Annotated in this window: 105 protein-coding genes and 5 riboswitches (1 of these 110 only partly in view); of the genes, 23 read left to right on the plus strand and 82 right to left on the minus strand. The window is 26.4% G+C overall.

Annotation, left to right across the window (positions count from 1 at the left end):
- Nucleotides 1-39 precede the first annotated feature (39 nt).
- The 9 genes from ACEXNK_RS03410 to ACEXNK_RS03450 all read right to left on the minus strand — a co-directional run bounded on the left by ACEXNK_RS03410 (nt 40) and on the right by ACEXNK_RS03450 (nt 9,277).
- Nucleotides 40-1,731: a MutS-related protein gene (locus tag ACEXNK_RS03410; protein ID WP_373601032.1), complete on the minus strand. Its 1,692-nt coding sequence runs from the start codon at nt 1,729-1,731 to the stop codon at nt 40-42.
- 187 nt (nt 1,732-1,918) lie between these two features.
- Nucleotides 1,919-2,419, minus strand: coding sequence for a linear amide C-N hydrolase (locus ACEXNK_RS03415; protein ID WP_373601448.1), 501 nt, complete (start codon nt 2,417-2,419; stop codon nt 1,919-1,921).
- Nucleotides 2,416-2,550, minus strand: a complete 135-nt coding sequence (locus ACEXNK_RS03420; protein WP_373601441.1) for a hypothetical protein — start codon at nt 2,548-2,550, stop codon at nt 2,416-2,418. Before ACEXNK_RS03420 ends, ACEXNK_RS03415 begins: the two co-directional genes overlap by 4 nt.
- 85 nt (nt 2,551-2,635) lie before the next feature.
- Entirely contained in the window at nt 2,636-4,021 is a 1,386-nt protein-coding gene (locus ACEXNK_RS03425) for a HAMP domain-containing sensor histidine kinase (RefSeq protein WP_373601442.1), read from the minus strand.
- 1 nt (nt 4,022) lies between these two features.
- Nucleotides 4,023-4,721: a response regulator transcription factor gene (locus ACEXNK_RS03430; protein WP_373601443.1), complete on the minus strand. Its 699-nt coding sequence runs from the start codon at nt 4,719-4,721 to the stop codon at nt 4,023-4,025.
- Nucleotides 4,722-4,757: 36 nt separating this feature from the next.
- Nucleotides 4,758-5,471, minus strand: coding sequence for an ABC transporter permease (locus tag ACEXNK_RS03435; protein WP_373601444.1), 714 nt, complete (start codon nt 5,469-5,471; stop codon nt 4,758-4,760).
- A 1-nt stretch (nt 5,472) separates the two neighbouring features.
- Nucleotides 5,473-6,381, minus strand: a complete 909-nt coding sequence (locus ACEXNK_RS03440; protein WP_373601445.1) for an ABC transporter ATP-binding protein — start codon at nt 6,379-6,381, stop codon at nt 5,473-5,475.
- A 134-nt stretch (nt 6,382-6,515) separates the two neighbouring features.
- Nucleotides 6,516-7,748, minus strand: a complete 1,233-nt coding sequence (locus ACEXNK_RS03445; protein WP_373601446.1) for an MFS transporter — start codon at nt 7,746-7,748, stop codon at nt 6,516-6,518.
- A gap of 158 nt (nt 7,749-7,906) precedes the next feature.
- The gene (locus ACEXNK_RS03450) at nt 7,907-9,277 is read right to left on the minus strand and encodes a GTP pyrophosphokinase (RefSeq protein ID WP_373601447.1); all 1,371 of its coding nucleotides are present in this window, start codon (nt 9,275-9,277) and stop codon (nt 7,907-7,909) included.
- 157 nt (nt 9,278-9,434) lie between these two features.
- Between ACEXNK_RS03450 and ACEXNK_RS03455 the strand changes: the two genes are divergently transcribed.
- On the plus strand, nt 9,435-10,610 hold the full coding sequence (locus ACEXNK_RS03455; RefSeq protein WP_373601544.1) for a sensor histidine kinase: 1,176 nt from the start codon (nt 9,435-9,437) through the stop codon (nt 10,608-10,610).
- On the plus strand, nt 10,582-11,226 hold the full coding sequence (locus ACEXNK_RS03460) for a response regulator (protein ID WP_373600505.1): 645 nt from the start codon (nt 10,582-10,584) through the stop codon (nt 11,224-11,226). The genes ACEXNK_RS03455 and ACEXNK_RS03460 overlap by 29 nt, the downstream gene beginning before the upstream one ends.
- A gap of 132 nt (nt 11,227-11,358) precedes the next feature.
- On the opposite strand, the gene ACEXNK_RS03465 is transcribed toward ACEXNK_RS03460, so the two are convergent.
- Nucleotides 11,359-12,720 (minus strand): MATE family efflux transporter, encoded by a 1,362-nt coding sequence (locus ACEXNK_RS03465; protein WP_373600506.1) that lies wholly within the window; start codon nt 12,718-12,720, stop codon nt 11,359-11,361.
- Nucleotides 12,721-12,855: 135 nt separating this feature from the next.
- Between ACEXNK_RS03465 and ACEXNK_RS03470 the strand changes: the two genes are divergently transcribed.
- The 4 genes from ACEXNK_RS03470 to ACEXNK_RS03485 all read left to right on the plus strand — a co-directional run bounded on the left by ACEXNK_RS03470 (nt 12,856) and on the right by ACEXNK_RS03485 (nt 16,896).
- Entirely contained in the window at nt 12,856-13,665 is an 810-nt protein-coding gene (locus tag ACEXNK_RS03470; protein WP_373600507.1) for a MerR family transcriptional regulator, read from the plus strand.
- A 120-nt stretch (nt 13,666-13,785) separates the two neighbouring features.
- Nucleotides 13,786-14,718 (plus strand): ABC transporter ATP-binding protein, encoded by a 933-nt coding sequence (locus ACEXNK_RS03475; RefSeq protein WP_373600508.1) that lies wholly within the window; start codon nt 13,786-13,788, stop codon nt 14,716-14,718.
- 13 nt (nt 14,719-14,731) lie between these two features.
- Nucleotides 14,732-15,823: an ABC transporter permease gene (locus ACEXNK_RS03480; protein ID WP_373600509.1), complete on the plus strand. Its 1,092-nt coding sequence runs from the start codon at nt 14,732-14,734 to the stop codon at nt 15,821-15,823.
- Nucleotides 15,824-15,825: 2 nt separating this feature from the next.
- A complete protein-coding gene (locus tag ACEXNK_RS03485) occupies nt 15,826-16,896 on the plus strand; it encodes an ABC transporter permease (protein WP_373600510.1) in 1,071 nt (356 codons plus the stop codon).
- A gap of 69 nt (nt 16,897-16,965) precedes the next feature.
- Here the strand turns inward: ACEXNK_RS03485 and ACEXNK_RS03490 are convergent, their stop codons facing one another.
- The 8 genes from ACEXNK_RS03490 to ACEXNK_RS03525 all read right to left on the minus strand — a co-directional run bounded on the left by ACEXNK_RS03490 (nt 16,966) and on the right by ACEXNK_RS03525 (nt 23,939).
- Nucleotides 16,966-17,760 (minus strand): ABC transporter ATP-binding protein, encoded by a 795-nt coding sequence (locus ACEXNK_RS03490; protein ID WP_373600511.1) that lies wholly within the window; start codon nt 17,758-17,760, stop codon nt 16,966-16,968.
- Nucleotides 17,726-18,757 carry a FecCD family ABC transporter permease gene (locus ACEXNK_RS03495; protein ID WP_373601545.1) on the minus strand — a complete coding sequence of 344 codons (1,032 nt, stop codon included), beginning with the start codon at nt 18,755-18,757 and terminating at the stop codon, nt 17,726-17,728. The genes ACEXNK_RS03490 and ACEXNK_RS03495 overlap by 35 nt, the downstream gene beginning before the upstream one ends.
- Nucleotides 18,735-19,652 (minus strand): ABC transporter substrate-binding protein, encoded by a 918-nt coding sequence (locus tag ACEXNK_RS03500; protein ID WP_373600513.1) that lies wholly within the window; start codon nt 19,650-19,652, stop codon nt 18,735-18,737. The genes ACEXNK_RS03495 and ACEXNK_RS03500 overlap by 23 nt, the downstream gene beginning before the upstream one ends.
- An 11-nt stretch (nt 19,653-19,663) precedes the next feature.
- Nucleotides 19,664-20,173 carry an ATP:cob(I)alamin adenosyltransferase gene (locus tag ACEXNK_RS03505; RefSeq protein WP_373600514.1) on the minus strand — a complete coding sequence of 170 codons (510 nt, stop codon included), beginning with the start codon at nt 20,171-20,173 and terminating at the stop codon, nt 19,664-19,666.
- A 183-nt stretch (nt 20,174-20,356) separates the two neighbouring features.
- Nucleotides 20,357-20,529, minus strand: a riboswitch (cobalamin riboswitch).
- A 103-nt stretch (nt 20,530-20,632) separates the two neighbouring features.
- The gene (locus tag ACEXNK_RS03510) at nt 20,633-21,316 is read right to left on the minus strand and encodes a hypothetical protein (RefSeq protein ID WP_373600515.1); all 684 of its coding nucleotides are present in this window, start codon (nt 21,314-21,316) and stop codon (nt 20,633-20,635) included.
- Nucleotides 21,316-21,993 carry a hypothetical protein gene (locus ACEXNK_RS03515; RefSeq protein ID WP_373600516.1) on the minus strand — a complete coding sequence of 226 codons (678 nt, stop codon included), beginning with the start codon at nt 21,991-21,993 and terminating at the stop codon, nt 21,316-21,318. The genes ACEXNK_RS03510 and ACEXNK_RS03515 overlap by 1 nt, the downstream gene beginning before the upstream one ends.
- Nucleotides 21,994-22,188: 195 nt before the next feature.
- Nucleotides 22,189-22,860 carry a PspA/IM30 family protein gene (locus ACEXNK_RS03520; RefSeq protein WP_373601546.1) on the minus strand — a complete coding sequence of 224 codons (672 nt, stop codon included), beginning with the start codon at nt 22,858-22,860 and terminating at the stop codon, nt 22,189-22,191.
- Nucleotides 22,861-23,138: 278 nt separating this feature from the next.
- A complete protein-coding gene (locus ACEXNK_RS03525) occupies nt 23,139-23,939 on the minus strand; it encodes a RelA/SpoT domain-containing protein (protein WP_373600518.1) in 801 nt (266 codons plus the stop codon).
- A 228-nt stretch (nt 23,940-24,167) separates the two neighbouring features.
- Here ACEXNK_RS03525 and ACEXNK_RS03530 point away from each other — a divergent pair, with 228 nt between their 5' ends.
- Nucleotides 24,168-24,392 (plus strand): winged helix DNA-binding protein, encoded by a 225-nt coding sequence (locus tag ACEXNK_RS03530; protein ID WP_373600519.1) that lies wholly within the window; start codon nt 24,168-24,170, stop codon nt 24,390-24,392.
- Between the two features lie 131 nt (nt 24,393-24,523).
- Nucleotides 24,524-25,390 (plus strand): GGDEF domain-containing protein, encoded by an 867-nt coding sequence (locus ACEXNK_RS03535; protein WP_373600520.1) that lies wholly within the window; start codon nt 24,524-24,526, stop codon nt 25,388-25,390.
- Nucleotides 25,391-25,523: 133 nt separating this feature from the next.
- Here ACEXNK_RS03535 and pdxR read toward each other — a convergent pair whose 3' ends face one another.
- The 10 genes from pdxR to ACEXNK_RS03585 form a co-directional block, all read right to left on the minus strand.
- Nucleotides 25,524-26,984, minus strand: a complete 1,461-nt coding sequence (gene pdxR / locus ACEXNK_RS03540) for a MocR-like pyridoxine biosynthesis transcription factor PdxR (protein ID WP_373600521.1) — start codon at nt 26,982-26,984, stop codon at nt 25,524-25,526.
- Nucleotides 26,985-27,074: 90 nt separating this feature from the next.
- Entirely contained in the window at nt 27,075-28,406 is a 1,332-nt protein-coding gene (locus tag ACEXNK_RS03545; RefSeq protein ID WP_373601547.1) for a sensor histidine kinase, read from the minus strand.
- 37 nt (nt 28,407-28,443) lie between these two features.
- Entirely contained in the window at nt 28,444-29,106 is a 663-nt protein-coding gene (locus tag ACEXNK_RS03550; protein ID WP_373600523.1) for a response regulator transcription factor, read from the minus strand.
- 24 nt (nt 29,107-29,130) lie between these two features.
- Nucleotides 29,131-29,769 carry a PepSY domain-containing protein gene (locus ACEXNK_RS03555; RefSeq protein ID WP_373600524.1) on the minus strand — a complete coding sequence of 213 codons (639 nt, stop codon included), beginning with the start codon at nt 29,767-29,769 and terminating at the stop codon, nt 29,131-29,133.
- Between the two features lie 138 nt (nt 29,770-29,907).
- Nucleotides 29,908-30,183: a DUF2752 domain-containing protein gene (locus ACEXNK_RS03560; RefSeq protein ID WP_373600525.1), complete on the minus strand. Its 276-nt coding sequence runs from the start codon at nt 30,181-30,183 to the stop codon at nt 29,908-29,910.
- A 10-nt stretch (nt 30,184-30,193) separates the two neighbouring features.
- Complete coding sequence (locus ACEXNK_RS03565) at nt 30,194-30,628, minus strand: TM2 domain-containing protein (protein WP_373600526.1); 435 nt, start codon at nt 30,626-30,628, stop codon at nt 30,194-30,196.
- A 19-nt stretch (nt 30,629-30,647) separates the two neighbouring features.
- Nucleotides 30,648-31,571, minus strand: coding sequence for a YARHG domain-containing protein (locus tag ACEXNK_RS03570; protein ID WP_373600527.1), 924 nt, complete (start codon nt 31,569-31,571; stop codon nt 30,648-30,650).
- A gap of 174 nt (nt 31,572-31,745) precedes the next feature.
- Complete coding sequence (locus ACEXNK_RS03575; protein WP_373600528.1) at nt 31,746-32,642, minus strand: D-alanine--D-alanine ligase; 897 nt, start codon at nt 32,640-32,642, stop codon at nt 31,746-31,748.
- Nucleotides 32,643-32,743: 101 nt separating this feature from the next.
- Nucleotides 32,744-33,340 carry a hypothetical protein gene (locus ACEXNK_RS03580; protein ID WP_373600529.1) on the minus strand — a complete coding sequence of 199 codons (597 nt, stop codon included), beginning with the start codon at nt 33,338-33,340 and terminating at the stop codon, nt 32,744-32,746.
- Between the two features lie 267 nt (nt 33,341-33,607).
- Nucleotides 33,608-34,720, minus strand: a complete 1,113-nt coding sequence (locus ACEXNK_RS03585) for a M20/M25/M40 family metallo-hydrolase (protein WP_373600530.1) — start codon at nt 34,718-34,720, stop codon at nt 33,608-33,610.
- A 186-nt stretch (nt 34,721-34,906) separates the two neighbouring features.
- Here ACEXNK_RS03585 and ACEXNK_RS03590 point away from each other — a divergent pair, with 186 nt between their 5' ends.
- Complete coding sequence (locus ACEXNK_RS03590) at nt 34,907-35,092, plus strand: DUF6440 family protein (protein WP_373600531.1); 186 nt, start codon at nt 34,907-34,909, stop codon at nt 35,090-35,092.
- Between the two features lie 31 nt (nt 35,093-35,123).
- Here the strand turns inward: ACEXNK_RS03590 and ACEXNK_RS03595 are convergent, their stop codons facing one another.
- The 8 genes from ACEXNK_RS03595 to ACEXNK_RS03630 all read right to left on the minus strand — a co-directional run bounded on the left by ACEXNK_RS03595 (nt 35,124) and on the right by ACEXNK_RS03630 (nt 41,216).
- Nucleotides 35,124-36,233 carry a hypothetical protein gene (locus tag ACEXNK_RS03595; RefSeq protein WP_373600532.1) on the minus strand — a complete coding sequence of 370 codons (1,110 nt, stop codon included), beginning with the start codon at nt 36,231-36,233 and terminating at the stop codon, nt 35,124-35,126.
- 178 nt (nt 36,234-36,411) lie between these two features.
- Nucleotides 36,412-37,485, minus strand: coding sequence for a DUF362 domain-containing protein (locus tag ACEXNK_RS03600; protein WP_373600533.1), 1,074 nt, complete (start codon nt 37,483-37,485; stop codon nt 36,412-36,414).
- A 253-nt stretch (nt 37,486-37,738) separates the two neighbouring features.
- Entirely contained in the window at nt 37,739-37,918 is a 180-nt protein-coding gene (locus ACEXNK_RS03605) for a hypothetical protein (RefSeq protein ID WP_373600534.1), read from the minus strand.
- A 141-nt stretch (nt 37,919-38,059) separates the two neighbouring features.
- Entirely contained in the window at nt 38,060-38,473 is a 414-nt protein-coding gene (locus ACEXNK_RS03610; RefSeq protein ID WP_373600535.1) for a flavodoxin family protein, read from the minus strand.
- A 223-nt stretch (nt 38,474-38,696) separates the two neighbouring features.
- Nucleotides 38,697-39,521, minus strand: coding sequence for an energy-coupling factor ABC transporter ATP-binding protein (locus tag ACEXNK_RS03615; protein ID WP_373600536.1), 825 nt, complete (start codon nt 39,519-39,521; stop codon nt 38,697-38,699).
- Nucleotides 39,522-39,530: 9 nt separating this feature from the next.
- Complete coding sequence (gene cbiQ / locus ACEXNK_RS03620; RefSeq protein WP_373600537.1) at nt 39,531-40,211, minus strand: cobalt ECF transporter T component CbiQ; 681 nt, start codon at nt 40,209-40,211, stop codon at nt 39,531-39,533.
- Nucleotides 40,205-40,504 carry an energy-coupling factor ABC transporter substrate-binding protein gene (locus ACEXNK_RS03625; RefSeq protein ID WP_373600538.1) on the minus strand — a complete coding sequence of 100 codons (300 nt, stop codon included), beginning with the start codon at nt 40,502-40,504 and terminating at the stop codon, nt 40,205-40,207. Before ACEXNK_RS03625 ends, cbiQ begins: the two co-directional genes overlap by 7 nt.
- Nucleotides 40,476-41,216 carry an energy-coupling factor ABC transporter permease gene (locus ACEXNK_RS03630; protein ID WP_373600539.1) on the minus strand — a complete coding sequence of 247 codons (741 nt, stop codon included), beginning with the start codon at nt 41,214-41,216 and terminating at the stop codon, nt 40,476-40,478. The genes ACEXNK_RS03625 and ACEXNK_RS03630 overlap by 29 nt, the downstream gene beginning before the upstream one ends.
- Nucleotides 41,217-41,415: 199 nt before the next feature.
- A riboswitch (cobalamin riboswitch) is annotated at nt 41,416-41,601 on the minus strand.
- A 272-nt stretch (nt 41,602-41,873) separates the two neighbouring features.
- On the opposite strand from ACEXNK_RS03630, the gene ACEXNK_RS03635 reads away from it, so the two are divergent.
- Complete coding sequence (locus ACEXNK_RS03635) at nt 41,874-42,653, plus strand: hypothetical protein (protein ID WP_373600540.1); 780 nt, start codon at nt 41,874-41,876, stop codon at nt 42,651-42,653.
- A 56-nt stretch (nt 42,654-42,709) separates the two neighbouring features.
- Here the strand turns inward: ACEXNK_RS03635 and ACEXNK_RS03640 are convergent, their stop codons facing one another.
- From ACEXNK_RS03640 to ACEXNK_RS03660, 5 genes are all read right to left on the minus strand, one after another.
- Nucleotides 42,710-43,564, minus strand: coding sequence for an ABC transporter ATP-binding protein (locus ACEXNK_RS03640; RefSeq protein WP_373600541.1), 855 nt, complete (start codon nt 43,562-43,564; stop codon nt 42,710-42,712).
- Nucleotides 43,564-44,646 (minus strand): FecCD family ABC transporter permease, encoded by a 1,083-nt coding sequence (locus ACEXNK_RS03645; RefSeq protein WP_373600542.1) that lies wholly within the window; start codon nt 44,644-44,646, stop codon nt 43,564-43,566. The genes ACEXNK_RS03640 and ACEXNK_RS03645 overlap by 1 nt, the downstream gene beginning before the upstream one ends.
- On the minus strand, nt 44,646-45,677 hold the full coding sequence (locus ACEXNK_RS03650) for an ABC transporter substrate-binding protein (RefSeq protein WP_373600543.1): 1,032 nt from the start codon (nt 45,675-45,677) through the stop codon (nt 44,646-44,648). The genes ACEXNK_RS03645 and ACEXNK_RS03650 overlap by 1 nt, the downstream gene beginning before the upstream one ends.
- Before the next feature lie 139 nt (nt 45,678-45,816).
- Nucleotides 45,817-46,089: a hypothetical protein gene (locus tag ACEXNK_RS03655; protein ID WP_373600544.1), complete on the minus strand. Its 273-nt coding sequence runs from the start codon at nt 46,087-46,089 to the stop codon at nt 45,817-45,819.
- A 321-nt stretch (nt 46,090-46,410) separates the two neighbouring features.
- Nucleotides 46,411-47,442 carry a hypothetical protein gene (locus tag ACEXNK_RS03660; protein ID WP_373601548.1) on the minus strand — a complete coding sequence of 344 codons (1,032 nt, stop codon included), beginning with the start codon at nt 47,440-47,442 and terminating at the stop codon, nt 46,411-46,413.
- Between the two features lie 176 nt (nt 47,443-47,618).
- Here ACEXNK_RS03660 and ACEXNK_RS03665 point away from each other — a divergent pair, with 176 nt between their 5' ends.
- Together ACEXNK_RS03665 and ACEXNK_RS03670 are read left to right on the plus strand one after the other, a co-directional pair.
- A complete protein-coding gene (locus ACEXNK_RS03665) occupies nt 47,619-48,761 on the plus strand; it encodes a hypothetical protein (protein WP_373600546.1) in 1,143 nt (380 codons plus the stop codon).
- Between the two features lie 174 nt (nt 48,762-48,935).
- Nucleotides 48,936-50,570 carry a hypothetical protein gene (locus tag ACEXNK_RS03670; RefSeq protein ID WP_373600547.1) on the plus strand — a complete coding sequence of 545 codons (1,635 nt, stop codon included), beginning with the start codon at nt 48,936-48,938 and terminating at the stop codon, nt 50,568-50,570.
- 138 nt (nt 50,571-50,708) lie between these two features.
- Here ACEXNK_RS03670 and ACEXNK_RS03675 read toward each other — a convergent pair whose 3' ends face one another.
- The 8 genes from ACEXNK_RS03675 to ACEXNK_RS03710 form a co-directional block, all read right to left on the minus strand.
- Nucleotides 50,709-51,821, minus strand: coding sequence for an ATP-NAD kinase family protein (locus tag ACEXNK_RS03675; RefSeq protein WP_373600548.1), 1,113 nt, complete (start codon nt 51,819-51,821; stop codon nt 50,709-50,711).
- Nucleotides 51,822-51,913: 92 nt separating this feature from the next.
- Nucleotides 51,914-53,491 (minus strand): aminomethyl-transferring glycine dehydrogenase subunit GcvPB, encoded by a 1,578-nt coding sequence (gcvPB, locus tag ACEXNK_RS03680; protein ID WP_373600549.1) that lies wholly within the window; start codon nt 53,489-53,491, stop codon nt 51,914-51,916.
- A 13-nt stretch (nt 53,492-53,504) separates the two neighbouring features.
- Nucleotides 53,505-54,902 (minus strand): aminomethyl-transferring glycine dehydrogenase subunit GcvPA, encoded by a 1,398-nt coding sequence (gene gcvPA / locus ACEXNK_RS03685; protein ID WP_373600550.1) that lies wholly within the window; start codon nt 54,900-54,902, stop codon nt 53,505-53,507.
- 40 nt (nt 54,903-54,942) lie between these two features.
- Nucleotides 54,943-55,722 carry an SDR family NAD(P)-dependent oxidoreductase gene (locus ACEXNK_RS03690; protein WP_373600551.1) on the minus strand — a complete coding sequence of 260 codons (780 nt, stop codon included), beginning with the start codon at nt 55,720-55,722 and terminating at the stop codon, nt 54,943-54,945.
- 215 nt (nt 55,723-55,937) lie between these two features.
- Nucleotides 55,938-57,602, minus strand: coding sequence for a methyl-accepting chemotaxis protein (locus tag ACEXNK_RS03695; RefSeq protein WP_373600552.1), 1,665 nt, complete (start codon nt 57,600-57,602; stop codon nt 55,938-55,940).
- A 346-nt stretch (nt 57,603-57,948) separates the two neighbouring features.
- The gene (gene nagZ / locus ACEXNK_RS03700) at nt 57,949-59,718 is read right to left on the minus strand and encodes a beta-N-acetylhexosaminidase (RefSeq protein ID WP_373600553.1); all 1,770 of its coding nucleotides are present in this window, start codon (nt 59,716-59,718) and stop codon (nt 57,949-57,951) included.
- Between the two features lie 15 nt (nt 59,719-59,733).
- The gene (gene cspC, locus ACEXNK_RS03705; RefSeq protein WP_373600554.1) at nt 59,734-61,422 is read right to left on the minus strand and encodes a bile acid germinant receptor pseudoprotease CspC; all 1,689 of its coding nucleotides are present in this window, start codon (nt 61,420-61,422) and stop codon (nt 59,734-59,736) included.
- Between the two features lie 19 nt (nt 61,423-61,441).
- Nucleotides 61,442-64,009, minus strand: coding sequence for a S8 family serine peptidase (locus ACEXNK_RS03710; protein ID WP_373601549.1), 2,568 nt, complete (start codon nt 64,007-64,009; stop codon nt 61,442-61,444).
- Nucleotides 64,010-64,159: 150 nt separating this feature from the next.
- Here ACEXNK_RS03710 and ACEXNK_RS03715 point away from each other — a divergent pair, with 150 nt between their 5' ends.
- On the plus strand, nt 64,160-66,070 hold the full coding sequence (locus ACEXNK_RS03715; RefSeq protein WP_373601550.1) for an FUSC family protein: 1,911 nt from the start codon (nt 64,160-64,162) through the stop codon (nt 66,068-66,070).
- 54 nt (nt 66,071-66,124) lie between these two features.
- Here ACEXNK_RS03715 and ACEXNK_RS03720 read toward each other — a convergent pair whose 3' ends face one another.
- The 13 genes from ACEXNK_RS03720 to ACEXNK_RS03780 form a co-directional block, all read right to left on the minus strand.
- Nucleotides 66,125-66,994 (minus strand): uroporphyrinogen decarboxylase family protein, encoded by an 870-nt coding sequence (locus ACEXNK_RS03720; protein ID WP_373600557.1) that lies wholly within the window; start codon nt 66,992-66,994, stop codon nt 66,125-66,127.
- Nucleotides 66,995-67,005: 11 nt separating this feature from the next.
- On the minus strand, nt 67,006-67,920 hold the full coding sequence (locus ACEXNK_RS03725; RefSeq protein ID WP_373600558.1) for a GTP-binding protein: 915 nt from the start codon (nt 67,918-67,920) through the stop codon (nt 67,006-67,008).
- 12 nt (nt 67,921-67,932) lie between these two features.
- Complete coding sequence (locus tag ACEXNK_RS03730; RefSeq protein WP_373600559.1) at nt 67,933-69,726, minus strand: ASKHA domain-containing protein; 1,794 nt, start codon at nt 69,724-69,726, stop codon at nt 67,933-67,935.
- Between the two features lie 11 nt (nt 69,727-69,737).
- Nucleotides 69,738-70,757 (minus strand): methylcobamide:CoM methyltransferase MtbA, encoded by a 1,020-nt coding sequence (locus tag ACEXNK_RS03735; protein ID WP_373600560.1) that lies wholly within the window; start codon nt 70,755-70,757, stop codon nt 69,738-69,740.
- A gap of 1 nt (nt 70,758) precedes the next feature.
- Nucleotides 70,759-71,436, minus strand: a complete 678-nt coding sequence (locus tag ACEXNK_RS03740) for a corrinoid protein (protein ID WP_373600561.1) — start codon at nt 71,434-71,436, stop codon at nt 70,759-70,761.
- A 12-nt stretch (nt 71,437-71,448) separates the two neighbouring features.
- Nucleotides 71,449-72,522, minus strand: a complete 1,074-nt coding sequence (locus ACEXNK_RS03745; RefSeq protein ID WP_373600562.1) for a uroporphyrinogen decarboxylase family protein — start codon at nt 72,520-72,522, stop codon at nt 71,449-71,451.
- Between the two features lie 149 nt (nt 72,523-72,671).
- Nucleotides 72,672-73,220, minus strand: a complete 549-nt coding sequence (locus tag ACEXNK_RS03750; RefSeq protein WP_373600563.1) for a hypothetical protein — start codon at nt 73,218-73,220, stop codon at nt 72,672-72,674.
- A 228-nt stretch (nt 73,221-73,448) separates the two neighbouring features.
- On the minus strand, nt 73,449-74,135 hold the full coding sequence (locus ACEXNK_RS03755; protein WP_373600564.1) for a hypothetical protein: 687 nt from the start codon (nt 74,133-74,135) through the stop codon (nt 73,449-73,451).
- A 104-nt stretch (nt 74,136-74,239) separates the two neighbouring features.
- Nucleotides 74,240-74,614, minus strand: coding sequence for a VOC family protein (locus ACEXNK_RS03760; RefSeq protein WP_373600565.1), 375 nt, complete (start codon nt 74,612-74,614; stop codon nt 74,240-74,242).
- Nucleotides 74,615-74,705: 91 nt separating this feature from the next.
- Nucleotides 74,706-75,428, minus strand: a complete 723-nt coding sequence (locus tag ACEXNK_RS03765; RefSeq protein ID WP_373600566.1) for a DUF4184 family protein — start codon at nt 75,426-75,428, stop codon at nt 74,706-74,708.
- Nucleotides 75,429-75,616: 188 nt separating this feature from the next.
- Nucleotides 75,617-76,780: a class I SAM-dependent methyltransferase gene (locus tag ACEXNK_RS03770; RefSeq protein WP_373600567.1), complete on the minus strand. Its 1,164-nt coding sequence runs from the start codon at nt 76,778-76,780 to the stop codon at nt 75,617-75,619.
- A gap of 193 nt (nt 76,781-76,973) precedes the next feature.
- Nucleotides 76,974-81,029 (minus strand): SpaA isopeptide-forming pilin-related protein, encoded by a 4,056-nt coding sequence (locus tag ACEXNK_RS03775; RefSeq protein WP_373601551.1) that lies wholly within the window; start codon nt 81,027-81,029, stop codon nt 76,974-76,976.
- Nucleotides 81,030-81,204: 175 nt separating this feature from the next.
- Nucleotides 81,205-81,287, minus strand: a riboswitch (cyclic di-GMP riboswitch).
- A gap of 34 nt (nt 81,288-81,321) precedes the next feature.
- A riboswitch (cyclic di-GMP riboswitch) is annotated at nt 81,322-81,405 on the minus strand.
- A gap of 34 nt (nt 81,406-81,439) precedes the next feature.
- A riboswitch (cyclic di-GMP riboswitch) is annotated at nt 81,440-81,523 on the minus strand.
- Between the two features lie 77 nt (nt 81,524-81,600).
- Nucleotides 81,601-83,061, minus strand: a complete 1,461-nt coding sequence (locus tag ACEXNK_RS03780) for a DEAD/DEAH box helicase (protein WP_373601482.1) — start codon at nt 83,059-83,061, stop codon at nt 81,601-81,603.
- A 120-nt stretch (nt 83,062-83,181) separates the two neighbouring features.
- Between ACEXNK_RS03780 and ACEXNK_RS03785 the strand changes: the two genes are divergently transcribed.
- The gene (locus tag ACEXNK_RS03785) at nt 83,182-83,922 is read left to right on the plus strand and encodes a hypothetical protein (protein ID WP_373601552.1); all 741 of its coding nucleotides are present in this window, start codon (nt 83,182-83,184) and stop codon (nt 83,920-83,922) included.
- A gap of 127 nt (nt 83,923-84,049) precedes the next feature.
- A complete protein-coding gene (locus tag ACEXNK_RS03790; protein ID WP_373601325.1) occupies nt 84,050-84,862 on the plus strand; it encodes a potassium channel family protein in 813 nt (270 codons plus the stop codon).
- Nucleotides 84,863-84,902: 40 nt separating this feature from the next.
- On the opposite strand, the gene ACEXNK_RS03795 is transcribed toward ACEXNK_RS03790, so the two are convergent.
- The 7 genes from ACEXNK_RS03795 to ACEXNK_RS03825 form a co-directional block, all read right to left on the minus strand.
- Nucleotides 84,903-85,430, minus strand: a complete 528-nt coding sequence (locus ACEXNK_RS03795; protein ID WP_373601324.1) for a fascin domain-containing protein — start codon at nt 85,428-85,430, stop codon at nt 84,903-84,905.
- A gap of 362 nt (nt 85,431-85,792) precedes the next feature.
- Complete coding sequence (locus ACEXNK_RS03800) at nt 85,793-87,199, minus strand: sensor histidine kinase (protein WP_373601323.1); 1,407 nt, start codon at nt 87,197-87,199, stop codon at nt 85,793-85,795.
- A 1-nt stretch (nt 87,200) separates the two neighbouring features.
- Nucleotides 87,201-87,923, minus strand: coding sequence for a response regulator transcription factor (locus ACEXNK_RS03805; RefSeq protein WP_373601322.1), 723 nt, complete (start codon nt 87,921-87,923; stop codon nt 87,201-87,203).
- A 125-nt stretch (nt 87,924-88,048) separates the two neighbouring features.
- Complete coding sequence (locus ACEXNK_RS03810) at nt 88,049-89,074, minus strand: hypothetical protein (RefSeq protein ID WP_373601321.1); 1,026 nt, start codon at nt 89,072-89,074, stop codon at nt 88,049-88,051.
- Between the two features lie 70 nt (nt 89,075-89,144).
- Nucleotides 89,145-89,903, minus strand: a complete 759-nt coding sequence (locus ACEXNK_RS03815) for an ABC transporter permease (protein ID WP_373601320.1) — start codon at nt 89,901-89,903, stop codon at nt 89,145-89,147.
- A 2-nt stretch (nt 89,904-89,905) separates the two neighbouring features.
- The gene (locus ACEXNK_RS03820; RefSeq protein WP_373601319.1) at nt 89,906-90,793 is read right to left on the minus strand and encodes an ABC transporter ATP-binding protein; all 888 of its coding nucleotides are present in this window, start codon (nt 90,791-90,793) and stop codon (nt 89,906-89,908) included.
- Nucleotides 90,794-90,932: 139 nt separating this feature from the next.
- The gene (locus tag ACEXNK_RS03825; RefSeq protein ID WP_373601318.1) at nt 90,933-92,204 is read right to left on the minus strand and encodes an alkaline phosphatase family protein; all 1,272 of its coding nucleotides are present in this window, start codon (nt 92,202-92,204) and stop codon (nt 90,933-90,935) included.
- A gap of 446 nt (nt 92,205-92,650) precedes the next feature.
- On the opposite strand from ACEXNK_RS03825, the gene ACEXNK_RS03830 reads away from it, so the two are divergent.
- From ACEXNK_RS03830 to ACEXNK_RS03840, 3 genes are all read left to right on the plus strand, one after another.
- Nucleotides 92,651-94,285, plus strand: coding sequence for a Na/Pi cotransporter family protein (locus ACEXNK_RS03830; RefSeq protein ID WP_373601317.1), 1,635 nt, complete (start codon nt 92,651-92,653; stop codon nt 94,283-94,285).
- A 94-nt stretch (nt 94,286-94,379) separates the two neighbouring features.
- The gene (locus ACEXNK_RS03835; protein WP_373601316.1) at nt 94,380-95,084 is read left to right on the plus strand and encodes a hypothetical protein; all 705 of its coding nucleotides are present in this window, start codon (nt 94,380-94,382) and stop codon (nt 95,082-95,084) included.
- A gap of 213 nt (nt 95,085-95,297) precedes the next feature.
- Nucleotides 95,298-95,762 (plus strand): hypothetical protein, encoded by a 465-nt coding sequence (locus tag ACEXNK_RS03840; protein WP_373601315.1) that lies wholly within the window; start codon nt 95,298-95,300, stop codon nt 95,760-95,762.
- 63 nt (nt 95,763-95,825) lie between these two features.
- Here ACEXNK_RS03840 and eam read toward each other — a convergent pair whose 3' ends face one another.
- From eam to ACEXNK_RS03860, 4 genes are all read right to left on the minus strand, one after another.
- Complete coding sequence (gene eam, locus ACEXNK_RS03845) at nt 95,826-97,091, minus strand: glutamate 2,3-aminomutase (protein WP_373601314.1); 1,266 nt, start codon at nt 97,089-97,091, stop codon at nt 95,826-95,828.
- Between the two features lie 445 nt (nt 97,092-97,536).
- On the minus strand, nt 97,537-98,178 hold the full coding sequence (locus ACEXNK_RS03850; protein ID WP_373601313.1) for an isochorismatase family cysteine hydrolase: 642 nt from the start codon (nt 98,176-98,178) through the stop codon (nt 97,537-97,539).
- Between the two features lie 121 nt (nt 98,179-98,299).
- Nucleotides 98,300-98,914 (minus strand): HutD/Ves family protein, encoded by a 615-nt coding sequence (locus ACEXNK_RS03855; protein ID WP_373601312.1) that lies wholly within the window; start codon nt 98,912-98,914, stop codon nt 98,300-98,302.
- 153 nt (nt 98,915-99,067) lie between these two features.
- Nucleotides 99,068-99,256 carry a hypothetical protein gene (locus ACEXNK_RS03860; protein WP_373601311.1) on the minus strand — a complete coding sequence of 63 codons (189 nt, stop codon included), beginning with the start codon at nt 99,254-99,256 and terminating at the stop codon, nt 99,068-99,070.
- Between the two features lie 188 nt (nt 99,257-99,444).
- Between ACEXNK_RS03860 and ACEXNK_RS03865 the strand changes: the two genes are divergently transcribed.
- Nucleotides 99,445-99,969 carry a 2'-5' RNA ligase family protein gene (locus tag ACEXNK_RS03865; protein ID WP_373601310.1) on the plus strand — a complete coding sequence of 175 codons (525 nt, stop codon included), beginning with the start codon at nt 99,445-99,447 and terminating at the stop codon, nt 99,967-99,969.
- A 61-nt stretch (nt 99,970-100,030) separates the two neighbouring features.
- On the opposite strand, the gene ACEXNK_RS03870 is transcribed toward ACEXNK_RS03865, so the two are convergent.
- The 8 genes from ACEXNK_RS03870 to ACEXNK_RS03905 all read right to left on the minus strand — a co-directional run bounded on the left by ACEXNK_RS03870 (nt 100,031) and on the right by ACEXNK_RS03905 (nt 108,392).
- On the minus strand, nt 100,031-101,746 hold the full coding sequence (locus ACEXNK_RS03870) for a methyl-accepting chemotaxis protein (protein ID WP_373601309.1): 1,716 nt from the start codon (nt 101,744-101,746) through the stop codon (nt 100,031-100,033).
- A 387-nt stretch (nt 101,747-102,133) separates the two neighbouring features.
- Nucleotides 102,134-102,649, minus strand: a complete 516-nt coding sequence (locus ACEXNK_RS03875) for a cob(I)yrinic acid a,c-diamide adenosyltransferase (protein WP_373601245.1) — start codon at nt 102,647-102,649, stop codon at nt 102,134-102,136.
- Nucleotides 102,650-102,815: 166 nt separating this feature from the next.
- The gene (locus ACEXNK_RS03880; RefSeq protein WP_373601244.1) at nt 102,816-103,007 is read right to left on the minus strand and encodes a DUF1450 domain-containing protein; all 192 of its coding nucleotides are present in this window, start codon (nt 103,005-103,007) and stop codon (nt 102,816-102,818) included.
- 124 nt (nt 103,008-103,131) lie between these two features.
- Nucleotides 103,132-104,190, minus strand: coding sequence for a uroporphyrinogen decarboxylase family protein (locus ACEXNK_RS03885; RefSeq protein ID WP_373601243.1), 1,059 nt, complete (start codon nt 104,188-104,190; stop codon nt 103,132-103,134).
- A 13-nt stretch (nt 104,191-104,203) separates the two neighbouring features.
- Nucleotides 104,204-105,043, minus strand: a complete 840-nt coding sequence (locus ACEXNK_RS03890; RefSeq protein WP_373601242.1) for a carbohydrate ABC transporter permease — start codon at nt 105,041-105,043, stop codon at nt 104,204-104,206.
- Between the two features lie 16 nt (nt 105,044-105,059).
- The gene (locus tag ACEXNK_RS03895) at nt 105,060-105,950 is read right to left on the minus strand and encodes a carbohydrate ABC transporter permease (protein WP_373601241.1); all 891 of its coding nucleotides are present in this window, start codon (nt 105,948-105,950) and stop codon (nt 105,060-105,062) included.
- 31 nt (nt 105,951-105,981) lie between these two features.
- Nucleotides 105,982-107,244, minus strand: coding sequence for an ABC transporter substrate-binding protein (locus tag ACEXNK_RS03900; RefSeq protein WP_373601240.1), 1,263 nt, complete (start codon nt 107,242-107,244; stop codon nt 105,982-105,984).
- A gap of 215 nt (nt 107,245-107,459) precedes the next feature.
- A complete protein-coding gene (locus tag ACEXNK_RS03905) occupies nt 107,460-108,392 on the minus strand; it encodes a S8 family peptidase (protein WP_373601239.1) in 933 nt (310 codons plus the stop codon).
- A gap of 277 nt (nt 108,393-108,669) precedes the next feature.
- Between ACEXNK_RS03905 and ACEXNK_RS03910 the strand changes: the two genes are divergently transcribed.
- The 3 genes from ACEXNK_RS03910 (at nt 108,670) to typA (ending at nt 112,924) form a co-directional block, all read left to right on the plus strand.
- Nucleotides 108,670-109,281, plus strand: coding sequence for an acetate uptake transporter (locus ACEXNK_RS03910; RefSeq protein WP_373601238.1), 612 nt, complete (start codon nt 108,670-108,672; stop codon nt 109,279-109,281).
- A 190-nt stretch (nt 109,282-109,471) separates the two neighbouring features.
- On the plus strand, nt 109,472-110,890 hold the full coding sequence (locus ACEXNK_RS03915; protein ID WP_373601237.1) for a spore germination protein: 1,419 nt from the start codon (nt 109,472-109,474) through the stop codon (nt 110,888-110,890).
- 210 nt (nt 110,891-111,100) lie between these two features.
- Entirely contained in the window at nt 111,101-112,924 is a 1,824-nt protein-coding gene (typA, locus tag ACEXNK_RS03920; protein ID WP_373601236.1) for a translational GTPase TypA, read from the plus strand.
- 51 nt (nt 112,925-112,975) lie between these two features.
- On the opposite strand, the gene ACEXNK_RS03925 is transcribed toward typA, so the two are convergent.
- Entirely contained in the window at nt 112,976-114,655 is a 1,680-nt protein-coding gene (locus ACEXNK_RS03925; RefSeq protein ID WP_373601235.1) for a ribonuclease J, read from the minus strand.
- 191 nt (nt 114,656-114,846) lie between these two features.
- On the opposite strand from ACEXNK_RS03925, the gene ACEXNK_RS03930 reads away from it, so the two are divergent.
- Nucleotides 114,847-115,343: the 5' portion of an NADH peroxidase gene (locus tag ACEXNK_RS03930; protein ID WP_373601234.1), read on the plus strand. The gene runs 49 nt beyond the window's last position; only the first 497 of its 546 coding nucleotides appear in the window; the start codon lies at nt 114,847-114,849; the stop codon falls past the right edge of the window.

The following is a 115,343-nucleotide window of genomic DNA, read 5'->3' on the forward strand; positions in this document are numbered from 1 at the left end:
AAACTGCCAATATAGATTTACTTATTAGCAGTTTTTTATTTAATATTTTGCTTTTATATTTTTCCACATTCCTTCATTTAAAAATTCTTTTGCTCTCTTATCTGCATTTTTTACAAGCTCTTTGTCATACCCCATAAATCCTAATAATTTTATAGCATTTCTAGTTTGAGCACGTCCTTTATGAAGTTTATAATCAAACTTTATATCTTCATCCGTTATAGTCTCTTTAAAATGATAATTTATATATATTCCTTCTAATATATATGTTAGTTCTACATCATGGGTAGCTGCAAAGCAGATAGTATTTTTACTACCTATATCATTTAAAACTTCACTTGAAGATGCTATACGCTCAACAGTATTTGTTCCTCTAAGGATTTCATCAACAAAACATAAACAAGGTATATTATCATTTATGCTATCTAATATTCTTTTTAAAGACTTAATTTCCACTATGTAATAACTTTCATTGCTATGGATATCATCTCTTAATGCCATAGATGTATATACTCTAAAGTATGAAGATTTATACTCTTTAGCAAAGCAAGTATATATAGTTTGTGCAAGAATTGCGTTTATAGCTACAGTTTTTATAAAAGTAGATTTTCCAGATGCATTTGAACCTGTAATTAAAACTCCACTATTAAAACTCCCACTATTTAACACTGGTTTTTTTATAAGTGGATGATATATTTCCTTAAAGTTTATATGATTTTCTTTTTTTGAATTTGATTTAGTAAGCTCTGGTATTGTAAAAAATTCAAGACTATCTCTAAATGATGCTACTCCAATTAAAGCATCTATCATTCCTACATATTCGTAAATTGTTTTTAAATCATCTTTATTTTTTATAATAATGTTTTTTACTTTTTCATAATTTATTAACTCTCTTAAAAATGCTAAGTTTGCATATTCTGAAAATACGTCCATATCTGTCATTATAGTTTTAGTTTCAGCTCCTACACTCTTTCTTCTGATATTTTTAACATTATTTAAATTCGAATTAATGCTATTTATATTTTCATCTAACTCTTTTATCTTTTTACCTCTTATTTTATTTGCAACATTTATAAGTCTTATCATATAGCTAAATCCACTAGCATCATAATTTTCAACTTTATTTCGCTGACTTATAAATACATTAACTACAACTGACCCTATAGTTATCACTATAAATAACGGATTTAATAAGACTAGTAATATACTAAAGGTAGGAAACCATGCTAATAACCTATACTTTAATAGTTTGCTTTTACTATTATCCGATTTATTGAATAAACAATTTGTTATATATAATTCATTAGTTTTTCCTAACTTACCTAATATTAATTGTATTTCTTGTCTTTCTTTTTCATTTTTCCTAAAGTAATCTATAATTTTATCTCTTTTAATTAACTCTTCTTCATTATACACAGGATTTCTCAGTATATCATATAACACTTCTTGTCCTGCAGTGCATTGTGTGTTATTTATCTTTTTAAAAATATCATCTAAACTTAAGTCATTCCAAGTTATATCATCTATAGTGTCAGCTTCATTCTTATTTCTAAAGTAACTTGATACATTTTTCATTTTTAAATTTACATCTTCTAAATCAATTTCTTTTCCGTATTCATGTAATATATTAATTCTTAGATATTTCATTTTCCTCATATTTTCAAATATAGAAAATCCTATACCTATTGATAATATAGCTAATACACCTATTAAAAGTTTTAAAGTTTCACTCATTTCAATCTCCTATTTTAATTATTTTTAGAGCTTTTATGCTATAATCCTTAATGTTATATAATTAGTATATATTAGCATTTATTTAGAATCAACTTATCAAAAATTAACTTTTGTTTGATTTTAACAAATTATAGTTAAATTAAATAAAGTCCACTGCTTAAATTATAATCTAAGCAGTGGACTTTATTTAATTTAATTTATCTGTTATATCTACATATTTATCACAATAGTCACTATATATTCTTCCTTTTATAGTTTTCTCAGGTTTAGAGAAATCAAACTTTTTACAATCTATCTTTTTTATATTCATATTAAAATAACCTTTATAGTATATAATAAAATTATTTAAGTCCTTTACTACAGTAATTTGAGTTATTTCACATATATCATCTTTATCAGTTAATATAAGTTTTTCTTTACCTATCATATCAATTTCTTTTTTATCAGCTCTATGTCTACAAGTTCCCGGAACTATGTCAAATGAGCTTAATATATGAAAAGCCATATCCACAGCTTCTATATCTGTATTACATTTTATTGCACATAATTGATTAAATGATGCTCTTATAAATGTCGAAGGTGGGGTCATATCTCCTGGCATGCCTATTTGCCCACTACCTTGACCTGTTTGATAAAGAATTTGTCCATCAAAATTTATTTTTTCAATATTATATGGAGATAAGTTTATATAGTTGAAAAACCTCTTTGCTTAATATTTCTTCCCATAGTAAATATATTACTATTTATTATAACTCCAAATTCATTAGTTCTTGCCGTTACATATCCATTATCATATTTAACTGTAATATTTGTACACATAATAGTTTTCCTCCTAAGATTAATCCTTAGTAGTAATTTTCCCTATTTAACTAAAAAACACACTATTAAAACTTACTTATTATTTTTATATAGTTTTTAACTTTATATCAAACCTAGTTCCTATTCCTTCTTTACTATTTAATGTTATGTCTCCATTATGAAGCTTAATTATCTTTCTAGTTATAGCAAGTCCTAATCCACTTCCCCCGTCTGATTTTCTTGATTTATCTGATCTTACAAATTCTTCAAAGACTGTTTTTGATACACTATCAGAAATTCCTATTCCATCATCTTCAATTGTTAAATATGCATAATTATTTTGTGTATATAATCTAACTTTAAGTTTAGTTCCTTTTTTATTATATTTTAATGAATTATTTATTATATTTACTATAGCTCTTTCTAATTCTTTTTTATCTATCATCGAATAAATTTCAACTTCGGGTATATCTACCTCTAATATAAATCCTTTTTCTTCTATATCTATATAATATAAAGCTAAAACTTCTCTTATAAATTCACTAATATCTTGTTTCTTCAAATCTAGTTTATACCCTGGACTATCCATCTTTGAAAATATAAATAGCTCATCTACCAAATAATTTATTCTATTTGTTTTATTATATATATACCTTAAGTATAATTTTTTCTCGTCTTCATCAATTACTCTTTCTTCTAGTATTGCTTTTGAATATCCTAATACTGATGTTATAGGAGTTTTTATATCATGAGATATATCTCTTATAATTCTTTTTTTACTATCTTCTATAAGTTTGTTTTCATCTTCTGCTTGTTTAAGTTTTGCTACTGTATTATTAAAAGATTCCTTTATATTGTTAAATTCCCTATAAGATTTAAAGTTTACTTCTACATCTGAATATCCTTCACTCATTTTTTTTATTTCTTGTTCTAAAATTTTAAGTGGCTTTGATAACTTTTTTATTGATATTACAGCTAAAATTATAACTACAGTAGAAACTATCATAATAGTTATAATCATAGATAAAATAGTGTACAATTTTATATTAATATTTTTATAAACTCCCTGAAATGCTCTGTATGCATATGTTGGCATCTTTACTATATATATATTACTCTCATCTTTGTAGACTTTAGATTCATAATTATTATCTGTAATATTATCTTTTTCATTAATTAGATATTCTATAGAATAGTTTTTCACCTTATCTTTTTTATCACCTATAACATTAACTATTTTATTGTCTTTTACTTCTTCTATCCATCCACCTTCATCTAATACTTGTTTTATATCTATGTCACTATATCTTTCTTTGAAAATACTATCATTTTTATAATCATCAAAATTTATATTATTTTTACTTATACCTATAGCTATTTGAGATACTAGCAAACTTAAAAATATTATTATCCCTATTATAAAAACTACTATAGTTATTATTGAGTTAAATATAAATATACTATATAAGCTCCTACCTTTTTTAGCTATCATATTATCTCCTTTCAAATTTATATCCAATTCCCCTTATAGTCTTTATATACTTAGGATTTTTGCTATCATCTTCAATTTTATCTCTTATTTTACTTATTTGAACCATTATAGCATTATCTTCAGCTATATAATTTTCATTCCATACTGATTCAAATAAATTTTTCTTTGTAAATACTTTATTTGGGTTAGTCATAAAAAGCTCTATTATTTTCATTTCGGTAGATGTAAGTTTTATTTCTTTATTATTCTTAGTTAACCTATAACTATTTAAATCTAACTTTAAACCGTCTATTTCTATAATATCTTCTGATATATCATAATCATATGGTTTAGCATATCCATATACTCGTCTAATTTGAGCATTTACTCTTGCAATTAGCTCTAGTGGGTCGAAAGGTTTTGTTACATAATCATCTGCTCCCATATCTAGAGCTAATATTTTATCATATCCTTCAACCTTAGCAGATACTACTATTATAGGTATGTTTCCTTGTTGTCTAATACTTGAAATCAAAGAATATCCATTTAGCTTTGGCATCATTATATCCACTACTGCTAAATGTATTTTTTCTTTATTAACTATATTCAAAGCTTCTATACCATCATAAGCTTTTATAACCTTATAATTTGTGTTCCTAAAATATAATTCTATTAAATCTACAATTTCTTTTTCATCATCTACAACTAATATGTTATACATTTTTACCTCCTTAAAAAATAATTCTAAATAATATACTTATCTTATATCTCTGTAATTAAATATATAACTTGAAAATATATATCCGATTAGTATATATACTATGCTTATAGTAATGTTTATAAATAAATTCTCCCCATAATTCTCTATATTTTTTATTATCCATAGTATACTATATGGTTTTATATTAGTGTATATAGAGGTTATTATAGGTCCTATAGCTATAATAGCAAATCCAAATGAAATACTATTTCTTGATGTATTTATAATTAATGCTGGCACAAATAAAATACATATTAATCCTATTATAGGAATAATAGTAACTAAATATCTACATATAGTATTTATTGCTATTTCTAAAGTTGGTACTTGTATAAATATTCCTGAAAATATAAAACTTATTAATATTTGAGTTATCATAGTTATAGTAATATTTATAAGTATAAATGCTATCTTTCCTATCAGTATTTCACTTCTAGTTATAGGATTTATAAGATATATCTGCATACCTCCATTATTAAATTCTTCAGTTATACTCTTTGATATCAAAATAACTATAAGATACGGTATTATACTTATTGTTGAAGCAAAAAACATATTTAAAACTTCACTTGATCTTAAAAATCCTTCTCCTCCAAATTTATTCATAGTAAAGTAAATTAAAAATACAGATGCCATTATTAATATATTTGTAATTAATAATACATTTATTTTTCTAGATTTTATAAATTCATTTTTTATTATGTTTAACATACTACTTTCCTCCCGTTACTTCTATGAATATATCCTCTAATGAGTCGTTGTTTGATGATATTTCATAAAAAGGTATATTATTTTTAACTAATTCTTTTATAAGTAAAAATCTACTTGCATCGTTACCTTGTACTACAACCCCATTTTTCTTTTTACTTTTTAGACATACATAATTAACTCTATCAATAACTTTAATAGTTGATTCTATATCAATTGTTCTTATAAAGAACAACTCTTTTTTATTTGTTATACTTTCTATATCTGTTTCTAATATTGTTTTTCCTTTATTTATGATTACAACTTTATTACACATCATTTCTATTTCATGAAGTATGTGTGAAGATATAATTATAGTTTTTTTATATCTATTTGCTAGTTGTTTTATAAGATTTCTTATTTCTATAACACCTTTAGGATCTAATCCATTTGTAGGTTCATCTAATATTATTATCTTGGGGTCTTTTATAAGTGCCATAGCTATAGCAAGTCTTTGCTTCATTCCCAAAGAGTAATTTTTTACTTTTTCATTTCCTCTTCCTTTTAATCCTACAATTTGCAAAACTTCATCATATCTATCTTTATAAATCTTTGTTTCACTAAGGTTTTTTACTATTTCTAAGTTTTCATATGCAGTTAAATCAATATATATAGCTGGTTTTTCTATAATAGCAGCAACACCATTTATAGCTTCTTTAAAGTTTTTGTCTATATCATATCCATTAATAAAAACCTTGCCTGAATCTTTTTTTATTAATCTTAATATCATTTTTAGAGAAGTACTCTTTCCAGCTCCATTTGGCCCTAAGAATCCAAATATGTCACCTTCATCTACAGAAAAATTTAAATTATCAACAACAGTTTTTCCTTTATATTTTTTAGATATATTTTCAACTTTTAAAATTTCATTCATAATTCTTCACCTCTTTATGTTGTTTATACATATATTTTAAATTCTTAACCTTTCTAAAATCTTTCTATTTTATTAACTATATCTATAGATTTCGCATAATAAAAAGACTAGCTAATCAAAGCTAGTCTTTAATGTTATTTGTTATGTGTAATATTCATACAAGGTAAACTTCTTTTAATTTTAATTTCATCTTTATATATATAACTAAATAACATTACTGCCACTATATAAAATCCAACTGTAAAATAATATGGAACCGTATATGATACATTCTCCATTAAAAAACCACCGATAGCTATTCCTATAGCTCTACTAATATTGCTAGATAATGATATTAAACTACTCATATTAGTTCTTTCCTTATCTGAAACAATCTCCATAGATAAGTTTTGTATTAGAGGCATTGCCATATTCATAAGTCCATTTCTCATAAAAAAAGCAATCGTTATAACTATTATGCCTTGTGGAAAAGCAATAGATAATAAAAATGGGATGGATAATAATTGACATATTATAACCGATTTAACTTTTCCAAATCGATCTGACATAAATGGTATAACCATACCTCCTACTATACAACCAAATTGAGATATAGATAATATTGTCCCAACAATACTATCAGATATGTTCATAGAATACTTTAAGTAAACGCTAAAAAATGGAACTATTATCCCTGCACCTATGCCTATTAAAAACTGGTAAATCATAAAACTTGCTACCCTTTTATTAAATATATACACATATCCTTTTATACAATCTCTTAAGCTTCTAGGCTCTAAATTTTCTGGTTCTTTCATAAAGTGTATCGGTAATAATGATATTATTGATAATATCGCTGACATTATAAATACATATTTTATAGCCTCACTTGATGTAAAGAATCTTCCTAGATAAGAAGACATACTTCCACCTAAAAACGATGCTATCATCATACCTGCATTAGATATAATAAAATTCGTACTAAAAACTGAAACTCTCTCTTTTTCTGATGTATTTTCAACTATATACATACCTTCAGCTGTCATTTTCATACTCATACCAAAACCATTTATAATAGCCATTAATATTATTAAAGCTTGATTATTAACAAGTACTATAAAACTTGATCCTATAGCTATACATATAAATCCAATACTAAAACTTTTCTTTCTTCCTATTTTTTCTATTAAATATGCACTTACTACAGATGCTATCGCTATAGCAAATGTATTAATAGACAACACACTACCTACAAATTGTTCTTGGTATCCAATTTCTTTTAAATATATCCCCACAAACATATTAAAAATTCCCATAGCAAAAGATGCTATTAGGTTTATAGTAAGAAACAACTTTATATTCTTACTGAGTTTAACCTTTTCTTTCATAATAACCCCTCTCCCCCATATCATTTTGTCTATTCCATTATAAGTGTATTTCTTTTTTAGAATTTTTTCAATATTCATTACATCTTTTATTTTCATAAAAATAACCCATACTTAGGTTAGAAAGGCATTTTACTTTCTAACCCTAATATGAGTTATACTTAATCATGTATTGCATCTGTGATTTTTTTATCTATAAGCTCCATGTACTTATCTTTTTTACTTTGATATTCCTTGTATGAATCAATATTTTTACAAATATCATTAATTATTCTTTTTATTATATTATTTATACTATCTAGATTTTCTTCATATACTATCTCTATTGAATCTATTTCTATTAAAGTATCCGCAACTTGCATATAAATATCATGTAATATATATTTAGCTTTTGTTTTAAAGTTCAATTCAAGTTTAGCCTGGTACCTTATAGGTATAACCTTCTCTTTTATAAATAATATAAAATTTTCAAAATCCTTTTTATTATTAAGTGGTTCTACTTCAAATAGTATTCTAAAGAACAAATTCCATATAAATTCACAATTTAGCTTAGACATTATAAAGTTTCCAAGTCGTTCACAAAACTCATCTTCAAATTCAGGAGTTTTACCAAATCTTATTTTAGAATCAAAATCTATATCTTTTTTTGATATTTCATTCAATCTTATAAGAGCTTGTATAGTTGTATCTTCTTTTATGTCTAACCCTTCCTGATTTTTATTAAACGAATAATTTATAATAGTTTCACATGGCTTTTTAAAATCTATTATAAACCCTATATCCGCTTCCATTTTTTCAGCAAAAGTATCATATGCAATTTTTGCTAAAAACTTTTCCATAGACTTTTGTTTAGATGCTTTATCTTTTGTTGTAGTAGAGCTAAATGTTTTATAAACTGATAATAATTGGTTATCAATCATTGTAAGGTTAGTTTTTATAGATGCAAATACATCACTTAAAAACTTATCCATCATTAAGTATGCATTGTTTTTATAAATAACATTATGCTCTATATCACTCCAAAATATATTTACCATCGATTTTATTTGTATTTCAAAGCTTATTTTTTTATCTCCATATAAAAACAAACCATCTATCCTATATATTTCAAATCCATTCTTTTGTTTTCTTGGTTGATCTTTATCTAGTCTTATTCTAATATTTTCATTTTCTTCATTGTAATAATAAATGTTGTCTTCTGTTTGATTGAAGTAAGATTTTAATAGTTTATATATCTTTCTTTCTTCTTCTATAAATCTACATTCTAATCTCACACCTATTAAATCAGACAAGTTATGTATCAACTCTCTTGGAGTTTTGTATTTTTTTAAATATTTATTTCTTATTATCTTCTCTCTTAGACTGTACTCTGTTTTAACTCTCGAATTAACATTTAAATACTCTTGTTCATGCTTATTAAGTATTTCTTCAAAATAACTTATTAATTCTTCTGATAACATATTTAACGTTGGTGTTATCTCTTTGAGTATTTCTATTGATTCATCTATATATTCAAATTCTCTCAAACTCATAAAAGTTCTCCTTGGTGTCTTTTTTAATATACTTAAATTTTACACAAAAATATTATTTTACGCAAATAACGAAATTGTAATCTTATTGAATTAAGTAGTAATCTAATTTATTATAATTGTAGTATATTATTTATATTTTCTATTTTTAGGAGGGGTAATGAATACAAATATTATATATATATCTATTAGATACATATCCTTATTTATAATTTTAATTGATATTTTAAACAAAAGTAAACATACATCTAATTTATTAATCTTTTGGCTACTAATCTTTATTGTTAATAATCAATTTAGATATTTTAATATTAAAAATAATATTTTAAAATCAATATCTTTAATTATTGAATTAATTTTTATTTATATTTTGTCTAAAAATACAAGCTATATAAGTTTCTTTTATTTTATACCTATAGTTTTAGATACTACTTTTTTAAGTAAAAACACATTTAAATATATACTCTTTATCATTACTTTAATATTTAATACTTTTATTAGTTATAATAACTCTATATTTAGTACATTACAAAGTACAGCTATACTTTCTATATTAGCCTTAATGAGTATTTATATATACAAAGAAAATTTAAATAAAGTTAAATATCAAATTACTTATGACAAGCTTAGAATTTCTGAGGATAAACTAAAAAAAGCTAACCAAGACTTAGAAATTTATATAAATTCTGTGGAAGAACTAGCTATACTGAAGGAACGAAATAGAATATCTAGAGAAATACATGATAGTGTTGGTCATTCCCTATCTACTACAATAATTCAATTAGAAGCTCTAAAACGCTTGGTTAAAGATAATGAAAGTTTATATGAATTAGTAGATGAACTTAGAGAATTTGTCAAGGATAGCTTTAATGAAGTACGATCTGCTATTTCTAAATTAAAGCCTATTGATTATGAAAGTTATCAAAATTTATTTAAAATAGATGAGTTAACAAAAAATTTTGCAAAACTTACAAATACAGATGTTAAGCTAACTGTATCTAAGAATACTTGGAATTTGTCTAGTGTTCAATCTACAGCTTTATATCGTGTTATTCAAGAGTCTTTGTCTAATGCGATAAGACATGGTAAATGTAGCAAAATAGATATATTTATTACATTTAATTCTAATGAACTAATATTAAATGTTAAAGATAATGGTGTAGGATGTTCAAAAATACTTAAGGGTAATGGCTTAAATAGTATTTCTGAAAGAATCAATGAATTAAATGGAAAAGTTGTATTTTCAAATTGTAGCGATGGTTTTTTAATAAGAGCTTCTTTTCCTAGATATAATGGGGGTAATTTAATTGAGCAAAATAAAAATTTTGATAGTTGACGATGAAAAATTAATTAGAAAAGGTTTAAAAATTATAATTTCTTCTTATGAAGATTTAGAAGTTATAGGAGATTGCTCTAATGGGTATGAAGCATTAGAGTTTTGTAAAACAAATAATGTCGACTTAGTACTAATGGATATACGAATGAAAATATGTGATGGCGTTTTAGGAACTAGATTAATAAAAGAATTTGATAAATCCATTTGTGTATTAGTACTTACTACTTTTAATGATGATGAATATATTAAAAACGCTATAAAGTTTGGTGCTTCTGGTTACTTATTAAAAGATAGTTCAGATGAGGTTTTATATGAGGGCATAAAATCAAGTTTTTACGGAAATATAGTTTTTGATAAAAATGTAGCTGACAAAATTATTTCAACTGAAAATGTGGTTTGTCTTGATAAAATTATTGAAAAATTTAATTTAACTAAAAAAGAAATAGATATTATATCATTGATAGCTGATGGTTTAACTAACAAAGAAATCAGTGAAAAATTATTTCTATCTGAGGGAACTATAAAAAATAATGTAACTAACATATTAAGTAAATTAAATCTTCGTGATAGAACTCAAATAGCTATTTTTGCATTTAAAAATAAAATAGTTTCTTAAATATTCTAATTATACATTAGCTACAGGTGTTTTCCTAATATAAAAAATAGCCTATCTTTTAAACTATTTATAAGATAATCTATGTTTATCTATTTTCTAGTCAATATTCTAAGATAGGCCATTTTTATATTTTTAATTTGTACTTTCTAATGATTTTCTTTTATTTTTATACAATTTATCTTCTTGCTCTTCTAATATGTTTCTCCCTTTCTTGAAATAAAAAGCTATAGAGAAAAACACAGTAAGTAACTCTGCTATAGGTATTGCTAACCATATTCCATCTAATCCGATAATGCTAGGTAAAATTATTATAGTAGCTACGACAAATACAAGTGATCTTAATACAGATATTATCGCAGATACTTGACCATTACCTATTGCTGTAAAGTACCCTGACATAAATATATTTATTCCTATAAGTAAAAATCCATAAGAGAATAATTTTATCCCTTCTGAAGCTATATTATATACTTGTTTGTCTGTAGTAAATAATCCTATTATATTTTCCCCTAAAAACATAGATATTAAAAATATAACTACAGAACTCCACCCAATTGTCATAAAGCTATGTCTTAAGCTCTCTTTTATCTTATCTTTATTCTTCGCCCCAAAATTATAACTAATCATAGGAGATATACCAACTGCTACTCCGAAATAAACGGCTATAAAGAAATAGTACATGTAAATTATTATAGACATTGCTGCTATTCCTTCTTCTCCTGCAAAAGATAATATACTTTTATTAAATAAGAAAGTCGTAATACCTGTAGATAACTCTGTAAACATTTCTGAACTACCATTATAGCAAGAATTAAATAATGCTTTAAAGTCAATTTTAGGTTTTGTAAATTTTAAATTTGATTTACTCCCTAAGAAGTAAATTAACCCTACCACAGCTGATATAGTTATAGCTATAAAAGTTCCTAATCCAGCTCCTAATATCCCCATCTTAAATACTACTATGAATAAAAAATCTAATACTATATTTAATATTAATCCTAAGGTAGACATTAAAAGAGAAACCTTAGGACTTCCGTCTACACGTGCATAGTATTCAAAATATAATTTAGTCATCATTGGTATTGTCATAAAAATCGTCACTATACCGTATGTCTTTGTATATGACCACAATTTATCTGTAGTTCCTAAAAATATTAATATCTGGTCTAAAAAAACAATTCCTAAAATTGTAAGTATTACACCTATTACAATTAAAGTTATTGTTATAAATGAAAATAACTGATTTGCTCCTTTTTTATCACCTTCACCTAATTTAATTCCTACTAATGCACCAGATCCCGTAGCTAACATAACTGCGATACCAAACACAATACAAGTTATAGGAATAATGATATTAATAGATGCAAGTGCATCAGAGTTTACATATCTTGATACGAAAAATCCATCTATAGTTGTATAAAAAGATAAAAATATCATTGTAATTATAGACGGTAAAACAAATTTTATAAATTCCTTATAATTTTGTTTTTTCATAAATACTTCTTCCACTTTTAACACCTCTATTTTCTTTTATTAATTGGAATTCCTTGACAATTATAATTGTGAAGGATATAGTAACTATATTGTCAAGGAAAATAATTTTTTAATAATAGGTGGTGTTTACCAAATATGAAATTTACTGTAGGAGAACTAGCTAAGTTACATAAAATGAGCAAACAAACTTTAATTTATTACGATAACATAGATTTATTTAAACCTAATATAGTTGATGAAAATAATGGATATAGATACTATACTTCAGATCAACTCGAAATTTTAGATAGTATTTTAATATTAAGAGAAATAGGTATTCCAATAAAAGATATAAAAGATTTTCTAGTTAAAAGAAATGATAAAAGTGCTTTAAATTTATTAAAGGAACAAAAAATAAAACTTGATAACCAAGTAAAAAATATAAAAAGAACTATAAAAAGATTAGAAAATAAAATAGAAACTATAGAAAGTTTAAACTCATATAAAATTGATGTATATTTTGAAAAAATGGATTCACAGTACTTATTTATTCAAAAAGTAGATTCTCCATTTGATCTTTTACAAACTGATATAGCCTTTAAAAAACTCTTAACAAATGTTCATGAGAAAAAAGCCCCTTATTATTATCAATTAGGAACTATAATTTCTCTTGAAAATTTAAAATCAAAAAAATATACAACTGCAGATTCTGTTTTCTTCCCTTTGTATTCAAGATTTAAAAATGATGAAGTAATAGAAAAAACTTCTGGGCTTTATGCTATTACACTTCATAAAGGTGATTATGATAGTGTTGGAAAAACTTATGAATACTTAATTAACTCTATAAAAGATAATAACTATAAAATTATAGGCCCATCTTTTGAATATTGTATTTTAGATAGTTTAACATCTTATAATACTAAAGACTATATAACTAAAATCGTTATACCTATAAAACCTATTTAAATATAATTAAAAAAAGTGACTTAAGTCACTTTTTTTAATGACTTTATGTAATAGATTCCATTTTTTCTTTTTTATATAATGTTATTAAAGATTAAAAATAATTATTTTAAGGAGATTTATATGAGTATTATAGAAGTTAAAAACATAACTAAAAGATTTAATGATAAATTAGCACTTGATAATATAAGTTTTAATATTGGCAAAGGTGAAATATTTGGACTTATCGGACCTAATGGTGCTGGAAAATCAACTTTAATTAATATTATGACTAACCTAGTACTTCCTAATAATGGTTCTATATATATAGGTGGTATGGATTTAAACAAAAAACCTGTTGAAGTAAAATCAATGATAGGTCTTGTACCTCAAGAACTTGCTATAATTGAACACCTAACACCTTATGACAATCTTGAATACTTTGGTGCTTTATATGGTCTAAAAGGAAAGTTATTAAAAGAAAGAGTAAATGAAGCTTTAGAAATAGCTGGACTTATAGATGTTAAACGTAAAAAAGTAAAAAAACTTTCTGGCGGTATGAAAAGAAGATTAAATATAGTCATAGCTATGCTTCACCACCCTAGTATATTAATATTAGATGAGCCTACAGTAGGAGTTGATGCACAGTCTAGAAATTATATATTTTCTATATTAAAAAAATTATCTATAGAACAAAATACAACCATAGTTTACACTTCTCACTATATGGAGGAAGTTGAACATCTTTGTTCTAAAATTTTTATAATTGATGAAGGTAGGGAAGTTGCATTTGGAGATAAAAATTACTTAAAATCACTTGTATTTAGTAGTAGCAAATTATCTTTTGAACTTAGTAATATATGTGCAAACCTTATTTATGAACTTAAAAACTTAAATGGAGTTTTAAAAGTTTCTGAAAGTGAAGGATTATTAGTTTTATCTGTTGATAGTACCTTTATACTTTCTTCTGCTTTAAAAATTATTGAAGAAAACAAGTGTAGTATAGTTAAAATATCTAATGATGAATATAGTCTTGAAGATGTATTTTTAAATCTTACAGGAAAATCATTAAGATAGGAAGGAGATTTTTATGAAGCTATTATTAACTTTAAAAACATTTTTAAAAACTATTAAAAATACTATTTTTATTCAACTTTCTTATTTTTTAATATTACCACTTGCTATGTCTTTGTTCTTTGGAAATTTAATGCATTCTGAATCTACTAATCCTATAAATGTGGAACCTGTTCCTATATATATTGATGATAAAGATAATTCTACTTATTCTAAGGATTTATCAAATTTTATTGAAAATGATAACAATGGTTTCTTTTATATTTCAGACAATGAAAAATATGCAGATTTTAAAATTTTAATTCCTAATAATTATAGTCAAAGCATAATTAAAAATAAACCTACAAATATAGATATTATTGAGGTTAAGCCAGCTTCTAATGTATCTGAAGTCTTAAAAAACACACTAGATAAATATCATGAAAATTTAGCTCTAGATAATATACCTCTAGATAATACTATTGTAAATCAACTAAAAAAATCAACAGTAAAAACATCTTTTATTGACTCTTCCATAAGTCAAACTACAAGTGAATATTATGCTGTATCTATATTAGGATTTATGTTGTTAACATTTATGACAAATAACGTAACCGGAAATTATTTAGGAGAATCCAATGGTATTCAAAAAAGAATGTATTCTATGCCTATAAAAAGAACTACTCAGCTTATATATGATTTTATAGTTTCTTTATTATATATATCTTTATTTGTATTTGCATATATTTTAATTTATAGATTTTTAAATTTGGCATTTACAGAAAATTTACTACCATTATTTATTTTATGTATCATAGCTTCTTCTTTTACTGCCTGTGTATCTATATTTATATACTCATTTTTCAAGAAAAATATAGGAACTATTTTAATGAGTTTATTCATGTTTATACAAATGATATTCGGAGGAACCTTTATGCCTATTTCAGGAAATTTATCTATGATAGGAAAATTATCTCCATTTTATTTAACAAATGAATTATTTATGAAATTTACTATAAATGATAGTCTTTATTCTGTAAAGGATTCTATTTTTATTGTTGTACTTGTATCCTTAATATTGTTTATGATTTCATTTTTTAAGGAAAAATACAGTTGGAGGGAGTTTTAACCATGAATGTATTAAGATTAACATTTGCTAATTTAAAAAGATATATAAAAACATTACCTTTAATGATCAGTTTAATTATTTTACCTTTTTCACTTATTTTATTAGTAACTATATTTACTAGTGTTTCTGGAGGTTCTATGTATAATCCTAAGATAGCACTTATTTGCAATTCTAATTTAAAATATGAAAAAAAACTTATTAAAGAATTAGATTTAGATAAAGATAGTGTATTTAATTATTCGTCTAAAAATAAAGCTATAGATTTGTTAAAGAATAACGATATTTCAGCTGTATTTGAAATAGATAAAGATTTTTCAAGTAAATTAGATCAATTGATAAAACCTAACATTACAGTTTATAAAACATATAATGGAGGAGGTAGTTTATATGCCGAATCTGTAATAGAAAATTTTATGACTTCTAACTTAAAGTCTAAATTAATTAATGATCAAAATGTCAATTTTATAACTGCTAATATAATAAATTCTAAAGAAGATAGTTTTGGAAAAGGCTCTATGGCTATACTGCTAGTTTGCTATTGTTTATATATAAACTCAGCCTCTTTATGTAAAGATTTGTTAGATCTTCGTTCTAACAATGTTCTAAGACGAATGACTTCTACTAAAAATAAAGACTTTGAAATAATATTTAGCATTTTCTTTGCATTATTTTTATTACAATCATTAAGCTGCTCTATTGTTTTATTAGCTTTAAAACTAATAATTAAAATAAATATTACTATAGATATGTTTTTACTTGTTATAGCAAATAGTTTTGTGTCAACAGGATTTATAATCGCTTTAACTAGATTATTTAAAAATGAACTTTCTATAAATATAACAGCTATATTTTACTCATTATTAAATATAGGCTTAGCTTTTACTTTAATATTTCAAAATATAAGTGATAAAATTCCATTTGCAGATAAGATAGCAAAATTATTCCCGCTTTATTGGACATTTGATATATTAATTTATGATAATTTAATTTTAGGATTAATGGCTTTACTACTTATAGGATTAGTATTTGTAACGGCAGGAAGCTTTAAATTAAAAAACTTTGCTAAAAATTAATATTTACTATAAATTAGAAAAAGATTCAATATACTAATACTATATATTGAATCTTTTTCTAATTTATTTTTATTTCCATTTTTCTAATACTTCTATCATAAATTGTTGTATATCTATATTGTAAACATCTTTTAAATATTCTCCATTAAATACTTCTTTGGAATTTCCATAACATACAATTTCACCTTTATTTAATAAACAAACTGCATCACTAAAATAATGAACTAAATTTAAATCATGTAATACTCCAATAACTATTTTATTATTATCTTTAGCCCATTTAGATAAATGTTCTAATAATTCTATCTGATATTTTAAATCAAGATGATTAGTAGGCTCATCTAATAATATAACTTCTGGGTCTTGAGCAAATGTCCTTGCTAAAAAAACTCTTTGAAGTTGACCTCCACTTAACTCATTAATATGCTTATCTTTTATATCTGAAAGTCCTACTTTTTCTATAGAATCTAATATAACTTTTTTATCTTCCTTACTTAAGGAATTAAAAACTCCTTTTGAATGTGCATACCTTCCAAGTGCTACAGTTTCATAAATAGTATATGGAAAATATATTTGAGTTATTTGACTCATTAACCCTACTTTTTTCGCAAGTTCTCTTCTAGAAAAGTTACAAACTTCCATATCATCTATGGTTATACTTCCTCTATAGTCTATAATATTTGCAATAGACTTTAAAAGAGTACTTTTTCCACATCCATTTGGTCCTACTATACATAAGTTTTTGCCTCTTTCAACTTTAAAGTTAACGTCTTTTATAATATCTATTCCATCATATCCACAATATAGATTTTTTAATTCTAACATAATATCACTTCTTTCCTTTGCTAAAATATACGTATGCAAAGAATGGTGCCCCTATAATTGCAGTTATAGCTCCAACGGGAAGTTCTGCTGGAGATACTATAGTCCTCGCTATTAAATCTGTTATAACCATTAGCGACCCTCCAAAAACAAAAGACATTGGTATAACATATTTATGCTTTGACCCAAACACCCTTCTTACCATATGTGGTGCTATCAAGTCAACAAATCCTATAGTTCCACTTAGTGCTACTGCACTTCCTGTTAATACTGCTGAAAATATAAATAAATGTTTCTTTACTTTATTTGTATCAACACCTACCGCCTTTGCTTGTTCTTCTCCAAATGTTAATATATCCATTTCCTTAGTATATCTTATAACACCTATAAAACCTATTAATAAAAATGGAATTAAAGCTCTAACGTATGACCATCCCTTCATAGAAAAGCTTCCCATTTGCCAAAGACTTATACTTTTTATATCTTCACTAAAAAGTGCTGTAAGTGTTGTAAGTAATGCATTTACAAATAATGAAAATACCATACCCGCTAATATAATAGTATTATTTGACATAGTTTTATCTATTTTAGAGGAAAAAACTATAACTCCATACACTGTTATTAATCCACATAAAAAACCTATTACAGGAAGTGTTAATTGACCTAAAAATGGTATTGATATACCAAGCACTATAACAAGTCCCGCTCCTAAAGATGCTCCTGATGATACTCCTAATGTATATGGGGAAGCTAGTTCATTTTTAAGTATCGATTGAACTACTGAACCACTTACAGCTAAGCATCCACCTACCATAAAAGCTAATAATACTCTAGGTAGTCTAAGTGACCATATTATAGATACATCTTTTGGGTCTATTCCTTCTCTTAAAGGAATTTTAAATATGTTATTAAGTATAATACTCATTGTGTCCAATATATGAATATTGGAACTCCCTATGGAAGTTCCAATACTAATTATAAGAAATACTAGCGGTATTGATAGTATTGCTAATCTTTTATTTTTGTTTTGCATATGCATCTGGATTTATATACTCCGCCATTTGTTGTAATGCTTTTACTACATTTTGAGATGGTCTAGATGATGCATTTGCATCTACTAAATATACTTGTCCATTTTTAACAGCAGCTATATTTTCCCAACCTTCACGATTTTTTATTTCTTTAACTGCATCTGGTACATAATTTACATTAGTTATTATTACATCTGGATTTTTTTCAATTACTGATTCTGCACTTGGAGATATCCATCCATTTTGATCTTTAAATATGTTTTCTCCACCTACAAGCTCTATCATTTCATTTAAGAATGTTCCATTCCCAAAGCTATATAAATTTGGTGCAGGTCCTATTTCAAAATAAACTGTCTTTTTATCTTTTATAGTTTTTCCTATTTTTTCGATTTCTGCAACTTGCGATTTCATATTATCAACTATTTTTTGACCTTTATCTTTCGTGTTAGTTATATCAGCAATAAACATTATATCGTCATATATTCCTTGTATGCTATCACTGCTTGGTATATAGGCAACACTTATACCAGCTTCTTTAACAACCTTAAATGGATCTTCACTATTTCCAGTTTTATTGTGTCCTGATGCTATTATCATATCTGGATCTAGTGCTACTATTGCTTCAGGGTCTGGATTTGAAAAATCTATTAATTCTATACCTTTAGGTAATCCAGGTATGTCTGCTGAATATTTATCTACTGCAACTAATTTATCTGCTAATCCTAATTCAACTAATACTTCAGTATTTGATGGTGCAGTTGATATAATTCTATCAACCTTTGCTGGTACTTTAAAATCATTTCCTTCTCTGTCTTTTACTACAGTTTCTTTTTGACCGCATCCAACTACAGCCAACATAACTACCATGATAGCAGCTATTAGTGTTAAAATTCTTTTTTTCATTTTAAGTCTCCTTACTTATAATTTCTACTTATAAATTCTGTTTCTTCTATTCCTTCATCTTTGTTTAGCTTTAATGCTAGTATGAAAAAATATCCTGAAAGCAAATTGGCAAAATCAAATAGTAACTCATCTACTTCGTTACCTTGTTCTTTATATCTATATAATAGTCTTACTAATGCTTTACATTTAGTTCTTATAATATGAGCATAACTTCCACAAACTCCACCTTCAGGTAAAACAAACTTATTCATTCTTCCTTCAATTTCTTTTTGGTAAGTTAAAGTTTTATTTTCTAACCATTTTAATTCATCTTCAGTTAAGCTTACAAAAGTCCTTAAAGATGCATTCATATGATATACTAGTTCATTTATTTTACTCAATTCACATCTTAGTTCATTGTCTTTTATAAATGCTCTTAATAACCCAATTGTACTAGAAATTTCATCGGTGAATATTTCATAATCACATCTTAAATCTTCTGATTTATCGTATAAGAATGGATATGCTAAATATTTTGACATAATCTATCTCCTTTCTTTTTAATAGTTTACATAAATATATAGTTCTACATTTTACATATCTTTCCTTTAAGATATGTAAAATCCAAAATTTTCTATATTTTAAAATTAAAAAAGCACACTACGAGAGTATGCTTTAAAATATCAATTTAAATTAATATAGCCTTTATCCAACCCTCAGAAGATATTAGCTTTAAGCATTGGCAGGTATCCCGGCTCAACTTCATTCTACACTCTTACCTTCCCGATTTCTCAGTGGTTATTTTAGATTTCGTCAGTCTTACGGTTACTGGGGTAGCTTAGACTTTTCATCTAATTCCCTATTAAGTCTTTATGACACCTAATACTTATTATTCAATTTTTTTGTATCATTATGCGATTATATAATATATTGTAATATAAATCAACACTTACTATATATTCCCATATTTGTTTTCTTTAAATCTATTTTATTTTAATTAATTATCTATTTCTTCTATTTCTTATGAAATCAAATATTATATATACAACTATTAATACAGTTATTATCATAACTATATCCATTATAATTGGACTTATTCCCATTCTATATCCCATATATCTAAATGGATTATATCCTCCAAATCCAAAAAATCCTCCACCATACCTAGATGGCATATAAGTTCTTCTTGAGCTTCCATAATCATCATATTTTTTCTTATTGCTAGATTCTGATTTTTCATTACTATTTGTTTTAGGCTTAGTACTAAAGCTTCCTGAATCTGGTTTTGTAGTACTTGATTTTGGTTTAGAACTACTTGAATTTGATCCTGAGTTTATAGTTGTATCTTGATTAGACTTTGGTTTAGTGCTAAAACTTCCTGAATCTGGTTTTGTAGTACTTTGCTTTGGTTTAGTATAACTGCTACTAGACTTTGAACTACTTGAACTAGGCTTAAAACTGCTGCTGGAGCTTGGTTTAAAACTACTACTTGAACTTGGTTTTGAGCTATAACTAGACCTTGAACTACTTGAAGATCTACCTCTAGCTATTTGATACTCTACCGCTCCCTTACCATTATCATAAAAATCTGCATATACTTTATCAACTGTAAATGTAAGTGCACATGTCATTGTGAATATAAATACAGTTAGAAAAAGCATTGTATTTCTTTTTAAGTTTTTCATTATACATTTAACCCCATTTCTATGAACTTATTGTATAATCGATCTAAATTTGAAGTGTCATCTCCCTCTATTACAGAATCATAACTTTCCTCACCTTTGAATTTAAAGTACTCTAGTAATTGTTGGTTATCATTATCTTTAGCATCAACTAAATAAACATATCTACTTAATGATTTATCTTCATGTATTTCTATTAAATAGCCTTTTACATCAAATTTAAATTCTTCATCTCCACTATATAAGCTAACTGTATCAGTAGATTTTGTAAATACAAATTTTTCTTTGTCACACTCATATGTATATTCTAACTCTCGGCAGTTTATACATCTATTGAAAGGACATTCATTTACACAGTTTATACATTTACATTTTGCACATTTATCTAGCTTGTTTATAGACTCCCTTTTATCTCTAGTTAGATATGCCTGTATTTCTGTTTCTACATCTATACTTTTTTTAAATAATTTAGAAAACAATCCTTTACTTTCTTTTCCATCTTCTATTTCTAAGTTATTTAAAAAGTTCATATAATCAGAAAGATCATTGACCTTTCTTATAAATACTCTTTTTCCAACCTCTTCATCACTTAGTATTTGCTTTAAATCATTTGCTGCAAATACTAGTTCAGTGTACATTTTATCATATTTCTTTTTCTCGCTTAAAAGTCTTTCATTCATATAATCCCCTCCTAAAAAATTCGCTTTGCTCATGTCGCCAACGACTTCGTCCGTTGCTCAAAAATGTTCTTTTTTACTTTCAGCAATATATTAATATAACTATACTTTATAAATTATCAACCGATATTCGTTAAACATAATTCCTTAATCGTAAAAAAAGGTAGATAGCCTCTGACCATCTACCTTAGTAGTATACTATTTATTCATTTCATTTTTTATTCTTTCAAGTTCATCTTCAACCTTAGAGTCAACTACCGGAGAATCATTTATATATTCATCAAGCATAGTATCTTCATTTTTTGGTTTCATGTCTTCTAAAGCTTTACCATAACTTTCTTTTTCTTGAACTTTCTTTTCAAGTTCATCTAAGTTTATTCCGTGGTCATCACCAAGTCCTGATAAAGTTTCATTTATTTCATTATTAATCTCTGCAACATCAAGTCTTGTAGCTAGCTCTTGTTTTTTAGATTTCATCTTAGATATTTCTAATTCTAATTCTTCTATCTTAAATTTAATTTCTTGTATCTTTTTATCTTGTGCTTCTATTCTAGCTGTTGTTTGAGTTAATTTTTCTTGTAATTCTAGTTTTTGTTTAACAAAACTTTGAGCTTTTTCATTATCTTCTTTTAATATAGCTGCTTTAGTAGCTTGCTCATACTTTTCTATCTTTTCTTCTAATGATTTCTTTTCGTTTCTTATATTATCTACAGATCCTATAAAGTTTGCACATTGTTTTTTAGCATCCTGAAGTAATTTTTCTTTTTTATTTATTGATAACTCTAACATTTCTATTGGGTCTTCATGCTTTTCTATAGCTTTATTAGCCTTAGCTTCTACTACATTTTTAAGTCTTTTAAAAAATCCCATTTTATATTCCATCTCCATTCATTTTATAAAAAATTCGCTTCGCTCATGTCGCCAACGACTTCGTCAGTTGCTCAAAATGTCATTTTTTACTTTTTACCATATCATGACATGACTATACTACATAAGTTATCTACTAATATTCATTAAGTATAGTTCATGAAGCGTAAAAATATTAATTTGATTTCGTATTTACACTTAACTCTTGTTTGTAATTATTAATATATATAATAACACAAATTTTAGGATTTTCCATACTTATTTACATTTGTTACTATTTGTTATCTTTTACTTTCTAATAATTTCGATAACTCTTCAATTTCCTTGTCTTTCGCCTTTAATTTTTCCTCATACTCATCTTTAACATCTTCTATACTTTTACTTAATACATTTATTAAAGATGCCATTTCATCTGAACTTCCTGCTATTCTATTCAAAAGCATTAAGTTTTGTGCTAAAACCTCAGGAATATGTTTATGAGAATATCTTAATTGATGATCAATCTCTCCATATCCTTCTTCAAATATTGTTCTAACCTGTATTTCTGCAATTATTTTTTGAGTAGTAGGATATGATTCTATTATATAATGAACTGATCTATATCCAGAAAGCCTTGAGCAAACTTCTATTCCTAATTCTTCAAATTTTTTTGTATTGTCACCTTCTCTTACATTTGAAACTATTTCAAGAACTTTCCACATTCTAGTTATAAAACTATGTATTTCTTCCCAATCTTCTTTAAATATATGTATTACCCTTATCCCTAATAAGTCTGTTATTTCATTTTTATAATTATCTACAGTGAAATTAAATTCATTTCCATACTTAAGTCTTCTACTTTCTACTTTTCTGATTATCTTTTCTATTAAATGTTCTGGATCTTTTACTCTAGTTTTTACTGAGTGAACTTTAGGATGATTTCTAAGTATAGTAGCTATTAGTTCTGCTTGTGTTTCATAACTTTTTCTAAAAATCATAAAGTCTTCATATATTTTTTCTATCTCATTCCAATCTATACTATTTTTTACTAACTCTTCTTCAGTTATTTGATATTTTTCTAGGAATTCATCTTTTCTTAACATGTTGGTTTCCTCACTTTTGATATAAATTCATTATTATTATATATCAAAATAGTAAGTTTTAACTATATTATTCTTATTAATTAAGCTTTATTAATAATTTATATATTTAATTTATTAGCAAAGTAACCAAACATATGTTTGATTTTTTTTGTAAAACATGCTATTATATAAATATCTTATACTCAAAATTACATATATTTAAATTAATACAAGGAGGTAACCTCTTATATGTATTCAGATCTATATTGCAAACAGGTTGAAATTTTAGACTTTATAAGATCTTCAACTTTAGAAAAAGGGTATTCACCTTCTATTAGAGAAATTGCTAAAGGTGTTAATTTAAGTTCATCTTCAACAGTTTTTTGTCATTTAAAAAAATTAGAAAAGCTAGGTTATATAAAAAGAAAATCAAAACAACCTAGGTCTATTGTTATTTTAGACTCTGTTGAATAAATTATAAACAAAAAAGAAGCTTTAAAGCTTCTTTTTTGTTTATAATTTATCACCCTTTTGAGTTTACAAATAACTAGTTAAAACCTTATAATAAAATAATAAGAATATCTATAGAAAGGAAGTGAATTTTTTTGACTCTTGCAAAAAATACTATAGATATATTAGGCAATATATTTATGATACAAAGAGTAGTCGATCCTCAAAATAAAAAAATTATAGATTTTGAAAATAATATTAAAATAAATGAAAATCATAAGTGTTTTGATTTTTGGAATAATGGAAGTGCATGTTCTAATTGTATATCTATGAGAGCTTTAAATGAAAATTCATCATTTTCTAAAATTGAGCATTTAAATGAAAATTTATATATGATTATTGCTTCTCCCATAAATATCAATGGTGAAACTTATGTTGTAGAACTTATAAAAGATGTTACTAATGATACTATGTTTTCTATGTTTAACAATAAAACTATAGAAGATTTAAGAGAGGAAATCCATAGATTAAACATGATTGCTGTTACAGATGAACTTACTAATATATTCAATAGAAGATACTTAGATGAAAATTTACCAGTTGCGTTAAGAAGTTTATCTAACTCAGATTTTTCACTTAGCTTAATAATGTTAGATATTGATAGTTTTAAACTTATTAATGACACATATGGTCATTTATGTGGTGATTATGTTATAAAGGAAATTGCTCACTTAATAGATACTTATGTAAAAACATTTAATGGTTGGACTTGCAGATACGGCGGAGATGAGTTTATAGCTGTTATCGAAAATATCTCTAAAGAAAAAACTTATGAAATAATTGATCTTTTAAAAAACACTATAGATAGTACCTCTCTTATTTATAATAATAATATTATAAAGATAACTTGCAGCTTTGGAGTATCTTATTTAAATAAAAATAATTTAAGTATAGATGATGCATTAAATTTAGTAGATAATAGGCTATATAAAGCTAAAAAAAATAAAGATTCTATATGTTAAATGAAAAAAGTATTATTTTCTACTATTTTAAATAGTAGAAAATAATACTTTTTTATTGTGTATTTTAAAATTTACGATTCTAAATCTATAATTTATTTTATACTTTTTATTTTTAAGTTATAATCTAAATATTCTAGCTTAATTCTTTTATACATTCTCCTATAAGTTTTGTTCCTTTTTCTATATCATCTGCAGAAAGTCTTGATATTCCTAACCTTAAAGTGTCTTTTGTACTCCCATCTGTATAAAAAATATCACCTGGCATAAATATTACCCCTTTTTCATAACATTTTTGAAGTAACTTTCTTGAATCTATACCTTTTAATTTAATAAATATATGTAATCCACCTTCACCTAATATATATTCATTAGGTATGTATTTTTCAACACATTCATATGCAAAATTAAATTTATCTCCATAAAATTTTCTAATCTTTTTTACATACTTTTCAAAAGATCCACTACTTAAATAATCATATAATATGCTTTGGTCTAAAAATGATACATGTATACTCTTACATCTTTTAACACTCTCTAATCTATTTATGACACTTTTATCACATAATATCCATCCTAATCTAAGCCCTGGAAATAATATTTTTGAAAAACTACCGATATAAATCACTCCATTATTTGAATTATCTAAAGAGGCTATAGGAAATATATGTGAACTCGAATATAATAGCTCTTCGTTAAATCCATCTTCAATTATGGCAATATTATACTTTCTCATAATATTGTAGAACCTATACCTATCTTCAGGGCTCATAACTATACCTGTTGGGTTGTGATAAGATGGAGTTATATATGAAAACTTGATTTTTTTATCTTTATTTTTTTTTAGTTTTTCAAGTTTTTTTTCTAACATATCTAAATCTAATCCAGATTTATTTATGTCTATCCCTATTATATTTAAGCCTAAAGCTTTAAAAATTTTTATAGCTGTATTATGAGTAGGATTTTCACAAATTATATAATCACCTTTTTCTGTATATGATGATAATAATAGTTCAAGCCCTTCTGTAAATCCATTAGTTATAAGTATATCTTTATTGCTAGTATTTACACCTTTATTATTCATATAGCTAAGTAAATAATCTATAAGCGGCTTATATCCTTTTGCATATCCATAATTTAATATTTTATGACCTTCTAATGAAATTCTATTTAAAAATGATTTTTTTAACTCATCAATATCAAATAATTCCCCATCTGGAGATATACTTTTGAAAGATATTAAATCTGATCTCCAAGGTATTTCACTTTTTACAATATCCATTTCATTAGCTATTTTATTGTATTCATTCTCTAATTTGTCAAATTCTATATTCCAAGAATTATTTAGAGTAGAATTTTCATGATTTACAAAAGTTCCTTTTCCATATACTGAATAAATTATTCCATCTGCTTTTAATTCTTCATATGCTGATATTATAGAGTTTCTACTTACATTTAAGAACTGACTCAATTCTCTTGTCGATGGAAGTTTACTGTTGTTAGGTATTAAACCTTTATTTATCATCATATCTATATGATTTTTTATTTGTATATATATTGGTTCTTCGTTATTTAATTTTAAGTTTGAAAATAACAATTAATCACCTCGTTTGTTAACATAATTAGCATATTTATAATTATAATATCAATTAATTAATATATTTGGCAAACAAAAACAAGGATATTTTTAATACCCTTGTTTTTCTTGACTGCAAATTACAACAAATTCTGTTCCTAATCCTATTTCACTTTTAATTTCTAATTTATATTTATACATGCTTATTATCTGTGATGCAATTGATAGTCCTATTCCGAAGCTATTGTTATATTTTCTTGATTTATCTACTCTATAAAATTTATCAGTTATTTTAGGTATTTCATCTTTTGATATTCCTATTCCATTATCTTTTATAGATATATACACATCATTACATTTATTATAAACATTTATATCTACATATATTTTTTCTTTATCACAGTATTTTATAGCATTATCTATAAATATTATAAGCAATTGTTTTAAGTGTTTTCTCTTCATATAAATTTTCGTATCTTCTTCATAGTTAAACTCAAATTTTATATCATCTCTTACAAGTTCAAAATCATATATAACTTCTTTTATAACTTCTTTTGTATCTAATTTTTCTAAATTTCCCTCTATATTTTCATCATCTATCTTTTCTAGTTCTAATAAATCATTTACTAATTTTGTTAATCTATCAACTTCATCTAAGCTAATCTTTAATGACTTCTCTAAAGTTTCTGGATCATTTTTACCCCATCTATCTAGCATCTTTAGATGTCCTTTTAAAATTGTAAGGGGTGTTCTCAACTCATGTGATGCATCTTGTACAAATTGTTTTTGCATGTTGAACGATTTTTCAACCGAGTCCATCATTTCATTAAAAATAATATTAACTTTATCAAATTCATCTCTAGGGTTTTGAATTTCAACCCTATTTGAAATTCCTTTTTCTTTAACATTTTTCATGGTATTACTAAGTTTATTCAATCTTTTTATAAATTGCTTAGATGTATACATCCCTGCTAGTAAACTCATTATTAGTCCCATAAATAACATAACTATTATTATAGGTATTGTATTTTCTAAAAAGTCACTATAAAGCTCACTTTCCTTTTCGACATACATATAATATTCATTATTTTTTACTTCTATCGGAGATGTTAAAATTATTTTATCATCATTCATGTTAAATCTAACATCTATATTTTCTGATTGAGATTTTGTATAATTAAAATTACTTGGAATATAATCCATTGTATTTAAAATAATTTCATTATTATCATCATATATAATAATATTTATATCCATAGAATCTGCTATTTTTTTGTGAATTTCATCAGATTCATTATTATTTAATAAAATTTCAAGTTCTTTAGCTCTAGACTCTATTTCTTCTTTTTCATATTTTACAGACCATATTCTAAACATAATAAATTGTGATATATAAGTTATTAAAAATATTAGTACTATAGATACAAATGATATAAAAGCCATTCTCCAAAATGTTGAGATTTTATTCATTTTTTTCATTTTATCTTATGACATACCCTACACCACGAACGGTGTGTATGTAATCAGAGTCTTTTAGCTTACTTCTTAAATGTCTTATATATACATCCACTACATTAGTTTCTGCATCATAGTCATATCCCCATACATGTTCTAATAAGTAATCTCTAGTTAGTACTTTATTTTGATTTTTAACTAGTTGTAATAATAGTTCATATTCTTTAGTCGTTAAGTTAATCTCTTCATTTAAATATTTTACTATTCTAGCTTCTATATCTATATTTATATCTTTAAATTTTAATATATTAATATTACTATCTTTTTTGCTTACCCTTCTTAAAATGCTTTCAATCCTTGCTAATAACTCTTCTATTGCAAAAGGTTTTGCTAGATAATCATCTGCTCCCATTTGTAAGCCTGATACTTTATCCATAACGCTATCTCTAGCTGTTAACATTATTATAGGAGTATCTTTTAATTTTCTAAGTCGTCTACAAACCTCTAATCCATTTAAAGTCGGTAGCATTAAATCTAATATTATTAAATCGTAATCTTCGTCTATGCCTTTATTTAAACCTTCTTTACCATCGTTACATATATCAACTTTATATCCTTCATATGATAATTCCATATTAATAAATGATGCTATATTTTCTTCATCTTCTATTACTAATATCTTATACAAAAACTCACCTTCTTGTTTTATTTATTAATTTAAGTCATCATTAGTATAGTCTGAATTATAATTTTCTATATCTACTATTTTTCCAGTCATTGAACTTACTTCAACTTCTTTTATTACATTATTTTTATCCTTTATTTTAAATTCATATACTAATGACATATCATCCTCTATTTCTTTATCTACCCCAATTATCTCTCCTTGTACCTTATTTAAAGCAACTTTCTTTAATTCTTCTTCTGAATACTTACTTTCTACATTTACTTTATTTTCATTTTCATTATCATCAACTTCATCATCTCCATGTTTTTCTATATCTATTATAGCTCCCGTTTTTGAATCTAACTCTATTTCATTTAACATATTATTTTTGTCTTTTATTTTAAACTCATAAGAAATTGACATTGTATCATCATCAATATCCTTTTTTACACCTACAATTTCTCCTGGCATTTTCTTTAAAGCTTCTTTTTCTAATTGTGCCTGTGAATAATTTGTATTTGATTTTATATATGCATATGCACTTCCTCCCGCTAATACGCTTACACCTATAGCTCCTGTCAATGTTATTATTGCAAATCTTTTTATTCTTTTTTTAGATGCTTTAAGTTTTTCAACTCCATTTTCTAAAACTTCTTTCTTGTAATTTTCTAATTTATTTTTCATATTTATTACCTCCGAATAATTTTATATTTATCTTATGAACTAATTATATATTCACATAATGAAAACTACTTTAAATGCAAATTAAAATTTTTTAAAAGTTTCATTAAAATTTTTTAATCTTAAAATATAAAAACTCCTTTACTTTAAAGGAGTTTTTATATTATTTATTTCGTATTTTATTATATTGCATATATCTTTTATTATTATAAAAATAGGTATTAACATTGGTATTATCATAATGTTATAATTTATAGCCTTTATAATATTTAACCTAGATAAATTAAAGAATGCTCTTGTCATTCCACAGCCAAAACATTTTATTTCAAATAAATTATACCATATGCAAAAACTTCTTCCCTCTATATATTCAAGTGGTATTAAATATACAACTAGTATACCTATTATATATATCATTAATCTTATTCTACCACTGAAGAGGCTGCCCATTTTCATCAGTGATCTTATCTAAAATTATAAGTACAAAATCTACTAAAACCCATATACAACTTATCATAGTTGTAATTCCACAAGTTAAAATACCCGCTAATGTAAGTGTTAGTATTATAAACCCTTTAACATTATCATTTACATAAAACCTATGCATCCCACAATATCCTAGTAACAAGCATAATACACTTGCAACTAATTTGCTTTTGCCACTTTTAGAAGTATTTGAAGCAATACTTACAAAATTTTTCTTTTTAAGGTTTATTCCACAGTTTACGCATATTTCAGCATTTTCATTAGTTGGATTTCCACATGATGGACAATATAAATTACCATTACCTTTTCTAACTCCACATTTAGTACACACAGATGATTCTGAATTCATCTCATTTGCACAATTTCTACAATACAAGTTAATCCCCCCAATAAATTTATTCCATACTTTTTATAAGCTCAACATTATGTTTTTCTATACTATTTAATTCATTTACACTACCTTTAAACGCTTGATTTGGTACATACCAAGGCATACTATTAAAATAATCTTGATAAACTTTCTTATTAAATATATATCCTCTTCTCGCAAATATTTCATTTCTAATCAACGAGAGCTCATTTTTGCTATAACCCATCAATTCAGATGTTGTTAAATACCTAGTGTGACTATCTGGAATGATAAAATAAGAATTGTTATAATATGGATAATTATCATTTAATATAACTTCCTTTTCATCATTATCATTTATTATTATGTTTATATCTTGCTTATCTTCTGTATCTTCATTTTTGTCTTTTTCATTATTTTCAGATTCACGTTCTAATTCTTCTACTAATTCTTGATAAAACTCAAACTCTTTTTCTTTAAACCCATATGTTTGTGCTTTTTTTACATAATTCAAAGCACCTTGTAAATCTGAATTGTGATAAAATTCTTCTGCTTTACTTATATAGTTCTCTATATACATTTTATCTAAATCTTTACTATTTACATTTCCTTTTAATTTACTTAACTCATCTTCAAAGTCACTACATTCACTTACTTTTAGAGCAATCTTATCTACAATTTCATCATTATATTTTATTTCTAATGCTTTTTTATAATGTTGTATTGCTTTAGTATTTACTGCTTCATTATCACCTTTATTTAAGTGGTATTTAAATAATATAGGATCTTTAGCTATTATAAATACAATCGATATAATAATTGCTAAAATAGAAATTGTTATAAATACTATTTTTTTCGTCGAGTTTTTCTTTTGATTATCGTTATAAATTTCTTCGGTATCAAATCCACACTTATCGCAAAATCTATCATTTTCTTCTAAAGATTTTTTGCACTTTGGACAAGTTTTCACCTCTTTCCCCCCTTAATTGATATTTATCATTAAATTATATTATTCGATACATGTATAATATTCCACTACTTATTTAAATATAAGAAATAAAAATTATATTTACTTAGCTATTATAGTTTCCTTAAACGTAAAAAAACCACTTATATAAAGTGGTTTTTATTATTAAAACTTATATTAGTTTAAAGAGTATTCTATTATCTTATCTACTAATTCACTAAACTCTATTCCATTAGCTTTTGCACTTCTTGGGATTAAACTAGTTTCTGTCATTCCTGGTAATGTATTAAGTTCTAACACATATGGAACTCCGTTGCTTATTATAAAATCAACTCTAACATATGCTTTACAGTTAAATGCATCCCAACATCCTAGTGATATTTCATTTAACTTTTCTTGTAATTCTTTTTCTAAATATACAACTTCTTCTGTAGCTCCATTTTGATTATATTTTGATTCGAAGTCAAAGAATTCAGAATTTGCAACTATAGATATTGTAGGGAATACTTCTCCATTTAATATAAATGATGTGTATTCTCCTCCTTTTATATATTTTTCTATCATTACACAATCATCAACTTCTAACCCTTTTTTAACCGCTTCATGAACCTCTTCTTTTGATTTTATTAAAAATGTTGCTACACTAGATCCTCCACTATTTGGTTTTATAAATACAGGGTATCCTATTTCTTCTATTTTGTCATAGTCTATATCATCTATATTTCTAACAACTGTCCAATCTGCTGTTGGTAATTTAGAATCTCTTAATATTTTTTTAGTCATATTCTTGTCCATACATAATGCACTTGTTAATGGATTACATCCTGAATAAGGTATTTCCATTGCTTCTAATATAGATTGTACACATCCATCTTCTCCAAACTTACCGTGAAGTGCTAAGAATGCAAAATCTATATCATCTGTTATTTTTGTAAATATGTCTTTTTTATCATTTAAAACTACTTTAATTACATCATATTTATTTTTATCTATTCCATTAAAAACTGCTTCTCCAGATTTTAAAGATACTTCTCTCTCTGATGATACTCCACCCATTATTACTGCTATTTTCATATATTTCACTCCTACTTATCTATTTTAATTATTTATTAATTATCTATTATATATTAGTAGTATATGTTTTATGGGCGTTTTATTAAAGTACCACTCATCCCTTAGTTTTTAGTATTAGTGGTTTTTAGTTCAAGTTCTTTTAATTGTCTATTCTTATCAATATTTTCAACTATTGATATTACTGCATTTATTAACTCGTAAGCTACATATCCGCTAAATGCACTAAGTGCTCCATTTACTAAAGATATCGGTGCCCATTCATATCCTGCATATCCACCAAAAGGAGTCATTATTGGTTGTTTTTGCATAGCTAATATGACTGCTGATATTATAGCTAATGCTAGTATTATTTTAGCAACAATATCTAATCTTTTTACTAGCTTTAAAGGTTTATACTTAAATTTTTCTTCTTCATCTTCTATATTTTCATTTTTATTAATTTCATCATCTTTAATTGTTTTTTCTTTATTAACATCTTCATCTATATTTTTATCTTTTATATTAGCCTCTATATCTTCTTTTAATGGAGTCATTAATTCTTCAACAATCTCTGCTCTTTCTCTATCAGATTCTTCTAGCGTTTTTTTTATGTCTTGTTCCATGTTTTCTATTTTTTCCATTGTGTTTTTTTCCAATTCTTTAGCTTTTTCCTCTATTTCTTTAATAGTTTTTTTGCTTTTTTCATGTTCATTACACATATTTATTGCCTCCTAGTTTTATCAATATCTACAAGTTTTTAACTTTTATTAATACGTTAGATATCCTTACAATTAATTATATTTATTATTTACCCAATTTTCGTTAGATTACTTACATATTTTACAAATTTTTTAATTTTAATAAAAAATTACACTATAAGTTTCCTTAAATGTAAAAAAGTTAGTTTAGATTTACTTAATAGCTAAGTTAATCTAAACTAACTTCAAATTCATATCTATCTAAAATTATAATTTATGAAACTTAATTTATATATTTTTCATAAGTTCTACTAATAATGTTGCTGTTTTAACTAAACTATCTATTTTTATATATTCATCTGTACTATGAACATTTTCCATTCCTATTCCTATGTTAACAGAAGGTATTCCTCTCATATTATAAATGTTAGTATCACTTCCACCACCACTTGGCATTACTTTAAAGTTGTATCCTAATATTTCACTACTTTTTTTAAATATTTGTATAACATCACAAGATTCATCTATATTATAGCCTTTAGTTTTCCCCCTTGATACCTCATTTATAAATTCAGCTCCAAAATTACTACAAGTTTCTTTAAAAATTCTATCAGTTTCTTCTAATAATTTATCTAACTTATACTCATATAGACTTCTTGCTTCAAATTTCATTTCTATACTTGGCATAACAATATTTGTTGCTATCCCTCCACTTACTACTCCTATATTACAAGTGGTACTTTCATCTATTCTTCCTATATTTAACTTGCTTACAGCTTGTGCTGCTACAACAAAAGCATTTATACCATTTTCCGGTTCGCCTCCTGCATGTGCAGCTTTACCAATTATTTTATATTTTCCATTTGCAGCATAAGGAGCTTTATTATAGCATATTCCAGGTTCTCCACCTGCATCTAATATATATCCATAATCTATTTTTCCAAACTCTGATAAGTCGATACTTTTAGCTCCATGAAGTCCAGTTTCTTCTGCTACACTAAATACTATTATTATATCTGGATGATTTATTTTTTCTTCTTTTATAACTTTTATCATTTCTATTATAGCGGCTATACCAGCTTTATCATCTGCACCTAGTACAGAATTTCCATCTGTTTTTATTATGCCATTTTCTATTATAGGAACTATGTCTTCACAAGGGTTTACAGTATCCATATGTGCTGATAATAATACTTTTTTATTTTTACTCCCTTTTAAAAAAATTATTATATTCCCTGAATTTGATAATATCTTTTCTCCTGAGCTATCTTCATATACTTTTACCCCTAGTTCTTCAATTTCTTTTAATATATAATCCGCTATATTTCTTTCTTTATAGCTTGGTGATGATATTTTCGCCATTTCTATAAAATTTTTAACTATTCTCTCTCTATTAATCATATAATTTCCCCTTTATATTTTCACAAATATTCCTTAAAGGTATTATACACATAGTTGCTTTTTTATTCTATATTAAATAAATTTTTAATTATATAAGTTGTTGTGTATATATATTTAATTGATTTTTAAAAATTAGAGGAATATAATACAGTTAATATTATAACTTTAATCTAAGGGGTGTTTTTCTTGAAAAATAACAAGAGATTTTCTGTAGAAGATGTTCAAAGTTTTGGTTTTTCAGGGGTTAAAATATTAATTGATAATGATACAGGAGTTAATTATTTAGTTTATTTTATTGGACAAAGTTTGAGTATGACACCTTTGTTAGATAGTAATGGAAATGTTATTATTAATTCTGTAGATAAAAAATAACTAGCCTTTAGCTAGTTATTTTTTATCTAATTTATATGTTTACCATTGTAAAATTAAAAACTACATACAGTAAAATCGAAGCTATTATACCTTTAATGCGTGAACTGCCCCAGTTTATATTCCATCCTGCTGAACGTCTACTTTCTACTATAAGTCTTGGGTCTTCTTTATTATAGTAATAATATCCAAATATCCATTTTGCATCGTCTCTGCTATAATCTATTTTTTCTTTAGCTTTATATGAACTTAACATTGTGTAAGCATAAGCTATATTCATAATTCCCAACCCTATTAAAAACCATGCTATCAAAAGAGTTATCATAGGCAAATTAAATTCCTTAAATAAAGCTATGGGTATAAAAGTTGTTTGAAATTGTACAGAGATTACTATTAATACAAATGAATTACCTATTTTATTTATATATTTAATAATTTTATCTTTACTCTCTTCTAGCTTTTCTTTTTTTATAGATGATATATTTCCTAAACAAGTTATACCTATAAAACTCAATAAGCTAATCATTATAAATCCTGCTAACTCTAATCCAAATACTCCTTTAAAACTTTTTGTTACATAGTCTGTTGGCGTTGAATCTCCCTCAAAATCTGTAGGTATCATATTAGGTAATTTATCGTAATTTATTGCTAAGTACAATATTGCGATTGCTGATATAAGTAATATTATTAAAAATATAAATTTGAACTTATTCTTAATTTTTATTTTTTCATTTAACATACGAGTATCTAACGTTACTTTTCTCTTTAAAACTGTATCTTCACTGTAATTAGTGTCTTTTATATATTTTTCTTTTAAACTTTTAACTTTAAAATAGTTTATAATTTGTAAAATTGTAATATATAATGCGTAAATCCAAAGTATAATATTACCTCCAAGCTCAAAATTATCCTTTGCAATATACGCCCCACCTATAAGTAGTAAAGTAAATATTAAATACGATATTCTTAGATTTATTTTGTATTTCTTTGATATATTGTTTAATTCTTTTTCATCAATTTCTAATCCTTCTATAATAACTCCATGAAAAAATTTTTTATTTCCTATGTATTCAAAGTTTTCTAAAGCTATGCACATAAAAAATATAGACGGTAATAAAAGTATAAAATATGCTATATTACTCATTTTTACTCCTCCCAATTGTAATGTAATCAAAATTAAGTTTTATCTGTTATATATATAATATAACAAACAAAACTTAATTTCAATCATTATTTAGATATCTAACTTTTTACTAAGCTTAAATTTATTATAAAATAAAAGAGCTGATATCTACCAGCTCTCCTACTTTTTAATAATATTATTAAAGTTTTATTAATTCATATTCTATATTACCCATTCCCATTTCATGAGCATATTCAACAACTCTAATTCCATTAACATTTGGATGAGCATGTTTAAATACATCATGATTCATTTCTTCACATACTAAATCGTAACAAGCTTTATCTAAAGCTACAGGGTCTTTAGATGCTAAAATCCCAATATCATGAGCTATTGGTCTACCTGACCAAGGAACACAATCACAAAGTGGAGTAACATTCATAACAAAGGTAATAAATCCTACTTTATCTTTTTTATTATTAATAGCTCCATATGCATATTCAGCCATTTTTTCAACAAAAATATCTGAGTCACTTTCCCACTGTATAGTTACAGCTCTTGTTGGACATACTGTTGGACATTCTCCACACCCATAACATATATCATGATTTATCTTAGCTTTCTTATTCTCCATATGTATAGCACTTACTGGACATGATTTGGCACATTTACTACACCCAATACATTTATCTTCATTAACTTCAGGTTTTGCATCAGAGTGTTGCATTTGTTTACCTGGTGCAGTTGCACACCCCATGGCTAAATTTTTAAGAGCTCCTCCAAATCCAGCCATTTCATGACCTTTAAAGTGACTCATAACAATCATAGCAGACGAATTATATATTTCCCCTCCAATTTTAACTATATCAAAATGTTTTTGATTTATACTTACATCTTCAGAGTTTCTACTGTATAATCCATCTGCAATAATTATAGGTGCATTTACTACTGCATATGCAAATCCATTTTCAATAGCTGTAGTAATATGATCTACAGAATTTGTTCTACTTCCAGAATAAAGAGTATTTGTATCAGTTAAAAAAGGTTTACCCCCATACTCTTTTACCTTATCAACAACTTGTCTAACTGCAACTGGACTCATATATGTAGTATTACCTTTTTCTCCAAAATGGAGCTTAATAGCTACCTGGTCATTATTACCTATTAAATCTTTAAATCCAGCTTTTTCAAATAATTTTTTTACGTTATTAGGCATATTTTTACTTTGAGAATCTGAATACAAATTACAATAATAAACTTTTGATTTTTCCATAACTTTACCCCTTTTATTATTTATCTTTTAATTTATTTAAACTCTTAATAAGTTTACACATTTTATATTTATATCTAAATAGTTAACAATAACATAAAATTTTAATACTATTATATATTAATTATATATTTATAAGTTTCATATTGTAAGCAGTAACAAAATAGTTACTTAGTGAAGTAAAAGTAACTATAAGTAAATTTCGTATAAATTAAAATACGGTATTAGTTTTATACTAATACCGTTATAAGATGTTCTAAAATGACCATTCCCCATCTTTTATATATATTCTTTTTGTATTACAACTTCTGTCCATAACAAGCAAGCTTTCATCTTCAATATTATTACTTAAAAGCATAAGGTCATTGTCTCTACAAAAATTTCTAGCAAGTTCTAATGCATCATTTTCCATATCTAATTCTAGTAATCTTCCCATTTTTTCTCTCCTTGAAATATTAATTATTTATACTAATATAATAATATATAATACCCTTTTAGAAAAATAAAAATCACTAGATAATTATCTAGTGATTTAGTTGAATATATATATATTTATTTTAGGATAATAGTTGGCTTTTTAATTTATAAAAGACGTTGCTAAATTATTATTTAAAATTTCTGTAAAATTATAAACTTTTTCATTATCATCTTTTACAAAGTGTTCTTTAAACTCTATTAAATTTTTAAATTCTTCTGGTAAATTATTTCTTATTGAGCTTATTTGATGTTCATCTTTATTTATAGTAAATACACCTAATTTTTTAAATTTGAATTCTTCTATATTATTCTCTATAAATTTTCTTATTTCTTTAGATATCTCTCCATCTACTAAATTAATACCTATTAATATATTTTCATATTTATCTAAATAAAAAGATGAGTTGTATTTAGTATTTCTTACTTCAACATCTGAGTTTAATTTTTCTGATAAAGATAATGCTAAATCTTTTGTTATTCCATTATTACTTCCATACGCTATTAAAGTACACATAATTATTACCTCCACCAATATATAGTATGTATTATTTATATTAAATACCCCTTATACGTTATACTATATACTATTAATTGCTTTTGTGCAACATTTTTAATAAAACTCAATATATTTTTTTTAAAAATACCTCATATGTGTTATACTAAATAAAAAAAATGAGGTTTTAAAATAATTATTAAATAATAATACTTTATTTTGATAAACCTCATTTTATCTTATTCTAAGTTTTTATTAAGTTTTGCTCTTTTAAGCTATTAAAATATTTGTATAAATCTTCTTCTTTTTTAAAAAGAGGAAAATCCATATTTTCATGAACCTTTACAAGCCACGGTAAATTTAAGCCTGATTTTTTTATAATCTCATACTCTTTAAATACGCTTATACATGTACCTTCAATCAACATCTTGCCTTTATTAAGCACATATATATAATCACAAATTTCATATATTAAATCCATATCATGACTTGATATAGCTATTTTTATACCTTTTGAAGATAGTTCTTTTAAAATATTCACTATAGCTATTGTACTTTCTGGGTCTAGTCCTGCAGTTGGCTCATCTAATAAAACTACTTTATGCTCCATAGCTATAACAGATGCTATAGCAACTCTTTTCTTCTGTCCATAACTTAAAAAGTGCACTGGTTTATCTATTAAATCTATAGCATTAACTAAATTTAAAGCTTTACGAACTCTAGTATCTATTTCTTTTTCTTCTATACCTATATTTCTAAGTGAAAATGCAACATCATCATAAACTCTAGAGTAAAATATTTGCTTATCTGGATCTTGAAAAACTATGCCTACATCTCTCCTTAATTGATATAAATCTTTCTTCTTATAATTTAACTCTTTATTGTTATAAAAAATTTTTCCTTCTGTTGGCTTTAATATACCTACTAAATTCATAAATAAAGTCGACTTTCCACTTCCATTTGAACCAATTATCCCAATCATATTCCCATTTGAGAAATCTAAACTAATATTGTCTATTGCCTTATTTTGTTTTTCATATTTATACGTTAATTTACTTACTTTAAACATTGTCCTCTCCTATATGTGGAATTTACCATCATACAACTTAATATCTAATGTTACACTCATTTCTTCATATTTTTTCATCATCCTAAAAAATAAAACTTTTATAAGTAACGATGTTGAGTTATATGAGTTTTTTAAGTTGTTGTATCCAAACTTCAATTGTTGTGACTTATATATATCCTTTATTTCCTCTAAAAATAAGAATATAAATCTGTAGGTTAAAATCATAAGTTCTATTAATACATCTGGAATATACATTTTTTTTAGAATAATTATTAATTGGTTAAATGGTGTTGTAAGTATTAAAAAATAAATAGATATAATGCAACTTAACGCTCTTAATAATATATGTATCGAGTTATCAATTGAAAATTCAGTAGTTCCTATATATATACCAAATATTTTTATATTTAGTAAAAAACCTGTGTTTTCAAAAGATATGCTAATTAAATTCAATATAGTTCCTATAAATAAAAAATATATTGGTATTTTCAAACACCTTATATATAGTTTGATGTCAACTTTAGCCCAAAATATAATCATAATACTTATAATAATCATTATTATTAAATGTAAATTTATATTATTTGTAATTATAGAAACTATCAATGCAATAAAACTTATCATAAGCTTATACATAGGATTAAATTTTCTTAAAGAGTTTGTATAGGCACATTTATCAATTTCTAACATTTACTTTTTTTACCTTTTTTAACACCTAAATAATAACCTATAAATCCTGCTCCTATTGCTGCTTGTGTCGAGAATAATAAACTTTCTATCTCCCCACTAGGTGGTTCATATAAACTATTAAACCAAGGTTCATAGCCAGGATTTATTTGTGTTATTAATCCTTCTGCTTCTCCATCAGCTCCTCCATATTCTGCTGTTGCATTTAAAACTAGAGGAGTTATTATAAGTATTATAGTTAAAGCTAATAATATAAAGTTTAGGTTTTTAGTTTTGGCTTTCGAATTTGTACTCATCATTTTCAACCCCTTCTTCATTTTGTACTATTAAGTTATAAACCAAAGTAGTTAATAAGCCTTCTGCTATCGCTATTGGTATTTGAGTCATAAAGAACACTCCTAAAAACTTAACCAATGAACCCATTATCCCACCTGCTGGATCTGGAAATGCTAAAGCTAACTGAGTTGCCGTAACTGTATAGGTAGCCAAGTCACCTATTGCAGCTGCTAGAAATACACTAACCCCTACATTTACATTTCTTTTTCTACAAAACTTAAATATTAAATATGATACTATAGGTCCAACAATTGCCATTGAAAATGCATTAGCTCCTAGTGTTGTAAGTCCTCCGTGTGCTAGTAATAATGCTTGGAATAATAAGGCTATTGTACCTATTACAGCCATAACTGCTGGCCCAAATAATATAGCTCCTAACCCAACTCCAGTTGGATGTGAACAGCTTCCTGTTAATGATGGTATTTTAAGCGCTGATAATACAAATACAAAAGCTCCTGCCAGTGCTAATAATACCTTCTTTTTAGGATCTTGTTTTACTATAGTATTTATTGATTTTAATCCATACACGAAAAATGGTATAAATACTATGGTCCAAAGTATAGACCACTTTACTGGTAAATAACCTTCCATGATGTGCATTGCATTTGATGTCATAGGATTTAAAACTACTATTAGTAGACCTGCTACTAGTGATAATGTTAAATAACTCATCTTTCTCCCTCACTTTTCATTAATATAGTTTTTAACCTATGCGATAAATTGATATGTTCAATTAATTGAAGTTGATGAGGTGCAAATAAAAAAATCCTAATCTTTTGGATTAGGATTCAAATAACATATTAAATAATACCTTTTTTAATTTATTTATTTTAGGTATTACTTTTAATTATTTTCCTTCACCCCGAAGAAATTAATTTAAGTATTCATAGGCAGGTCTCCTGGCTTAGCTTCACTTTACTCCTTCCCCTTCCCATAATCAATCATTATAGTGGTATTTTGAAAGTTTCATCTGCTTTACAGTAGCGGGGGCTGCAGAGGCCTTTAACCTCTTTCCCTATTAATTTTATTTCTAAAAACCTAGAATACATTTATTAAATTTATCACATATATTTATAATACTATAAATCTCGCTAATATCCTTCTATTTTTTTAAATTTTATAAAATTTATTATATAAATTATCATTTTATAATTATGTTTAATAATATTTATTATTCATACCGAAATATAGGTCTATATAATTTATTAAATTTAAGAAACATTTAGTATGATTAAACTTTGTCAATGTGTATAAGAATTTGTAACATTTCTATTAATTATTCATACAATTAAAGTGAAACAAATATTAAATAAGAAAGGATTGTGTTATATGAAAATGAATAACTCTAATTCTAGAGGAAATTGTTATACTAGTCATGAACACGAATATTGTAAGTGTTGCCAAGGACCTCCTGGGCCTCCTGGTAGACAGGGATATCCTGGACCTCCTGGAAGACAAGGTTGCCCTGGTGAACCTGGACCTCCTGGTAGAAGAGGTGAACCTGGACCTCCCGGTAAGCAAGGTGAACCTGGACCTACAGGACCTCCTGGGCCTCCTGGTCCATCAGGAGATTGTTGTTGCCTAGCTAGTACTTTATATGCATTACAAACAATATACGATGCAAACTCTAGCCAAAGTGTATCTGTAACTTCATTTAATACATCTAAAACAGGTACTATAGATGGTAAACCTTTAGATGATGCTGAAGTAGTAAAATTATTAGTAGGTTCAGGAGATAAAAAGACAGAAACCTATGTATCCTTATGTAATATATTGCTGATAACTTTTGAAACTAAACCCGATACTACATCAACTACATTAGATTATGACTGTGATACCCCAAAATGTTGTTGTAATGTTGGTATGGACCAAGCTTTACAAACTCTTGTAGACGACTCTACTTTCCCAGAAGATAATATTTTACAAATAGATATTTTAGACAACACAAATTCCTCACTTGATGTAGTTGAAGTATTTGGAATATGCAATGGAATCATATGGGTTGAATTCAAAAAAACAGTAGAAAAACACAGTTATGGAGCTATTCCATTATGTTATATATTCTCAGCAAATTTAAAGAAAAAAACTGATAATGGTGATGATGAGTAAATATCACTTTATAAAAACCTAGCTCAATAAATGAGCTAGGTTTCCTTATAATATAATCAAATATAACTTTTACATATATGCTCATGCTCTCCTGTAAATCCATCTTCATGTATATGATCATTACCTATTCCATTTATGTGCTGATGACTATGCATAAACGATACTTGCAATTTATTATTCATAGGATTTATCCCCACATATGCATTTACTCCAAATACTTCTTTTAGCATATTTGAAGTTATAACTTCTTCTACTGTACCAATCTTTTTTATCTTTCCATCTTTCATAACTATTAAATAATCACAATACATAGATGCTATATTCATGTCATGAATTGCAGATAGTGTAGTTATATTTAAACTTTTTACCAAGTCCATAAGTTGTATTTGATATCCTATATCTAAGTGATTTGTAGGTTCATCTAATATTAAAAAGTCAGTGTCTTGAACTAATGCTCTTGCAATTAAAGTTCTTTGTTTTTCACCCCCTGATAACTTTGAAAAACTTCTATTACTATAATTATCAAGTCCTACTCTTTTTAGCATATCATTTACCATATCAATGTCTTTTTTAGAATAATCTTCAAAAACAGATTTATATGGGTATCTTCCCATTTTAACTATTTGTTCTACTGTAAAGTCAAATTGCGAACTAGTTTCTTGGGCCAATACAGCTATCTCTTTTGCACAATCCTTATCTTTCATAGTAGATAAATCCTTATTATCCAATATTATTTTTCCATTATCTGGTTTATATAATCTATATATATTTTTAAGTATTGTAGACTTTCCACTCCCATTAGGTCCTATAATACCTACAAAAGACCCTTTGGGTATATCAAAAGAAACATCTTTTAATATTTCTTTTTTATCTATACTAAAACTTATATTTTTAACTTGTAATTTTAGCATTAGTCTCTTCCTCCAAATTCATAGTTTTTCTTAGAAATTAAATATAGGAAGAATGGACCACCTATTAAAGATGTTATTATTCCTATCGGTATTTCTACTGGAGGGAACAATCCTCTTGCTAATACATCTGATACTATTAAAAATATAGATCCTATAAGACTTGATAGTACTATGAGTTTTTTATGATCACTGCCTGCTATAGTTCTACAAATATGAGGAACTACTAAGCCTATAAAACCTATTGCTCCCGTTATTGCTACTAATGTAGAGGTTAACAATGTTGCAAGAATTAATATACTTGATTTTATAAGTTTTACATTTATTCCAAGTATTATAGCACTATCATCTCCTAACAATAATATATCTAGAGATTTTGACATTATAAAAGCTATCATACTAACTATAACTAATACTATAAATGGAAGTAATAAAACATCCCATTTAGCTCCACCTAAACTACCTACTGTCCAAAATAGCGCACTCTTTGCTTGATTAGAATTATCAGCTGAATATATTAATAAATTTGTTAGTGCCGAAAATATTGTTGATATTGCCATACCTGTAAGTACTAATCTTGTCGTAGATGTTGTTTTTCCCATTTGAGTACCTATTGCAAAAACTAGCACCCCAGATATCATAGATCCAATAAAAGCTCCACTAGTTATACTATTTATTCCAAGGCTTGATACCCCACCTAGAACAATAACTGCTACCGCTCCACAAGATGCTCCTGATGAAATTCCAAGTATATAAGGCTCTGCTATTGGATTTTTTGTTACACATTGCATAAGAACTCCACATATTGCAAGTCCCGACCCACATATAGCCCCTAGTAAAACTCTAGGAAATCTTATTTCCCATATTATATTTTGAGTCATAACATCTCCTACACCACTAAATAAAGCTCCATTTGTTAATTTATTTAAAAGTACTCTATATACTTCTCCAGGTTCTATATAAGTACTTCCTATTGCAATTGCTCCAACTATTGTACCTGCTAAAATTATAGTTAGTGTTATAACCCAAAACAAGAAACCTTTCTCTTTAGAAAGGCTTCTTGAGTTTACATTAATAGATTCCATTATTTATTTTCTCCATAGAAGTATCCATGCATTTCTTCTATAACCATAGGGTTTCTTATTCCTGGAGATAAATCAGCAAGCTTAACTACGTATATTTTATTATTTTTTATTGCAGGTACGTCTTTAAGCGCTGGATGAGATTTTAAATAATCTATTTTTTCTTGTGCAGGTTGTCCAGCTAAAAAGTCTGTTACTAATATAACTTCTGGATTTTTCTCTACTACACTTTCCCAAGAAACATTTATATACGGTTTTTCAGCGTCTTTACCAAATACATTTTTACCACCTGCTATTTCTATTAAGTTATTAGCAAGTCCGCTTCCAACTACCATAGCATCCTTTTCCCCAGAATCATAAACCATCATTTTAACTCTATCTTCTTCTTTAACATCTCCAACTTTATCTTCTACGGTTTTTATATCATTTTTCATATTTTCTATTACTTCTTTAGCTTTATCTTCTACTCCAAATATTTTACCAAGTAAAGTAAAATCTTCATATACAGTTTCTACTGTTGCATCAGGTGAATATGATTTAGCCATAAATGGCGCAACCCCTTTATCTATAAGTTCTTTAGGCGAACCCGTTGTTTGTTCACTTATAGATGAGTCCCATCCACTAACAAAATCTGCTCCAGTTGCAACAAAAGCTTCTTTTGATATAGAATGTCCTTCTCCTACTTCTAAGTCTGGTATTTTATCATATGCTTCTTTAAATTGAGGTAAAATAGGGTTATCTAAAAGTGCTGTTCCAACCATTTTATCTCCTAAATCTAATGCTAATAACATTTCAGTCATAAATTGAGATAAAGTAACTGCTTTTTGTTTTGGAGCATCTACTATAACGTTATAGTCTTGCGCTCCATCTGAATAAACGTATTCCACTTTTTCAAAATTACTTGATTCAACCTTTGTATTCGATGCTTTAGCTTCTTCTTTTTTTTCTTCAGATGCACATCCTACAACACTAAGTGTTAATCCAGCTATAGCCATTAGTGCTATAAATTTCTTTAAACTTTTGCTTTTTACCATTTTAATACTCTCCCCTTAAACTTTATAATTATATTCAAAAATAAAAAAGCCATGAAGTAATATAAAGGTAACACAAAAACACCTTTACATTTTAAAACCTTCATGGCTTTGATTTCATTAATTAACGATTGTATTTTAATTACCCTTGGTGATTATGTTCATGTTGTCCATTATGATCGTGTCCATGTTCATGTATATGTTCATGATCATGTGTATGTACTCCTGTAAATCCATCTTCATGATTGTGGTCATGTCCTTGTCCGTTTACATGTTCATGTTCATGTCCATGCATATGTGCATGTGAGTGACTATGATTATGTTCATGAGAACCACAACAATTTTCTCCTCCATCACCACAGCAACCATTTACATGTGGATTGTGATGCAATCTAAAATTCCTTTGTAAAAACATCTTGCTTCCCCCCTTTTAAATTGCCTTTTATATATTAACTATTTCCTCTTATATGATTTAACTATATTATGTTTTATCAAAAGAGTAAATACTACAATAAATTTTTTGAATATTTAATTTAATTTATATTTCTACACATATTTTATTCCAAAATATATTTTCGACATATTATTATATGAGTATTTATTTTTTTATTAACAAATTCTTATTTTAAAATAATTTTAATAATAAAAAAGCTATATATTATAAAATATTAATAAAATTTTTTGAAGATATTTTACTAACATTTACAATATATAGCTTTATTTTTCAAAACTTAATTTAATTCATTTTGTTATAGGGTGTTCTACTAACTATAATATTTTCATAATCCTTACTTCCAAATATAGTAGAACAAATATATTTATCAGCTTCTTTATAGTTTGATTTAAATATATATCTTCTAAAACTTATATTTGATTCTTTGTTTTTTAATACAGGGTTACTCCATGTACTTCCCAAATCAGAAGATTTACATGTATATACATAATCATACTCTCCCCATTCAATATAAATTTCATTGTCGTGATTAATTAAATGTGGAAACAAACACATAAGATTTGTTTTTATAGTTTTTGATTCATATATTTCAAATTTATTATTTTCAAACTTTCCTTTAATATATTTACAGTGATATTTTCCTTCATGATTTTCAGAAAATACTATATGATAGTTTCTATGTTTATCTTTTATAATATTTAAATATATTTTAGCTTTTTTAGAGTCTGTTATGTTAAATGGTTTTGTCCATTCATTATAGTACGAATTAAATATTGATACACATAATTCTTCACATCCATTTATATATTTAAAGTAAAATAAAATAGGTAAACTTTCATCCCAAAGCACTTCAAAATTGCTCATTATATTATATTGTATATAATCAACTTTATTTTTTATAATTACACCATCACTATTATAAATATGCATTAAATAAGAAGTATAAGGATTTTCTTTATTTATAGAATAATATAAAATATGTTCCTTATTTTGTATTTTTTTTATATAAGGAAATTTTATGTGAAAATCTTTGTAATAATATTTAAATATTACCTCTTTATTAATTTTCTTTTCTTGTATATTTATTTTGAAAATCTTACCTTTTTTATCATTTATTATTCCATATATATTATCATCAGTATCTATATCTAGATACACATCCACAAAAGAGTATTGATTTTCAATTAATTCTTCAACTAACGTTTCTTTTAAGTTCAATTTGTTATCTTCATATATTATTTTATTACCTAGCTTTAATATACTCAAGTCTTTATTTGATTTTCGAATTAATATTTCTGTATCATTCAAAAACACTCCCTAATCCCCTCCTAAAACTACTTATAATTATATCTATTATACGAATGCTATTTTATTCATATTTTTAGACAAAATTTATTTATAAAAGTAACAAATATATAAATATATCATATATTTAAGTAAAGAGAAGAATACAAGCTTTTCTTAATAAATACAGGAGAGGATATATAAATATGAAGGAAAATAAGACTAATCGATTAGATAACAACATTGATTATTACCATGATAAACCACATCATGACCATTGCTACTATAAACCAGAGCATGATTATTACTACGATAAGCCTCATTGTGATCATTGCTACTATAAACCAGACTATGGTTGCTATGATAAACCAAAACATGATTATTGCCATGATAAGCCTCATTATGATCATTGTTATGATAAACCAGACTATGATCACTACCCTGATAAACCAAAACATGATTATTGCCATGATAAGCCTCATTATGATCATTGTTATGATAAACCAGACTATGATCATGATAAAAAAACAAACCCTTGTTGTTGCCCAGAAAAAACAAAACCACAACAAAATAATTGTATGAAATGTTGTGACCCAATAGAGTTTAAGTGTCCAGATATAGGATGTGCTGTATGTACACCTATACTAACAGATAGAATCTATGATTTTAAATATATTTGTGAAAAATTATCTAGAACTGTACCTACTGTACAATTTACTGTAGATGCTCCTCCTGAAGGTATTTCATATGAAGATGGTGCAAAAGTATGTATAGAAAAAATCACTGTAAAATATGATTGTCTTGGATTTAATGACACTACTCTACCTATAAATATAGATGGAAATGCTATTAACCTTACTTCAGATAGTCCATTATCATGTGCTACTGATACAAACTTATATACTAAGTTCGAAGGTAACCTAACACCATCATATCTTTGCTGTGATGAAGGAAGAAAAGTAAGCTTGCTTCAAAGCCCTAAAACTAATAATCTTGGCGTTACTAATCCAGAATATATAGTTGAAGGTTTTATAGGTTGCCAACCTTTCAAAGCTAGAAATAAATTTACAGGAGGTACTACTAATATTGCTCCTCCATATCCACTTACTAATTTATTTGATAATATTTGCTTGCCTCAAACTGATGAAGAATTGACATTGAAAGCAAAATTCAAACTTGAATTATCAGTTAAGTGCATAATACCAACAAGCTCATACTCTACTGATTCTAATAAGTTTTTCGGTACAATATTTGAGCAACTATTAATTAAAGAAAAATTTCATATTATAAAGCCCGATGAATTAGTTGTATACTCAGCACCTGACAAATTTAAGTATCATGAAAAATAGGTTTATTCACTAAAAAATAGTATTTAAGATTATATAAATAAATGGGTTCATTTTTTATAAATGAACCTTTTTTATTTATGCACATAAAGTAAGATTTTTGGTATTTGTAATAATATATTATAAATTTACATAAATATAACTATAATATATTGTTTATTCTAGGAGGTCCCATACATGAATAATACTGATTCTAATCTTATATCAATACTAGATATTTTTAATGTGATAAAAGAACTAGTATACAATGTAGTAAACAACGATGACTTTTACGTTCCTCTATCTATTACAACGGAAGATAATTTGGTTCATAACATAATTATCTCAACTTCAAAATCTAATAATTTTTTAATAAATAAAAATATACTTCTTTATAAAAATAAAGCTATAAATTTAAATACCATATTAAAAGTAAAAATACTTGTAGATACTATACCTGCTGAGTTTAAAAATCTATTATTAAAAAATTTTGGAAATATAACTTTTTATAATTATAAAGAAATTTATGACTCAAACTCTTCATCCCCAAAAAGGAATACTCATAATTTTAATATTTATTCTAATAATAAATTTAATACAAATGATAATCTTCAGGATTATATAATAAAAAATATGAAAAATATAAAATCTATAAATTATAATACATCCCTGGATACTAATCACCACTCCATAACATCAAGTATAGATAAAGAAAACATATTGAATGCAGATACAAATTTAGATGTAAAAAGAAAAGAAGTTTTAGAAGATATTGATTTAGGTATAGGTAAATTAAATGTTATAAATTCAATTGAGAAAAACACTAAAAATATATTGAGTAACCTTGAAACAGAAGAAAAATTAGTACTGACTAATAATTCAGAAGAAATAGAAGTTTCAAGACCTATTAATACAGAAAATATCAGCGTCTTAGATGATTTAGAAATAAAAAATTACAATATATCCATAGACCAAACATCTACAAAAGCAATAGATAAAATAAATCAAAGACACTTAGATTCTATTACAAATATTACTCCACACTATTTAGAAAACACTTTATCAAATATAAACCCTAAAAAACAAATTATACAAACCAAGACTGTAAAGGTACTAGACTTAAGACCTATGAATACTTTTTTAGATAAAGATGAATTAGATGGTAAACCTCTTATGTTAGATCCTACTGGAGAAAAATATATAGGTGTAGTTTTAGATGATGGAACTTTTGAACCTTTAGAATTATGTTTAAAAACATTCAATGTAGTTGAAGATACTGTAGATAACTTAATTGGTAATATATCTGAAGTACAGCTAGAAAAATCACTATTGGATATAAGTGTTACTAAAAATAAGGTTCTACAGTCCTTGGATATTTATTATAATAACAATTTGGTAGAATATCAGGCTAATAATATTGTCTCGTTAAAAGATGTTATAAATACATCTAAATCTACAATTAAAAATATCACCAATGAGATAGAAACTGCTTTTGTAGTTTCAAAAAATAATTATGATATTATTAATAACATAAAAAATATATCTTATGATACTGTAGAAAACATTGAAGGTGTAGAAACAACGCCTGTTATTAATTCTATTGAACTTATTAAAAATAATAATAATGTTATAAATGAGGTAAACTTAGACAAAAAAGTTTCTAGTGTAGTAAAAGATATCGATGTAGATATAGTTAATAATGAAGTAGATTCTAAGTCTGTAGAATATATTGACGGAGTTATAGAATTCGCCGGTAATGGAATAATGGTTGTAAACAATACTGAATCAGGTATAACTATATACTCTATTCCTAAAATAAGCTCAATTAATTAATTTAAAATGCTATCTTAAGCAAGTTATTTATTTAATAAATTTCTTCTTAAGATAGCTTATTTATATTAATTTTTAATTCATAGTTTTTATGTAATATATATTTAATTTACATAAGAACTTATATATTGATATTAATTTCTAATTTTTAACTTTATACATTATTTCATCTTTATATCCTATTATGACCTTTATATATCCACTTAACATATTATCAACTTCTTCATTAGAAGTATCTATATATAAAGGTTTAAATTTTAAGCTTTTTATTTTATAAAGTGTAGATACTACTAGTATATTTTCTTTGTTGATTTCTTTAATAACCTTATAGCTTATTTGTTGATTTCCTCTACCTAATAGATAACCTTGCCCTCCAGTAGGAGTTATTATTAGTTTAGTTTTATTACCTCTTATAAATTTTAATATATCAGCTTCATTTGCATCTAATTTTATAATTTTTTTATTTTTAATTATATCCACTCCTAAAAGCGTACTCTCCAAATTTAAAGTATCAAGTATTGCTTTAGTAGTAGTTCCTGGGCCTATTATATATATAGTATCTTTCTCCATATTGTCAGCTATAAACAACCCTATAGATTTTTGAGCACATTCTTCGCTAAGTGGTGTTGGAGCTTTTTTATTTTGTATTGCTTCATTATCTAGTGGTACCCTTAAATAACCATATAACTTTGTATTAACTCTACCTTCTCTGTACATAGTTTCATCTAGGTCTACTACTTCTCTCATAATTGTTGATTTTATTTTTTGGGTTATATATTTATAAGCTACAACCCCTGCACTTTTTGGATTTATTGCATATACAGGAGAATGTATTTTAACCCCTGAAGGTATCCCCAGTGTTATAGTTTTATCGCCCACTCCTTCATATACATCTCTAGCCGTTCCGTCTCCACCCACAAATAATATTATTTCTATGTTTTTTTTCAACATTTCTTTGCATATATTTACAGTATCTATTCCATTTTTTCTATAATTTTTTATATCTATTACTTCAACATTAAACCCTAATTTTTTAGCCTCATTTTCTCCCATGTCTTTTGGACCTGTTACTATTTTTATATCTTCTTTTAAATTTTCTATTTGTTCTAATGCTATAATTGCTTTTATAGATGACTTTGGCTTAGCTCCTAAACTTATTGCTTTTTCTACTATTTCTTCTCCATCAGTACCTTTTAGTCCAACTGATCCTCCCATTCCTGCTATAGGATTTATTATAAGACCGATTTTTATCATATTTTCTACCTCTTTTTATCTATATTAAAATAGACACATAAAAAATCTTTAGGATTTTTATTCTGTGTCTATTTTAATAACTAATTTTTTAATTATGCATTTTGAGTTTGTTTATTACACTTTTTCTTGTACGCTCTCCATGTTATTGCCCATTTATTAGGATCATCCAACTCCGATTCATCTACTTTATGTATACTACTTCTATATGGTGCATTTAATGCTATATTTGCATCTTCATAAGCTTCATCTATTATATACTTAAGTGTTTCAATATACTCATCTAAATCTTCTTTAGATGGTGTTTCTGTAGGCTCAAGAGTAAATGGCTCTGGTATATAGTATGGATGATGTGAAGTCCAATAATGCATACCAAAATCCATCATTCTTCTTTGTATATCTCCAGTCCCTATTCCTGTATCTTCTTTTAATTTTTCAAGAGTATATCTTACTTGCTCTACCCTTTGTCTTCCTTCTATATATGGTGCATCTATAGATTTATGTTCCATTAGCTTTTTAAATAAATAGTTGTTATTTAATACTGCTATTTTTGCAACTTCATATAATCCTTCTGCTCCTAAACTTCTCATCCACGCATAAGCCTTTAGTACTACCTGTATAACTCCATTAAACATTCTTACTTTACCGATACTATTTTCTAAGTTGTAATTTAAGAAATAGTTTTTGTTATTTTCATTATAATCAACTAGTGGAACTGGTAAAAATGATACTATTTTTTCAACTACTCCTACTACTCCACAAGCTGGTCCTCCACATCCATGAGGTGCAGAGAATGTTTTATGAAGATTAAAGAAACACATATCAAATCCAGCTTCTTTTGCTCTTGTCACTCCAAGTAATCCATTTGCATTTGCTTGGTCATAGCAGCAAAGTCCTCCAAACTCATGAACTAAATCTGTAAACTCTTTAACTCTTGGGTTAAATACACCCGTGTCTTCTGGGTTGGCAACTATAAAAGCTGCTGTTCTTTCTGATACTGCTGCTTTGAATGCTTCATAATCTGGATATCCATTTTCATCTGGTAATATTTTTATTATTTTATATCCTTTAAGTGCTGGAGCTGCTGCATCCGACGGATGAGAGTATATAGTAGTTATTATTTCATCTTTAATTTCAGAAGCTTTATTTTTATCATGATATGCCCTAACTAATGATGCCATAGTCATTATAGCTTGACTTCCTCCACCTGGTTGGAATGAAAATCTGTCCATACCTGATATTTCTTTCATGTAATCTTCAGTATGTTTTATTATTTCTAGAACACCTTGAATTGTACTTTCATCCTGTAATGGGTGAATTTCTGTCATTTGAGGTAATCTAGATAATTTTTCATTTATTTTTGGACTATATTTTACCGTACAAGTCCCTTGACCTATCTCTATATTTAAATCTGCTCCTAATGTTTGTTGCGATAGTCTTAAATAATGTCTAAGCACTCTATGTTGTGATATCTCTGGTAAGTCTATATCTTTTCTTTTCATGCTATCAGGAAGTACACTTACTCCATCTCCTATACAATTTACAACTTCTTCACTTGCATTTGGTGGTATAACTCCTCTTTCTCCTTTTTGTGATAGTTCAAATATTATAGGTTCATCCCATTTTGCTTGATGGAAGTTTCTAACTTTATAATCTCTATCTATTTTATTCAAATTAATTCCCCCTTTAAATTAATACTTCTTTTAATTCTTCTACTAGAGTATCTATCATTTCTTTATTATGTATCTCTGTTACACAATAAAGCGCACATTGTCCTAGTTCACTGTAATCACTACTTAAATCTTTACCTGCAAATATATTCTTTTTAAGTAAAGCTTCATTTATCTCTTTTACTGTTTTATTAGTTGAATTAAAATCTAGTATAAATTCTTTAAAAAACGGCGAATTGAATTTTAAATTTACTCCATCTATTTCGCTTAATTTTTTAGCTGCATACTGACTATTTTGCATTATAGTTTGGCCAACTTCTTTCATACCATATGGACCCATAAGCGATAAATAGACTCCCGCAGTTATACCTAAAAGTGCCGATTGTGTTCCAACAAATTCTTTACCTTTTTCTCTTAAATTCCCAAAAGAAGTTCTATCATAAGCAACATCTCCAAATCCATACTCACCTTCTACATCAGTTGGGGCTATTCCAAATAATCTAGATGGATATTCCATAACAAATTTTTCTTCATCTCTCGTAGATATAAATCCAGACTGTCCTCCCCCATAATTCATGTGATTTCCTAAAGTTTGAACATCTCCAACAACTATATCTGCCCCATATTGACTAGGTGGAGTAAGTACTCCTAAACTTATAGGGTCAACCCCTACTATACTTATAGCACCAACTTCATGTGCTATATCAGCTATTAATTGTCCTTGAGTCTCTATAAATCCAAGTGCTGATGGATTTTCTATATATATAGCACATACATTTTCATTTATTTTTGATTTTAAATCATTTATATCTAGTAAACCTGTATTTTCATCATAATTTATAAATTCAAATTCTACGCTAGGATGACAGTAGTTTTTCATAACTAAAAATCTATCTTTATGTATAGTCTTAGGAACTAAGGCTTTTTTTCTTCCATTTATTCTATTTGCCATTCTAACTGCAGTAGATGCAGCCTGAGATAAGTCAAATGTCGGGACACTTACAACATCCATATCAACAAGTTCTCCAACTAAACTTTCATACTCAAATAAACTTTGAAACCTTCCATGATCATTATAAGGCTCTCCTCCATAAGCTGTTAAAAACTCTGCTCTTGTATTTACTTCATCACATACAGCAGGTATATAATGTTGATAACACCCATATCCTAAAAAGTTTAAATTATCTTCACATGTAAGATTCTTTTTAAGTATCTTTTCTACATGAGTCTTTAATTCATATTCTGAGTGTATAGCTTTTGGTAAATTCATAACTCTATTTAATCTTATACTTTGTGGAACTTCTTCATGTAAATCTTCTAAAGAATCTAATCCTATTTCTTTTAACATTTCTTCTTGAATTTCCTTAACTGAGTTTGGTATATATGGATGTGAGTTTAATCCTTTTATAGCCATTAGTTTTCCCCCTTCAATTTTAAAATAAATTATTAAACTATTATGCTATTCCCCCACCGTCAACTACTAAAGCTGTTCCTGTTACCCAACTTGATAAATCACTTGCAAAAAATAATACAGCATTCGCTATATCTTCAGGCATTCCTAATCTTTCTAATGGTCTTCCTACTGCTGAATCTTTAAAAAATGTATCTTTTTCAAATCCTAACTGTCTTCCTTCTTCTTGTAACATATTAGTTGCTGTATCTCCCGGATTTATAGAGTTTACTCTTATATTATCAGGTCCATGGTCGATTGCCATAGCACGAGTTAAGTTAACAATACCACCCTTAACAGCACAATACGCAGCAGCTTTATCTCCACCTTTTAATCCCCATCCTGATCCCGTATTGACTATGCTTCCTCCTCCGTTTTTAGCCATTACAGGTATTGTAAATTTAGATAAAAGATATGTTCCTTTTAATCCTACATCTAATACAAAGTCCCATTCTCTTTCCTCTAATTCTACTACTGTTTTTCTAACTGTAACTCCTGCATTATTGAATAGTATGTCTATTCTTCCTTCCTCTTTTTCTATATCTGATATAACTTTTTTGCAATTTTCGTAAGAAGTTACATCACATTTATAAAATTTAGCATTTCTTCCTTCATCACATATATTTTTTGCTGCTTCAATCCCAGCTTCATTAACATCAAGCATTTTAACATTTGCTCCATATGCTGATAAAAGTTGAGCTGTAGCTAGTCCAATACCTGATGCAGCTCCTGATATAACAGCTACTTTTCCTTTTAAATTTAACATTTCCTTCTTCTGTAACATATTTTTCACCCCACTAATTTAAGTAACTCTAATCTGCATTTTAATTTCATTTTTATATAATATATTTTATATTTATAAAATTTTGATATATAAATATTTACTTTAGCAATAAAAAAAAATAATATTTATACACATACTAAAATGCGTATAAATATTATTCTATATTAAAAGCTATTAACCTTTATTTTTTTCTGAATTTTTCAAATTTACTTAATTTAGTTTTTTAAATTAAAGCTTTCTATCAATGACTTAAGCATTTGAGCTTGTCCATTTAATTCTTCACTTGCAGCAGCACTTTCTTCTGATGTTGCAGAGTTTGTTTGTACTACTGATGAAATTTCTTCTACGCCTAGAGTAACTTGATTAATTGCAATAGCCTGTTCATCAGATGCTTTTGCTATATTATCTACAACTTCTATAGTTTCATTGGTTTTTTCAATTATTCTTTGAAGTGACTGTGCTGTATTGTTCATGATTTCACTTCCATTTTCAACTGCTTTTATAGAGTTTTCAATCAGCTCTGCTGTATTTTTTGCAGCTTCTGCTGATTTTGCAGCTAAGTTTCTAACTTCATCTGCAACAACTGCAAATCCCTTACCTGCATCTCCTGCTCTAGCAGCTTCTACAGCTGCATTAAGTGCTAATATATTAGTTTGGAAAGCTATATCATCTATAGTTTTTAAAATTCTACCTATCTCATTTGACGCAGTAGATATCTCATCCATAGCTTTGACCATTTCAGACATTTGTCTATTACCTTCTTTTACTTCTTGTCCTGAACTTAATGTCAACTCATTGGCTTCTTTTGCGTTATTTGCAGTGTTTTTTATTTTTTCTGAAATCTCCATAAGAGTAGATGATAGTTCCTCTACAGAACTAGCTTGCTCTGTTGCTCCTTGAGATAACATTTGTGATCCACTAGCAACTTGTTCAGCTGCAGCTTCAACTTCTTCTGATGCTGAGTTTATTTGTGCCATAGTTTTGCTTAAATCTGCAGTTATATTATTTAAAGATAATTCTATATTATTAAATACACCTATATATTCTGCATTTGTATTAATATTAAAATTACCTAAAGCAACTTCATTTAAAACACGAACTGTATCATTTATAACTAAATTTGTATTATTGCTCATTTTTCTAATACTATCTGCTAAATGACCTAGTTCATCTTCAGATTCATAGTTAACTTCAACATCAAAATCTCCATCAGCCATTTTATTTGTTGCTATTTCAATTTCTTCAATAGGAGTTTTTAAACTCTTTGTTATATAAATTGCTATTATAATACCTATACCTATAGTAATTACTCCTAAAGTAATAGCAATAACTACAGCTTTTGTTATAGTGCTTTTTATATCTTTATGAAAACTTTGACCATTTGCTTCTGAATTATCATATAGTGCAATTGATGTCTTTGAACTATCATAAAATACTTGCTTATACGTTTCTGAATTTAAGTTTGCTTTAGCCCCCGCTATATCGCCTTTATCTAATAGAGAATATGTTAATTCAACCTCTTGTTTTAATTTATTTACAGTATTTTCCATTGAATCAACTTGACTTTTATCTCCTGAGTATCTTTCTCTAATTATATCAAGTCGTTCATATGCCTTATCTAAGCTTTTTTGAAGTTCTTCTCTGTAGCTAACCTTTCCATCTGAAAGAACTTCACTTGCAAGACATCTACCTACTCCATTTACTTCTCTACGAACTCCCATTGCCTCACTTGTTACTGTGTAAGGTCCGCTAAATATTTTATCCGTTAAATCGCCTAAATATATTAATTTAGACACCGCATAAAAAATTGTAATCATAGAAACAATCAACACTATCATAAATGATATATTTAACTTTTTGCCTATTTTTAAATTTTTCATATTATCTCCTCCTATAATTTAAAACTAACATTAACCATTTTTTAAAATAAAAATTTAATTATTTTTATTTTTTGCATTTTTAGACATTTTTCTCCATTTAGACATACTCTTTTATATCGTACGTTTTTTAATATTCTTTAATTAATTTTTAAAATATTTAAAGTTAAAAATTTATTTATTTCATTTTTCCAATAACTCAACGAGTTTCTCAAAACATTTTCATATACTAGCTTAATATCCTATTATTTTTATATTTTATGGCTTATTTCAATACTTTCATTAATTTTAATTTTATTAAACATAAAAAATCTCACTTAGTAATTAAGTGAGATTAAATCCATTAATTTTAAATATCATATTTTTCCTTTAATTTGAGTATCCTATAAACACTTTCATCAATTCTTTTTTCAGATATTTCATTATCTTTTACTGCTAATTTAATTTCATTTATAGTACTTTTAACAATTTTCAAATCATTTCCTATAAGAATAATATCAGTACCTGCATTTATAGATTTAATGCTTGCTTTTTCTATAGATATACTATTGCTTATTGCTTTCATAAGCATATCATCAGTTATTACTACTCCGTCAAAATTCATTTTATTTCTTAGTAAATCATTTATAACTTTTTTAGACAATGTAGCTGGATTTTTATCATCTATATTTTCCATCAATATGTGCGATACCATAACTGCATCACATTCATTATCTATTGCTTTCTTAAAAGGAATTAATTCAAATTGCTCAAGCTCTTTTAAACTTTTATTAACGCTCGGAAGTCCATAGTGAGAATCAACTTCTGTATCTCCATGTCCCGGAAAATGTTTTACCACAGGTATAACTCCCGATTCCTTTATTCCGTTCATGGTAGCTATTCCCATAATTGAAACTATATTTTCATTATTTCCAAAAGCCCTATCTCCTATTACTGTATTTTTAGGGTTGCTATGTATATCAAGTACTGGTGCAAAATTCATATTTATATTATGCTCTTTTAACGTATTACCTAATTTCATGCCATTTTTATATGCATATTTGACATCACTTGTATTTCCTATATCTCTTGCCCTTTTAAATTTTTTTGTATCTTTAGGAAGCCGACTTACTCTACCACCTTCTTCATCTATTGATATAAATAAAGGTGTTTTTTTACTTAAAGATTTTATATTCTTTGTTAGACTTGATAGTTGCTCTGAATTTTCTACATTCCGAGAAAATAGTATAACTCCCCCAACTTTTAAGTCGTTTACTAAAGTTTCAATTTCGCTATTTATATTAGTTCCATTAAATCCTGCAACTATCATTTGACCTATCTTTTCATCTAAACTCATTTTATTTATCATATCTTTTATATGGTCTTGCTTATCTTCTAATAGTCCTACGATTAGGCTATTCTTTTTTATTTCTATAACTACTTGTTTCTCATTTTTATGTAATCTATATATTTCTTTATTTTTAAGGAATTCTACATCTAAAACTCTCCATCCATCTTTTTCTAATTCATTTATATAAATTGGTGTTTCATCATATCTGCTATCTATATATTTTATTCTATAACCAATACTATCTACTACGTCATAGCCACTCAATTTATAGTTTATTTCTTTTGCATTTTCAGGAATTTTTAACTCATTTATTATCCTACATGATTTATAACCATATTCTTTATAGTATTCATTTAAATTCCCAGTAAAATTATAAAAAAATAAAATATATATAAGCAGTATTGTTATAATAGTTGTAAATATACTCATATATTTTTTTATGTTTATGTTATTCAAAACTTTAGAATGCGATATATATATAACTATACAAGTTATTATTGCTAAAATAGGAGTATATACACTAATTTCATTTCTAGATATAAAAATAATGCTAATTACAATAAATATATTAATACATCTATCAAATTTTGAATAGTTTCCTTTCTTGCATTCCTTTACGAAAAAAAGAATAAATCCTAATGCTACAATTATAACTACCATCAATTGTCGTATTATATCTATATTGTAAAAGTATATCAATGCAGGTCTTAAAATTCCTATTAGTAAAAACATACTTACTCCAAATATCATATTTACTGTATTAGCTTTTTCCCCTTGTACTTTCCTCACATAACTACTCCTTTATTATCTTAATTTCTTAGCTATTTCTTCCATAGTTTTTTCAAAGTTTAAAACTCCATATCCAGTATTTACATTTGGGTATTGATATATCCCTTGGCGTTCTGCACCTAGCATTAAATACACCTTTAAAGCTTCTGTATATAGTAAATTTCTTCCAAATATACTTTGTGAGTTTATATATTCCATCAAAACTGCTACAATTCCACTAACTATAGAGCTAGAAACCCCAGTTCCTATACTACTTATGTATTGACTATTTTTATATGGTCCTATTATATTTACCCCAGGGGCTACTATATCTGGTTTAAGTGGGTTTTGATTTATCGTTCCTCTTGATGATTCAATCCATATACTATCTATTTTATTATTATAACATCCTACAGTTATTACACTTTCAGTAGTAGCAAACAAGGTTGTGGTCGAGAAAGAATTTGAGTTGATAAACCTAGTATCTTTGTCTATTAAATTTTTATTTGGTAAAAATATATCATAATCTCCATTTATAATAAATTGTGGCTTCAATCTTATAGTCCATATTCCTGGCTTTACATTTATTAGCCTTATAATAAACTCTTCTGTTCCTGATTTTATCCATGGGTAATTATACTTTAACTTATAATCTGTACCCTCAATATTAAATCTTCCTATATAAACACTTTCTTCAGGGCTATACTTCATATTGTAACTTAACTCTCCTGAAGGTGATATTACATATGGAGTTATTTTGTCTGGACCTATACAACTTACAGTAATGTCTAAGTTTTTCTGTTCACCTACTTGAATTAATATATCTTCTACACTATCAATGCTTGTTAATTGTCCTCTAAAATGTATATCTGTATTCCCTTCATTTCCAGCTCCACTTACTATCACTATTCCTGCTCGAATCAAATCATCAAATGCATCTAGAAAGTTAGTTAGTATTACAGCCCTGCTCCTTTCTCCTATTGTTAAGTTTATTACCATATCTTTATTAGTTTTTTTATAGAAATCTATAGCGTATCTAATTCCTGCCAAAAAGTCACTCAATTCATAGCTTATTATATTTTCCTTATATATACCTTTATACTCCCTAAGTTTTACTACTAAAAGCTCACTATCAATCGCTATGCCTTTATATGATTTATTTAAACTGCCACTTCCTACAGCTATTCCTGCTGCAACAGTCCCTGTTCCTATATTATCTTGAGTCAATGATGAATCACTATTTCTTATATACTCATTGATTTGCTCTCTTTTAAATTCACTTCCAAATTTCAATCCGTCTGGTGGACTTTGTTTATTAGTTGTCTGATCCCATATTGATACAATCTTACTAGTTCCATCACTTTTAATAAAATCTGGGTGCAAATAATCTATTCCTGAATCTATAATAACTATAACTATATCTTTCCCAGAAGAGTTTATATAAGGATTTTTATCAATATAATTAACCCCAGATGCTTCTCTTGCCCCTGTTCCATTACTTTTATCATTATTGATTTCTATAAGTGAGCTCATAGGTATAGATAACTCCCAGTCATATACTGAATCCATTTTACTTAAAATACTTTCGTCAAAATCGCCTTTTACATAAATAGATGCTATTTTTCTGTTTAAGATAAGATATCTATCTATATTATTATTTTTAAGCTCATTCTCTAATAGCCCTACATCTTCATTGTATATTAATATATATGATTTCTCTTCCATTAAGTCCCCCCCGTACATCTTACTTTAATTGTTCAAATATCCCTTCTATATCTAATACTCCATATCCATAATTTGCATTTGGATATTGTAATGTTTCATTTCTCTTAGCTCCAGCCTTAAGATACGTAGCTATTTTTTGAACTATTGCTTTATTTTTATAATTTTTATCAACTAATGAATATTGCATTATAAGTGCCACTGCCCCTGTAACAAAAGCTGCTGAAACAGAGCTTCCTGTAACTGTTGCATACCTTCCTTTTGTGTACGGTGCTATTATATTAACTCCCGGAGCTATTAAGTCAGGTTTTGTTACTCTCCCTATAGTTCCTATACTTGGCCCTCTTGAAGATTTTGCCCAAATACTGTTATTTATACTATCGTAAACTCCAACAGTTATTGTATCTTTGTATCCACCTGGATATGTTATTGTATAATTTGGATTTCCTTCTCTAAATTTAGTTCCTTCTTTTAATAATTTTCGATTTGGTAAATAAATTTGATATATACCATTTGTTATATCTTCTCCTTTTAATCTTATTTTCCAAATACCTTTTTTTATATTATCAAGATTAATATTTATTTGTTGATATCCAGAGTATGGAGATGGGTATGAGCAAATCATATTGTAATAAGTATTTTCTAAGTCAAATAATCCATCTATGAAGTTAAAGTTCGATACAAAAGTCGATTTACTTTCTTCACCCGATGGAGATATTATAGATACATTAGCTGTATCTGGCTTGTTCATCCATAAATCTATTTCTAAATTTTTTTCATTTTCTTGTAACTCTACTTCTACATCTTTTATATCACCTTTAAATTCAATTTTACCTGTTGTATGACTTTTACCACTTCCTTCATTTCCCGCTGCTACTACTTCACATATTCCATATTCATAGAACAAATCATCCGGTATTATAAGAGTCCCTGTAACTATAGCTTCGTTGCTACCTAAAGAAACCTGATTAATTAGGGGCATATTATTTTCCTTAGCTTTTTGATATGCATATCTCATAGCTATATGAAGCGTTGCTGAATTGTAATATCCATCTATTTTTTTTAATTTTATAACTATCAATTCACTACCTTCTGCTACTCCTGCATATTCTCGTTCTCCATTCCCTAGACCTGTACATATTCCACTCAGAGCAGTTCCTATTCCTTCTTCATCAACTGATAAATCTGGGTTGTTTTCTTTTATAGCTTTATTTATGTCTTCTCTTGTATATTCCGTGCCTATCTTAAATCCCTCTGGGGGCTTTCCTTCCTTTGTTTGGTCCCATAAATATAATATTTTTGATGTTCCATCAGGATATATAAAGTCTGGGTGAAGATAATCAATTCCTGAATTAGCAATAGAGATTAAAACTCCACTACCATCTATATCTATATTAGGATTAGTCTTAAAAAAATTAGCTCCTATATCTTCATTTGCTACATATCCATCTGTCGTACCAGGTATTAATTCTGCCAATTGAACCATTTTTGCATATCTTTGTATTCGTGAAATAGATTTAATCCTATATAGTTCTCCTATATTTTTTAATTCATTCTTATAAACATATAAAATACCAAATTTAGGTCCTAACTTTCTAAATTCATAAATAGATTTTAAGGTTTTTATATCTTCTTCAAACCCATCTTTATAGTCTACAATAAATATTGGAATCAAATTACTTAAATCCAATTCTAAATTCTGAAGTTCTCTGCTATATCTATATTTTTTTTCTAACTTTATTCCATTAAATATAAGAAATGTTATCTCTTCATCTTCTAATCTTAATTTATCTAGGTCATTAGCTTCAATTTTTGAATATATATCTACATTTCCTTTGCATATATTTAATGGTTCTAATATTACCTTCCATTTACCTTTTTCTAAAAAACTATTTGATTGTATTTTTATATTTATGTTATTTTCATTCTTTAAATCAAATAATATATTTGCATTTTCTATATCACAAACTAGGCTTTTGTCAATATTTTTCACTTTAATTTTAGATGGACTTACTATATTAAATCTAAACTTATCACTTATATGCTTAAATATATTTAATTCTATTTTATTTAGGTTATCTTTGATATAAATTTCTATTTTATTTGAATAATTATTATTCTTATTCATTTTCAAATTCTTCTTTAAGTAAATATTTTTTTTATATTGGTTGAATAAATGTATATAATCATAACTAAACTTCTTTACTTTATAACTAACATCAATCAACATAGGAACTTTATATTCATTTGAATCCTTAATCATATGTTTTATATGTCTATCTATTACTAAGTTATTATTAAAATCATTACTATATATTTGCAAGAATATAACCTTATTTTGACTACATTCAAAGTCTAAATAAAGTTTATTAATATTAGAAATTTCATCTAGATTTATTTTATATAAAATAGACTCGCTTGAATAATTTAAATCTATATGCTCTATAAGCCTATCTAGAATATATTTTGATTCTTTTTTTAATAATTTATAAAAATACATCAGAATATTAACTACTTTATCTATCATCCCATCTATAACTAAGTTTTGATTGTCTATCTTAATTATCAATTTACAGTATATAAATACCACCCTCCTAATTAGTATTTCTAATAAAACATTATATGTTTTATTAGAAATACTAATGATAAATTTTCTATTGCTTAAGTTTTATTTTTTTTTATAAGGGTAAATTTTAAATGTAAATAGTTTTATTTATAACTTCAATTTAGGTGGTGCAAGATGAAAAATTTAGTATCTAAAACATTAATATTTATAGGTATAATTCCAACAGTTATAATATTTAAAGTTTTATTTGGAAACTCAAATATGCTAGTTGGAGTAACAGCTTTTATGGCTGCAATAATTTTGATGGGTAATGACTATACAGTAACTCCAATAAAAAATACATTTAAGTTTATATTACTAGAAGTATTTATAGGCGTTTCTGCATTTATAGCATCATTATCTCCATTTTTAGCTCTTATTGTTACTTTTATCTCAATATTTTTTATAATATATATTTTCACATATGATACTAATAAACCTATATATATGCCTTTTGTCTTAACATATTTATTTGTTTTTTATTTTCCTGTAGATAAAAGTCTATTTTTATATAGGATTTATGCGCTTATACTATCTGGTATTTTAATAATGTTTGTTCAATTATGTGTAAATAAAAATAAGTTTTGGATTAAATCAAAAATATCTATTTGTAAGAGTTTAAATTTATTAATAGATGAGATTGATGTTTTAATGCAAAAAAAAGATACGTCTTTGATTACACAGAATAACAAGTTGTTAAATAAGGAACTTAAATCTCTTTCTCAAAACTTATATTATAGAAAGGAAAAAACTTTTTTAGTCTCTGATATAAGTAGAGTTTATTTATGTATAGTTCAAACTATAGAAGGAACTAATATAATTTTAGAAAAGGTTTTAAAAGATAGTGAAAGTTTAAATATATGCGAGGATGTATTAAAAAGTTTAAAACTTTTATTTTTAGATATATTAAAATATATAGAGGGTAAAAAAACTGCTTCAGAGCTAAAAGATGAATTAAATAAGTTCATATACAAAGAAGATGAACACGGTTATTCATATTATATTTCTTATGAATTAAAGCAAAATATGACATTATTAAGGGATATTTTAATTAAAATAGAAAATGGCGGTTTATCTTATACTGATAAAAAATATGGAATAAGCGAAAAAATAAAGGAAATAGAAATTATCAAAAGAAAATTCAATAGAAATTCACTTAGATTTACTTTCGCCTTTAGAACTGCATTAATGGTTAGTTTAAGTATTTTTATAGTAGATTATTTTAGCTTATATAAAGGAAAGTGGTTAGTTTTTACTATTGCTTCAGTTTCTCAACCTTACATAGAGTCTAGCGAATCTAAAATGTTAGATAGAATAAAAGGAACATTAATAGGAGTTTTTGTATTCGAAATATTATTTCATTCAATTTCAAGCATTGAAATAAAAATGTTTATAGGTTTTGCTTGTGGTTATATTAGTAATTATTTTAAAGATTATTCTAAGAAAATGACATTTATTACTATTTTTGCATTAAGTATTGGTGCCACAAATAATGATTTTACTATTTTATCTTTTGATAGAATTAAATTTATTTTATTAGGATGTATAATCGCATTTGTTAGTAATAGAATTATATTTCCATATAAAATAAAAGAGGTAACTAAGATGTTAATATCAAAATCAATAGATTTAAATGATAATATTTCAAATTATCTACATGACTTAAATTTTAGTACTTTTGATAAATCGAATTTTTTAAAAATTGTTTTGACAAATAAACTTACCAATGAAAAAATAAGTATAAATAATAATACTATATCTTGTGATAAAATAGAAAGTTTTTTAAGCAGTGAGCGTATTATAATGAGCAATTTACGAGTTTTTAAAAATAGTATTCTTAATAATAGAATTAAAAATTTAGATATCACTGTTACTTGTGAAAATATAATGAAATATTTGTCAGGTAATTTAAGCAAAGATATTATAATAAAAGAATTTAATAACTTGAAAGAAAGAGATGATAAATTAATTTTCATGAATATTTATGAGATTTTAAAAGGCATTGATGATTCTAAAAAAATAGCTAATTCAATTACATCTGTATAATATCTTAACTTCATAATAATTAAAAGAGATGTAATAGTACATCCCTTTTAATTATCAATCTTTATTTATTTTAACTTCATAAATTAATGAGTTTTTTGTTTTAAATGGAGTTCTTTTCATACAGTTGTTTCCAATAATTTTAACATCATTATTGTCTAACAACTTAACTATAGCTTCTCCATAACTTAAACTTTCATCATATTTTATTTCATCTAAATCACATAAATCCAAATTATACAATGCCTCAGATGTTTTTCCACATAAGTGAATAATGCTTCCATCTATTTTTTTCGTTGCTTTTTTTATTATATTAATAGTGTAAGGAGCAACAATTTCTTTATATACCTTTGGTCCAACCATATTTATATCTCCTACTGGATCACTATAAGATATTATCCTTGCTCCATTTTCATATCCATTTACTATATAAGCTACTATATTTTCCTCTAATATATTCATAAAGTTTTCAATTATATCTTTATTTTTTTTAACTCCTTTATAAAAATATTTAAGATCTATAAGAAGCGATATAATTGTCATAGGCCCACATACATTTAATGTAACTATATTATCTTTGCTTAATATATCTATAGATTTTAATACTTCACTTATTCTCCCAGATTCAAAGTCTATATTTTCAATATTTGTTAATTCCTCTACATTGTTATATATATGATTCTTTATTCTAGGACAATTTTTATCATCTCCTAAATTTATACTTGCCCCTAATGCTTCTGCCTCCACAGTAGTACAAAACGGAACTTTACAAATACTATCATTTTTTAAATCTCTTATAGCTTTAGATATACTAGCTATACTATTTTGATTTGTATGTAAATCAGGAAATTTTAATCCTAAGTTTCCGACTATTTCTATAGGTATATTTTCATTCTCAATTTGATTGCATTTAAACTTTATATTCATTATAAATACCTCTATTTAAATAAATTTAAAATATCTTTTTTATTTAACTTAACCCCTATAATACAAAGTTTAGATATTGTATTTATATTACATTCTTTTATAGTGTAATTTCCATTTATATAATTAACTTCAACTACTCCATTATCTATATTTACAAAACCTTTACATCTTATTATTTTTCCTAGATTATTTTTACTTAAAATAGATAATATTTTTTCTAAATCAGCAATATTATATTCTTTTAATGGATTTACAGATACTGATTCTATATTTTTCATATTATCACTAATATATTTTTTATCAATAGCTTCTAACCCTTGAATTAAATCACTATTTGCCATATCTATTATTTTAAATAATTTGCTAAATGATATATCTTCCCAATTTTCATGTATTATATATGCATTTTTGTTAATATTTTTTAAAGATTTTATTATATCTTCAATATTTTTCTTATCTATAAGTTCACTTTTACTTATCATAATAGTTAAAGCATTTTTTATTTGATCTTCATAAAAATCTCCAAAATTATCATAATAGTCAAAGTAATTTATACCATCTACTATTGTAATTATAGAATTGAATTTTATAGTATCCTCTAAATTTAGACTTTCTACCATAGTTATTATCTCGCTTAATAATCCAATTCCTGTTGGCTCTATAATAACTCTATCTGGCTTTAATTTGTTAATTGCTTTAATAAGTGTGTCTCTAAAGTTCATTTTTATACTACAACATATGCAACCATTTTGAAGCTCTAATACTTCAAGCCCTTCTTTTTTTATAAGCTCTCCATCTATTCCTATTTCTCCAAATTCATTTTCTATTATTACTATGTTTTCATCTTTAATATTTTCTAACATCTTTTTTATAAAAGTTGTTTTTCCACATCCTAAGAATCCTGATACTATATCTAATTTTATCATTTTATCACCTATTTAAAATTTTAAACAATCTGTAAATAGCCTTTCATATCCATTTTTTGTAGATAGTTCAAAGTAATCTATCTCATATGCTATTGTATCCATACTATTTCTAATATCTTTAGATAGTAAGCTCATAATAGCTCCTGTTTTAGATGAGTTTCCAATATATTTTATTTTATTTTTAAGTTCTTTTGGAATTATTCCTACTCCTACTAAACTTTCTACACTCAAGTGCTTTCCAAATTGTCCAGCAATTATAACCTCGTCAATTTCATCTATTTTAATATTTGCTTCATCTACTAATGCATAAATACCTGATAGTATTGCTCCCTTTGCAAGTTGTACTTGTCTTATATCTTCCTGAGTAATAGCTATTTCATTAGGCTCACTGATTAAAATAAATCTTCTCTTCTTATTTTCATCTACTATAAACTTACTTAAATGACTCAATTCTTTATGATTTTCTATAGTTTCTTTTTTAGCTATTCTACCTGTTTTTCCTATTAGATTTAATCTTGCTAATTCACTTATTGCATCTACTATTCCACTTCCACATATACCAATAGGTATCTTATCCCCTATAACTTTTATTTTTATATTATCTTCTATTTTTATATTTTCAATAGCTCCATCACCAGCTCTCATTCCACAACTTATGTTCATTCCTTCTAAAGCTGGCCCTGCCGCACAAGAACACGAAACTAATTTACCTTTTTGGGATAAAACCATTTCACCATTAGTACCTATATCTATGAATAATACGTTTTTGGATTCATTTTTCAAATCACAAACTGCTACCCCTGACACAATATCAGCACCTATATAACTAGATACCCCCGGAAGCAAGTGCACTCTCCCAAAGTTAGATATATTTATTCCTAATTCTTTGGATTTTAAATTTTTACTTTTTATAAATATAGGTGAATAAGGTGATTTTCCAATTGATAGAGGATTAATATTAGTTAATATATGCATCATTGTAGTGTTTGCAGCTATAGATACTTCATATATATTAGCTTTATTTATACAATTATTTTCACATAGTTTATTTATTAACTTATTAATACAATCAATAATACTTTTATGTAAAGTTTCTAATCCATTATCTTTATTTTTTATATAATTAATACGTGATAATACATCTAACCCATATTCTTTTTGTGGGTTTATTTCACTTTCCGATGCAATTTCACATTGTTTTTTAATATCTACTAATGAACAAACTACGGTTGTAGTTCCTATATCTACAGCTATAGCATATATCTCTTCACTTATATTTGAACTTTCAAGCCCTGTTAGTTCCCCGTTTATATAAACAGCACTAAATTTGTCATACATAAATAAATTGGATATATTTTTTAATATTTCATAATCCTCTATCTCAGTGTTTAGTATATTTTTTAATATCTCTTCATAAGATAAGTTATTTTCTAAGGTAGGTTTTTTTATATCATAAATATTTTTTTCAATTTGTACCTCTTTATTGAAATTAGGCATATATCCATCTGTTAATATTTTGTGATTGATATTTTGTTTATTTAACAATTCTACATTTATATCACTTTTGGGATATACTAAACAACCCAATCGTATATTATTTTTAATTTCTTCTTTACTTAGAAATTTTATCTCTTCTTTGGTTAAAGGATTTATATCACCATTTAATACCTTTATCTTGCACTTACCGCATAATCCCTTACCCCCACATGGGCTCTCCATTCCTAAGTTATTATTTTGTATTATCTCTAAAATATTATTACCTATTTTAAACTCATAACCTTTATCCCCAATATATAAAAAACTCATCTTATTACCTCTTATCTGCTATATTTTTTCGCACATTCAACTATAGCCTGAATATTTTCAAGCTTTGTTCTAACTCCTATACCACATGCAGGAGATAATATATCTACTCCATTGTTCATACAAGAATTACTCATAGTCTCTAAACTTATTTTATCGCTATTTTCCAAAGCAAAGGTACTTACATTTCCCATTATTACTTTATCGCTTACATTTTCTTTCACTTGTTTAACATTTGTTATGGAATCAAAACTAATAGCATTACTATTAAGTGAGTTTAATTCTTTATATATACTCTTTAATCTTCCACATATGTGTATTATAGTTCCACCTTTAGCATAAATGCTTAATTCATCAATTATTCTATTTAAATATGGAACTGCAAACTCATTAAAATTTTTAGCACCTAATATTTCTCCTGTTCCACTAGGGTCTGAAATTGTTAATATGTCTGCTCCTGCTAATAGCTGAGCTTTTCCAAACTCTATTAAGTTATCTGTTACAAAGCTCATAAGTTTATGAATCATTTCAGAATTTTTCCTAATTTCTTTGTAATATACCATAGGCTCAAGTAGTGATGATGCTAGACTAACAGGTCCTGTCAAGTTAGCAATAATAGGAACATCTGTATTTCTATCCTTTAAAATTTTAATTGCATCTATAACTACTTTTGCACGTCCTTTATTTATATCTATTTTTTTTAATTTTTCCCAGTCTTTACTTGATTCAATTGGATATTCTGTAACTCTAGGTTCTGTTATTTTAGTTCCCATGTATACCTTAGCTCCCATACATTCAGCTTCAACAGTCATACAAAATGGAACTCCAAAATTTTCAAATCCATTGTTTTTGTACATACCTTGAGTTAAATCTGCCATCAAATTAGGATCTGTATGTGCTTTTGGCCAAGTTACATCCTCTATATCCATAATATCTTCTATTATCATATTCATCATTCCACCAGGGCATATGCAAGGTGGTCTATCTACTTTTTCACCTTTTAAAACTTTATATAGTCTCTCTTTTGGATTCATTTTATATCACCTCTTTATGGATACCTCTCTTTTTATCAACCAAATCTTTAGCAAGTTTAACTGCTTTTGAGGCTTCATGTGCATATCCATCTGCTCCAATTTTATCTGCAAAGCTTTGCGATATAGGACCTCCACCTACCATAACAACTACATCATCACGCATATGTTCTTTCTTTAGTAAATCTATAACAACTTCCATATTATCCATTGTAGTAGTCATTAATGTTGACATCCCTACTACATCCGCATTAACTTCTTTAGCTTTATTTATAAAATCCATAGGAGCTACATCTCTACCTAAATCAAAAACTTCAAATCCACCTGTTTCTAACATTATTTTAAATAGGTTTTTACCTATATCATGTGTATCCCCTTCAACAACACCAACTACAGCCCTATAATGTTCTCCTGTTTTGTGTTTAGGTAAATGTGGTTTTAAGATATCTATTCCTTCATACATGGCATCAGAACATAATAATAATTCTGGTATATAATATTCCTCTTCTTCATATAACCTTCCAGCTTCTTCCATACCTAAGGCTAATCCTTTAGTAATTCCTTCATATGCATCAAATTCTTTATCTATATACTCATTTGCTATATCTACAACTTCTTCATCTTCCATTTCTAAAACACATTTTGCTAATCTATCTAATAATATTTCTTTAGTATTTTCCATAATTAATCTCCCCTACAAATTTTTTAGATTTATTGGATATGCTCCATATATTCTTGCAGCATCCATAAGTGCTTTAATGTTTTCTGGTTTTGTTCCTATCGGTACATCACAGCCTGTACTTAATATAAACCCACACTTACTATCATGTGCTTTTTTTATACATTCTCTAGCTTCATTATATATATCTTCTATACTTCCTCTCATTATAGTATCTACTGGGTCAACATTACCAATCAAGCAAACCTTATCCCCATAGACCTCTTTAAGTTCTCCTATATCATCTATATTATCTAAACTTAAATTAGCTATTCCAGTATCAACCATATGCCCCCATATTTTCTTAGTTCTTCCGCATATATGTAGTGTAGTCCCTCCACCAGTTCTTTCTATTATTCTGTCCATACATTTTTTTAAATAAGGTTTCGCAAATTCTTCAAATTTCTTCTCACTTATCATTGTTGATGATGCAATTGGCTCTGCTAATGAAGGTGCCAATCCTATATCACATGCTGCATCTATATAATTTATAACACTTTGAGTTGATATTTCTAATAACTGTTGTGCCATATCTTTATTTTTAGTTAAATCCCTTAAAAATTTATCTGTACCTCTTAAAAAACATGCAGTTGTAAATGGACCTCCTACTGAAGTTCCAACTCCTACTACAGAGTTTAATTTATCTTGAGTTATTTTAAGTGCTTCTAAAAAATATTTAATTCTTCCATCTTTATATGGATCAATAGGCTTTAATTTACCTATTTCACTATAATCACTTATAGCAGGTTTGCTTATATATGGTGTATTATTAGTAGGAAATACAACTTCACTACCCATAGCTTCTGGTACTCCTTGAAGTCCTGGTCCAAAACCTATACTATCCGGTCTAAATAAATCAAAACTTCCTATCGCTACATCTACAAGTGCATCTACTGAATGATTATATTCATTTATCGTATGTCCAAATATAGAGGAAACGCTTTCTGCTAAAAATGGTGAACATAAAATTCTATCCATAGGTTTTCCTTTAGCAAAAGCTTCCATCCTTTCCTTTGGTGTCATTTGATCTTTTATTATTTTATACTCCATAAACCCACCTCTTTTTTATTTAAATATCACATAATCATCTTACAATATATGTTAATTTTCTACAAATTGATATTATCGATACATAAATATACTAATATTGATATTTTCAATAATAAAAAAATACCTTGATATAAATTCAAGGTATTTTTTTATTTTATATTATAAACATTGTTTATATAAGCAATCATTTGATCCGCAACAGTTATATAGTAGTATATACTAACTAGATATTCTGAAAAAAATAACTCTGTAGATCCGGGCTGATCTGCTAGTAATGTTTGTAATAAAATTAATTGTTGTTGTAAGGCAGTATTCAGTATATAAGCTATTATTTCTATTTGATTTGCTATAAATACATCTGCTGGGGATTCTTTATATATTATCTTGTGTTTTGATAGAGAGTTTAAAATAGAATTTAATTCACTTGAGTAAGATTTTATTTGTTGTTGAATGCTTTGAGAATTTTCCTTAGCTTTTTCAACGCTTATATTTATAGTATTTATATTATCTCGTACTCTTTTTAAATCATTAAAATATTTTAAAAGTTCATTTTTACCTTTTAATTCTCCACCAATTACACTTATATTTGGTGCTGTATTTAACTCATTATTCACACAATATACATTTATTGGTATTATTGTAAAAATTAAAGTTAGTGAAATAATTGCTGATATAAATTTAAATGATACTTTTTGCATATTCTTCCTCCTAATTTTATTTTGAACATTTATTATTTATATTTTCTGTACTTAAGCTTTATTTATTCTTTAATCTAAATATAAAATTTTAAATTTATCTATATATGTAAACAGTTTCATTTTATAAAGACTTCATATATTTCGTAGCATATCTATAATTCTTTAATATATATAATTTATTCAAATATAAAAAATGCGATATAAATTTTTATATCGCATTTTTTATATTTATTTATGTGTCATTAAATACTGTAAGTCTATAAACATGTCTATTTTTAAGTTATTCTTATCTAAATTAATATTATCTATTGATATTCCTTTAAAATTATCTTTATCTATAACTACATTTCCTTCATTAAATGTAACCTTTAATCCACTTTCTTTCGGGAACCAATCTTTTATAAAACTGTTTACTGAAACATCTACTATCCAGTCATATAATTTCATATCTAATAATTTAACTTTTTGTATGTTTAAAACCAAATCTTTCTCTTTATTTAACGATGGAACAACTTGAACTTCGACTGGAACTTTTATAAACTTAGAAACCTTGTAGTCTACTCTTATATTTATTGTATTATTATCTAAGTTTATATTTAGATTTTCTATTTTATCGTTATTTGTTTCTTTTAAAAAATAGTCAACTCCACTTAATATCGATTTTTCTGGTGCTAAAAACTCACCTTTAACTCCTACGGGGTTATCTGTTATCTCAACATTATTAGCCTTTATACCTGCTACAGATTTTAAAAACTGAAGTGCATCTGCATTATCTGTAATAGTTTCTTCAACTTTAATATCACTATTATCATTATTTGTTTTTGGTGATTCTTTTTTATTACTAAAAACTATAAACCCTATTGTAATTACTAGTACTAAAACTATAATTACAATACTAATTTTCTTTTTATTCATATACTAGTACTCCCTTTTTTATTAATATTATTTATATATACACTTAATAGATAAAAAATAAACTGTCTAAAATTAAATTTTAAGACAGTTTTATCTTTTATCTATTAAATTTCCTTAGGTGGTAATATTTCTATCCAGTAATTATCTGGATCTGCTATAAAGTATATTCCCATATCTTTATTTTCAAAGCATATACATCCCATTTCTTTATGTAGTTTATATGCAGCATCAAAATCATCTACTCTTAAAGCTAAGTGGAATTCATTATCTCCTAAATTATATGGTCTGTCCCAATCTCTAAGCCAAGTTAGCTCTAATGTATGAGAAGTTTCCCCATCACCTAAATAAGATAATATAAAGCTTCCATCTTCTGCTGTATGTCTTCTTACTTCTTTAAGCCCTAATGCTTTTTCATAAAATTTTAAACTTTTTTGTAAGTCTAATACATTGAAATTATTGTGACAAAATGTAAATTTCATATTATGCCTCCTTTATTTGCAAGTTATTATTTTTTCTAATCATACTAATATTAAATTATATTGATATTATAATCAAGTACTTACTAAAAAGTTAGTTTTTACATTTATATTTATATAATATAGATGATGCTAAATAACCTATAAACAATCCATTTATAAAAGTAACTACAAACCTTCCTATACCAAATTTTTCAAAATATAAATAACTAAACCCTATAACTATAACTTGAATACCTATAGCTGTAATATGATATTTATATTTGTTTGATTCCAATAGCTTATTACTTATTTTTTTTATACTGTATAAATATACAAGTATTATTATAAATCCAATCATTGTACTACCATGTTGAATTATTTTGTATATTGAAAGGCTAAACCCTAATAACTCTATTTCATATCTTAAAATCCTTATATGTTCAACAAAGTAACCTGTATCGTGTGTAAATGCATCCCAAAATACATGTGTTATCATTCCTATGATACATGAATATATAAATACTATTGTTTTTTTTATACTATTTATATTGTTTTTGCGACTCATTAGATAACAGTAATATTTTGGTAATTTAAAAGGTAGGTTTATTATGAATGCATCTTTAATATAATTGTCAATTAAATAATTTAATATAAAGCATATAGGTAAGTTTAATAATAAAAACCCACTTAAAGTATGTCCTATATTGCTACTCGGATTAAATAATATAAAATATATAAAATCAGGAGCCATTGATCCTAATATTAAGCCACATATATTTAAATATTTACTTTTTAAAAAAACTACCGCTGATGGATGTGCTAATGTAAATGGCATGTTTCCCTCCTATACGTAAAATTTTATAATATATATTGTACAATAACTATTTGTAAATTTTAACTTACAAAGCTGTAATATAATGTATATAAGTACGTCTATATTTATTAACTTATATAATAGTCTGATTAAATATAAAAGTAACCTCTAGATAAAGTTTAAATTATCTAGAGGTTACTTTTTATTATTTATATTAAATTATCATTTTTCAACAACTTTAATAAAGTTGGATCTATATTAAATTCATTTATGATACTATTAACTTCCTTAATAGATGTTTCTCTTTTTTCTTTAGATACATTGCCTTTAGATGCCCTTATTAATATATTTTTAGGTGAATGAGCTATGTCTATAAACTCAAGCAATTGAGTTTTATACCCTATAGCTTCTAATAAATTCCCTCTTACAGCATCTGTCATAAGAGCTGCAACTCTTTCTTTTATAATTCCATACTTTGTAAATAAAGAAAACTCTTCAGTATTCATTTGTGAGTTAAATTCATGCTGACAACATGGAACTGAGAATATCATTTTAGCATTCCATTTTATAGCATTGTATAGTGCATAATCTGTAGCTGTATCACATGCATGTAAAGTTATTACCATATCTACATTATCTGTATATTTATATCCATTTATATCTCCAAGCTCAAATCGTAAGTTTTTATAGTTGTATTTTTTTGCAATATCATTACATTTTTTAATTACATCAGCTTTTAAATCTAAACCTATCATTTTTACATCTATCTTCTTTATTTCAACAAAATAATAATATAGCACAAATGTTAAATAAGATTTTCCACAACCAAAATCTAATATAGTCAGTTCTTTATAGTCATTCTTCTTTATCTCATCATCTATAATTTCTATAAATCTATTTATTTGTTTGTATTTATCATACTTAGAGTTCACTACTTTACCCTCTTTTGTAAATACCCCTAAGTCTATTAATGGTTGTATTAACATTCCTTCTTTAAGAATATAATTTTTTTCTCTATTATGTTGCTTTTTAACCATTTTTTCATTATTATTTTTTTTCTTAGATAGAAATATTTTTCCTTTTTTAGATATCTTTAAATCATAAGTACTATCCTCTGCCCAAGCGTCTAATTGTTTGTAATTTCCATTTATTAGTTCTAAAACTTTTTCACTTAACATATTTTTCTCTATGTTTTCATGAAAAACTTGTTTTTCTGTATATTTTTCTACTTGATAGTAATCTTTATTATTTTTTTCTTTTAATTCTATGTTGATTTTTTTATACTCAACATCTTTATTTAATTTATTACTAATAACCATTTTAACAATATCATTACTAGTTATTTCATCAATACTTTTCTTTAGTTCTTCCATAATGTCACACCTTATCATTTATTATTTAATTTTTAATATAACAATTATTATTATATATTACAATGTTTATAAGTTAAATAACTTTATTTTGTTAATCTATTTTTAATATATCCAAACAATTTAATACTATTATTTAAAGTAAATAAATAGAGTATCAAATTGATACTCTATTTTTGTAATTATATTTTTTATACTATTTTTTCTTTTTACTACTAAAACTTATTGCTAAACCTACTGTTGAAGCAGCAAATAGTCCTAAGTAAGGTATAATACTACCATCTGATGTTATAGGATTATAAGTTTCTTTATTAGTATTTTCTATAACTTTATTATCCTTTGATTGACTATTTTTATCTTTTTCATCTAATTCCTTTTTATTATCAGAATCAGGGTCTTTGTAGTTATCTGTTATTGATTCTTTAGGTTTTTCTACTATCTTTTCATTTTCAACAGCTAGCTGTATTACTTGCTTGTTTGTACTTATCTCAAATGGATACATATTGTTATCTATTGTGTATCCTTCTGGTGCTTTTGTTTCTTGATAATAGTAGTTTCCGTATACTAAATTATCGAATACCACTTTTCCATTTTTATCTGTTACAGCTTTTTCTATTGCTTTCTTGTTACTATCAAATATTGTAAACTCTGTTCCTTCTAATACTTTCTTAGTATCTTTTGAGTCTACTTTTGTTATTTCTATGCTTCCTACTATTTGATCGTCTTTTGCTACTTTATTTATTACTTGCTTATTACTTGTTATTTCAAATGGATACATGTTGTTATCTATTGTGTATCCTTCTGGTGCTTTTGTTTCTTGGTAGTAGTAATTTCCATATACTAAGTTATCGAATACCACTTTTCCATTTTTATCTGTTACAGCTTTTTCTATTGCTTTCTTGTTGCTATCAAATATTGTAAATTCTGTTCCTTCTAATACTTTCTTAGTATCTTTTGAGTCTACTTTTGTTATTTCTATACTTCCTACTATTTGATCATCTTTTGCTACTTTATTTATTACTTGCTTGTTAGTACTTATTTCAAATGGATACATGTTGTTATCTATTGTGTATCCTTCTGGTGCTTTTGTTTCTTGGTAATAGTAGTTTCCGTATACTAAATTATCGAATACCACTTTTCCATTTTTATCTGTTACAGCTTTTTCTATTGCTTTCTTGTTACTATCAAATATTGTAAACTCTGTTCCTTCTAATACTTTCTTTTCATCTTTTGAGTCTACTTTTGTTATTTCTATGCTTCCTACTATTTGATCGTCTTTTGCTACTTTATTTATTACTTGCTTATTACTTGTTATTTCAAATGGATACATGTTGTTATCTATTGTGTATCCTTCTGGTGCTTTTGTTTCTTGGTAGTAGTAATTTCCATATACTAAGTTATCGAATACCACTTTTCCATTTTTATCTGTTACAGCTTTTTCTATTGCTTTCTTGTTACTATCGAATATTGTAAACTCTGTTCCTTCTAATACTTTCTTAGTATCTTTTGAGTCTACTTTTGTTATTTCTATGCTTCCTACTATTTGATCATCTTTTGCTACTTTATTTATTACTTGCTTGTTAGTACTTATTTCAAATGGATACATGTTGTTATCTATTGTGTATCCTTCTGGTGCTTTTGTTTCTTGATAATAGTAGTTTCCGTATACTAAATTATCGAATACCACTTTTCCGTTTTTATCTGTTACAGCTTTTTCTATTGCTTTCTTGTTACTATCAAATATTGTAAACTCTGTTCCTTCTAATACTTTCTTTACATCCTTTGAGTCTACTTTTGTTATTTCTATACTTCCTACTATTTGATCGTCTTTTGCTACTTTATTTATTACTTGCTTGTTTGTACTTATCTCAAATGGATACATATTGTTATCTATTGTGTATCCTTCTGGTGCTTTTGTTTCTTGATAATAGTAGTTTCCGTATACTAAATTATCGAATACCACTTTTCCGTTTTTATCTGTTACAGCTTTTTCTATTGCTTTCTTGTTACTATCGAATATTGTAAACTCTGTTCCTTCTAATACTTTCTTAGTATCTTTTGAGTCTACTTTTGTTATTTCTATACTTCCTACTATTTGATCATCTTTTGCTACTTTATTTATTACTTGCTTATTACTTGTTATTTCAAATGGATACATATTGTTATCTATTGTGTATCCTTCTGGTGCTTTTGTTTCTTGATAATAGTAGTTTCCGTATACTAAATTATCGAATACCACTTTTCCGTTTTTATCTGTTACAGCTTTTTCTATTGCTTTCTTGTTACTATCAAATATTGTAAACTCTGTTCCTTCTAATACTTTCTTAGTATCTTTTGAGTCTACTTTTATTATTTCTATACTTCCTTTTATTTTTGTATCAACTATTTTTAATTCTGAAGTTTTATCTACCTCAACTTCTACATTTTGTGTTTTTGCAACATTATATCCCTCAGGAGCTTTCTTCTCTACTATTTGATATTCTCCCTTTTCCAAGTTATCAAATAATACTACTCCATTTTTATCTGTAGTTTTTGTTGATACTACCTTTCCATCTTGTACTAATTCAAATACTGCTCCACTTAATACATTTCCATCCTCATTCGTTTTTGTTATCTTAATATTTCCTTTAGTTGACATTAACTCATCTTCTGCAACAACTTTAACTATTTTACTATTTTCATTAACATCAAAAACTATAGGAGTATCATTAATTTCATATCCTTTTGGAGCTACTTTTTCAACTAATTTGTATTCACCATAAGGTAATTCTAATGTTACAGGACCACTTGATAAAGTAGTAATATCTTGAATTGTTTTTCCATTAACATCCTTTACCTCTTTTCCATCTATGTCAGTTATATCATATACTGCTCCTGATAACATTTTTTGAGATTTATCGCCTTTTTGAACTTTTATTATTTCAACTTTAGGACTTTTTTTAGTAGTAACAGTATCTGTTGGATTTCCGTTTACGTAAGCAGTATTTGAAACAGTTTCTCCTGGTCCAACCTCTTTCATGCTAGCTTGTATAGTGATATATGCATCATCCCCAGGATTTATATCAGATTTATCATTAACAACATTCAACTGCTTTGTTTCTTGATCATAGTTTACTGTAAACTGTCCTGACTGTTCTATTTTTATATCAGTCAGTCTAGAGTCTAATTTATCTTCTACATTCAGTGTGTTTTTTAAAAACTTTCCTGCTGAGTCAAAATATATCGTATATTTTATATTTTGATCTTTATCATTATTTGTCACACTTTCTTTATCTACTTTTTTATAAACATTTATTGCGCCTGCGCCTGCTGATAATCTTACTGTGGCATTAGAATCATTTTCTTTACCATCATAAATTAACTTGGCCTTATTTATGTATTTAATATCTTTTGGTGGGTTAGGTAATACTATTGTATTATAGTTAATAGAATAGCTATCATAGTATAAATTTCCAAGATCTATTTTTAATAAATTATTTTCTGCAATAAGTTTTCCAGAATTTAAAAGTTCATCTGTTACATTAGTATCTGTTTCGTTTGAATAATCATGCTTAATTATACTTATGCTATTTTTATCTAATATCATCCCATCTGGAATTTGATCTTCAAATATAGCATCACCCATTTGTTCTTTTTGATCACGATTTATTTCTACATAATATCTAACAGGCTTATTTATATCAGTTATAAGTCCCTCACCTTTAGAATTTAATGGTAAGTATGAACCTTTATACATAACTGGGCTTGATCCACTTCCTCCAGATTCACCTCTTCCTTCTCCTGTTAGTGTAATAGTTTCTGTATCTCCATTAGTACTTATCGTTATAGGATATGCCCCATCTTTAATATTTTCATTTCCAACCATTGTAACGCTTAAATATCCTGCCAAAGCAGTTTTTACATTATCATTAAATATTAATTTTAGTACTCCTGTATTAGGATCATACTCTTGATTTGAAAAATGTTGATCTGGATATACAGGCTTAACATCTCTAAAAATTTTAGGTAATGTAATTGTTATACTATCACCTGGATTAATTTTACTTGGATCATTAATTTTGTAATCAATTCGAAGTGTTTTAATCATACCTTCTCTTACAGTATAATCATCAAAAGTTGCACTTGTAATTTCTACTGCATTGCTATTAGAAATATCTTCTGCATATACCATCATCCCCGGTGAAATCAAACTTAAAATCATGTTAAATACAACTACTAAACTTAATATTGCTTTATTCTTTGCCTTCCTCAAATAATCACCTCTTTTTTTAGATAAAAAATTCACTTCATATCACCAACGTATTTAGTTAGTTTCTTAAAAATTTTTTACGCTAAAATATAAAATACTAATGTATATAATTCATAAATTATGCACATTTTAAATAGGTATAAGTTTTTTAAGCGTAAAAAAAGCTATACTTACATTTTGTAAATATAGCCGGTTGCATCACTAGCTCCATATACTCCAGATGCCCACATACAGAGTATACTTCTTCGCTTCTTATTTATTAATTTTTGAAAATAAAAAAGCTATACTTACATTTTGTAAATATAGCCGGTTGCATCACTAGCTCCATATACCCCAGATGCCCACATACAGAGTATACTTCTTTGCCTCTAATTTATTAATTTTTGAAAATAAAAAAAGCTATACTTACATTTTGTAAATATAGCCGGTTGCATCACTAACTCCATATATCCCAGATGCCCACATACAGAATATACTTCTTCGTTTCTTATTTATCTCTATTAATTTTATATAATAAATATTACCAAATTTGAATTGTATTTTCAATATAATTCATTTATTTTTTGTTAGAATCCTAATTTTCCGAATTATCTTTCTTTATTTTGACTAACTTCTTTTTTATATTTAAATTCTTATATTTTTTTAATACTCTTTCTCCTTTATAATTTAATATATCTACATAAGAACATAAATCACAAACCTCAATAACGCCTATATCTTCATTGTTTATGCAATCTATGTTGTTTAAAGCTCCTACAATATCTATAACTCTTATCTTTTTCTTTTTACCTGCATTTAAATATATCCTAGTAATTTCGCTATGTGTACTATTATTGTTTTTTAAATTTGATTTTTTGTTTTTCAATAAGTTTCTGCATTTTTCTTCAAACTTTATTTTACCTTTAACCATGTTATCTTCATCTATATATTCAATTAAATCTATATCTCTATTTATATATTCTTTTATTTGCTTAACGTATTTGTCATCTTGTGCATTAGCTATGGTTATTGCTTTACCATATTTATCTTTTCTTCCTGTTCTCCCTATCCTATGAATGTAATTTTCTTTATCACGAGGTACATGATAGTTTATAACTAAAGAGACATCATCTATGTGTATTCCACGACTTGCAACATCTGTACTTACTAATATATTATACTTTCCATTTTTAAAGTCTTGAATAGAGTAAATACGCTTTTCTTGAGACATTTCTCCATGGATATGTGTTACTAAAAATTTATCTTTTTTCATTTTATTGTATAGCTTTATTACTTCATCTCTTGTATTTAGAAATATTATTGTAGTTTTAGGATTATTGATATATATTAACTGCTTCAAAGTATCATATTTATCCTTATTTTCTACAATTATAAGTTTTTCTTCTATCTGTTTTTTATCTATATTTTCATTAATTTCTATTTCTATAATTTTATAATTATTCATATGCTTTTCATATACATGCTTAATCTCTTCATCTATAGTAGCTGAGAATAAACCAATAGTAGTCGTTATAGGCAATTTATTAAATATAAATTCCATATCATCTACGAATCCTTTGTTTAACATTTTATCAGCTTCATCTATAATAAAATATTTTATATTGCTAAGATTTATAGTTCCCCTATTTATATGATCTATAATTCTACCTGGAGTTGCTATTACAATATGAACTCTTTGTTTTAATTCATTTATTTGTTTTTTTATAGGGTCTTTACCAAATATAGCACTACATCTTACTTTCTTCAATCTACCTATATTAGATATTTCGTTCTTAACTTGAATTGATAATTCTCTAGTTGGAACAATTATTAGTGCTTGTATACTATTACTATCTACATCTACCATTTCGCATATTGGAATACCAAAACTTGCGGTTTTCCCACTTCCAGTTTTTGACTTAACTACTACATTTTCTTTATGTATAAGACTTGGTATAACTTGTGTTTGAACTTCTGAAGGATTTTTGTATCCCATATTAAAAATAGCTTTTTCTATACGATTATCTAAATTAAATTTTGTAAATTTATTAGTCATTTTTACCACCTTACTTAAAACTAAATTTATATAAGTATTTATTATAACATATCTTAGAACTTATATACTCTATTTCCCATATAATATAAAAACTGTTTGTGTGAAAAGAGGGAACAATATATGACTAACAAATTAGAGTTTGTAAATTATATTTATAAATCTTTAGATAAGTATAATTTGGATAGTGATACTATATGTGCTTACAAAGAGCATATAAATGCTATATTGAATAAATATAATTTTAATTTTAGAAATAAATTTATTTTAGATAATAAATACAAAAACTCTGAATTATTAGATTTAGAAAATAAATATACTATAAATTCTAACCTTAAATCTGATTTAAAAAAGGCTATGTATATAGAATATAATTTATTTAATAAATATGTAGATATTTTATCATCAATCTATGAAAAAGAATCTAAAAATATTGTATTAAATATGCTTAATTCTATATTAGCAAGCTTCAACTTATATAATAATATTTACAATAACATTTATAATAGAACCCATCTTTCAAGAACTGAAATTTTTTGTTGCAAAGAATTTGTTATATTAGATAATACTTTAAATTTAATAGTAAATAATATAAAGGAAGAAGGAAATACACTTTATTTAGATGGATATATACTAAATATGAAAACTATACCTTTATCTAGGTTATTTAATTTTTATCTAGAGCTTAGAGATGCTCGAGGTATATCTTTTGCAAGTAAGCTATTTAAAAATATTGATATAGCTGGTAACCTTGGTGTGTATAATGGTAAAAAAGTTTTTCTTCCTTTTTTAGATAATGAATATGACTTATTCAATTCAAATTTAAGCAGTGTTACTTGGTATTATACTTATGATTTCACTTAAGATTTCTAATTTTATCTGGCAATAAAATGCCAGCTTTTTTATGTCTAAAATGCAATATTTTATAAATATATTTTCTAAAAACACTAAAACTATATAGTATTAAATAATTAAATGGAGAGGATTTACTTTGTTTTTAAAATCAAGAAAAGTATATATTATTTATAATTTATCTATGGCTTTACTTGCCATATTGGTAGCTATAATAATTGTTATACAATTTACAGTACCTTTGAATAGTAAAATCAATTTGCTTCTTAATATTATAGATAGAGTTATATGGATTATATTTGTAATAGATTATTTATATAGATTATATAAAAGTAAAAATAAAAAAAGATTTATTAAAAGAAATATTTTCGATTTAATATCTATCCTTCCATTTTATTCTTTTCTAAAAGTATTTAGAGGTCTTAAAATATTTAAAATAGGAAGATTAGCCCAGTTATATAGGGCTAGTGAAGCTGTAAGAATTTTAGCTGTAGTAGAACGTAGCAATAAAAATTTATCCAAATTTATGAGAACTAACAATTTTAATTATACATTAGGAGTAGCTATTGTAATAATTCTTATTAGTTCTATACTAATAAGCTTTATAGAAAAAATTAACTTAGGTAGCTCCCTTTGGTGGAGTATCGTAACTGTTACAACAGTTGGATATGGAGATATATACCCTCAAACTCCTTATGGAAAAATAATTGCCTCTATTTTAATGCTTGTAGGAATTGGTTTTATAAGCTCTCTTACATCAACACTCTCTGCTTATTTTATAGAAAAAGAAAAATATGAAAATGATATATTAAAAAAGTCTTTTAAATTTAGTTCCAATCCTTATAAAAGACAAGTTATAGAAGATATAGTTGTTAAACTTGAAAACTTTGACAATATATCTAAAGAGGAAATTTATACAATTTGTAAAGTACTTGAATCCTTAAAAAAATAAAAAGATGGCTATTTAAAAATATCTAGCCATCTTTTTATTTTTATTCTATTGTTTTAAATTTAAATATTGTTCTTTTCCCTGTTCCTTCAGCTCTTGCTACAAGTCTTTTGTCCTTATCTCTAACTCTTACATAATATCCATTTGGTGCTTTTAAAACATATTCTTTATTATCAACTTTATATAACCTAAATTTAGTAGCATTTTTTTTATCACTATCTGCTACTAAAAAATCTCTATCATCCACTCGTATGAAATCTCCACCTACTAGTCTTATCTTAACTTTATCATCATCTAACATAATTATCTTAAAGATTCCATTTTCATTTGATTTTTTTCCTGTTGCATACAAGTAATCATCAGATTCAACTACTACAAATTCATCTTCTATAACTGATTTTATCTTAACTTTTAAGATATCCTCTTTGTCATTATCTTCTGGTTTGTCAGGCTTATCCCAAGGATAATCTTTTATATATTTATCTATATAGTCTTTTATATAATCTTCCATCCATGGAGGATATATTACTACTCCTTTCGGATTTCTGTCTTTAGAATAATCTCTATTCATGTCAAACCCTCCTATTATATTTTTAAAGATTTATATCTTTAATATATATTACGACAATCATATGTTATTGGTTCTTATTTTAATAAATAAATATACATAAATAAACAATTCAAATTTAAACATAATTCTAGAATTTAGTTTATTTTAAATCAAAATTTGCACATATATTTTATATTCGAATATATTGTAATAAAAGGAGGTTAATTTATGAATAGTAGATCTTTTCTTTGTTGTAGGTGCAAAAGATGCGGAAGATGTTTTTTCTTTTTCAAAATTTGTCCTAGATGTGGATGTTGTAGACATTGTTGTAGATGTTATCGCTAAGGATAAATAAGGTAGGAGTTCATACTCCTACCTTTTAATTACATAACTATATTAACCTTAGTTCCTTCTTTTAGCTTACTACTTATACTGATTTCAAACTTATGTGCATTTATTATGTCTTTTGATATAGCCATTCCTAACCCCGATCCTTTATGAACTTCACCAGTATTAGTTCCCCTATAATATCTGTCAAATATTCTTTCTAAATCATTTTTAGATATACCTTTGCCATCATCTTCTATAATTATAGTTGTTTTATCGCTATTTTCATAATTTATGCTTACTATTATACTTATGTCTTTAGAGTTATGTACAATAGCGTTATATAAAAGATTATTGATTGCTCTTTTAAATAAATTAACATCTATATCTTTTTTTATAACATCTCTATTAGTTTTAAATTCAATTTTCATATTTGAGTATTTAGGATCATTAAGAATTTGTATTATTATATCTTTCATAACACTAACTATATTTTCCTTCTGTTTATTTAATACTCTCTCACTACTTTTTAACTTCATTGTAAGATTTAAATCATCTACTAGCTCTTTTATATATTCTGATTTTTCATTTATTATAACTCCAAAATCTCTAGACTCATCTCTATCTATTTCATATTCTTCATCACTTAAAAGTTCTGCATATCCTTTTATTGATGATAGTGGAGTTTTTATATCATGTGAAATATTAGCTATCCACTCTTGCTTTAATCTATCTAACTTATTTCTTTCAATTTCATTACTTTTTAACGTATCAGATAATTTATTTAGTTTCATATAAACACTTTGATACAGTCCTTTTTCTTTGTAATATATATCATATTTTCCTTCTTCTAAATTTTCTACACCTTTAATTATTTCTTTCATAGGTTTTGTCAATCTTTTACTAAATATATATCCAAATATCAATGCTATTATTAAATCTACGAGTAATATAAACCATATTATTTTAGCCATAGTATCTACTAATTTTTCAGGGTTATATGTAATCATAAACTTCTCTAACTTACCTTTTTCAAACCCCAATAAATAAGTATATTCTTTATTACTTATTACTTTGCTAGATACCAATATATTGTCTGCATCTCCGTTATCAAACCCCCCAGCATATTTATATCCATTTATAAGCTCCATAGGTGTATGTTTTTTACTTATATTTCTAGGAGCATTATATCTATAAACTTCATTTGAATTTTCGTCTAAAATTTGAATCCATATATCATTTTTACTTAATAGCTTTTCCCCTTTTTCATCCACATATATAATATTTTTATCTTCATGTATATATTCTCCAAACTTTCTAGTGAAATTATCTTCCGCTTGCTCTGGAGCTTTATGATTATTAAATACAATTATTCCAATTATTCCTGATATGTTTAATATTGTAACTATCATAACTACACATATTATACTTACTACATATTTTAAAGTTATTTTAAATTTCATATTAATTGTCCTTTAATGTTAATTTATATCCTAACCCTTTAATATTTTTTATATATTTTGGTTTAGATGGATTTTCTTCTATTTTCTCTCTTAACCTTCTTATATGAACCATTATAGTATTATCATAACCTATAAAATCATCGCCCCAAACTTCATCACAAAACTTTTCTTTGCTTATAATTTGTTCTAAATGCTTTGCCATATATAAAAACATTTTGAATTCCTTCGCTTTAAGGTTTATTACTTCACCATCTTTTCTTACTTCAACACGTTCTTCATCTATTTCAAAAGGTCCAAAAGCTAACTTATCAGCTTTCATTTCTTTTTCTAAAGAACTTACCACTAAATTTTTCTTTAAATTCAACTTAATTCTAAGCGCAACCTCTTTTGGACTAAACGGTTTTGTTATATAATCATCAGCTCCCAAAGCTAATCCTAATACCCTATCCATTTCTTCTGTTTTAGCTGATAAAAATAACACCGGTATTTGAGATATCTGTCTTATCTCTCTAAATACATCATAACCTTCTTTATCTGGTAGCATTATATCTAACAATACTATATCTATATTTTCTCTTTCAAATATTTTTAATCCGTCATTACCTGTTTCTGCTGTAAATATATTTTTAAAACCTTCCTTTTTCAAAACAGTAGTTAGCAGCTTTAATATATCAGCTTCATCATCTATTAATAATATATTTTTTTCTTTTATTGTATTTTCCATATATATCTCCTCTAAAAATAATTGATTCTTATAATACATATTTTATCCAAAGTCTATATTATTTACAAATAAAGCAAAATGGAATATATATATTTTTTAAATATGTATATCCCATTAACACACTTCTATTTACTTAAAATCTTTTTAAATACATATATATTTAATATTATACCTATAATCACTACTCCTAATAATACTACATACACTAAGTTTGATATACTTACTGTAGTTCCAAATATATTAATAATTCCTAGGTAGTTACCTATTAAGGTTTGAGGAGTCATAAAAATATCTATATAATTTGAATACCCACTCACTATTAGTAATTCTTTTGGTAAAAACTTAATTATAGTTAATAATTTTCCTATTATAATAAATGTAGTTATACATACTATAGATTCAACTGAGTTTCTAGTTATAAATGAAAACAAACTAGAAAATACACCTATGCTTATAAATATAATTGTCATAGTTGCTATATTTAACATAGTATATGTATTTATACTAATTGCCTTTAGCATAATAAATGACTGAATAATCCTATATGCTTGTAGCTCTCCATTTTGCGGCAATCCATATTGTATCGCTGTAATGCCACCAATTATTATTAAATATACAAAATATATTAATATAGGTAATATAATAGATAGATATAACTTTGATAATAATGCATTGTTTTTATTTTTACTTGATAATATTATAGAGTCTGCATTAGACAATTTTTCATCTGTATATATATTAGAAAAAATATATACTATTATTCCTGATATTATAAATCCAACTAAAAAATTACTAGCTCTATAATTGAATACTTGATAGAAACTTATATCTTTATATTCTTTTCCTTCATCTTTTTTTAATTTTTCACTAGATATTTTTGATATTTCCTTAGTTGAAGCATCTACATTTTTTCCATTTCCTTGCAATTTTAATTCTTTTATCTGTTCTACTTTTGATAACAATTTTTCATTAGCTATAATATCCGTATCTCTATTATCTTCAACATACTTACCATTTTCATTTATATACGATCTCTCTACTTCTAATTCTGGCTTAAAAATACTCATTATCCCACATAGTAGTAAAATTATTATACTAGATATTATTAAACTTTTATTTTTAAATAGTTTTTTTATTTCCCATTTAGTCATGTTGTCCTCCTAAAATATATAACCTAAGATAAGTTATTTTATTAAATAACTCATCTTAGGTACCTATATATTATCTCTCTTTTGAAAATACTTTTTTAGTAATATTATTTAAGATATAACCTCCAACAAATACAACTACTATAAATACAATAAATGCTATAGGGGATATTTTATATCTTATAAGTTCACCACTATACATCCCCCATAATGGTAAAAATCCCCAAACTTTAGATTTTATAAAATTTGATAATAGATATGGAGCTCCCATTATAACTCCACCTATAAAAAATGGTACTATAGCTTTTTTACTTAACGATGATATCCACAATCCTAATTGTGCAAATAAAAACGATCCAAGTATAACAGTTATTATGGTTATTATCATAAGTTGTAATACTGTAATATTTGATCCACTATTACCAAAATACCATAAGTTTTTTAATGGTATAGACAACCCTTTAAAATCTAAAACTATCATAGCTTTTGATGCCATTAATATAAATATAGATAAGTTTACTATACTTGCTGCTACTCCATATGCTATTCCTTTTGCTAAAACTAGTTTGTCCTTACCATTTTTTGTTGTTTTTACTATAGAGTCCATATTAGAACTGTATTCTAGTACAAAACTACCTGAAAACATACCAAACATTAATATTCCCATTAGCGGAGCTAGTCCGTAAAATTTACTAAAAAGATCTGCATAAGTTTCTGATACAGAAAACGCACTTACTGATATATAAGATAAAAACAATGAAAATAACCAAAATACTATTAACCCTTTACTTCTAATTATCTTTTTAAATTCTGCGTTTATAATATTATTCATTTTTATACCTCCCTAGCATCTTCTAGATCAAAATAAAACATATACACATCTTCAAATCTAGGTTCTATGCATTTTGCATCAAATTCATTTATAGGATTTTCACTTATAACTCTAAGTTCTATTTCCTCTACTCCTCGCTGAATACTTACTACTTTATATTTATTTTGAATATCTATTACTTCATTTTCATTGTTAACACTTATACTATAGACCTTGCCTTTCATATCATCTAATATTTCTCTATGAGTTCCTTGAAGTAGTACTTTACCATCTTTAATCATTATAGTTTCTTTAGCTACTGACTCAATATCAGATATTATATGAGTAGATAATATTACTATCGTTTCTTTTCCAACTTGAGATAACATATTTCTAAACCTTGCTCTCTCTTGTGGATCAAGTCCTGCTGTTGGTTCATCTAGTATAAGTATTTTAGGATCATTTAAAAGAGCTTGCGCTATCCCAACTCTTCTTTTCATTCCTCCAGAAAACTTTGATATAGCTTTATTTCTAACTTCATAAAGGCCTACTAATTTTAGTATTTTTTCTGTTTTTGTCTTAACTTCACATTTATTCATTCCTTTTAATGCTCCTATATATAATAAAAAGTCTTTAGCACTAAAATTTTTATATGCGTCAAAATCTTGTGGTAAATAACCAATGACTTCTCTATATTTTTCATCTAATGAATTTATATCTTTTCCATTGTATAAAATTTTTCCACTTGTAGGTTGCTTTAATGTAGCTATTTGTTTCATCAATGTAGTTTTTCCTGCGCCATTTGGTCCAAGTAATCCATAAACTCCACTTTCTAAAGTCAAATTTATATTTTCGTTAGCATTTTTATGCTTATATGATTTTGTTAAGTTTATTACTTCTAATTTATTCATAATTTCCTCCATTTATCTTGCTTGTTGTTATGTTTATATAATACTTAAATAATCTTACTTGTTTATAAACTTAACCTTAAATAATCCTTAAATAAAAAAATAGTGATTGCTAACATAAAATGTCAACAATCACTATTTTTTATTTAACTATATCAAATGCTTTTCCATCTATACTTTTCATATCTATATTGAAAATTTTCATTATAGTAGGAGCCTCATCTACTAAATTTCCTCTTTCTATAATTAGGTTTTCTTTTATATTAGGTCCCTTAGCTATAAATGGAGGTTTATCGCCTTTATAAGGAAGATGACCATGAGTTGCTAAGCAGTACTTGTAATTACTGTTGTCAGTTTCTTTTATTATATCTCCACATACATCATTACTAAAAGCTACCCCTGACTTTCCTTCTATTACAAACTCTGCATCACAATCTAACCTATAATTATTTTTTAATTCATCTCTATTAAATATACTTTCAATCTCCAAACTTTCATTATTTTTCATTTCTACAAGTATATTTTCAATTTCTGCTAAAATAGTTTTATCTTTTACTATCAAATGACTTGATATTCCCGCTGATTTAAATATAGCTTTATAGTTCGTGATATCTCCATCATCATTAACTGTTATTAACCCTTTATCCTTTAGTATTACATTAGGACTAATAAGTTTTTTAACTTCTAGTTGGCCATGATCCCCCAATATTATGAAGTTCGTATCTTCATATACGTTTGCTTTTTTTAAAGATTCTATAATCCTTCCAAGCCATTCATCATACTTTGGAAAACAATCTATTACTTTTTCATGATAAATTCCATATTCATGTCTTGTATGATCTAAATATGCTAAATGTATAAGCATTAATTCTGGTTTATACTCTTTTATTATATCTTCTGCACAACAAACTCCAAATTCATCTAAATATGGTTCTCTATTCCAATTAATTATGTGTTCATACTTAGGATACACAGATTTCATAAGGTGTTTGCTGCAACTATTGTTGTAAACATCAAATTTATCTTCATCTTCTTTTTTTGTCCATATTTCAGCTATATTATGGTCTGAATTGCATCCTCCTGTAACTGGCCATAGTATAGTAGATGTAGATATATTCTTCTGTTTTGCTATATCAATTATAGTTTCACACTTTATATCTTTGCTATACCAATACCATTCTGGCATTTTAACATTTAGCTCCAATTTTTCATTGTGACTTATACCATGCTTATCTGGATAAACACCTGTTACTATAGTTGTATGGCATGGATAGGTTAATGTTGGATATATGCAATTTATATCTTTTATTATTGATGCATTTTTTAATATCTTTTTAAAATTAGGTAGCTTTTCTAAATATTTTATATCACTTGTAAACAAAGAATCTATTGATATGACTATTGCTCTACTCATCTTTTACTCTCCTAAATAATTTCATATTATTTCACACCCTCTATATTAGATGCTTATGTAAATTATACCATATAAAATTCACATAATTATTTCACTTATAACATTAATAGTCACTCCATATTGTATATATTTTTTTAAAATATACACTTAACTTTTCCTTTACATTTTTAACATATTTTTTACAATTCAAATTATAATCTCTAATTTATTTTTATATCTTTATCCATAGTAATTTCAACTATTACAGAGTAAAATTCACTACTTTATATCATAGGTTTATAAACTTACTTTAACCTAATTTGTTCAATATATATAAATAATCAAAAGTAAAATTTAACATATTCTTAACAAAAAGTGTCGAATTTTCTGATAATATGTTAACGTACATAAATAAAGTAAGAAAAACGAAAATAAGAAATTCAACTTTTTCTGAGGAGGCGACAATTTTGTCAATATTTATAAGTCTTATCGGTGGACTTGGTCTTTTCCTTTATGGAATGAATATTATGGGAGAAGGTCTTCAAAAATCTACAGGACCTAAGCTTGAAAAAGCTATTGAACTTTTAACTAGTAATGTAGTAATGGGAGTTCTAGTAGGAGCTGTTGTTACAGGTATAATTCAAAGTAGTGGTGCAACTACTGTAATGGTAGTTGGATTTGTTAATGCAGGTATAATGACTTTATATCAAGCAATAGGTGTTATAATGGGAGCAAATATTGGTACTACAGTAACTGCTCAATTAGTATCATTTGATGCTAGTATATTTTCATCAATAGCACTTGGAATAGGTATTGTATTATACATGATTGGTTCAAAATCTAAACCAAATCTTAAAAATATATCAGAAATACTTATAGGTTTTGGTATCTTATTTATAGGTATGGAGTTTATGAAGGATGCAGTTGCACCTTTAGCTGAATATGAAGGTTTTAGGAACTTATTACAAGGACTTGCTGATCATCCTTTCCTAGCATTACTTGCTGGATTCGCTATGACTACTTGTTTACAAAGTTCAAGTGCTTCAATGGGTATATTAATAGCTTTATCTTCTCAAGGTTTAATGCCTTTAGCTGGAGCATTGCCAATATTATATGGAGATAATATCGGTAGTTGTACTACTTCTCTTATATCTAGTGTTGGTGCAAATAAAAATGCTAAAAGAGCTGCAGTTATGCACTTAACTTTTAATGTAATAGGTACTATACTGTTTATGTTTGTACTTAACAAGCCTATATCTATGGTTGTTACTCACTTAGACCCAACAGATACAGCTAGACAAATAGCAAATGCTCACACATTATTCAATATAACAAATGTAATAATATTACTACCATTTTCTAAGTATATAGTTAAATTAGTAATGTTCTTAATACCTGATAAAAAAGGTGAAGAAGAAGAATATGATAACCATGTAACTAAATATTTAGATGAAAGAATGTTAGAAACACCATCTATAGCATTTGGAAATACAATAAGAGAAACTCTTAGAATGGGTAAAAAAGCTAAAACTAGTTTTACTTGTTCTATGACAGCTTTACTTGAAAATTCTGAAGAAGATGCTAACATGACTTTTGAAAAAGAAAAAATATTAAATGAACAACAAAGAAAAGTCTTAGATTATTTAATTAAATTATCTAAGAAAACTTCTTTAGATGACAAAATGAGACTTTCTCTAGATTTGCTTTTCCATACAGTTAATGATATAGAAAGAGTTGGAGATTTATCAGAAAATATAGCTGAATTAGCTGAATCTTCAATTAAGAGTAAAGATCATTTTTCAGATAATGCAAAATCTGAGTTGATTGACTTATATAATAAAGTATTAGAGGCTTATACTTTATCACTAGAGGCAATGAAACAAAGCAATACTACTTTTGCAAATGACGTCTTAAAAATTGAAGAAGAAGTTGATGCTCTAGATAAATTATATAGAGCTAAACATATGAATAGATTAAATGCTAACTCTTGTAGTATAGATTCAGGTATAATTTATTTAGATTTATTAACTAACCTTGAAAGAATATCTGATCACTCTGCAAGTATTGCAAAAAGAGTTATAACTATAAATCAAACTGCTTAAAAAGAAGATGATAAAATCATCTTCTTTTTTATATAAACAATTCTATTCTTAAGTGCATATTATATATCAACTGTATTTATAAGGGGGTATTTTTATGAGTAATGATAAGCTAGTCTTAAGTGTAAAATATGGAGATATTGATGGTGATTTAATTCCTGAAAAAGTAACTTTACTAGGCATACCTTTTGATGAAAATAGCATTTATATAGATGTTCTCGAATTAGTGATAGAAAAAGATAACTTACCTAAGCAAGTATTTAAAATACCTGGTGGAGGATATATTATTAATCTTTTCCTTGGAAATATTTTAGGTACAGAAGAAGATCAGATAGTTATAAGTGGGCAATATGGAGGTACTGGTAGCTTTGCTCTATTTAGATTATACCAATATAAAAATAATAAACTTAAATTAATTCTAGATGATGAAAGTTTATCAGCTCAAATAAATTGCTATGCTACTTATGAAAAAAATAATATAGCTTTAGTTACTTGTAGAGAAACTAATAAACGTTACACTATAGATATAAGTAAAAACTATAAAGGCTATTTAGACTTAATTTATGATAAAAATGGTAATGTAAAGCCTTATACAGAGCCTATAGTTTCTGATGTAAATACAGTTTATCCTATATTAACTCCATACAATGATTTTTATAGTCTTCAGACACAACAGCGTATTGTAGGCATTTCTAATTCTGATACTTTAGGTGCAATTCAGTCCGTATTAGAAGTAAATGAACAAGGTTCAATAGATATAAAAGAACAATATTTACTTCAATTTGGAGAAGATTTAATTTGAGCATCACTTCCAATTGGATCTAAAGTCATATCATTAAACAAGTTTGGTGGTAAAAATGATATTATAGAAACTGATTTAAATAACGATGGATTAAATGAAATATTATTTGCTTATAAATACAACGGTAACTCATATTTAGGTATAGCTAGTTATGTAGATAAAATATTTAAAATTATAGATATTTATGAAGGTAATGGATTGGATATATCTTATTTGAATATAAAAAATATAAATAATAAGCCTACATTAATAATAGGTTGGAAAATTAGAGACATTTCCTCTAATCTTGACTTAATTATTTATCAAAACAATAAGTTAATGTCAATCTTAGATGATAAAAATCTTTATTTTGGTAAAATAGATGTTTTGGATTTTAATAATGATGGAAACTTCGAGCTAGTATTATGGACACATGACACAGGTCTTGCTTATGAGGTAAATATATATGAAGTTTTAAATAATAAACTTACTAAAATAAGTCTATATAACCAAATTTATTATCCTAAAGTTTTAGAATACTATGATGATTTAGTATCTAAATATCCAAACTCTCCAACATATTTGTACTATTTATCTAAAGCGCAATGTATTTTAGGTATGGATATAAGCAATGCTACAAATAAAATGTTAAAACTTCCTTATCCCTATCCACCTATAAATAAAGATACTTGTAATTGATATACTTTTTAAATAAAGGATTATCTAGTAATACTTTTAAACTAAATAATCCTTTTATAATGTCTACATTATGCTTTTATCTATCATTACTTTTATATCTACAGACTTATGATCATCAACTTTAACAACTTCACCTTCCCAAGTCCTTATCATTATATAATCACTCCCCTTTGATATTAAGTATTGTGGTAGTAGTGGAGTTTTTCCTTTTCCTTTAGGAGCATTTATTATATATGTTGGTATAGCCATTCCAGAAGTATAGCCTCTTAAATATTCCATTATTTCCATACCTTCATCTACAGATGTATTAAAATGAGTTGTACCTTTTACATGCTTACTATGGAATATATAATACGGCTTAACTCTTATTTTTAACAATTCATGATTTAGACATCTCATTAAATATTTATCATTATTTACTCCATTTAAAAGAACTGCTTGGTTTCCAAGTGGAACCCCGCTATTAGCTAACTTCTCACAAGCTTTTTTAGTTTCTTCTGTTATTTCCATAGGATGATTAAAATGAGTGTTTATATATATCGGATGATATTTTTTTATCATGTTACAAAAATCATCTGTTATTCTTTGTGGCATTGTAACTAAAGTCCTACTTCCAAGTCTTATATAATCAACATGTTCAATTGATCTTATTTCACTTATTATCCACTCTAACATATCATCGTTTAAAGTTAAAGGATCTCCCCCAGTTATAAGTACATCTCGTATTTCTTTATTATTTCTTATATATTCTATAGATTCCTTTATTATCGCTTTACTAGTGTGACAATCTTCTTGTCCTATATTTCTTCTTCTTTGACAGTGCCTACAATACATAGCACACTCATTAGTCACATTTATTATTAATCTATCTGGATATCTTCTAGTTATACTTCCAGCTGGATTGGTAAATTCTTCTCCCATAGGATCTAAGTCACTTATTTCATCATCTAATTCTATATAGGTTGGAATTGACATTAATTTAATTGCATCATATGGATTGTCGGGATTTATCAAACTTAAATAATACGGAGATATAGCCCATCTAAATTGATCTTGAACTTTCTTTATGTTTTCAATTTCTTTTGGTGTTAAACTAATTATTTTAGACAGTGTATCTACATCAGTTATTCTATTAGATAATTGCCATTTATAATTATTCCAATCGTTTTCATCAGCGTTTAAAACCTCTAATATGTGTTCTTTCCTCTTGTTTATTTCTTCTTTTTTTTCAAGTCCTTTTGGTATTTGATCTTTTATAATTAAATAATCTTCTATTCTTGATTTTAATTGCTTTGCTCTTTGTAAAGATATTTTATTACTCTCATTCATAAGCAAATTAACTAAGGATTATTTCCTTAGTTTCCCCCTTTCTACAAAATTGTATATTTTTTAACATTCATTATTGAATGCTCACTTGCATACACTACCTTGTTTGAAATATATTCTAGCATATTTTTTCTAACTTTTCAATAAATTCTAACTTTTTGTCTTTTACATTGTAATTAATTGCTTTTAATTTATAATTTATCTACTATTTGCCATAAATTTTTAAATGTTAAATCTTTTTTTACAATATTAACTTGATTTATAAAATAACTAGAATTTTCTTTCCAAGTATGATTGTTATAAAAAATATATCTTTCATCTGTCTCACTCCTAAAATAATGTTGTATTATCAAGATATTTTTATTGCTTAGCCTCTAGATAGTTTATTCTATTTGTCTCTATTTTGTTAAATTAGTATATAAATAAAAAAATGCCTTGAGGCATTTTTTTATTTATATACTAATTTTTTCACAACTTGTATACCATTTTGTATCATACTGTTTAAGAACACTATATTCATAATTTCTGCATTATGTATATTATTTATATTATATGTATCAACTAAATCTATAGGAACTATTATATTTTTATCTATATTATATTGATTGAAATAAGCTTTTAATGTTACTGCAAGTTGATATATACATATATCAGTACAATCTCCCACAATTATAATATCATCAATTTCTTTAAAATTTTTATCTTCTAAACAAAAAAATCCATTAGTCGAATTTTTAGGAATAATATTTATACCTTTTATAGATTTTATTTCATCAACAACTTCAGATTCTATATCATTTGCTAGACAGTGTTTAGGGTAACTTCTAAGTTCTATTGATTCGCTATCGTGACAATCTGTAAAGGCTGTTATTTTACATCCATTTTTTATTAGAAATTCACTTAATTCTGTAATAGGATTTATTAATTTTTCTATTCTTTCAGAATATAATTTTCCTTGTTTAGCAAATCCATTATTCATATCTACTATAAAAAGCATAGTTCTTTCTAAATTTAATTCAGTTATATTCTTATCATTTAAACTGTTTAAATTTTCATTCATAATTCCTAATTCTTTCACTAAATTTTCCATATATCCACCCCTCTTTAATATTTATTTCATAATATCAAAATATTCTTATAACTTCAATTCTAATATTTAAATACTTTAAAAGGTATAGTTTGAAATTTATTTTCTAACTATACCTTTTATATTAATAGTATACTGTACTTTTAATTATATCTACTGTTTCTTCTCCTCTATTTACAATTTCAAATTTATTTTCACATTCTTTTTTTGTCTTTATTAATAGTAAATCACCTGCTTCAACACTCAAGGCTTTTCCTGTTTCTAATAATATTTCAAAACAGTTATCTATACTGTAAAAGCAATCAAATCTATATTTATAATTATTATTATTATTTTTTCCATATTCTAAAACCATATTAGATTCTAATTTTAAATGTTCTAAATCACCTCTACAGTCTTTATTAGTCATTAAATTAAAATCTCTGCACTTACCATAGCTTTTTGTATCTACATCCCCACTAAAACTATCTACATCAAATTTTTTTAAATTTATCTTTCTTTTATTATCATGGTTTAAAACTAAATCACCATCTAATAACATTAACTTTCTCTGTATATTAGGAAGTTTAGTAAATTTAGATTCTTCTACTTCAATTGTTGCAGAACTTAGTCTCCATTTAAAATTTCTTTTTTCATAAGATGAATTTTCAGGATATATGTATAACTGAGTTGTCTTTCCTCCAGTCCATTTAAAAGTTTCTTGACCTTGTTTTTTTATAATCTTAACATTATAAGTCAAACTTTTATCCCCCCATCATTTTATTAATATTTACTTAAATTATATACTAAAAAATAACGTTATATGAACTAATATCATTATATTTATTTTTATTTTAAAAATAAAAAGTTATTGAAGAAATAAATTTCTTCAATAACTTTTTTAAGCTATAAATTAACTTCTAGCTCTATCTATTCCACCAAGTGCAATATGAGCAACTCCAGCACCAACTAACAGTGCTCCAGCCATATTCTTATAATCATTCTTGTCAAATTTATGTTCTTTATTTTGTTTAGCATCTAAGGCAAATCCTGCAGTCGTAACTGCTGCCCCTAAAACTATTGGTATCATTCCTTTTTTCATTTATAAATCCTCCTATGATGTAAGAATATCTTAAATTGAAGTCTTTAAAGCTTTGTAATTATTTTGCTCTTACTTAAAAAATTAATACTACACAATATTTTCATATTTTTAATAAATCAATATCAAATATGTTTAATATCTAGTTAATTAGCTATAATGATTACTATAATGTTAATTAGGAGGATATTATGAGATATGTAATAGTTTCTGTTGTAAAAGGAAAAGCAGGTGAATTTAATAATAATCTTCGAAAGGATGTATATGAAAAATTTGGCGCTAAGTCATCTAAATTACCAGCACACTTTACTATAAAATCACCATTTGAAGCTGAAAATATAAATGAATTAGATATTATTTTAAATAAATTCTGTATAAATAATAAGGCTTATTCTTATAAAATACTTGGATTTGACCATTTCGATGATAGAGTTGTATATATGAAAGTTAACATGAGCAAGAAAGGTAAAATGGTTCATGATAATTTAATAGATGAAATAAGCACATTAAATTTTGTAAATTTTCTCCAACACGATGGAAAAAATAAAATTTTTCATGTAACTATAGCTTCAAAAAAAATACAACCTATATTTAATGAAATATATACATACGTAAATAGTATAAATTGTAAATTCGATTGTCTTCTTGATAATATCTCTGTATTTAAATGGGTTAATAATACTTGGGTACTACATAAAGAATACTTGCTTAAATAATAGCGTTAATTTAATATTAAAATGTAAAAATGGAAGCTAATTAGCTTCCATTTTTAATATATTAAAACATATTTTCACTGTCAAAGTTTATATTTCTAGAGTTACTGTTATTTTTTAATTTGAAATTTTCTATAAGTGATTTAAGCATTTGCGCTTGTCCACTTAATTCTTCACTTGCAGCAGCACTTTCTTCTGATGTCGCTGAATTTGTTTGAACAACTTCAGATATTTGATCTACACCTAATGTAACTTGAGATATTGCAATAGATTCCTCTTCAGATGTTTTTGCAATTTCTTCAACTAAAGTGATAGTTTCATTTGTTGTGTCTATTATTCTTTGAAGCGATACAGCTGTATTATCTACTATTTCTGTTCCTTTATCAACCGCTTCTATTGAGTTTTCAATTAATGTAGCTGTATTTTTTGCAGCCTCTGCCGATTTAGCTGCAAGATTTCTTACTTCATCTGCTACAACGGCAAATCCTTTACCTGCTTCCCCTGCTCTTGCAGCTTCTACTGCTGCATTTAAAGCTAATATATTTGTTTGGAAAGCTATATCATCTATTGTTTTTATTATTCTTCCTATCTCATTAGATGTAAATGAAATTTCTTGCATAGCTTTAACCATATGTCTCATTTGATCATTGCCTTCTTTTACATCTCTACCTGCACTTTGAGATAAATCATTAGCTTTTTTAGCATTTTCAGCTGTATCTTTTATTTTATCAGATATCTCTGTTATCGTTGCTGATAATTCTTGGATTGAACTTGCTTGTTCTGTTGCTCCTTGTGCTAACATTTGAGATCCACTTGATACTTGTTCAGATGCTGCTCCAACTTCTTCTGAAGCTAAGTTAATTTGAGACATTGTTTCACTTAAATCTTCAGTTATTTCATTTATTGATTCCTCTATATTTTTAAATACGCCTATGTATTCTACTTGAGTATTAACATCAAAATTACCTGATGAAACTTCACCTAAAACTCTAACCGTATCATTTATAATTTCTTTAATTTTACTACTCATTTTACGCATACTTTCTGATAAAGAACCTATTTCATCTTTTGATTCGTATTCTATTTCAACATCGAAATCTCCATCAGCCATTTTATTTGCAACTAGCTCGATTTCTTCAATAGGTTTCTTTAATTTTTTTGTCATAGATATACATACAAATATACCGATTAATATAGATCCAATACAAATTATTACAGATGTAAACATTGCTCTTGAAGTTCTAGCTTCAATTTCTTTATCAAATTTAACACCACGAGCTGCTTCATCTTCATAAATAGCTTTTGCCTTATTTGCACTATCTACATATGCATTGTAATAACCACTTCCTTCTGTAATAGCAAGTTTTTCTGCATTTACTACATCACCTTTATCTAAAAGTGAATATATTAAATCATTTTGTTGCTTTAACTCTGCTATAGAATTTTCAAGATCATCAATTAGCGATTGATCTCCTAAAGAGTTCTTACGTAATTCAGTTATACTTTTTGCAATATTATCAAAATCTTTTTGTCCTGAAACTTGATGTTCCTTAGGTTTATTACCAGCAACCGAATTCATAATATTTTGATCAATCGAAACTATATCTCTTCTAATTCCCATAGAATCATTTGTTACTTGATATGGTCCTGTAAATAAATTATGGCTTTGTTGACTCGCCATTTTTAAATTAAATAATAAATAGAAATTTGAAAATGCTGTAAGCATTAATAAAATAGTAAAAGCTAGTCCTAACTTTTTACCAATTTTTAAATCTTTCATATACATACCTCCCTTAACCCAATTCAAGTGTTGAATTTTTATTTTTCCATAATAAAATTTTTTCTTTCTAAAAACTTATATAACTGAATTTGTATTATCTTTACTTTAAAATACTTACAACTACAAAGATCTTTAATTTATATATTGAGTTACAATCCTCATTAAAACCTTTTCACAATTTTTAGAATTTTATATAACCTTTATTTAACAATAGGTTGAAATGGAAAAATTTATCATATATCCAACACTTTTATACGGATATATGTATGCATACTTTAGATTTTATAATTATATTTTCTTTTTTTTAAAATATTGTTATAAAATTAACTAAAAAAGTAATTAAATGAGTTAATTACTTAACTCATTTAATTACTTTTTTAGTTAATTCTAAAATTCAATATAAATTAACTCTTCTTCATATAACCTCGAAATTGCATATAATAAATCCGATAATCTATTTATATATTTTATTAAATCAGGATTTATTTTTTCAATTTTATTCAGAGATATAATTCTTCTTTCAGCCCTCCTACAAACACTTCTAGCAATATGTAATTTACTAGCAGCTTTGCTTGTACCTGGTAACGTAAATGCTTTCATTTCTTCAGTCTTATTCATATAATTATCTATATTATCTTCCAAAAATTTAATGTCTTCTTCTTTTATAAAATTTTTAAATTTTTCTTTAGTGGCTAGTTCTCCACCTACATCAAATAACTTTTTTTGTATATTTCTTAATATTTTTTTGTCCTCAATTTTAAGGTAATTGCTCGCATCCCCTATAAATGCATTTAATTCATCTATAGTTCCATAAGCTTCTACTCTTATAGAATCCTTATCTACTCTGCCTCCATCATATAAAGATGTTTTTCCACTATCTCCAGTTTTAGTATATATCTTCATATTAATGCCTCCTTACACTTTATTAATATTCTATCGATTTTATTAAATAGTATATTACTATAATTTATTTAGTAAAAAATAAATATACAAGTTTTAATATTATATATTTATTTTTTTCAAAATTAATAAAATTAAAAGACTAGGATTATCCCAGTCTTTTAATTTACTATTTTTTTAATTCATTTATAAATAATTCTTCATTTTCCTTTATAACTAGCTCTCCATTTATAAACCCAACAGCTTCTTTTTTAAACGAGCGACATTGACCTATACAGCCAGTCTTAACATTTTCCTCTCCAACTATTTCTTTTATTTTATTAACATCAACATTTGAACAAAATGGGCATACTCTTATCATTTCGTAAATCCTCCTAAATTTTTATGTATTATTAAATATACCCACAAAAAATACATATAAACATGACTATCTATATATATATTTGTAAAATATTACATTTATTTTTTATAAAATGTTATTTTTTTTAATATTTACAATTTTTTGATGCCTTTATCATAGCATATAAATTTGCCGATGGAGTTAAATAACTTAAAGTACAATCTGGAGTTAGTATATATCCGCCTTTATTATATTTCATCTCATTTATCATTTTTACTGCTTCTTTATAAACTTCTTCGGGCCTTCCTGTTTGTAATAAACTATTTTTTAAATTCCCTCCAATTATATAATCTTCCCCTAATTCTTTTGCTAAATCTCTCATATTAAATTCTGTTCCAACTGTAATTAGAGTTCTTGGTTTCAAATTTAGGTCATTTTTAAAATAATTTAGATTCTTTCTATGATTTCCACATAAATGTATTCCACCTATTCTGATTCCCATTTCATCAAACTTATCGTAAATCTCTTTTATGTATGGAAGACTAAATTTTTCGAAATTTTTAGGTGACATTATATCATTACATTCTATTGGACAAGACATTCCTGCCCCTATATTTTTTGCTCCAAATAAATTCACATGCTCTTTCGCATTTTCTAATATATAATCTGTACATATTCTCATAATCTTATGTACTAAAGCAGGTTCTTTTATTATCCATCTCATCAAAAGTTCTGTACCAGCTATACAATGTGCTATATTCATTGGTGATCCTACTGTAATACTTACATTTTTTCTATTTTCATATGCAAGTTTATTAAATTCAATGATCCTAGATCCAACATAGCTAGTTTTGATATCAGGAATTTTTAATTTTTCTACATCTTCACAGCTATTAATTGGTTTTCTTAAAATTTTAGGAAAACTTAACTTTGGATTTTCTAAATACTCTATACTTCCCCCAAATTCTTGGGTAAACCCATAAGGTATTCCATATCCTACTCCCCCATCATATCCAAACATCTCTTCACACCAGGATTGAGCATAATATGCACTCTTAGGGTTTAAATAATATTCTTTAGTACCCATGTTACAAACTTTACCCGCAAATGCTTCCATATGCGGAATTACTGGTACTCTATCTATTTTTAATCCATTTATTAATCTACTCATTCTTTCTTCTGATTTTAATTCATTTACAAACATTTTCTACTCCTTATCATTTGTCAGTTCCTGAAACTAAGCCTTTAACCAAATATTTTTGTATTCCTATAAACAGTATAGTTATAGGAATAACCGCTATAACAGCTCCTGCCATTAATAAATTCCAATGTACTTGATACTGCGACTTAAAATCTAAAAGCATTAGGGTTATAGGTCTCATTTTAGGATCTGTTATAAATATCATAGAAAAAAGCACGTCATTCCATGTATTTATAAATGAAAATATTCCAACAGCAACTATAGATGGCGCACAAATCGGAAAAACAATTTTAAATATCGCTTTAAATCGAGAGCATCCATCAATCATAGCAGCCTCCTCTAAACTTGGTGACATTTCTTTGAAGAATCCAACTAACATCCATATACACATTGGAAGCGATACTGCAGTATTTGCTAAAATTAGTGATGTATATGTGTTTAAAAGCCCCAACCTATTCATTATATTGTATAAAGGTACTATTAGTACGACTTGTGAAAACATTTGAGTTGTCAAAATCAAAAACAAAAATACTCTTTTACCCACAAACTTAAATCTAGCAAGAGCATACGCAGCTATTGATCCTAACAATATACATAAAACCATAGTACTTCCAGATATTATAGTACTATTTATAAATCCAGTTTTTAAATTATATGTACTAGACCAAGCTTCAATAAAGTTGCTTATTTGAATGTCATTTGGAATTATTTGGGGTGGCCAAGTAATTATATCTTTGTATGGCTTTAGAGATGTTCCTATCATTATAAAAAAGGGAAGAGTTAAAAATAGTGTGAATAATATTAAAAACATATGTGTCAATAAATTTTTTAAATTTTCATTATATCTCTTTATCATTATAGATCCCTCCCCTTTATAAGCTTTCATTTTTATTTAAAAATTTTTTCCAGTATATAAATGTAAAAATACTTAAAATAATAAATACTATAACAGACATAGTACAACTTACACTTGTATTGTATTTAGTAAATGCCTCTATATATATTTTTATAGGCAATGTTTCTGTAGAATTTATAGGTCCTCCTTTAGTTAAAACCCATATGACATTAAATGAGTTAAATGTCCATATGGTAGTAAGCGTTGTAACCATTAACACAATCGGTTTTATCTGAGGTATGGTTATTAGCCTCAATTTATCTAGGCTAGAAGCTCCATCTAAATCAGCTGCTTCATATATAGAATTTGGTATGCTTTTAAGCGCTGATAAAATCATCAGCGCTATAAAAGGTATTCCCATCCAAGCATCTACTACTACAGTAGATAAAAATGCTAATTTTTTCTGTCCTAGCCATATTAAATTTTCATTTATTAGACCTAATTTCATAAGAAAATAATTTAAATATCCATATTTACCATCATATATCCAGCTCCATATTATTCCAGAAGTAACCTGAGGCATAGACCATGATAAAAGAATTAAAACCCTATATATTTTTATACCTTTTATTTTTCTATTTAGTAATAATGCTAGAATAGTACCTAATACTATTTTTAAAGTTAAAGATATAATTGTCCAAAATGTTGTAATTTTTATAGATTGTATAAATTCATCATTTTTAAATAATTCTATATAGTTTTTAATTCCTACAAAATAACTTTCGTTACTTAACATAGAAGTATCTGAAAATGAATATTTAAAGGTTAAAATAAGAGGATACATAAATATTGCCAATATAAAAATAACTGCTGGGCATATGAAAACATATGGTAATATATTTTTTTCTTTTAATTTTATTCCCTGCATATTGTTATCCTTTTTAATGACCGACATTATTTTATTTTTTTTCTAAGTTTGTTAATTCTGTTTGAGCTTCTTGTAGAGCCTCTTTTGCTGTTTTTTCTCCTAGTACTGTTTTTTGAACCGCTTTTGCAATTATATCTTCAAACTCTTCAAATACAGGAGGAATAGGTGCTGGCTTTCCATAATTAATCATTTCTGTGAAAGGCTTGTAAAATTCTGTTTGATATCTATCTTCGTCCATTTCTTTCTTTAATAATGGGAAAAATCCTACTTTTTCATCATAAGCATTTTGATACTTATACTGTGTCATAAAATCTATAAATTTATATGCTTCTTTTTTATGTTGACTATCTGATGATATTACATAAGAATCTGTTATTAAAACTTCACCTTTTTTATTTCCTGCTGGTAACATAGCAACTCCAAATGGCGTATTAGTATCATCTTCTTTTATTCCCATAGCATCTTTTGCCCAAGGTCCATTTACAAACATAGCTATTTGCCCATTTTTAAACATATCTCCTAAATCATTTCTATTTACATCAACTGGATTTGGAGCTATTTTTTCATTAGTATAAAGCCCAGTGTAAAATTCAAACGCTTCCAATGCTTGAGGTGTATTTAATGATGGTTTTCCATTTTCATCATAGAAACTTGCTTCATTTTGCACTAAAAAGTTACCTAATTGTGTATCTACAGACCCTTTTAATTCTCCAGTTACAGCATAGCCTTTCATACCTGGGTTTTTAGCTTCAATTTCCTTAGATATTTTCACTATATCATCCCAAGTTTTAGGTGGTTCTTTTATCAAGTCTTTACGATAGTATAATGCTCTTGATGAAAATGCCATTGGTAATCCATATTGTTTTCCATCAACATTAGCTGTATTAAATAAATTTTCTATGTATTGAGATTTTTTATCATCATTTATATAGCTATCTAATGGTTCTATAGCGTTCATTTTTATCAATGGCTTCAACCTTTGAGAACCCGTTATCATAACATCAGGTGCATTTCCACCTTGAATCATAGATACCATTTTAGTTGTAGAATCATCCCAACTAACAGGTATAACTTTTATATCAATATCCGGATTTTCTTTTTCAAAATCTTCAATTCCATTGTCATATGCATCCTTATATATTGGATCTTCATAACCTGGAATATAAAAGCTTAAAGTAGTTTTTTTATCTTTTTCATTGCTTTCAGTAGTAGTTTCACTATTACATCCTACTAATAAACTTGTTCCTAATCCTACAGATAATAGCATGATTAATAATTTTTTCCCAATTTTCATTTAATATCCCCCTTTTTATAATTATTTCCCTTTTATTTCCATACTAAGTATATAATATTAAATTCTATTTGTTAAATAGAAAAAAACTATGTTTATTTGCGTTTGTATAGTTTTTATAAATAAGTTAGAATTCTTTTCTTTTTAACGTATTTAATAAAAATTAAAAATAGTGATTATAGAAAATATCTACAATCACTATACTAATAAAGAATTACTTATCTTGTTAAACTAACAGGATTTAAAAATACCATTCCATTTCCTTGTAAAGTTCTTTCCATATTTAAAAGAAGTGTATTTTTAATAAGCTGTCCATATATTTCCATTTCCGATAAATTTCTTTTAAATTCATATTTAGACCACTGCAAAATTAAAGCAATAGCTCCTGTAACATGTGGTGTTGCCATGCTTGTTCCGCTAAGGGCTCCATATTTTCCGTTTGGTAATATTGATAAAATATTAACACCAGGAGCTACTACGTCTATTTCCTTATTAGAATTTGTAAACCTTGCAGCACTTTTATTTTCATCAATAGCTCCAACACTTACAACTTCATTATAAGCTGCAGGATAAGAATACTCATGTGTGCTTGGGTTAGCATTATCTCCTTCATTTCCTGCTGCACAAACTACAATTATATTTTGATTTATAGCTTTTTTTATAGTATCATGAAGTATTTTTATATCATTACTTGCACCAAGAGACATCGATATAATATCAACTTTTTTCATTATTGCATAGTTTATAGCTTCTATAATCCATTCTATTTTACCTTCTCCATTTTTATCTAGAGCTTTTAAAACAATTAAACTAGCCTCTGGAGCTACCCCAACAACTCCATTTCCTATATTACTGGCTGCTATTGTTCCACATACATGAGTTCCATGCCCTTGATAATCCATATATATTTCTCTATTTGAATTATCATCTGTTGTAAAGTTTTTTCCATCTATTATTCTATTTTTCAAATTGGGATGTTTTGTATCACAACCTGTATCTATAACAGCTATAGTTATACCTCTTCCTGCATACCCAATATTCCAAAATTTTTTCGCATTTATCATTTCTACTCCATATGGAATAGTATAACTTAAATTTTCAAATTCCTTTTTTATTTCAAACGGCATAAGCTTTATATCTATCGTCTTCATTAATATCACCACCATAATATATAATGTATAGACTCTACTTTCTATACATTATATATTATGTTTCTTATGTCTATATGTGTTGATATTTAGATAATTTTAGCGATTCATATATCTAAAATTTATAGATTTATTAGAAATGTTGTAATTTTTTTATTTTTTTGTATACTTATTTGCAAATTAATGTTATTATATATAGGCATTTGTATTTTTTGTATACAAAATGCAGCTTAGAAATTATATATTTAATTTAATATTAATAATTATAGGAGGAAATACAATGACAAACGAAACAAAAGTAAAAGTTGTAACAGCTGACCCTTCAGCATTAGGACTTTTTGGTTTAGCAATGATAACATTAGTTGCATCTTCTCAAAAACTAGGATTAACATCAGGTGTATCTTTAGTTATACCATGGGCAATATTTTTAGGTGCTACTGCTCAATTATTTGCATGTATAAATGACTTTAAACACAACAATACATTTGGTGCTACTGCTTTCGGTGGATATGCATTCTTCTGGTATGCTGTTGGATTTACATGGTTAATACAAAATGGTGTATTTGGTGAAAAATTAGCTTCAACTGTTGATCCAAAGCAATTAGGATTTGCTTACTTAGGTTATTTAATATTTACTTTATTCATGACTATAGGAGCTATGGAAACTCATAAAGTATTATTTATAATATTTGTACTTATTGATTGTTTATTTATAGGTTTAACTCTAACTTCATTTGGAATAATGGAACATGCTAGTCATCAATTTGCAGCATATTCAGAGTTATTAATATCAATATTTTCATTCTATGGTTCTGCTGCTGCAGTATTAAACACTCACTTTGGTAAAGTGTTTTTACCAGTAGGTAAGCCATTTGGAATATTTAAAAAGTAATTTTTAGTAGGGGGAATAGTTATAACTATAACTTTTCCAAAATATATTTTATATAAATTATAATTCAAAGGATATATCTAGAATTTTCATCTGGATATATCCTTTTTTATTTTTAATTTACGCTTTCTAAATTAATAATTAATTAGTTTTTGTAAATACTATTAAATATAACTTTAGAAAGGGTGTTTTTATGATCTTAACTAAAAGTATTAAACGAAATGTAGAATTAATGAAAGAACACCTCCCGTTAGACACAAGTTTTGACGTAATTCATCGAGAGGTTATCGTAGGAGATAAAAGCTGCTATTTATTTTTTATAGATGGTTTTATAAAAGATGAAGTAATGGAAAGAATACTTTCAGGTTTCTTTCAAATAACAAGCGAGGATTTTAAGTCTATACATGAATTAAAAGATTTTATCCATAAATACATTCCCTACATAGAAGTAGCAAAGGAAAATAAACTAGATAATATCGCAAAAGAAGTTTTATCAGGCCCTATGGCTATACTTATTGATGGTTTTGATGAAGCTATAATTCTAGATGTTAGAACTTATCCTGTACGAGGTATCGGCGAACCAGAAAAAGAGAAAGCTTTAAAAGGCGCTAAGGATGGATTTGTAGAAACTATAGTTTTCAATACAGCATTAGTTAGAAGAAGAGTAAAAGATCCAAATCTTATATTTGAAATGTTTACTGTGGGTGAAAGATCTAAAACTGATGTTGTAATAGGTTATATAGATGGATTGGCAGATAAAAAAACTTTACAAAAACTAAAAAAACATATTGATGAAATCAAGGTAAAATCATTAGTTATGAGTGAACAAAGTATAGTCGAGGCATTACTCCAAAGTAGATGGTACAATCCATTTCCAAAAGCTAGATATACAGAACGCCCTGATGTTGCTGCAGCTCATATATTAGAAGGAAAAATATTATTAATTATAGATAATTCTCCTAATGCAATTATACTCCCTACAACTATTTTTGATTTTTTACAAGATGTAGATGATTTTTATCAACCAGTAATAATAGGTAACTACTTACGACTTATAAGGAATTTTACATTGCTAGCAACGTTAATTTTAACTCCCCTTTATACCTTAGCGGTTGAATACGCTTATGCATTGCCCCCATGGCTAGCATTTATAATTCCAAAAGATCCGTATGATGTACCCATTTTTCTTCAGTTTTTAATATTAGAATTTTCAATAGATGCACTCCAACTAGCATCATTAAATACCCCAGGTTCATTAGGTATGTCTTTGTCAGTTGTTGGAGCTCTTATTTTAGGAGATTTTGCTGTTCAAACCGGATGGTTTATTCCTCACACTATACTATATATGGCTATAGTAGCCCTTGGAAGCTTCTCTCAGCCTAGTGTAGATTTAGGATATTCTATAAAAATCATTAGAATTCTACTCTTAGTACTAACTGCTTTATTTGATGTTTGGGGATTTGTAGCTGGACTTATAATTATGCTTATCCTTCTTGCTACTAATAAAACTATCACTGGTAAAAGTTATTTATACCCTCTTATTCCATTTGAATATAGCGCTCTTAGACGCTTAATATTTAGAGTTCAATTGGATACTGAAAATGAAAAATAAGTAAATTTTTAAAGTGGCTGGTTCAAATCAATCATATAAATTTGAACAGCCACTTTTGTCTATACCAAATTTTTGTAGTTTCATTTCTCACCTATATTATTCTATAAATTAGGATAATAATATCTAATAGTATTCCTTTTTGTTTTACTTTTTCGTTAGACTGTGTTATACTTAATCAGTTATTTAATATTGAAACGGAGGAACAAACCAATGACAACTAAGAATAAAATCGTGAACATTGCAGTTATCGCCCATGTCGATGCTGGTAAATCAACTTTAGTTGATGCATTCTTACACCAATCAGGAACATTTAGAGATAACGAAGTTGTAAAAGACTGTGTAATGGATAGTAATGACCTTGAAGCCGAAAGAGGAATAACTATCTACTCTAAAAACTGTTCTATAAACTATAAGGATTACAAAATAAATATCGTAGATACACCAGGACATAGTGACTTCTCTTCTGAGGTTGAGCGTGTTATAAAAACTGTTGATACAGTTATATTACTAGTAGATGCTAGTGAAGGTCCAATGCCTCAAACTAGATTCGTTTTACAAAAATCTTTAGAAGCTGGACTTAGACCAATACTTTTCATAAACAAAATAGACAAGCAAGATCAAAGAGCTGAAGAAGTTGTTGATGAAGTATTCGACTTATTTGTTGACTTAAATGCAACTGATGAGCAATGTGAATTCCCAATAATATACGGTATAGCTAAGCAAGGTATAGCTAAGCGTGAAATGGATGATGATAGTTCTAACTTAGCTCCATTATTCGAAACTGTTGTAGAGCACGTTGAAGCTTACCCTGATTACAGTGATGAGCCACTTCAACTTCAAATATCTGCTCTTGCATACGATGATTATGTAGGTAGACTTGGAATAGGTAGAGTTTACAAAGGTACTGTTAAAAATGGTGCTCAAGTTTCTGTTTGTAAAACTGACGGAACTGTTGCTAGAGGAAAAATATCTAAGCTTACTGCTTACGAAGGTCTTCGCCAAGTTGAAATGGATGAAGCTTATTCTGGAGATATAGTAGTTGTAGCTGGTATGCCAGATATATCTATAGGAGAAACTATCTGTGATACTGACAATCCATTACCAATGGAACTTATACACATAGAAGAACCTACTTTATCTATGAACTTCTTAGTTAATGATTCTCCATTCTGTGGTAAGAGTGGTAAATTCGTTACAACTAGACATATAAAAGATAGATTAGACAAAGAATTAGAAGTTAACGTTGGTCTTAAAGTTGAGCCAATGGATACTACAGATGGATTTAAGGTATCTGGACGTGGAGAACTTCACTTATCTATATTACTTGAAAACATGAGACGTGAAGGATATGAAATCGGAGTTTCTAAGCCAGAAGTTTTATTCATCAAAGAAGATGGAAAATTAATGGAACCTATGGAAAAAGTTATAGTTAACTGTCCAGAAGTTTACTCAGGAACTGTTATAAATAAATTAAACTTAAGAAAAGCTATGATGGAAGCTATGGAAATAGAAGGAGATTATGTTAAAATAACATTTATAGCTCCTACTAGAGGTCTTTTAGGTTACAGAAGTGAGTTCATAAATGATACTCGTGGAGAAGGTACTATAGTTAGATCATTCGAAAGATATGAAGATCATAAAGGATCAATTCCTGGAAGAACTAATGGAGTATTAGTTGCTCAAGGACCTGGTACTACAATGGCATATGCTCTTAGTGCTTTAAGTGAAAGAGCTCAAATGTTCGTTGATCCAGGTGTTGATGTTTACGAAGGTATGATAATAGGTATGAACTCAAGAAAAGATGATATGGTAGTTAACCCTTGTAAAAACAAGAAATTAACTAACGTTCGTGCTTCTGGTACTGATGATGCTGTTAAATTACAAGCTGCTAGAACATTCACTCTTGAAGAAGCTTTAGAATTTATAGATGATGATGAATTAGTTGAAATAACTCCTGATTCTATAAGACTTAGAAAAAGATTCTTAAATGAAAATGAAAGATTAAGATATAACAAATCAAGACAATCTAAATAGATAAAATATTAAGGAGTTGTAATTTACAACTCCTTATTTATATTTATTCAATTAAACTTCAACTATTATAGGGAATATACTAGTACCTCTTTTTAATTTATCATATAAATATCTTTCAACAGATTTTTTAACTCTAGACTTTATAACACTCCACTCTAGTATATTATTTTCTAAACATGCCTCTACTTCTTGTGTTACTATAATTTTAACTTCATCAATTAAATCAGTAGCTTCTCTTGCATAAATAAATCCTCTTGTTATAATATCAGGTCCCGTTACTATACTATAATTTATACGATCTATAGCTATAACTATAGTCATCATTCCATTTTCAGCTAAGTATTTTCTATCTTTTAAAACTATATTACCTACATCCCCTACTCCAATTCCATCAACATAGACCATTCCAACTTTGACTTTTCCATCTTTTTTAGCACTATTTTTAGTTAGTTCCAATACATCTCCTGTTTCTAATATAAACACATTTTCTTTTTTCATTCCAAGTTTAACAGCTAAATTTTTATGATGTATTAAATGTCTATATTCTCCATGCACTGGCATAAAATACTTAGGGTGCACTAGAGTGTGTATAAGCTTTAATTCTTCTTGATATGCATGTCCAGATACATGTACGTCTTCTAAATCTTTATATATTACTTCTGCTCCTTTTTTGTATAATTGATTTATAACTCTAGATATAAGTTTATCATTACCCGGTATTGGCGCTGCCGATATTATAAATAAATCATTGTTTTTTATCTTTATTTTTCTATGTGTATCAAAAGCTATTCTAGCAAGTCCTGCCATAGCTTCTCCTTGGCTGCCTGTAGTTATTATAGTTATCTCATCATTATTGTAATTATTCATTTCATCTATGTTTATATTATATCCGTCAGGTATATTTAAGTACCCAAGGTCTATAGCAACATTAGATACATTCTCCATACTTCTTCCACTAAAAACTACTCTTCTATTATTAGCTACTGATGCATTAACAATCTGTTGCATTCTATGTATATTAGATGCAAATGTAGCAACTATTATTCTACCTTTTCTTCCTGAAAAAACTCTATCTAATGTTTCCCCTATTGTTTTTTCAGATAAAGAATGTCCTTTTCTTTCTACATTGGTACTGTCTGCCAATAATAGTAATACTCCTTTTTTACCTATTTTTGATATAGTCTCTAAGTCCATACGTCTTCCATCTATAGGGGTATAATCTACTTTAAAATCTCCAGTATGAAGTATTAGTCCTATTGGAGTATATATACATAATGCACATGCATCAGCTATACTATGAGTAACACTTATAAATTCAACTTCAATATCTCCTACCTTTATTTTTTGTTTATCTTCTACAGAATTTAAACTGCATATATCAAGTATATTATGTTCTTTTAATTTATTTTCAATTAAACCTATAGTAAGTTTAGTTCCATATACAGGCATATTTAATTGCTTTAATATATAAGGTATAGCCCCTATGTGATCCTCATGTCCATGAGTTACAAACATCCCTTTAACCTTTTCTTTATTATCTATTAGATAATTTATATCAGGAATGACCAAATCTACACCATACATATCTTCATCAGGAAAAGATAATCCTCCATCAATAACTATTATTTCGTCATTATATTCTATAGCTGTTATGTTTTTACCTATTTCTGAAAGCCCACCTAATGGTATTACTCTAACTTTATTTTCACTTATTTTATTCAGATTTTCCATATTCCCACTCCTTCTCATCCTATATTGTCTCTATATTTATATTATTCATTCTTTTTTTACTATTAATTCTAATTTTCCATATTTATATTTTTTTAATTTTAAGTGTTGACAAGATTATGTATATAATATATTATAAATACATAAATAATAATAGTAATGATTACTACTTTTAATTTTAGGAGGATATTAATATGAAAAAATTTGTTTGTACAGTTTGTGGATATATACATGAAGGTGAAGTAGCTCCAGAAGTTTGTCCAGTTTGTAAAGTTGGAGCTGATAAATTCGAGGAAATGAAAGGTGAAATGGTTTGGGCTGATGAGCATAGAATAGGCGTTGCTCAAGGTATCGACCCTGAAGTGGTTGAAGGATTAAGAGCTAACTTTATCGGTGAATGTACTGAAGTTGGTATGTACTTAGCAATGAGTCGTCAAGCTGATAGAGAAGGATTCCCAGAAGTAGCTGAAGCTTACAAGAGAATAGCATTTGAAGAGGCTGAGCATGCTGCTAAATTTGCTGAATTATTAGGTGAGGTTGTTGTTGCTGATACTAAAGCTAACTTAAAAGCTAGAGTTGAAGCTGAATATGGTGCAACTGACGGTAAATTAAAATTAGCTAAAAAAGCTAAAGACTTAGGATTAGATGCAATACATGATACTGTTCATGAAATGTGTAAAGATGAAGCTAG

The sequence above is a fragment of the Paraclostridium bifermentans genome, from assembly GCF_964259345.1.
GTDB lineage: Bacteria > Bacillota > Clostridia > Peptostreptococcales > Peptostreptococcaceae > Paraclostridium > Paraclostridium bifermentans_B.

Coding starts and splice junctions, on each gene's coding strand:
- ACEXNK_RS03410 (WP_373601032.1), bottom strand. CDS start 1,731: ATGAGTGAAACTTTAAAACTTTTAATAGGTGTATTAGCTATATTATCA.
- ACEXNK_RS03420 (WP_373601441.1), bottom strand. CDS start 2,550: ATGTGTACAAATATTACAGTTAAATATGATAATGGATATGTAACGGCA.
- ACEXNK_RS03425 (WP_373601442.1), bottom strand. CDS start 4,021: ATGATAGCTAAAAAAGGTAGGAGCTTATATAGTATATTTATATTTAAC.
- ACEXNK_RS03430 (WP_373601443.1), bottom strand. CDS start 4,721: ATGTATAACATATTAGTTGTAGATGATGAAAAAGAAATTGTAGATTTA.
- ACEXNK_RS03435 (WP_373601444.1), bottom strand. CDS start 5,471: ATGTTAAACATAATAAAAAATGAATTTATAAAATCTAGAAAAATAAAT.
- ACEXNK_RS03440 (WP_373601445.1), bottom strand. CDS start 6,381: ATGAATGAAATTTTAAAAGTTGAAAATATATCTAAAAAATATAAAGGA.
- ACEXNK_RS03445 (WP_373601446.1), bottom strand. CDS start 7,748: ATGAAAGAAAAGGTTAAACTCAGTAAGAATATAAAGTTGTTTCTTACT.
- ACEXNK_RS03450 (WP_373601447.1), bottom strand. CDS start 9,277: ATGAGTTTGAGAGAATTTGAATATATAGATGAATCAATAGAAATACTC.
- ACEXNK_RS03455 (WP_373601544.1), top strand. CDS start 9,435: ATGAATACAAATATTATATATATATCTATTAGATACATATCCTTATTT.
- ACEXNK_RS03465 (WP_373600506.1), bottom strand. CDS start 12,720: ATGAAAAAACAAAATTATAAGGAATTTATAAAATTTGTTTTACCGTCT.
- ACEXNK_RS03470 (WP_373600507.1), top strand. CDS start 12,856: ATGAAATTTACTGTAGGAGAACTAGCTAAGTTACATAAAATGAGCAAA.
- ACEXNK_RS03475 (WP_373600508.1), top strand. CDS start 13,786: ATGAGTATTATAGAAGTTAAAAACATAACTAAAAGATTTAATGATAAA.
- ACEXNK_RS03480 (WP_373600509.1), top strand. CDS start 14,732: ATGAAGCTATTATTAACTTTAAAAACATTTTTAAAAACTATTAAAAAT.
- ACEXNK_RS03485 (WP_373600510.1), top strand. CDS start 15,826: ATGAATGTATTAAGATTAACATTTGCTAATTTAAAAAGATATATAAAA.
- ACEXNK_RS03495 (WP_373601545.1), bottom strand. CDS start 18,757: ATGCATATGCAAAACAAAAATAAAAGATTAGCAATACTATCAATACCG.
- ACEXNK_RS03500 (WP_373600513.1), bottom strand. CDS start 19,652: ATGAAAAAAAGAATTTTAACACTAATAGCTGCTATCATGGTAGTTATG.
- ACEXNK_RS03505 (WP_373600514.1), bottom strand. CDS start 20,173: ATGTCAAAATATTTAGCATATCCATTCTTATACGATAAATCAGAAGAT.
- ACEXNK_RS03510 (WP_373600515.1), bottom strand. CDS start 21,316: ATGAAAAACTTAAAAAGAAATACAATGCTTTTTCTAACTGTATTTATA.
- ACEXNK_RS03515 (WP_373600516.1), bottom strand. CDS start 21,993: ATGAATGAAAGACTTTTAAGCGAGAAAAAGAAATATGATAAAATGTAC.
- ACEXNK_RS03520 (WP_373601546.1), bottom strand. CDS start 22,860: ATGGGATTTTTTAAAAGACTTAAAAATGTAGTAGAAGCTAAGGCTAAT.
- ACEXNK_RS03525 (WP_373600518.1), bottom strand. CDS start 23,939: ATGTTAAGAAAAGATGAATTCCTAGAAAAATATCAAATAACTGAAGAA.
- ACEXNK_RS03530 (WP_373600519.1), top strand. CDS start 24,168: ATGTATTCAGATCTATATTGCAAACAGGTTGAAATTTTAGACTTTATA.
- ACEXNK_RS03545 (WP_373601547.1), bottom strand. CDS start 28,406: ATGGCTTTTATATCATTTGTATCTATAGTACTAATATTTTTAATAACT.
- ACEXNK_RS03555 (WP_373600524.1), bottom strand. CDS start 29,769: ATGAAAAATAAATTAGAAAATTACAAGAAAGAAGTTTTAGAAAATGGA.
- ACEXNK_RS03560 (WP_373600525.1), bottom strand. CDS start 30,183: ATGATATATATAATAGGTATACTAGTTGTATATTTAATACCACTTGAA.
- ACEXNK_RS03575 (WP_373600528.1), bottom strand. CDS start 32,642: ATGAAAATAGCAGTAATAATGGGTGGAGTATCATCAGAGAGAGAAGTA.
- ACEXNK_RS03580 (WP_373600529.1), bottom strand. CDS start 33,340: ATGTGTAATGAACATGAAAAAAGCAAAAAAACTATTAAAGAAATAGAG.
- ACEXNK_RS03585 (WP_373600530.1), bottom strand. CDS start 34,720: ATGATTAATAGAGAGAGAATAGTTAAAAATTTTATAGAAATGGCGAAA.
- ACEXNK_RS03595 (WP_373600532.1), bottom strand. CDS start 36,233: ATGAGTAATATAGCATATTTTATACTTTTATTACCGTCTATATTTTTT.
- ACEXNK_RS03600 (WP_373600533.1), bottom strand. CDS start 37,485: ATGGAAAAATCAAAAGTTTATTATTGTAATTTGTATTCAGATTCTCAA.
- ACEXNK_RS03605 (WP_373600534.1), bottom strand. CDS start 37,918: ATGGGAAGATTACTAGAATTAGATATGGAAAATGATGCATTAGAACTT.
- ACEXNK_RS03610 (WP_373600535.1), bottom strand. CDS start 38,473: ATGTGTACTTTAATAGCGTATGGAAGTAATAATGGAATAACAAAAGAT.
- ACEXNK_RS03615 (WP_373600536.1), bottom strand. CDS start 39,521: ATGTTTAAAGTAAGTAAATTAACGTATAAATATGAAAAACAAAATAAG.
- cbiQ (WP_373600537.1), bottom strand. CDS start 40,211: ATGTTAGAAATTGATAAATGTGCCTATACAAACTCTTTAAGAAAATTT.
- ACEXNK_RS03625 (WP_373600538.1), bottom strand. CDS start 40,504: ATGAGTACAAATTCGAAAGCCAAAACTAAAAACCTAAACTTTATATTA.
- ACEXNK_RS03630 (WP_373600539.1), bottom strand. CDS start 41,216: ATGAGTTATTTAACATTATCACTAGTAGCAGGTCTACTAATAGTAGTT.
- ACEXNK_RS03635 (WP_373600540.1), top strand. CDS start 41,874: ATGAAAATGAATAACTCTAATTCTAGAGGAAATTGTTATACTAGTCAT.
- ACEXNK_RS03640 (WP_373600541.1), bottom strand. CDS start 43,564: ATGCTAAAATTACAAGTTAAAAATATAAGTTTTAGTATAGATAAAAAA.
- ACEXNK_RS03645 (WP_373600542.1), bottom strand. CDS start 44,646: ATGGAATCTATTAATGTAAACTCAAGAAGCCTTTCTAAAGAGAAAGGT.
- ACEXNK_RS03650 (WP_373600543.1), bottom strand. CDS start 45,677: ATGGTAAAAAGCAAAAGTTTAAAGAAATTTATAGCACTAATGGCTATA.
- ACEXNK_RS03655 (WP_373600544.1), bottom strand. CDS start 46,089: ATGTTTTTACAAAGGAATTTTAGATTGCATCACAATCCACATGTAAAT.
- ACEXNK_RS03665 (WP_373600546.1), top strand. CDS start 47,619: ATGAAGGAAAATAAGACTAATCGATTAGATAACAACATTGATTATTAC.
- ACEXNK_RS03670 (WP_373600547.1), top strand. CDS start 48,936: ATGAATAATACTGATTCTAATCTTATATCAATACTAGATATTTTTAAT.
- ACEXNK_RS03675 (WP_373600548.1), bottom strand. CDS start 51,821: ATGATAAAAATCGGTCTTATAATAAATCCTATAGCAGGAATGGGAGGA.
- gcvPA (WP_373600550.1), bottom strand. CDS start 54,902: ATGGCTATAAAAGGATTAAACTCACATCCATATATACCAAACTCAGTT.
- ACEXNK_RS03690 (WP_373600551.1), bottom strand. CDS start 55,722: ATGTTACAGAAGAAGGAAATGTTAAATTTAAAAGGAAAAGTAGCTGTT.
- ACEXNK_RS03695 (WP_373600552.1), bottom strand. CDS start 57,602: ATGAAAAATTTAAAAATAGGCAAAAAGTTAAATATATCATTTATGATA.
- cspC (WP_373600554.1), bottom strand. CDS start 61,422: ATGGAAGAGAAATCATATATATTAATATACAATGAAGATGTAGGGCTA.
- ACEXNK_RS03715 (WP_373601550.1), top strand. CDS start 64,160: ATGAAAAATTTAGTATCTAAAACATTAATATTTATAGGTATAATTCCA.
- ACEXNK_RS03720 (WP_373600557.1), bottom strand. CDS start 66,994: ATGAATATAAAGTTTAAATGCAATCAAATTGAGAATGAAAATATACCT.
- ACEXNK_RS03725 (WP_373600558.1), bottom strand. CDS start 67,920: ATGATAAAATTAGATATAGTATCAGGATTCTTAGGATGTGGAAAAACA.
- ACEXNK_RS03730 (WP_373600559.1), bottom strand. CDS start 69,726: ATGAGTTTTTTATATATTGGGGATAAAGGTTATGAGTTTAAAATAGGT.
- ACEXNK_RS03735 (WP_373600560.1), bottom strand. CDS start 70,757: ATGAATCCAAAAGAGAGACTATATAAAGTTTTAAAAGGTGAAAAAGTA.
- ACEXNK_RS03740 (WP_373600561.1), bottom strand. CDS start 71,436: ATGGAAAATACTAAAGAAATATTATTAGATAGATTAGCAAAATGTGTT.
- ACEXNK_RS03745 (WP_373600562.1), bottom strand. CDS start 72,522: ATGGAGTATAAAATAATAAAAGATCAAATGACACCAAAGGAAAGGATG.
- ACEXNK_RS03750 (WP_373600563.1), bottom strand. CDS start 73,220: ATGCAAAAAGTATCATTTAAATTTATATCAGCAATTATTTCACTAACT.
- ACEXNK_RS03755 (WP_373600564.1), bottom strand. CDS start 74,135: ATGAATAAAAAGAAAATTAGTATTGTAATTATAGTTTTAGTACTAGTA.
- ACEXNK_RS03760 (WP_373600565.1), bottom strand. CDS start 74,614: ATGAAATTTACATTTTGTCACAATAATTTCAATGTATTAGACTTACAA.
- ACEXNK_RS03765 (WP_373600566.1), bottom strand. CDS start 75,428: ATGCCATTTACATTAGCACATCCATCAGCGGTAGTTTTTTTAAAAAGT.
- ACEXNK_RS03770 (WP_373600567.1), bottom strand. CDS start 76,780: ATGGAAGAACTAAAGAAAAGTATTGATGAAATAACTAGTAATGATATT.
- ACEXNK_RS03780 (WP_373601482.1), bottom strand. CDS start 83,061: ATGACTAATAAATTTACAAAATTTAATTTAGATAATCGTATAGAAAAA.
- ACEXNK_RS03785 (WP_373601552.1), top strand. CDS start 83,182: ATGACTAACAAATTAGAGTTTGTAAATTATATTTATAAATCTTTAGAT.
- ACEXNK_RS03795 (WP_373601324.1), bottom strand. CDS start 85,430: ATGAATAGAGATTATTCTAAAGACAGAAATCCGAAAGGAGTAGTAATA.
- ACEXNK_RS03800 (WP_373601323.1), bottom strand. CDS start 87,199: ATGAAATTTAAAATAACTTTAAAATATGTAGTAAGTATAATATGTGTA.
- ACEXNK_RS03805 (WP_373601322.1), bottom strand. CDS start 87,923: ATGGAAAATACAATAAAAGAAAAAAATATATTATTAATAGATGATGAA.
- ACEXNK_RS03810 (WP_373601321.1), bottom strand. CDS start 89,074: ATGACTAAATGGGAAATAAAAAAACTATTTAAAAATAAAAGTTTAATA.
- ACEXNK_RS03815 (WP_373601320.1), bottom strand. CDS start 89,903: ATGAATAATATTATAAACGCAGAATTTAAAAAGATAATTAGAAGTAAA.
- ACEXNK_RS03820 (WP_373601319.1), bottom strand. CDS start 90,793: ATGAATAAATTAGAAGTAATAAACTTAACAAAATCATATAAGCATAAA.
- ACEXNK_RS03825 (WP_373601318.1), bottom strand. CDS start 92,204: ATGAGTAGAGCAATAGTCATATCAATAGATTCTTTGTTTACAAGTGAT.
- ACEXNK_RS03835 (WP_373601316.1), top strand. CDS start 94,380: ATGAGTAATGATAAGCTAGTCTTAAGTGTAAAATATGGAGATATTGAT.
- eam (WP_373601314.1), bottom strand. CDS start 97,091: ATGAATGAGAGTAATAAAATATCTTTACAAAGAGCAAAGCAATTAAAA.
- ACEXNK_RS03850 (WP_373601313.1), bottom strand. CDS start 98,178: ATGGAAAATTTAGTGAAAGAATTAGGAATTATGAATGAAAATTTAAAC.
- ACEXNK_RS03860 (WP_373601311.1), bottom strand. CDS start 99,256: ATGAAAAAAGGAATGATACCAATAGTTTTAGGGGCAGCAGTTACGACT.
- ACEXNK_RS03865 (WP_373601310.1), top strand. CDS start 99,445: ATGAGATATGTAATAGTTTCTGTTGTAAAAGGAAAAGCAGGTGAATTT.
- ACEXNK_RS03870 (WP_373601309.1), bottom strand. CDS start 101,746: ATGAAAGATTTAAAAATTGGTAAAAAGTTAGGACTAGCTTTTACTATT.
- ACEXNK_RS03875 (WP_373601245.1), bottom strand. CDS start 102,649: ATGAAGATATATACTAAAACTGGAGATAGTGGAAAAACATCTTTATAT.
- ACEXNK_RS03880 (WP_373601244.1), bottom strand. CDS start 103,007: ATGATAAGAGTATGCCCATTTTGTTCAAATGTTGATGTTAATAAAATA.
- ACEXNK_RS03885 (WP_373601243.1), bottom strand. CDS start 104,190: ATGTTTGTAAATGAATTAAAATCAGAAGAAAGAATGAGTAGATTAATA.
- ACEXNK_RS03890 (WP_373601242.1), bottom strand. CDS start 105,043: ATGATAAAGAGATATAATGAAAATTTAAAAAATTTATTGACACATATG.
- ACEXNK_RS03895 (WP_373601241.1), bottom strand. CDS start 105,950: ATGCAGGGAATAAAATTAAAAGAAAAAAATATATTACCATATGTTTTC.
- ACEXNK_RS03900 (WP_373601240.1), bottom strand. CDS start 107,244: ATGAAAATTGGGAAAAAATTATTAATCATGCTATTATCTGTAGGATTA.
- ACEXNK_RS03905 (WP_373601239.1), bottom strand. CDS start 108,392: ATGAAGACGATAGATATAAAGCTTATGCCGTTTGAAATAAAAAAGGAA.
- ACEXNK_RS03910 (WP_373601238.1), top strand. CDS start 108,670: ATGACAAACGAAACAAAAGTAAAAGTTGTAACAGCTGACCCTTCAGCA.
- ACEXNK_RS03915 (WP_373601237.1), top strand. CDS start 109,472: ATGATCTTAACTAAAAGTATTAAACGAAATGTAGAATTAATGAAAGAA.
- typA (WP_373601236.1), top strand. CDS start 111,101: ATGACAACTAAGAATAAAATCGTGAACATTGCAGTTATCGCCCATGTC.
- ACEXNK_RS03925 (WP_373601235.1), bottom strand. CDS start 114,655: ATGGAAAATCTGAATAAAATAAGTGAAAATAAAGTTAGAGTAATACCA.